This window comes from Acinetobacter sp. CWB-B33, assembly GCF_039655955.1.
GTDB classification, from domain to species: domain Bacteria; phylum Pseudomonadota; class Gammaproteobacteria; order Pseudomonadales; family Moraxellaceae; genus Acinetobacter; species Acinetobacter bouvetii.
This window is the reverse complement of record NZ_JAGFEU010000005.1, coordinates 1-115,343: the sequence shown is the minus strand read 5'-3', so window position 1 is coordinate 115,343 and position 115,343 is coordinate 1. Positions and strand designations below refer to the sequence as shown.

The window sequence follows — 115,343 nt, the reverse complement described above, 5'->3', positions numbered from 1 at the left end:
CAGCGCGTGAAAGCTCTAAATCTTTTTTTGCATGATATTTATCATCAGCAGGATATTTTAAAAGCAGGCATTGTGCCTGAATTGCAGGTGCTGACTCATGAAGCTTATCAGCCGCATATGTATCAGCATGCGCTGAAAGGAAATATTTACAGTCAAATTAGCGGAATAGATATCATTCGGGACAACCGCGGTGAGTTTTATGTGCTGGAGGATAATCTAAGAACGCCGTCCGGCGTATCTTATATGCTGGAAAGCCGCAAAATCAGCCAAAAGTTAATGCCGAATTTATGCAGGCAAAGCAAAATTCTAGGCATTGAGCAGTATCCCAAATTACTTAAGGAAGTGCTGGCGGAAAATGCCTATAGCGATCATCCCTTTATTGTAGTGCTGACGCCTGGCCGCTATAACAGCGCATATTATGAACATGCCTTTTTGGCAAGGGAAATGGATGTACCCTTGGTGACATCACGTGACCTTTTTGTAGAAAACGATAAAGTTTATGTGAAAACCATCAAAGGCCGGCAGCAGGTTGATGTAATTTATAGACGGGTCGACGATGCATTTTTAGACCCCCTGTGCTTTAAGCCAGACAGTACACTTGGGGTTGCCGGACTGATGTCCGCCTACTTAAGCCGCAATGTTGTATTGGCGAATGCACCCGGGACTGGCGTGGCAGACGACAAATCGATTTATCCTTATGTGGATAAGATGATCCGCTTTTATTTGGCTGAGCAGCCTATTTTAAAGAATGTTCCAACCTATCAATGCCGCGAGCAGCAGGACCTTGATTATGTGATTGCCCATTTGGATCAGCTTGTCGTGAAAGAAGCGCAAGGTTCAGGCGGCTACGGCATGCTGATTGGCCCGCAGGCGTCACGGCAGCAGATTGCGTCTTTCAAAGAGAAAGTGCTTGCATCGCCGCATCTTTACATTGCTCAGCCGACTTTGGATTTATCGGTATGCCCTACGCTGACGAATTTTGGCGCTGCAGAGCGTCATATTGACTTGCGGCCATTTGTGCTGAGCTCGCCATACCGCACGGAGATTGTTCCGGGCGGGTTAACCCGCGTAGCCATGCAGGCCGGCTCGCTGGTGGTGAATTCCTCTCAAGGCGGCGGCATTAAGGACACTTGGATTGTCGACAATCTGCATTCTTAGAACTTCATACAAGGGGCGGAAATGATTTTATTAAACAGCAATGCTGAACATATTTTTTGGCTAGGCCGTTATTTAACACGCACACAGTATTTATGCAGCATTTTTCCATTTCAGGAGGACGAGGCCGCCCGTGATTATGCACATGCCTTTTGCCTGCCGGCATTTGATGCCAGTTCTTTGAATGAATTGGTTTTAGACCCGCAGCAGTCCATCTCCTTTATTTCACAGTTTCAGTATGCGCAGAACAATATTTTAGATTTGCGCGGGGTCCTGTCTGCGCAAGGCTATGCGGAATTGAATAAGCTGATTCAAAATGCAAGTGAAAATGCAGGCTATATCTGTGATGTGGCGGCAGACTGCCATGAGGTGCTTTCAGCTGAATCGGAGGCGGTCTTCCTGTTTTTCAGTTTAGGGCAATGCGTGGAGGATTTAGACCGTCAATTCCGCCTGAATCAAGATGCACGGCTGACAATGGATAAAATTAAGCATCTTACCGCCGCTTTAACAGCAGTTGGCTGGAATGGTTTGATAGAGGCCTTGTCAGAGTTGGAAACGGCGCCTTGCAGCGTGCAGCTGTATCAATTTAGCGACCACATCCAAACCATGTTTGAGGCGGATGCATGAAATTAATGGTGAATCACCAAACGCATTATTCCTACAGTGCGCCTGTGCAGAGCAGCATTCAATACATTAAGATGATTCCATCGACGAATACGCATCAGCGCGTGCATCATTGGGATATCAGCATTCCAGGGCAGAAGGGAACTCAGAAGGATGCATTCAGCAATATTTGGCTGACCAGCTCGCAGCGGGAGCCTTATAGCCAAATGACCATCATGGCGCAAGGGCTGGTGGAAATGAATCCAGATAGCCAATTTGGCGCTTTGAATCCGCTGAATCCCCATCTGTTTTTGCAGCCGACCGCAAGCACTTTATGCAATGAGGAAATGAAGCAATTTGCGCTGTCGCATGTGTCCGCGCTTCGGCATGAATGCCTCATCCGCTTAGCGCGCGCGGTACTGGATTATATTCCCTATATGCCGCACACAACATCGGTCAATACTTCAGCAATTCAGGCATTCAGCTGCAGGCAGGGGGTATGTCAGGATCATAGCCATGTGTTTATTGCAATGTGCAAATATTTAGGATTGCCCGCCCGTTATGTGTCAGGCTATCTGTTTGTGCCTCAGACGATGCATTTGGCAAGCCACGCCTGGGCAGAAGTATTTTTACAGAATGCGTGGTATTGTTTTGATGTCAGTAATCAGCTGTTTACACCCAATTCGCATATTTATGTGGCAATCGGGCGGGATTATTGGGATGTCGCGCCAGTCCGCGGCGTACGTGAAAAAGGAGGCTTTGAGTCCATGAATTCTATAGTTCAGGTACTCAGCTGTTAGGAAAAAAGGATAGGAAATGACTTATTGCTGTGCATTGCGCTTAAAAGATGGAATGGTGTTTATCAGTGACACCAGAACCAATGCTGGGGTAGACCATATTTCCGTTTTCCGCAAGCTCTATACTTTTGGCATAGAGGGCGAGCGTATGATTGTGATTCAAACCTCTGGAAATTTAGCGACGACACAGGCCGTTATCGGGCACTTGCAAAATCAGCTGGAAACCAAGCAAGAACCGAATTTGTACAGTTTAAATACTATGTTTGAAATTGCAGAACTGGTCGGGCACACTTTGCGTAAAGTCATTGCGGATGTCACGTCAGATACCGTGGAACAAAGCAATTACTACTGCAGTTTGCTGGTAGGGGGGCAAATTCAAGGCGCAGTCATGCAGCTGTATAATGTTTATCCGCAAGGGAATTTTATTTCTGCAACCTCAGATACGCCATTCTTTCAAATAGGTGAAAGTAAATATGGCAAACCGATTTTAGACCGGGCGCTGCATTATGATATGCCGATGGATGAGGCTTTGCGCTGCGCTTTGATTTCATTTGATTCAACGCTGCGCTCCAATGTATCTGTGGGCTTGCCTTTAGATGCGCTGGTTTATCATAAAGACAGTTTGCATGTGCCGATTGGCAAGCGGATTTATGAAGAAGATCCTTATTTTTCCAATATCAGCAAGCAGTGGTCGGCCTTATTGAAGCGGGGGCTGCAGGAGCTTCCTGTACCGACAATCGATTATTTTGAATAGTTGATTAGTGAGAAAATTTTAAGCATAAAAAAGCCCAAGGATTGGGCTTTTTTATGGCAAGCATGAAATTATTTTGTTTTACGCAAAGGGCGTGCACTAAGGCGGCACAGCAATTCATAGCCAATCGTGCCATTGGCTTCGGCAACATCATCCACTAAACGGTTTTTGCCCCAAAGTTCAACTTCAGTGCCCAATTTTAAGTCTAGTCCAGTTGCGTCAATCGCGATCATATCCATCGCGACACGGCCAATCACGCGGGTTGGCTGGCCATTGACCGCAACATAGTTTTGTTTTAGAAAGGCGCGCGGATATCCGTCGCCGTAACCAATTGAAACAATGGCAAGATCCATCGCTTTGTCAGCGACGAAAGTGGAGCCGTAACCGACAGATTCACCGGCCTGAATGGAATTCAGCGCAATCACTTCGGCAGTAAAGGTCATGACTGGCTTTAAATCTAAGTCATGGACGGATTTATCTGCAAAAGGCGAAGCGCCGTACAGCATAATGCCGGGGCGGACAAAATCAAAATTCAGTTCAGGCCATTTGTAAATGGCGGCTGAATTGCAGCAAGAGCCCATTACTGGTGCACAAGCTTCTTTAACTTGCAGGAATTGCGCGCGCTGCTGGTCATTTAAAGGGTGGTGATCAGCATCGGCATTGGCAAAATGCATGGCTAAAACGCAAGTGAAGCCTTCGGCTTTGAGTGAATTAATCACATCAATGATTTCCGGCACTTTAAAGCCAAGGCGGTTCATGCCGCTGTTCAGTTTGACCCAAACTTTCAGCCCTTTGGCAATGTAGGCATCTTTATAAGCGCGAAGCCAATCTAATTGCTGCTGCTGATGCACGATCACTTCAATGCTGTTATCAACTGCGGCTTGCATTTCATCATCAGAAAAAATGCCTTCAATCAGTGTGATGGGCTGCTGATAACCCTGTTCGCGGATTTCGATGGCTTCTTCAAGGCAGGCGACACCAAAGGCGTCGGAATCGGCTAAGGCTGCTAAGCAGTCTTTAACTCCATGTCCATAAGCATTGGCTTTCACCATACTTACGATTTTAGCGGTTGGGGCAAGTTGTTTGACACGGTTTAAATTATATTGCAGTGCTTCACTGTCAATATAAACTGTTGCTTGGCGCACCCTAATTACTCCTGCAGGGTCATGGAAGAAAAAGCGGTGATGAAGAAGACTTATTCTTCATCATCGTATTGAGCATAAAACTCAGGTGAAAGATTGCTAAATTTGGTGTATTGGCCTTCAAAGGCTAGACGGACAGTACCAATCGGACCGTTACGCTGTTTGCCGATAATGATTTCCGCAGTGCCGGCTTCTTTTGATTCTTTGTTATAAACCTCGTCACGGTAAATGAACATGATCAAATCGGCATCCTGCTCGATTGCGCCGGATTCACGCAAATCCGACATCACAGGGCGTTTATTTGGACGGTTTTCCAGCGCACGGTTAAGCTGGGACAGCGCAATGACAGGGCATTGCATTTCTTTGGCCAATGCCTTGAGGCTTCGAGAAATTTCCGAAATCTCGCCGACACGGTTATCGCCCATGCCAGGCACTTTCATTAATTGCAAGTAGTCGACCATGATGCAGCCCAGCTTGCCGCCGTGCATTTTTGCGATTCGGCGCGCGCGGGAACGCAATTCTGTCGGCGGCAGGGCGGATGAATCATCAATATACAGGTTTTTTTCCTGCAAATGCACAATGGTGCTGGTCACTTTGGACCATTCATCAGCATCCATTTTACCGGCACGCAGATGGCCTTGATGAACGCGGCCAAAAGAGGAGATCAAACGCATGGCAATAGAGTCTGCCGGCATTTCCATTGAATAAACCAGTGCGGGCAAATTATTATTAAACAGCACGCTTTCAACCAAATTCATGGCAAAGGTGGTTTTACCCATCGATGGGCGGGCAGCGACAATAATCAAGTCACCTGCCTGCATGCCTGAGGTCTTATTATCCAGCTCTACAAAGCCGGTGGTTAAACCGGTGATGCTGCCTTCCATTTGAGACAGTTCATTTAATTTATCAAATACATCAGCGACAACGCTGTTGATGGGTTTTGGGCCTTGCGCTTTCGCGTTATTGTTATGCTGCTCGGCAATGGAAAAAATATTGGTTTCGGCCAGATCTAAAATTTCACTGACTGTGCGGCCTTTGGTGTCATAGGCATTTTGCAGAATTTCTGAGCTGACTTTAATCATGCTTCTTAAAGTAGAGAATTCTTTAATTTTATTGGCATAGGTTTCTAAGTTGTAGAAACTGGAAGGGGAGTCAGACATCAGCTGCATAAGGTATTCCTCACCGCCAATGGCATCCAGCAGGTTTTGCTTGGTCAGCCAGTCATGCACCAAAACGGCATCATAAGGAGAGCTGTCTTTAGAAAGCTGATCAATCGCGCGGAAGATATATTTATGGCGTGTGGCATAAAAATCATTTTCTGTCAGCACATCGCCGACTTGTTCGAATGACTCAGCAACGGTCATTAACGCTGCCAATACCGCCTGTTCGATCGCAAGGTTATGCGGAGGCGTGCGGAACTCTTTCAGCTGGCCAGATTCGCTATTTTGGGGTTCTGCTTTCGTGCTGGCAATCGCCTGTGACATATAAATCCCTGATTTTTGATACAGTCAGTGCTTAAATAAAAATGGGGTATGGAAACGTAATTTCAATCATCATTGCAAGGCAAATCATACCCGCTATTGAGGTTGAAATGCGAATAGATATTTTCACTCAAGCAGAAATGAATGATGAAGCTCAGCATCAAGCTGAACGGTTTTCAATGAAAAATATGCAAAAATTAAAGATAAAAAAAGAGCATGCAAAAGCATGCTCTTTTTTTTGCAGAAAATTACTCAGCTACGATAGTAACGAGAACTTCAGCAGCAACATCATGATGCAATTGGATTGCGATGTTGAATTCACCAGTGTTGCGAAGCGCACCATTTGGCAAACGAACTTCTGCACGGTCTACAGCTAGACCAGCATTAGTTAACGCGTCAGCGATGTCACGAGTACCGATAGAACCGAATAGTTTACCTTCGTCACCAGCTTTCGCAGTGATTACGATGTTAACTTCGTCTAATTGGCTAGCACGTGCTTGAGCAGCAGCTAAAACATCAGCTTCAGCTTTCTCAAGTTCAGCGCGGCGAGCTTCAAAAGCAGCAGTGTTAGCTTCAGTAGCGGCTACTGCTTGACCTTGAGGGATAAGGTAGTTGCGGCCGTAACCAGCTTTAACTGAAACTTTATCGCCTAATTTACCAAGGTTTTTAATGCGTTGTAATAAGATAATATCCACAGCTCAACCTCACTTATGATTGTCAGTGTAAGGGATCAAAGACAAGTAGCGAGCTTGTTTGATAGCAAGCGCCAATTGACGTTGGTAACGAGCTTTAGTACCTGTAATACGGCTAGGAACAATCTTGCCGTTTTCAGTGATGTACTGTTTTAAAGTGTCGATATCTTTGTAGTCGATATATGTAACGTTCTCAGCTGTAAAGCGGCAGAACTTGCGACGACGGTAGAAACGTGCCATGTTATGTTCTCCTTATGCTTCAGCAGAGTCTTGAGCTTGTTGTGCTTCTTCACGTTGAGCTTTACGCGCACGTTTTTCTTCAGCACTCTTAGCCAATAGTGACTCTTCAGTGATAGCGTTTTCACGACGGATGATTAAGCTGCGAATGATTGCATCGTTGTAACGGAACAATTCTTCAAGCTCATCAAGCGTAGTTTGACCACATTCAACGTTCATTAAAATGTAGTGCGCTTTATGAATTTTGTTAATTGGGTAAGCCAATTGACGACGGCCCCAATCTTCAAGACGGTGAATTTGACCTTCAGCATCTTTGATGTGAGAGATATAGCGTTCTACCATACCAACCACTTGATCGCTTTGATCTGGGTGTACTAAAAGTACGATTTCGTAATGACGCATTGTCAGCTCCTTACGGATTATACAGCCCATAACGTAATTATTAAGGGCAAGGAGTCACAACCGGAGTTGTGCCGCAATATTTGCGAAGCGTGAATTTTAGAGCGTTTAGGGTATAAATACAAGGCATTCATTTAAAAAGCCCCTATTTTTTAATGGTATTTACGGTGTAGATGGATTGCGTAAAAGAAAAACCACATAGCCTTTAAAATTTGGATCTGCAGAAAAATTAAGCCCGGGGTTCCACTCCCCATGTTGCACAATGCCAATTTTATACGGCAGCTTCAATTTGGAAATTTTATGCAGATAGGCTTCATAATTCGGAATGGTCGCTGAGCCTTGATAAGTTTGAATGATCATTTCATGAATATTATTGCGGAATAATAGAAGCGTTTTGGCATCCTGCATATTGCTCCAGCCCATCAAGCCGGTGATGCTGAGTTTGTATTTTGCAGGAAGCTGCTGTCTTAATTGAGCTAGAAACAGGGCGTAAGCGTGAAGATTTTGTGTTTTGGCATCAAAATCAATTTGTATGCCTTGAAGATGATTGCCTTTTTTTTCCCATTGTTGAATGCGTTTTGAAATAATATCAATTTCGTTTTTTGACCAATTTAAATGATGGTTGCGGAACACAAGCCAGACTTTTTGATGGGGAATATTGAGCACTGATACCCCTTGGTAAAGGTATTGGGGCTGATGCGTGCGCCGGTCAAGCCTAAACTCACCCTGTAAAATATACAGTTCTTTGGCTTTTGCTAAATACGGTGCAGATGAAATATTGCCCCAAATCCAAAATGCATCATAGTCTTCGGCATCTACCCGACCAGATGTTGAAGCTGACAGACTCGGCTGACAAGCCATGATGCCCAGCATACAGATCAACGTCATAACAACTGAAAAAATCTGCTTCAACATATACGTCTTACCAGTAATACTTTAAAGATTGTGCCCAAGAGGTACTTGGATAGTCGCGTTTAATGTGGTCGAACCATTGTTTACGGGTGGATTTTTCAACCTCTGCATCCTGACAGTCATTCATCCCGCTTGGTGAATAACACATGATTGAGCGATAAAGCGCATACGCTTTTAAATCGGGTACAGAACTGGTTTTGATGATGTCTTTATACACTTGGCCACGGGTAAAAATTGCACCTTGGAAGCGGGCAGTTTCTTTTTCTAAAACGGTGACATAGCTTATGTTGTAGCCTTGAGGCGAGCGTGCATATTCGCCCAAACAAAGTCGGAGCTTTAGATCTTGAGGTGAATTTTCAAGTTTTTGCGTCAGGCTGGATAAGTCAGGGCATTGCATTTGTGGCGTGATTTTTATTCCTGCCCAAATGAAATCACTAAGGGGCGGTTGATTTTTATAGTTTTTATATGTTTCTGAGTCATATTTATACTTCGCGGCATCTTGTGGCAGCAGTGCAAAGGCTTGATTAAACAGTTTAAAGTTTTGATGTATCAATGACTTTTGCAAAGTTTTATATAAAGCTAGATTTTTTTGATCTGTACTTGATGCTTTGCTCTGTACAATTTGCATTAAGCTTTTTTCATTGGCTTCATTTTCAATAAAGCTTTTTTGCAATGCAGCTTGTTTGATTTTAGCATCTGAACTGATAAAGGCGCTGGCATTTTGTTGTTGGGCATAATGGGGATACAGCATCAGCTCAAATAAGCCACGCTGTTCGATGGACTTTGATCGACTAAGCCAAACTTCCCAATACTGCTGCGCATTTTGAGTTTGTCCGAGTTTTTCCAAAATACGACCTTTTAACAATATTTGACTGAGTTGAAGGTAACTATCGATTGAATTAGAGGAATGTTCTGGCAAATATTTTAAAGCTTCGGCTGGCTTGTTCTGCACAAAGAATAAGTGATTGGCTTGTAGGTATTGGAATAGTTCTGGCTGACTCTTAAATAGTGTTTTTTGGTTGCTGAGTTCAGGCCAGCTTAAGACTTTATCTTCTGCTGATGTTGCCTGACGCATTTGCATTAAATCTGAAATGGCCAGAAAGAAAGGATCTTTTAGATTTTTTGCATTGAATGAGCGGCTTTGAAAAACATGGCGATCCATTTCAAAGGCTAGATTATCGAGCTCTAAATTATAGTATTTGGAATTAGGATGATTGATTTGCCATGCGAGTTCGCTGGTCAGGAGTTCGGTATTTCCAATCAGCCAATAACAACGACGCAGCAAACCGCGTGCGCTTGCCGCATATTTTCCCTCAGGGAAACGTTTGAAATAAGTAGTGATATGCTCATAGGTGTTTTTGAGTAAAGTCTGATTTACTTTATCGATTTTTAAATCGCCATATTCACCGACACCCGACTGATAGCTTTCATTGAGGCTGCTGCGAATCAGCATATATTGCGATGTTTCTTTGATCCAAGGCTGATCAACCGTAGTTAAAACTGAGTAAATTTTAGTAGCTGTGAAAAAGTTACTATTGTAAAAGGCAATGGTTGCATTTAAATAAGACGCATACTGACGTGCTTGCATAGACCAGTTCGGATTGACTTGGATAAGGGCAAGATCACGGTCACAGGCCGAGATCATTTGTCTTTCTTGAATCAGAAAATCTTTTTCCGCTTTGCTGAGATTTTTGTCGGCTTTCACCTGCTGGCTAAATTGATCCGCACCATTGTCTAGACTGCTGCAATGTTCTTGGTAGGGTGTTTTTTTATTGTTTGGCTTTAATCGGGCATTCGGTCGTTTATTGGTTGCGCTATTAAATAATGTTTTAGCCGCAAATGGTACATTGCTATATTCAGTTTCCCAAAGCGGACTATTTGGCTGATTAAAATTCAATTTGGCCAATCCCATATCGCTTAGGAGTAGAAGCATATTGGTTTGGTTGTCATTGGCGGGCGTGAGCGCAGGCAAATTGTCACAGGCTGTATAGGCATTGGTTTGAATGTTAGTCGATGGATAGCAAGAAACATCTATACCTGCAAAGCTTGTGGCGCTAAAGCCAAAACTGAGTGGCAGCAGGGGTGCGGCAAGTAAAGTTTTAGGCCATTGGAAATAATTTTTCATGATGTGCGCGGTCTTATTATTGTGCGCGCAATCTTAGCAAGTGTTGCTTGTAAATTAAAGAATGTGAAGCGGAAATAAAAAAAAGATAGAGAGAACTCTATCTTTTTTAAAACAGCGGCAAATGCGGCGCAGGTGAGACGTAACTGAAACTGAAGCTGAAACTTAATGCAGTAATTAAAATGACTGAATATAAGAAATAGCTTTTCGCCCAAACCTGATCGTTTTCAGCTTTAAATCCAATAATTGATAAATACACCCAATATGCGCATAAAGCGTTAAAGGTGATTAAGAAAAACATATTGGTATAGCCAAAACAATACAAACCATTTAACACGGCAGCGAACAGCAAGACATAAATCAAGCTTTCAACTTTCGTGCGGAAAATTGAACGCGCTACAGGCAAAATTGGAATGCCGGCATTTTTATAGTCATCAAAACGGTAGACGGCAATTCCCCATGAATGCGGCATTTGCCAAAGCGCATATGCTAAGAAAATCAGCAGCGCGGCAACATCAAACTCATTTGAAACAGCAGTGTAGCCAATCACAGGAGGGCTTGCGCCAGAAATACTGCCAATCACGGTTTGGTGAATGGAAGTGCGTTTGCTCCAAAGACTATAAAAAATAACATAAACCACAAAACCAAGTACAGCAAAGCCAAAAGCATAGGCATTGACAAAGAACCACAGCAGGGAGAATCCTGCAATTCCAAGCGCAGCAGAAAATGCCAGAGCAACGGAAGGGCTAATGGTTTTTTTGACCAATGCGCGGTTCATCGTCCGTTCCATCTTTTGATCAATATCTTGATCAATGACGTTATTGACGACACAGCCAGAAGCGACAACTAATGTTGTACCAAGCAGGGTGATGAGAAGGAGGAGGAAATCTACAGATCCCTGAGCGGCTAAAAAGAAGCCGCCCAGAGTGGTAACGAAGTTACCAAAGAGAATTCCTGGCTTAGTCAGGAATAAATACTTTTTCAGCATGATGACCAGTTTAGATCATCATGTTGTAGTGCAAGTAGTTCATAATCCAAACAGAACCTACAAGCAGAATAGCAACGGTTAGAATCGTATACACGAATGCAATAACGTTCCAGCGCTGTTCTGATGAAGAGTTCATGTGCAGGAAGTAAATTAACTGCACAAGGATCTGAGCTACAGCTGTAATTGCAATCACAGTAACCAGCAGACCGCGGCCAAATCCGCCAGCCATAACCATACCGAAAGGGATAATGGTTAGAACAACTGACAGAATGAAACCGATCGTGTACTGTTTAGTGTTGCCGTGCGCTGCGCCAGCTGAGTTATGATCGTGACTCATTATAGAACTCCCATTAAGTAAACTACGCTGAATACACAGATCCAAACGATGTCTAGGAAGTGCCAGAACAAGCTTAGGCAAGCAAGACGGCGAGTGTTTGGAAGTGTCAAACCATTTTTCTTGATTTGGAACATCAACACAAGCATCCATACCAAACCAGATGTTACGTGAATACCATGCGTACCTACTAGAGTAAAGAACGATGATAAGAACGCGCTGGTGCTTGGACCATAACCTTCGTGTACAAGGTGATTGAACTCATAAAGCTCCATGCCGATGAAGGCAGCACCGAATACCCAAGTAATCGCTAACCAAGTCAGAACTTGGCCAACGTTTTTCTTGTATGCAGCAAGAACAGCAAAGCCGAACGTTACAGAAGAAATCAACAGGGCAAAAGTTTCAGTTAAAACGAAGCTTAAAGATTCGCCAAACAATTCTTTTGCACTTGGAGTTCCCATTGGAACGTGGCTGCTTAATACAGCGAATGCGATGAAGAGTGTACCGAATAGGATCAAGTCACTCATCAAGTAAGTCCAGAAACCAAAGACAGTGATGTCTGTATCATCATGGTGATGATGATCATCGTGTCCGTGGTTGTCGTGATGAAGTACTTCAGCCATCGTCTTAATCCTTCTTCAAGTGTTTTTCAAGGATCGCATAGCGTTCATTTTCGATGCGTTCAACTTCAGCAGCTGGAACATAGTAATCCACTTTCTGAGTGAAAGAAGACACGATGAAGCTGATGATCGCTGCAACGAAAGTGATCGCCACTAACCACCAAATGTGCCAGATTAAAGCAAAGCCCATAACTGTAATAAACATTGCAATTACAAAGCCCGCAGCACGGTTTGTTGGCATGTGAATGTCTTCATACTTGGTTGGTTTCGCATATGCGATGCCGTTTTCTTTGTCAGTCCAGAAAGTATCAATACCATTGATCTTAGGAACATAAGCAAAGTTATAGAACGGAGCAGGAGACGAAGTAGACCATTCAAGTACACGGCCATCCCATGGGTCGCCAGTAAGGTCCATATTGTCATTGCGTTGAAGAAAGCCGACAACGATTTGCATAACAAAACAGAAGATACCGATAGCAACAAGGACAGAACCGAAGAACGCGATTGCCAAGTACGGATCCCATTCAGGGTTGTCATATGTATTCAGACGGCGAGTCATACCCATGAAGCCAAGGATATAAAGCGGCATGAATGCAAAGTAGAAACCGAAGAACCAGAACCAGAACGATGCTTTACCCCAAGCTTCATTAAGCTTCCAGCCGAACATTTTAGGCCAGTAAAAAATGATGCCCGCAAACATTGCGAACACTACACCGCCGATAATTACGTTATGGAAGTGAGCGATAAGGAATAAAGAGTTGTGCACCAGGAAGTCCGCTGGCGGAACTGCCATCAACACGCCTGTTAAACCGCCAATACCGAAAGTCACAAGGAAGCCAAGTGTCCAAAGCATTGGAGTTGTAAAGGTGATGCGGCCCTTGTACATGGTGAATAACCAAGAGAAGATTTTCACACCAGTCGGGATCGCAATGATCATGGTCATGATGCCGAAGAACGCGTTAACGTTGGCGCCAGCACCCATGGTAAAGAAGTGGTGAACCCATACAACGAATGACAATACTGTGATCGCGATAGTTGCATACACCATTGATTTGTAGCCGAACAAAGTTTTGCGAGCAAATGTAGATGTAACTTCTGAGTAAATACCGAAAGCAGGCAATACAAGAATGTATACTTCTGGGTGGCCCCAAGTCCAAATCAAGTTCACATACAGCATTGGACTTCCGCCCATGTCGTTTGTGAAGAAATGGAAACCGAAGTAACGGTCAAGTGAAAGCATTGCAATAGTTGCAGTCAACACAGGGAAGGCAGCGATGATCAGTACAGCTGTACAAAGTGCAGTCCAAGTGAAAATAGGCATGTCCATAAGCTTCATGCCAGGCGCACGCATTTTAATGATGGTAACAAAGAAGTTAACACCCGTTAAAAGTGTACCTAGGCCAGAAATCTGAAGTGCCCAAATATAGTAGTCCACACCTACGCCTGGAGAGTATTCAATACCAGACAGTGGAGGGTAAGCCATCCAGCCTGTCGCAGCGAATTCACCAATTGCAAGAGAGGCCATCATCAAACCAGCAGCGCCAGCAAACAGCCAGAAGCTTAAAGAGTTCAATAATGGGAAGGCTACGTCACGCGCACCGATTTGAAGCGGTACAGCAACGTTCATTAAGCCGACAACCAGACCCATTGCTACGAAGAAAATCATGATCACGCCATGGGCAGTGAAGATTTGGTCGTAATGTTCTGGGTGTAAATAGCCTTCGCCGCCGCCTTTTGCAAGGAACAGCTGAAGACGCATCATGATCGCATCAGCAAAGCCACGCACCAGCATGACAATAGATACGAAGATATACATGATACCGATTTTTTTATGGTCTACAGACGTGAACCATTCAGTCCACAGGTAGTTCCATTTTTTGAAGTAGGTGATACCCGCAAAAACTGCGATACCGCCTAGGACCATCATTGCAACAGTGACCAGCACGATTGGATCGTGTGGAATTGCATCTGGACCTAACTTACCTAATAAGCTCATGTCTTATTCCCCTACAGAAGCAGTCGCATGACCAGCATTTGCATGAGCTTCTGAAGCAGCAGCTTCATGACCGGCAGCTGAATGATCAGCGCCATGGTAGTTGCTCATGTATTTGTTAATCACAGATTCGAACAATTTAGGTTCTACTGAAGAGTAATAAGTCACAGGGTGTGGCTTAGTAGGATAAGGACCTTCTGCTTCAGCTAGAGCAGCTGCTTCTTTTTGCTTGTCAGTTTCAGCGTGTGCAAGCATCGCTTCAATTTGATGCTTAGAGCGGTTGCCATCACGTAAGGTTGCAAATTCAGCTTGGTCTAAAACAGTTTTTTGAACTGCTTCAGGGTTAATTGAAGTACCGTTACCAGCCTTAACTGCATTCACCCATTCAGCGAACTGAGCATCTGTCACAGAGTGAGCGCGGAAGCGCATTTGTGAGAAGCCATAGCCTGAATAGTTAGACGAGAAACCGCGGTAGCCTTCGGCTGGACTAGTTTCATTTGCTAAGAAGTTCAGGTGAGTCTGCATACCCGCCATTGCATAAATCTGACCAGACAATGCAGGGATAAAGAACGAGTTCATTGTGAAGTTAGATGTTAAACGAAGGCTAACCGGAGTTTTTTCTGGGAAGCGTAATTCGTTAACAGTCGCAATGTTCTGTTCTGGGTAGATAAAGATCCATTTGAATTGTTCAGCGATAACTTGAACAGTCAAAGGAGCCTTGTCTGACTCGATTGGGCGGTATGGGTCATACTTGTGGGAACCCCACCAAGTTAACCAAGCTAAAATACCAATAATGATTACAGGGATGCCCCATACTACAACTTCAATCGCAGTAGAGTGTGCCCATGTAGGTTTATAGTCTGCATCTTTATTCGACGCGCGATATTTCCAGCCAAACCAAACTGCCATAAGTGCTGATGGAATCACCACTAGAAGCATTAAATAGATCGCAGTCATCATGAGGTCTGATTGACCTTGTGCGACTGGACCTTTTGAGTTTAGAAGTACCATATCACCGCCGCACCCAGTCAAGAGTGCAGCCATCGCAGATAAAGACAATACAGCTAAAATTGTTTGTCTCATTTTACAACCTCGGTGAAGAGTCCCATTCCCTAATTAAATTATGGGATAGCGATTATAGTGTCGCATGATTGAGAACTTTTCTTTTAGACATAGAAAATCCTTCTCAATCATGAGACACCGCTACGTTGTAGGGCATTATGCCTCATATCATTCAACTAAGCTATACATAAAGATGCTTTAAATCACTGTTATAAAAACCGATTTTACTGGTCGGAATTGCGGATTTATTATAAGAATTTTATTTTAATTTCAATATGCTGGAAAAAAAAGGGATGAAAAAATCATCCCTTTTGAATTTCATTAAATTATTGTTTTATAACCTTGGTTTTAGCGATTCTGTCGTGCAAAGTTTGACGCTTTGCGCCAAGTCCAAAGGCCAGATCAATAATTGCAATGAATAAAAAAACAAAATTCAAGAAAATGAACAGTACGCTGCGCAGTGTAAATGCACGCATCAGCGAGGTTTTTTCACCGGTTTCGGCATCGACAATCTTAATTTTAGTCAGCTTTTTTCCGATGGATTGACCTGTTTTGGCAATCAGAAAGGCTTGTACGGCGAGCATAATAAAAATGTATGAGCCCATCGCAATCCAGGCTTGCTGTGAAAACATCTCAATCATTTTGGTTTGCAGTTCTTGCGCCAAAACAGGATTGGCTGCTGTGCCAAACACCGCGTCCATAAATTGAACATTTAATGCATTGAATTGCTGCGCTTCTTCTTTAGAAAAGAAGCCTGTGAGGATGTATGTGGCAGGCACCCAAAGCAGTAAATCGGCGATTTTGGCTAAAACACGGCTAGGGATGGAGGCCAGCACCTGCTGGGGAGCCTGTTTTTCAGGACTGCGCATTTGCTGACTGCTTTGAGCGGATGAGCTTTGCTCGCTGGCTGGTGCGATATAGCCTTCAGGCTGGTATACGGTTTTACCTTGAGTGAGTTCACCTAAAGCTTTCCATTCAGTCATGCCTTGGTGCCAGGCCAGATCTGTCAGTAGAACCTGCTGGTCGGCAAGCATCTGATTGACTTGCTCGAGGCTGTATGGACCGGCTTGTTGATTATTTCGCGCCAAGTAAATTTGCATAAAACTAAAATCTCAAAAACGTATATAAAAAGTATAGATGAAAAAAAAGACCCACATGTGGGTCTTTTTTTAACACAGATTGTTAAGCTTGTTGAGCTTTTTCTTCAGAGAGGAAGAACCATGTTTCTAAAACTGAGTCTGGATTCAGTGAAACAGATTCAATGCCTTGCTCCATCAGCCATTTTGCAAGGTCTGGATGGTCTGAAGGGCCTTGGCCGCAAATGCCGACATATTTGCCTGCTTTACGGCATGCGTGAATCGCCATGGAAAGCAATGCTTTTACTGCCGCATCACGCTCATCAAACAGGTGGGAAACGATACCAGAGTCACGGTCAAGACCCAATGTTAACTGAGTCAAGTCGTTAGAGCCGATAGAGAAACCGTCGAAGTGCTCAAGGAACTGTTCAGCCAACAAAGCATTCGTTGGCAATTCGCACATCATGATCACTTTAAGGCCGTTTTCACCGCGCTTAAGGCCATTTAATGCCAACAGCTCAATAACACGTTTCGCTTCTGAAACTGTACGGACAAATGGAATCATGATTTGAATGTTGGTTAAGCCCATTTCGTCACGCGCTTTTTTCAATGCGCGGCATTCAAGTTCAAAGCAGTCACGGAAGTTGTCAGACACGTAACGGCTAGCGCCACGGAAGCCTAACATTGGGTTTTCTTCTTCTGGCTCGTACAGTTTGCCGCCAATCAAGTTTGCATATTCGTTAGACTTGAAGTCAGACATGCGCACAATCACTGGCTTGTCAGCAAAAGCAGCAGCAAGAGTAGAAATACCTTCAACCAATTTTTCTACATAGAATTCGATTGGAGAAGAATAGCCGGCTGTACGCGCCATGACAGCTGCGCGGGTTTCACGCGGAAGGCTGTCGATGTTAAGAAGCGCTTTAGGATGCACACCAATCATGCGGTTGATGATGAATTCTAAGCGCGCAAGGCCAATACCTTCGTTCGGAATTTGAGCGAAGTCAAATGCGCGGTCAGGGTTGCCGACGTTCATCATGATTTTGAACGGAAGCTTAGGCATAGATTCGATAGAGTTCTTTTGAATTTCGAAATCTAAAGCACCTTCATAGATGAATCCTGTATCGCCTTCAGCACATGAAACAGTCACTTCTTGACCGTCTACAAGCACTTCAGTTGCATTGCCGCAGCCTACGATTGCTGGAACACCCAATTCACGCGCAATAATGGCTGCGTGGCACGTACGGCCACCGCGGTTAGTAACGATTGCAGCGGCACGTTTCATTACTGGTTCCCAGTCTGGGTCAGTCATGTCAGATACAAGCACGTCGCCGTCTTGTACTTTGTCCATTTCTTTAATAGACGTCACGATACGTACTTTACCAGAACCGATACGTTGGCCGATCGAACGGCCTTCGCAGATTACAGTGCCTTTTTGTTTCAGCAGGTAACGTTCCATTGTGCCAACGTTTTCACGGCTTTTTACTGTTTCTGGACGCGCTTGAACGATATAGATTTGACCGTCATCACCGTCTTTCGCCCATTCGATATCCATCGGCGCTTGATAGTGTTCTTCAATGATCAATGCTTGTTTAGCAAGTTCTTGAAGTTCATGGTCGTTTAATGCAAATTGCTGGCGGTCAGCTTTGTCTACATCGACAACAACAACTGACTTGCCTGCAGCGCCTTCTTCACCGTAAATCATTTTTTGGTGTTTAGAGCCTAAGTTGCGGCGAAGGATCGCGTGCTTGCCGTTTTTCAGAAGCGGTTTAGAAATATAAAATTCATCAGGGTTTACTGCGCCTTGAACAACCATTTCACCCAAGCCATAAGAAGCGGTGATGAATACAGCATCACGGAAGCCTGACTCTGTATCCAGGGTGAACATTACACCTGCAGCGCCGGTTTCAGAGCGAACCATGCGCTGAATGCCTGCAGACAATGCTACAACGTCATGCGCAAAGTTTTGGTGTACGCGGTAAGAGATGGCGCGGTCATTGTAAAGCGAAGCAAAAACTTCTTTAATTGCGATCAGGACATTGTCGATACCGCGGATGTTTAAGAAGGTTTCTTGCTGTCCCGCAAAAGATGCATCTGGCAAATCTTCTGCAGTTGCTGATGAACGAACGGCAACCGCGATTTCAGGGTTGCCGTTAGAAAGTTCTGCAAAAGCATCACGAACTTCATTTTCTAGCTCAGGGGTAAGCGGAGAGTCTACAATCCATTGGCGAATTTTAGCGCCAGTTTCAGCAAGAGCATTTACGTCATCAACGTCAAGCGCAGCAAGCTCTGCATTAATTTTAGCGTTCAGGCCGCTTTTCTCGAGAAATTCACGATAAGCGTCAGCGGTAGTAGCAAAACCGCCCGGTACGGAAACACCAGCATTTGCTAAATGGCTGATCATTTCACCGAGCGATGAGTTTTTGCCGCCCACGAGTTCTACGTCGTGTTTCCCTAATTTTTCTAGACCGATTACGCGCGCTTCCAAAGTTGTTACTCCACTTTTGCAGTATTAATCACTATCTTGGCATGAAATTATAACAAAAAACTTAGCATTTTGATTCAACTAAGTGATAGTCATGTAAGATGGTTCACTATAAAGATTATATAGCACTTAGACAAATAATTGAGGAGATTTTTAATGTCGGAAGGTAACCAGATTCAGCGGAGTGTTTTTTTTATTTCCGACGGTACGGCCATTACGGCTGAAACCCTTGGACACTCACTGCTGGCGCAGTTTCCGCATGTTGATTTTGACATTCATATTATCCCTTATATTACCTCGGAAGAGGCCGCAATGAATGTGGTTGCAGAAATCAATCAGCGGGCACAAAAAGACGGTCAGAAGCCGCTGGTGTTTGATACTTTGGTTGACCCCTATGTGCGCGATATTATTAACACTGCTGATGCTGTAAATCTTGATGTATTTGAAGGGCTTATTAGTAAGCTGTCAGACGAGTTGGGGACATCGCCTACAACTTTAGTCGGGCAGACCCATGCAGTGACGGATTCTGAGTCTTATAAGGCGCGTATTGATGCGGTGCATTTTGCTTTGGATAATGATGATGGCGCGCGTACACGCCATTATGACAAGGCGGATTTGATCCTGATTGGGGTGTCGCGTTCAGGCAAAACACCAACATCAATCTACTTGTCATTACAATTTGGCATTCGCGTAGCAAACTATCCGCTGACTGAGGAAGATTTGGACGATAATCGCTTGCCGGCAGTACTGCGTCCGCATAAACAGAAACTTTTTGGCTTAATGATTGACGCTGAACGTTTAGTTGCCATTCGCAGTGAGCGAAAAGCCAACAGCCGCTATGCAAGCTTTAATCAATGCCAGATGGAATTGCGCGCTATTGAAGGCATTTATATTTCAGAAGGCATTAAATATTTGAACGTTTCTGAGATGTCAATTGAGGAAATTTCGACCCGCGTCCTGCAGATGACTGGCTTGAAGCGCCGCATCGGTTGAGCTTGATCAGGATAAATGGGCTGCGCAATGCAGCTCATTTATAATAAAAATAAGCTATCTGCTCATATGTAAATAGTATGAGTATGTTGTAAAAAAATACCCTAATTTCACCCATTTTTTATATAAATACTATTTTATTGCTCGAATATTGAACCTAAAGAATATTTCTTCAGCAAATTTAGAGGTAGGCTTTATATAAATGGGTAAACAGAAAGGTTTTGTGCATTCAGCGCAGTATCCAAAATTTCTTTTTCGGCAATGAGGGGAATTGCTTGCGCAATTCTTTTGTCATTACATCTTTTCATTTAAATTATAAATAATGCAGTCACAGGCATAGATATGGCCGGTTACTGCCTGAATGCCATGGCTGTGAATTTTCACAATAGGCCATGTGACCAGCGTGCAGTTGGCGCGCTGCAGTGAAGCATAGTAATGATCAGCCTTCAGAAAAACTTTATTTTGAATGGCTGTATTGGGCATCAATAAATGCTTCAGCCAGGTGTCTTTCACTTGGTCTTCTAAAAACCGCAATGCGAGCAGGCTTTTGATCCGGTTGTTAAAAAGGCGGCGATTTTTAGCAAACAGCGGGTGCTGAATTAATTTATGTGTGAAGCGTTCAGATTTCGGCAAAACAAAATGCGGATGAATTTGAAATACCGCCACTTGGGAAGCCTGATCACACAGCTCTGAGAGAAGCGATGCTGAATTTTGGTCGATATTGATAATTGCGACATTTTTGCCCATGAAATTCATTTGCTTAATTTCATCTGATTGAATTAAGTCACCCTGAAATTCAGCATAGTCTTCCGGCAGGTTTTTGAAGACGGGGCAAGGGGCATCTTTTTGAAATGTGTCCATAAAATAATCTGCTATTTTCGTTTTATATCGTTCGAGTTATTTGCAGATATATTGATAGCGAAGAAAGCCCAGCAGGTAAAGTAAAGATTTGAGTCTGAACAGTCATCGCTGTGAATTGGCAATTCAGTCTGTCTTGAACTGGCATTATTGGCGATAAGTGATGACTGCTCGCTATTTTTTTAATGTTCTTTATTTTCAGGCAAAGTGCTGCTTGTCAGCTCCAAATGGTCAGTTTTATTGTGCTGCCGCAAATATTCCATATCCCGAATATTTTTCTGCACCGCAACTGCGCCAAACAGGCTGAGCAAAAAAGCCATAATATAAAAGCCTTTTTCACTTAAAGCTAAATTGGCATTAAATAAGCCGATAGCCAAAAGAAAAATGCAAATGGCAACAGATGCCCAGCACAATCCGAAATAGATGTGAGTGACGTGGGTGCCCTCAAGTTTATCGCGGATGATTTTCTGCAGGGAAACCGATGCAAATAGCCCATAGAGAATTAAAATTAGATAATAGCCTTTTTCATTCAGCAGCATATCGGCATTGAACAGGCCAATACAATAGGCAGCGGCGCCAGCCAGCAGGGCCACCCAGCTGGCTGCAACAAATGCAGGTGTGGGTTTATTAATATACTGATTCATGCCTTTTTCCTAATTCAGTTTTTCGTTGTTATAATTTCATTATGCGGAAAAGCATTAGGAAAGCAACGCTGAGGTATTGAAATGGCGCTGAATCTTCATCATGTCTAAAAGCGCTGCATGGAAGCGCGCTTTTAGACATGGGATGAAGCTGTTATGCAGCTTGGTGTTTAATTTCCATTAAATAGTCAAAGTTTTTCAAGCGTTTTTCAGTGTCATAAATATCGCAGGTGAAAATAAACTCATCTACATCAAACTGGGTTAATAATTGATTCAAGCCCTTTTTGACGGTTTCTGGCGAGCCAATCTGTGCAACAGCATAGAAACTATCGACATATTGCTTTTCGGCAGGCGACCACAATTCATTGATGTTGCTGACAGGCGGCTGAAGCTTGCCGCGTGTGCCGCGAATCATGCTTAAAATGCGCAGATACGGTGTAGATGCTAAATATTCAGCCTCTTCATTACTCTCTGCGATAATGGTGGGAACCCCCATCGAGACGTACGGTTTATCCAAGTATTCAGACGGCGTGAAATTGTCACGGTAAAGCTGAATCGCTTGCCCTAACATGCGGGGCGCAAAGTGCGATGCAAAAGAATAGGGCAGGCCTAATTGAGCGGCCAGCTGGGCACTGAATAAGCTTGAACCTAACAGCCAGACTGGCACATGTGTACTTTGCCCCGGCGTAGCGACAATGCGCTGATTTGGCATTGGATCTTTAAAATACTGCAATATTTCGGCAACGTCACGCGGGAACTGATCTTCTGTTTCTTGATGGCCGCGGCGCAGAGCGCGCATCGTGGCTTGATCTGTACCGGGTGCGCGGCCAAGTCCTAATTCTGTGCGGTCTGGATAAAGCGTCGCCAGCGTGCCAAATTGTTCTGCGACGACTAAGGGCGCATGATTGGGCAGCATGATGCCGCCTGAACCGACTTTAATTTTTGAAGTATTTGCCAAAAGGTAGCCGATTAATACTGAAGTTGCTGAACTCGCAATGCCGGCCATATTGTGATGCTCTGCGACCCAGATGCGTTCATAGCCTAATTTTTCAGCATGCTGAGCCAGCTGCAGTGCATGGTGCAGGGCATCTTGAATGCTTTTATCTTCTCGGACTGGCGCAAGTTCTAGAATAGAAAATTTTGTTTCTTCTAAGGAACGCATAATAGCTCTCTCAATAGGTTATATCGAAATAATACGATATAAGTGGCGTTGTGTATATCGAAATAACTCGATATTGAGCTTTATTTGTCACAGAGATATGGCCGGCTTCTTAATATCATCAGTGGCTGACTGTGTCTGATTGCGGAGTGATGAAGAAAATCTAAGCGCTTTTACCCTTTTTGCTTTGGCAAGAACCGGAAGCATTCACATTCTATTTTTTAAAGCATCTAAATTTATTTTAGGGCAGCAGATTGAATCAAGGAAATGCGGTTTGATGAATACGTTGCTCATCGGATGCATACAGATCAGATGCAGCTGAGCAAATGGATTGAAGGGCTGCAGAGCAGCAGTAAAATGAATCAGTTGTGCTATGCAAAAAAAGCACCCGAAGGCGCTTTTAATTGATGTATCTTTTTGCGGTTAAAACAGTGAATTAACGGTGTTTGTCATTTTTATAATGACCTAAATGACGGCCATTGTCTTTACTGTAGTAATTGCGGTCATTGTAGCGGTAGTTGTTTGAACGGTAGCCGCGGTCATTATAGCGGCGGTCATAACGTTCATCATCATAGCGGCGGTCTTCACTTACTTTTTTCCCTAAGACTGCACCGCCGGCAGAGCCTGCAGCTGCGCCAATGTAACCGCCATTGGTGCCGCCCATATTTTTACCCAGAGTATAGCCGCCAGCGCCGCCTAAAGCGCCGCCGATGATTGCACCATTACGGTCGCGCCGGTCGGCTGAAACTGCTGCACCTGCACCGCCGCCAATTGCAGAACCAATCATTGCGCCAGTTGTACCGCCCATTTGCTTGCCAACTGCAGCGCCTACAACGCCGCCTAATGCAGAAGTTAAGGCTGTATTTGTGGTATTGCCTGCATTTGCTGTGGTCATTGTAAATGCAGAGGCCGTAATTACAGCGCCTAAAATTAATTTATTGATTTTCATTTTTAACTCCTGAGAGCACATCATCTTTGTCTTGATACAACTGTAAGCAAAAATGTAGAAAACATCGTGAAGGGCATTATTGCGAAAATAAAGCCTTTGGTAATGGCTGTGTAAATCTTCTGCCAGTTTTCTTCATAATTCTGCAAACCTTGTGCCGGCTTGAATGCTGAGGACGGGAATGCATGCATATGATGCCGCTGCGTATTTGTCCATCAGCCATAAAAAAGCACCCGAAGGTGCTCATTTAATGTTGCGGTCTCAATGACGGCGATGTTTTTTATAATGTTTTTTGCTGTAGCTGCTGGCCTTGTCTTTAGAAATTTTGTTGCCTAAAGCTGCGCCGCCCGCTGCGCCTAACGCTGAACCGACATAACCGCCGTTGGTGCCGCCCATGCTTTTACCGACTGTGTAGCCCGCGCCGCCGCCAATTGCGCCGCCGATTGCTGATTCTGTACGGTTGCGGCGGTCACTTGCTACTGCTGCGCCGCCAGCGCCGCCTAATGCTGCGCCGATCGTTGCGCCAGTATTGCCGCCCATGTTTTTACCAATAGCTGTACCTGCTACACTGCCTAAAGCACTTGCAGCTGCTACGCGAGTTGTACTGTCAGCATGTGCGCTTACAGTAAACATTGAAGTTGCTGCCAAAGCAGTACTTAATAAAATAGCATTCAGTTTCATGCTTTACTCCATGTCCATATATGCGGACTGTGTCATTTCTACGATGGGGCCAATGTAACAAGATGATTCTCTGAAAGTGTGGAGAGTCTTCATTGAATTGCTGTGCTTTAGTTTCCACATTGTTTCGCTTTGTAACAATTGTGAAAAAGTCGATTTAAAAACACTCAAATTCACAAAATTGTGGAAGAAAGTAGCAGAAAATAGCGCTTTAGGTGTTTTAAAACATTGGCGCATTTTTTTGATTGCTGCGCTGAAAAGTGAAATGACACTTAAATTTTGCAATGTTTCACTGCAATCGCAGGCTGCATTTATTGCAGTTTGCTTCAGTTTGGCTAACAGCATCAATAAAGATGTCATTTAAAACACAGAATCGTTAAACTAAGCGCAATTTTTAGAATGATCTGTTCAGGTGAAAGCTTTGGAACAGGCTGTATTGAGATATTTTGAACAATGAAAGAATCACTGCGTTTACGGTTGGATCAGCTGTCTGACCGTCACGAAGAATTAAATGCCTTGCTCGCAGATGCTGAAGTGATTTCAGACAATAAACGTTTCCGTCAGCTTTCTCGGGAACACAGTGACCTAAGTGAAATCACAGAAGTATGGGGAAAATACAGACAAGCCGAAGAAGATATAGAAACCGCTGAAGCGATGCTGTCCGATCCTGATTTTAAGGAAATGGCGCAAGAAGAAATTAAAGAAAATAAAGCTTTGATTGAATCTTTAGAAGCAGACTTAAACATTCTGATGATTCCCAAAGATCCCAATGACGCGAACTCCGCTTATTTGGAAATCCGTGCTGGAACCGGCGGTGATGAAGCCGCCATTTTCTCAGGCGATTTATTCCGCATGTACAGCAAATATGCTGAATCACAAGGCTGGCGTTTAGAAATTTTATCTGAAAATGACGGCGAACATGGCGGCTATAAAGAAGTGATTTGCCTCATTAATGGCGAAGGCGTTTATGGCCGTTTGAAATTTGAAAGCGGCGCGCACCGGGTGCAGCGTGTGCCTGCAACAGAATCGCAGGGCCGTGTGCATACTTCGGCATGCACGGTTGCAATTTTGCCTGAAATAGATGTAGACACCAGTGTGGAAATTAATCCATCTGAACTGCGTATTGATACCTACCGCGCATCGGGTGCGGGCGGTCAGCACATCAACAAAACAGATTCTGCGGTGCGTATTACACATTTGCCAACCGGAACTGTGGTGGAATGTCAGGACGAGCGTTCACAGCATAAAAACAAAGCCAAAGCCATGGCGCTTTTGGTGTCGCGTTTAGAAAATGCCAAGCGCGCAGCTGCCGATGCCGCAACTTCTGAAATGCGCCGTGATTTAGTAGGTTCGGGCGACCGTTCTGAACGTATTCGTACTTATAACTATCCGCAAGGGCGGATGACGGATCACCGCATCAACCTGACGCTATACAAGCTGGAAGCGGTGATGGAAGGCGATTTGACTGAATTGTTGGACAGTTTGCACCGTGAATATCAAGCCGATCAGCTTGCCATGCTTGCACAGCAGAATGGTGGCTAAATGAATATTGCACAGGCTTTGGCCTTACGCGGTGAACCTGAAAGCTATGAGCGTCAAGAAAATGCATGGCTGCTCGAGCACATCACTAAAATTGATTCTTTTGATCTTGTGATGAAAAAAGATCAGGCGCTGACAGCTGAGCAGGAACAGCAGTACCGTGACGGCTTGGCGCGCATTGCCAATGGCGAACCTTTGGCTTATGTCACAGGGTCGCAGCCATTTTGGACCTTGGATTTAAAAGTGACTAAAGATACGCTGGTGCCGCGGCCAGATACAGAAGTGCTGGTCGAAACCGTCCTGCATTTGGATGTGCCTGAGGATGCCCGCATTGTAGATTTGGGCACAGGTACTGGCGCTGTAGCGCTGTCGATTGCCAGTGAGCGTCCCGATTGGTCTGTGACTGCGACCGATATCTATGAACCGACCTTAGACGTCGCTCAGTTCAATGCTGAAAAGCATGATTTAGAGCATGTGAAATTTGTTTGCGGTTCTTGGTATAAGCCTTTGAACCGCGCTTTTTTTGATGTCATTGTATCTAATCCGCCCTATATTGATGCAGATGATGTGCATATGCAGGATTTGGCAACAGAGCCTGAACGCGCTTTAGTTGCAGATAATCATGGCTTGGCTGATTTAGAGCAGATCATTCAGCAGGGGAAAAAGCATCTCACTATTAATGGCTGGGTTGTTGTTGAGCATGGCTATGATCAAGGCGAGGCAGTACGCCATATCTTTACGCAAGCAGGCTATAAGCAGGTGCGTACCTTAAAGGATTATGGCGGTAATGACCGCGTAACGTTGGGGCAGTGGCCGCATTAAAGCTCGCTCTGGACGCAAAATAAAAGCGCATTCAATGCGCTTTTATTTTGTCTGAGTCTTTAGTTTTTGATGACATCGCGCCAGCGAAGTACCCATGTTTCCAGCGCTTTCATTAAACTGTCGGTTAACTTGCCCAATACCGCCAATAAAATAATGGCTAAAATTACAATATCTGGCCGTGAAGTTTCGCGGCCATCACTGAGTAAATAGCCAATACCTTGGGTCGCTGCAATCAGCTCTGCGGCAATCATAAACATCCAGGATAAACTGAGGCCATTTCTGAGGCCTGTTAAAATACCGGGCGCCGCTGCAGGCAAAATAATCTGCTGCACGCGTTGCCAGTATTTCAGGCGATACACTTGTGCGACTTCTATCAGTTTGCGGTCAACGCCCTTAATTGCGGCCACTGTGTTGGTATAAACAGGAAAAAAAGCACCAATGGCAATGAGGGTGATTTTAGACGCTTCATCAATACCCAGCCAAAGCAAAAGCAGCGGAATCCATGCCAGGCTTGGAATAGATTTGATGGCCGAAAAACTCGGCTCTAAAAAATCTTCAGCTTGCTTATTCAGGCCAACAAGCACAGCAAACACTAAAGCAAGAAAGCTTCCAATGGCAAAGCCTGCAAATACACGCCAGCTGCTGGCCCAAATGTGTTGCCATAAATCACTAGCGGCTAATTCAGTGAGTGTCAGCCAAAGACTGCTTGGCGCTGGAAGTAAATAGGGTTCAATAAAACCGGCGCGCACCAGATATTCACAAACTAAGATTAAGACGGCAGGAAGCGTGAGCCCCTTGATCAGGCTTTTTAGTTTGGGCAAAGCTGAGGATTGCGCCTTGCTGTGCTGTACTAATTCGGCCTGAATTTTTTGAAATGCGGTGGGATGAGTCATTATGTGCTGGAAGCCTTATTTCTTCACTGCTTTTTGCGCAAACTTTGCATCAAATAGCTGGTTAACAACTTGATTGACGTTGGTGCCTGGACGGACCAAATCTTCCTCTGTCAAAATGGTTCCGGCTTTTTGCAAGGCCGCAATGTGTTTAGCCGTTGGAATATTTTGGTCAAAATTGGTGCGGCTTAATTGGAGCTTTGCAACGTTTAATGGCAGTTTCGCTTCTTTGGCTAAGAGCGCGGCCAGTTTTTCAGGGTTGGCTTTGGCCCATTTTCGGGCTTGTTCATAGGCTGTGATTACAGCGGTTACCGCTTCGGGGCTTTGAGCTGCAAATTGGTCTTTTACGCTGAGTACACTATAGCTGTTGAAATTCACATTGCGATAAAGCTGCCTTGCGCCCGACTGCAGTTGAGCAGCCGCCATGAGTGGATCTAATCCTGCCCAGGCATCGACTTGGCCGCGTTCTAACGCTGTTTTACCATCCGGATGCTGTAAATGAACCAATTGAACATCACGTTTGGACAATCCGGCAGTTTCTAAGGCTTGTAAGGTAAATAGAAAGGGGTCTGTGCCTTTCGTCGCTGCAATCTTTTTGCCTTTTAAATCTTTCAGGCTTTTAATATTTGAGTTTTTATTGACAAGTAACGCAGTCCATTCGGGCTGGCTTTGAATATAAACGGTTTTAATTGGACTGCCATTCGCTTTGCTGAGCACAGCGGCCAAACCTGCTGTGGAGGCGAAGTCGACACTGCCGCTGTTTAAATATTCGAGGGAACGGTTTGAACCTTGGCTGAACACCCATTTAATTTCACTTTTAGGCAAGGCTTTTTCTAAAAGTTTCTGGTCTTTCACCACTAAGCTGGTGGGTGCGTAGTAGGCATAATCCAGTTTGATTTCTGCCGGAATGGCGGCTATCGCGGTGCCTGCAGAAAGCGCGGAAAATAGCAGTGCGGAAATTCGAGTCAGTGATTTCATTTGAGCCCCTGAAAGCATATAAAAAAGAATGCGCAATTAATACGCGGGCCAGGCGGATGCTGCAAAAGAGAAAAAATGATAACCAAAGATGAAATTGTAAAAATATAAAATTATAAATTTAATTATTTGATATTTATCTATTTTTTATTGCTATGTTGGCGGTTTTTCTGCTTATGAATTATTTGAAGGATAGAATGCGTTTAAAATGCTAAGTCTATAAAAGTGCAAAAGCAGCACATCAATGTGAAGCTTTAAAAAGCGCGGCATATAAAAAAGCGGCCTAAAGACCGCTTTTTTTAAATCTGAAAATGACGCTTACATTGGATAATCTTGCAGACAGTCTGCAATTTCTACACGGTTGAGCATATCTGTTTCAACTGCTAAGCAATATGCTGCAATTTTTGCAGTTGCGTCAATCAAGCTTTCTGCTTTCAGGTTTGCACCTGCTTGAATCTGCTGCAAAGAGTCTGCAGAGATATCTAAAGCGTGCGCAATGTCAACGGCTTGATCATTTAAGAAAAAAACAGAAATGATATTGGCTAAGTCGATATCTGACATGTCACGCAGTTCTTGATGAAATTGCGCCTCATTGTGTTCAGCATCGCTTAACAAAGAGTCGGAGAAATTTTGTACTAAGCTGTGCTCGAGTACATCAATCATCTTAAGCATGGGAAAGCCCTTCAAGGTGATTAAACGGGAGTGGAGATACAAGAAAAATTAAAGAAAGCAAAGCGCTTTAAATTGATGGAAAAATAACCTATTTAGACTGGGCAGGCAATACTCTACAGATGAACGTCCAGTCGGTTTTTGTTATATTCATAAGTAAATGAAATATAAATATTATTTAGTAAAACTAAATTATTGTTATAATGCCAGACTTGAAAAATATTAGACTTCTTGCGCATTATCACTGCTGTTTTGCCGATATGCGCCTGGGCTGACCCCCGTCCATTTCTTAAAAGCGCGATGAAAAGCGCTGGCATCGTGAAAATTCAGCTGCTCACTGATGTCTTGCAAGCTGAGCGCAGTTTGCTCAAGCAAGTTAATGGCCAAATCACGCCGTATTTCATTTTTCAGCTGCTGAAAATTGATGCCTTCCTGCTTGAGGCGGCGCTGCATGGTGGCTTCAGACATATTAAACAGCTGTGCCAGTTCAGGCAGTTCAGCCCATTCAGAAGCCGGCATTTGGGAAAAATGCTTGCGAATCTGGTGGCTTAAGGCATGCGGGTTTTTAAAGCGCACCAGTAAATTATAGGGCGTATGCTGAATAAACTGATGCCATGATTTTTTATCTTGTTTAATGGCGATCTTTAAATAGCTGGCATCAAACTGAATGTAGTTTTCATCAGCATGATACTGAATATCATCACAAAAACGCATTCTATAGTCACTGTCATCCTGAGGCGCTGCGCATTTGAGCTGTATGCGGTTTAAGATTACGCGCTGACCACAGAGCCAGCACATCATGCCATGAATCAGCATGAGGTAGGTGGCATAACTGAACATGCGCTTAGGGTGGCGGCTGTCTTTAATCACGATATAGGCATAATTTTCCTGCACAAAATGTGTGCTGCTGAAATCATCCAGCACCAAATTCAGAAATTGCAGAATGTGGGACAAGGCCTTGCCTAAATCAGCAGCTTGCAACACCGACTTGGATAAAAAAGTATAGCTGCCTCTGCGCATGGGGTGATGATCCATGCCAAAGAATTCGTCATTCATGGCATCCGCCAAAACAATCCACAATTGCGCATATTGTATAACTGAAACACGGGTTTTATTGGTGTGCAGCAATTCAGGGGCGATGCCGGCTTGAGTCAGTAAGTCGTTTATTTCATAACCTTGGCGTTCTGCATTGTGCAGCGCTTCTTTAACCAAGCGAATTGAAATCGTGCCTTTAAAATAATCGCTGTCCAATCTCTTCATCCATGTATTCTTGATTTCATTTTTCTATTGTTCAAATACATCACGGTAAATGCAGTCTTTGGAAATTGTACTGAATTTATTCTATGTTTACTCTGTGTCTTAAGTCGAATTTCAAAACACAGATTATTTAAAATAGATTTAAAGGAAAAATAAAATGAAAATTCAAGGAAAGGTGTTCGTGGTGACTGGCGGCGCGTCTGGGCTAGGTGCCGCTACAGCCACGTATTTAGTGGGTCAAGGCGCTAAAGTCATTATGGCCGACATGAACCAAGAGCTGGGTGAAGCCTTGCAGCGCCGTTTAGGTGAGCACGCAGAATTTCAGCTGCTGGATGTGACCAGTGAAGCTGATGCAGAAGCCTTTTTCCAGCACGTTGAAAATAAATATGGCCAACTGAATGGTTTAGTGAACTGTGCTGGTATTGCGCCTTCTGCAAAAGTATTGGGCCGCGATGGCTTGCATGATTTAGCCATGTTCCAGAAAGTCCTTAATATCAATGTCGTTGGCACATTTAATATGATCCGCTTTGGAGCGCGCTTAATTGCAAAATATGAACTGCAGGCAGGCGAAGAAGAGCGTGGCGCAATTGTGAATACCGCTTCGGTGGCTGCTTTTGACGGTCAAATTGGACAGGTTGCTTATGCAGCATCAAAAGGCGCTGTGGCTGCCATGACTTTGCCTCTAGCCCGTGAATTGGCGCGGGAATCGATTCGGGTCATGACTATTGCACCGGGCATTATGGAAACCCCTATGCTGAAAGGCTTGCCTCAGCATGTACAGGATGCCTTGGGGCAAATGGTGCCGTTTCCGCCGCGTTTGGCTAAACCTGAGGAATTTGCGCATTTGGTGGGGCATATTTTTGAAAATGGCTATTTGAATGGCGAAGTGATTCGGCTGGATGGCGCTATTCGGATGCAGCCGAAATAATGGAAAGATGATCTGAGGGTTAAATGCAGAGTCTTTTTATTATCGATTCAAAATTTAGCATAACCTTCGGTTCGACCTGCTTTTCTTAAGGGAAAAGCAGGCAAAATCATTGCCATTCGCGAAACCATGTTTACTGGACATTACCGTGTTTTTGTTTCGCAGATACATTAATTTTTAAAAGCGATAAAGGTTGCGAATGGAACTGCCATGCAACGCAGAGTTTTTAATATTTCCAATTTAAAGAAAGATCAAATTTTAAGAATAGTAATGAGAAGGATGCTCTATGATTTTAAATGAAGCGCAGAAAATGGTTCAGGACATGATGCGGGATTTTTCTCAAAGCAAGCTGAAGCCGACGGCAGCGGAAAGGGATAAAACAGCGCGCTTTCCTGCTGAAGAGTTAAAAGAGCTGGGTGCACTGGGTGCGCTGGGCATGACCGTTTCTGAGGAATGGAGCGGTGCTGGCATGGACTATGTCTCACTGGTTTTGGCTATAGAAGAAATTGCAGCCGGTGATGGCGCAATTTCAACAATTGTGAGCGTACAGAATTCACTGCCTTGCGGCATTACTCAGCGTTATGGCACAGAAGAGCAAAAGAAAAAATATCTAACCAAGTTGGCGACAGGTGAAATGTTGGGCTGTTTCTGCCTGACTGAGCCGCAGGCAGGATCGGATGCCAGTGCCCTGGAATGCCAGGCGGTACGCGAGGGTGATGAGTGGGTCATTAATGGCACAAAGCAGTTTATTACCACAGGCAAATATGCAGACATCGCCATTGTATTTGCTGTCACCGATAAAGCTGCAGGCAAAAAGGGCATTTCCTGCTTCTTGGTGCCAACCAATGCTGCGGGATATATTGTGTCGCGCGTAGAAGAAAAGATGGGGCAGCATTGTTCCGATACCGCGACGATCATTTTTGATGACTGCCGCATTCCAGCGGACCATTTGCTGGGCCAAGAAGGCGATGGCTATAAAATTGCCTTATCAAATTTAGAGTCTGGGCGGATTGGCATTGCCGCGCAATGTGTCGGTATGGCGCGTGCAGCCCTGGATGCGGCCGTGGAATATGCCCATGAGCGCAAAGCCTTCGGTGTTGAAATTGTGCAGCATCAGGCGGTGGCATTTCGTTTGGCCGATATGGCCACGCAAATTGAAGCGGCGCGTCAGCTTATTTTGCACGCTGCGGCATTAAAAGATGCCCATTTACCGTGTTTAAAAGAAGCCTCTATGGCTAAGCTGTTTGCATCGATCATGGCCGAGCGGGTGTGTTCTGATGCGATTCAGATTCATGGCGGCTATGGCTATGTTTCAGACTTTCCTGTTGAGCGGATTTACCGGGATGTGCGTGTCAGCCAAATTTATGAAGGCGCATCGGATATTCAGCGTCTGGTGATTGCCCGTGAAGTGGCTAAAGCCTGATTGATCAGACTTTAGTCGATGCCCAAAGCCTGCAATGCATTTGACGGTTATGGAAATTGCAGGCGGCATCTGAACATGCTTTGCTTATCTTATATTTAAAAAAGCACTGAGTGATCGGTGCAAATCTTAGTACTGGATGTACAGCTGGGGCTGAGTAAAGGCCACAGCAGAAATAAAACAATGATGAATGCGCTAAGCGCGGATGCCTTGCCATTTTGTCTATCGAATAAGAGGTTTTTAAAAATGAAAACATTGGAACAGGCCTATCTGGATTTTGATTTTGAAAAGCTGATGACGGCGCAATTGGCAGGTTCAGCGCAGCGCATGAACGCCTATGTGGAATGCTGCCAGCGTTATGTCGGACAGCAAAAGACCGCGCTGATTTGGGAAGGCAAACATGGCGAATCTGCTGAATGGACATTTGAACAGCTGGATGAAGCATCGGGCAAACTGGCGAACTATTTTAAAAGTTTGGGCCTAAAAAAAGGCGACTGCATCGCTGGCCTTTTGCCCAGAACGCCAGAACTGCTGATAACTGTGCTGGCTGCATGGCGGATAGGCGCAATTTATCAGCCGCTATTTACCGCTTTTGAGTCGAAAGCCATTGAACACCGCATAGACACGGCACAGACCCAGTTGATCGTGACCAATACAGAACAGCGTCCAAAGTTAAACAGCGTAAAAGTGCCGCATATTTTAACGGTGCAGCCTCATTTAAGCACAGATGAAGGATCACCATCAGATGCCGGTTTTTGGCAGGTGCTTGCATCACAGTCTGCTGTTTGTGAACCTGAAATGCTGGGTTTGGAAGATGATTTCCTGATGATGTTTACCTCGGGAACCACTGGACTGGCAAAATCGGTGCCGGTGCCCTTAAAAGCGGTCTTAGCCTTTAAGGGCTATATGACCCATGCGGTTGATTTGCGTGATGAGGATTCGTTCTGGAATTTGGCCGATCCCGGCTGGGCCTATGGCCTGTATTACGGCATCACTGGCCCATTAAGTTTAGGCCATAGCATTATTATGGATGAGCGTGCGTTTAGCGTTGATAACGCTTTACAGATTATTCAAAAATATAAAGTCAGCAATTTGACGGGTTCACCAACGGCATTCCGCATGTTTTTTGGCTTTAAAGAAAAGTTTGATCCATCCATTAAAGAGCATTTGCGTGTGGTAAGCAGTGCAGGCGAGCCGTTAACGCCTGAAGTGATTCATTGGTTCAATCATGATTTAGATGTGAATATTTATGACCAATATGGGCAGACAGAATTAGGCATGGTCATCGCCAATCATCATGCGCTGGATCACTATAAAAAAGTCGGTTCGGCGGGCTACGCAATCCCGGGGCATCGTTTTGCGGTGTTGAATAAAGAGCATCAGGAAGTTGAGGCGGGCAGCATAGGTACTTTAGCCATAGATTGCTCTCAATCGCCATTATTTTGGTTTAATGGCTATGGCGGCAATAACCGTAAATCGTTTGTGGGGCACTATTATTTAACGGGCGATACCGTGTGTTTAAATGAGCAAATGGGCATCGATTTTATCGGGCGTGCTGACGATGTCATTACAACGTCAGGCTATCGTGTGGGCCCTTTTGATGTGGAAAGCACATTATTGGAATGCGCGGAGGTTTTGGAGTCTGCTGTAGTGGGCAAGCCAGATCCAGAACGCACAGAGCTTGTAAAAGCTTTTGTGGTGCTTAAAGCACAATATCCAGCGACGCCGGAACTGATGCAGAAATTACAGGACTATGTGCGTTCACGCCTATCGAAACATGCCTATCCAAAAGAAATTGAGTTTGTGGCAAATTTGCCGAAAACCTCCAGCGGAAAAATTCAGCGCAATTTGCTGAAACAGCAGGAAATTGCCAAAGCGGAAAATCTGCATAAAGTAGGCTAGTTGGTTTTAAAATAGGTTTATCTTAAATGCATTCAAATAAAAAGGCGGTCTCATGACCGCCTTTTTATTTGGGTTTCACTAATGAATATCTAGCGGCTGGCAAGCGGCAAATGTTTTGGCAATAATATCAGGCAAGCCAAAGCAGCAATCAGCGCACAAACAGCAATGATACTGACCAAGCCAAAACCGCCTGCAGAAGAAGATGCGCCTGTGATGGCTGTGACGATTGCACCAAAGCCAAATTGCAGAGAGCCCAATAAGGCCGAAGCGGTTCCTGTATTTTTGTGTTGGAACATTAACGCCAATTGAGTTCCTGTCGGCATAATAAAACCCAGTAAAGCCACAGCAATAAATAAGGCAATACAGAAAATGATTAAGCTGTCTATGCCGCATGCTAAGCAGGCGAAAAGCGCAGCAATGACAATAAAAAAGCCAAAGTTCATACATTTGTAGGCCTGCAGCAGACCCATTTTTTCATGCACTTTCGGATTTAAAATTGCAGCAGCAATTAATCCAAACGCATTTAAGGCAAACAGCAGGCTGAATTGAGTTGATGTGAGCTGATATTCAGAAATAAAGACGCTGGCAGAACCTGCAATGTAGGCAAAGAACCCCGCTTGAGCAATACATAAGGCGAATGCATAAATAATGAATTTACGGTCAGTGATAATTTGACCATACAGCCTAAAGGTCTGTGAAAGCTGAAATTGTTTACGCTGTTCGGTATTGCGTGTTTCCGGCAGGAATAAAGCAGCAGCGCTCATTACAATTGCGCCATACACGGCAAGAAAGATGAAAATATTGCGCCAAGAGCCTAAAGCCTGCAAGCCATCGCCAATTAAAGGCGCGGCCACGGGCGATAAGCCCAAAATGGCTAAAACCATCGACATCATCTTACCCATCGCAGGGCCTTCATATTGATCTTTAATAATAGCGAAGGCAATGACCATGCCAATCGAACCGCCTAAGCCTTGTACAAAGCGAATCGTTTGCAGTTGCGTCGCCGTTGCTGCCAAGGCGCAGCCAATCGAACCGAGTATAAAAATACTGAGCCCTGTGTAGATAAGCGGTTTGCGTCCAAATTTATCTGAAAGCGGGCCGTAAACCAATTGTCCCAGCATCAAACCGGCAAAGAAAGTCATTAAACTAAACTGTATTGAACCTTCACTGCTGCCCATTGCTTCTGCCATTGCAGGAATGCTGGGCAGATACATATCAATGCCGATAGGGCCAAGGGTTGCCAGCAATGCAATGAGCAGAGGCATTGCACGGTTTGGTGATGCTGTCATAATAAATCTGAATTTGGTAAAACGGCGCGTATTATGAAACCTATGAGTTTCCTAAGTCAAGGAGGAATACATGGCTAAACTGGGCAGACCTTTGGCAATGACCGTGGAGCAGCGCCGTAAAGAAATTTTCTTGGCTGCAGAGAAACTGTTTGGAAATTATGGCTTTGAAAATGTCACGATGGCTCAAATTGCCACGGAAACAGGCATGTCAAAAAAAACCTTATATGCATATTTTTCTGATAAACGCGCATTGCTAAAATCCTTGGTCGAATCCTCTTATATCTGGCCAGAGGAAGCATTTCCAGATCATCAGCTCAATTGCGCGGCGGTGTTAAAACAGCATTTAAAAACCATTGCTGAGCATGTGCTTTCAGAGCGCCATATTAAATTATGCCGTTTATCTATCGCGGAGCATGCCGATATGGACGGCATCTCAAATACATTTTATGAGATGGGCATCGCGTCTAGCCGCAATCATTTAATTGCAGCCATTGAGCAGATTGCGCCCGCAGAAAGGCGTTTAGCATTAACGGCAGAGATTTTGGCAGACATGCTGTTTGGTGCATCCATTGCAAAGCCATTTCTTGATGCATTATTGATCGATAAGGTCGCGGATTTGGCTGAAATACATCAAACCATTGACACGACTGTCGATGCAATGCTGATAATAGCCTGAACATCGCCGCAGCGCTTCTTCTAAACGGATATTGAAACAGTGAATCAGCCCACAGATTTAGACTTGGAACTTAGCGAATCTGAAATGCATTTATATAGCCGCCAAATTTTATTGGATGGCTGGGATATTGATGCGCAGGAAAAGCTAAAACTCTCGAATGTGCTCATTGTCGGCTGTGGCGGTATTGGCTGCGCATCTGCCGAACTTTTGGCGCGTGCAGGCGTGGGTAAAATTACCCTGATCGATGCTGATACGATTGAAATCAGCAATCTGCAGCGGCAAATGGCATTTACTGAAGCTGATTTAGGCTTTTATAAAGCAGAGGTTTTAGCCAAACGCCTAGCCAGCATTAATCCCTATATTCAAGTAAACAGTGTGGTTTCTAAACTGGATGCTTCCAATGCGGAATCACTGATTTCCCCGCAAGATTTGGTGCTAGATGGCTGTGATAATTTTGCCACACGCTATTTGGTCAATGCTATTTGCAAACAGCTGAATGTGCCTTTAATCAGTGCATCGGCCATTGGTTTTCAAGGCCAATTGTTTATGGTGGAAGGCGACTCGGCCTGCTATGAATGCCTCTTTCCGAAAGAGCAGCAGGCCAATGAAAGCCTGCGCTGTGCAGATTCTGGGGTTTTGGCCACCACGCCAAATGTAATGGCCAGTTTGCAGGCGCATCATGCCTTGCTGTTTTTAGGTTTAAATGCCACGCCATTAAAGCAAAAACTGCTGCTTTGGGATGGGCTCAGCATGAAACAGCGTGTTTTAGGCTTTCTGCATGATGAAAATTGTCCAATTTGTCAGGCAAGATAGTCCTGCAAAAGATTGAAATTTTGCTACACTCACTACAATTTATTTTTCCTCAGACATTATGAAAAACAATATTTGGCTTGATGGATTCCGCTCGGTGGCCCGTATGGGTGAAACGGCGGTCGTGGCGGCAAAAGCCGGCATTAAATACGCAACAGAAAAACCAAGCAATGCAAAACTCATGCGCGAGACATTTGAGTCGCTGGGTTCAACCTATATTAAATTGGGGCAGTTTATTGCCAGCACGCCGTCATTATTTCCGCGTGAATACGTCGAAGAATTTCAGGGCTGCCTGGACCAAACGCCAAGTTTGCCTTTCAGCTATGTACAGCAAGTGCTGGCTTCAGAATTTGCAGGCCGCGATTTATCGCAAATTTTTGCCTCGATTGACGAAACACCTTTAGCATCTGCTTCCATTGCGCAAGTGCATGCCGCAAAACTGGTTACTGGTGAAAGTGTCGTGCTTAAAGTGCAAAAGCCGGGTGTAGAAACCATTCTCTACACAGACTTAAATGTGCTGCATTGGGCTGCAAAAATTTTAGAAAAAGCCGTACCCAAAGTTAAATTTGCGTCATTGGCCGATATTGTCGAAGAAATTAAAACCCGTATGGTGCGTGAAGTCGACTTCATTGAAGAAGCGCAAAATATTGATGATTTTGTCAATTATCTGAATATTACCAATAACAAAGCCGCGGCTGCGCCGAAAGTTTATCATCAGTTTTCTACCCGCCGCGTGTTAACCATGGAACGCTTTTATGGCGTGCCATTGACCGACTTTGAGGTTGTGAAAAAAGTATCAAAAGATCCATCACAAGTTTTAGTGACGGCCATGAATACATGGTTTGGCAGTTTGATGATGTGTGAAAGCTTCCATGCAGATTTGCATGCCGGCAATCTGATGCTGCTGGAAGATGGCCGTATTGGTTTTATTGACTTCGGCATTGTGGGTCAGTTGAAGCCCGAAGTCTGGACCGCCTGTATTGCCTTTATGGATGCGCTGCAAAAAACGGATTATGCCTTGATGGCGGAAAACATGCTGAAGATGGGCATGACCGATAAGAAAATTGATACTAAAGTGCTGGCGGATGATTTGGAGCGGTTGTTCAGCGGCGTATTGCTGGCAGATCCGCAAGAATTATTAAGCTCTAATCCTGCCGATTTAAATGACATTATGATGGATATGGTCGGGGTAGGCGAACGCCACGGCATCCGCTTCCCGCGTGACTTTGCCTTGCTGTTTAAGCAAATGCTGTATTTTGACCGTTTCATGCGTATTCTTGCGCCGTATACCGATATTTATGCAGATCAGCGTTTGCAAATGGTGCAAACAATCGATCCTAATGTGCTATTGAAGCATTAATTCAGCATAACAATCCTTCCCCGCTTGCCTTTCTTGCACTTTTTTAAAGCAATACTTTAAAACTTGCTCAGGGAGGCGTTTTGCCATTTTTAAATCGATAACGATGGCAAGTCCCTCTTTTAAAAGAGGGATTTAGGGAGGTTATTTATAAATCTTCTATTTCTGAGCAAGCACATGGACGCAATTATTATTGAAGGCTTAAAGGTTGATACAGTGGTCGGCTGTTTCAATTGGGAGCGTCAAATTATTCAGCCTTTAATGCTGGATATCACCATTGGCACCAGCCTGGAACAGGCGTCGAATTCGGACGAGCTGGAAGATACGCTGAACTATGCAGAAATTTGTGAAATTTCAGCCAAAGTGATTCAGGATGCGCAGCCTAAATTGATCGAACATGCGGCAAAGCTGGTGTTAAATGCACTTTTTACTACCTATCCTGTGGTGGAATCTATTATGATTACCATCCGTAAGCCTGCCATTATCCCGCAAGCAAATTCTGTAGGAATTCGTCTTGAACGTCACCGAAACGATTTTCGCCCTAGCGCTGGCGAGTAATTGCAATCCGAAACAGCATTTTCAACGTGCAATTGCGCAAATCTCTGAATTAGGTGATTTTAAATTTTCAAAAATTTATCTGATTCCATGCCGTGACGGTATTGGTGCCGAATACTGGAATGCCGCGTGTCTGGTACGCAGTCATTTAACGGCTTTTGAAGTTACGGCCTATTTGAAACAGATGGAAGCGGATTCTGGCCGAATTCGCCCATCGCATAATATTTCGCTGGATGTAGACCTGATTGCATGGGGTAGTGATTTAACGCACATGCAGTTTAATCCTAAAAAAATGCCCTTGGCCTTGGACGTAAAAATTCCAATGTATGACATTTGGGAAAATGAGCTGTTCCAACATCAGCATGATGCATTTCCTGTGGTGCAGGTAGACGGATTGTGAAAATTTAAAATAGGAGTGTTGGGCAATACTGTTGCCGGCACAGTCTTTTGAAACATCGCTTTGAAATATCACTTGAAACATTGAGACAGTTTAATTATCTTAAAAATAAAAATAAGACCAGATAAATCAAATGTATATTATTGAAAATAAAATGGAAATACAATGCAGCGCGCAAGCGCTGTTCAATTATGTGACACAGCCTTGGCTATGGCATGAATGGCATCCCAACTCTATTTCTGCAACAGAAAGTTCAAATGGGCTTAAAGTGGGTGATACTTTTCTGGAAATGATTCGGCTTAAGCCGCTTGACCCTTTGCCTGTTATTTTCAATCGGGAAACGTCCTATACGGTTTTAGTGAGTCAGCCTGATACGCAATGGATTGTCGAGGGGAAAACCAATAATGGTGCATTGCGGATACAATATGATTTTGAACAAATTTCAGAAAATCGTGTGTTATTTAAAAGAACCTTAAGTTTTAAGGTGGAAGGTCATTTGCGTGTTATGTCGTATTTTCTAGTCAAAAACATGAAGAAAACCTCAGTGATTGCCTTGGATAATCTCAAGAGAAAGCTTTCTGATGCTTGATCTGTGAGGGATTAATCAATGAATTTAAATTGACGGGATGATTGCTTTCACCGCATTCAAAAAATTAATAATTCATATGAATTGAATCAAGATTCTCATCGACGCTTTTGCTTTCCGCTCACAATTTTTTAGATCATCTTGATGTTTTTCGGCCTCTGCTGCGCTGTGGACAGTACGATGCCAAAAGAATCATTCATCACAGGGCGTTTGAGTTAGAAAATGCATCATTTTGTGCATTTCAGTTGATATGCCAGTCTGAATGCTATGATAAGCCTTCAGCCAAAAAGAAATAAAGATCGTATGAATTGGACGGATCTTATTCAGCATTATGGGTATTTCGCAGTATTTGCGGGCAGCTTGTTTGAAGGCGAAACCGTGCTGATGCTGGGCGCATATGCGGTTCATCAACATCTTTTAAATTTTTGGCTGCTGATTGCTGCTGCAATGCTCGGCGGTTTTACTGGGGATCAATTTTATTATCAAGTTGGCCGCCGTTATGGGCAGAAATTGATACAAAGCAAGCCTGAGCTTGCAAAAAAATTTGATAAAGCCAGTCAATTTATTGAACGCTTTCCAGTTTTAACGATTTTACTGATGCGTTTTGCTTGGGGTTTAAGAACGGTACTTCCAATTGCTGTTGGCATTAAAGCTTATCCAATTTGGAAATATATATTCATTAATATTTGGGCCTGTTTTATTTGGGCTTGGGCTGTCGTCACGGTGGGCCTGAAAGTTACGCATGGGCTGCATATCTTTTGGGCAAAAATGCTGTCTTATGACGATGATATTTACACAGTGATTGCTGTTGTTGCCTGTATTGCATTCGGCAGAATCATTTATATGGCGGTTAAAAAACTGCGCGCCTAAAAGGCTGCTCTGCAATGCTGTCATAACAGTATGAAGGCTGGCAGGCGGGCAGCCTAAATGTTTGCGCTATGAATATTATGCATAGCGGAGCATTATTAAATATCATTTTATTCATATATTTTTCTTTTGTAATCTTAGTAAGGATATTCAAAATTATTTACACAGCGCATCGCTCGGCTGTAACTCAGAGACGCTATCAATGAAAAATTTTAAAGAAAAAGTTGCTGCCATTACGGGTGCCGGTTCAGGTATTGGGCGTCAGCTAGCCTTGCAGCTGGCGCAGCAGGGCGCTCATTTGGCTTTGAGCGATATGAATGAGCAGGGCTTGCTGGAAACGCTGAACTTACTGAAAGATTATTCCATTAAAGTGACCTTAACGAAATTGGATGTCGCTGACCGCGAAGCTGTATATGCATGGGCGGAAAGCAGCTTTAATGAATTTGGTCAGTTGAACCTCATTTTCAATAATGCAGGCGTGGCTTTAGCCAGCACGGTTGAAGGCATGAACTATGATGAGCTGGAATGGATTTTCAATATCAATTTCTGGGGTGTGGTTTATGGGACCAAAGCCTTTTTGCCGTATTTAAAGCAAAGCGGTGAAGGCCATATTATCAATACATCGAGTTTATTCGGTCTGACTGCACAGCCGACGCAAAGCGCATATAACGCAACGAAATTTGCAGTGCGCGGATTTACCGAAGCTTTACGTCAAGAACTGGATATGGAAAATTGCGGTGTTAGCGCAACGTCAGTTCATCCAGGCGGGATCCGTACCAATATTGCCAATGCAGCGCGCATGAGTGACAGTATCCGGGCATTGGGCATGAATCCTGAAAAGGCCAGCCGTTCATTCAACAAAGTCTTAAAAACACCGCCGGAACTGGCGGCCAAAGTTATTCTAGATGCCGTAAAAGACAATAAGGCGCGTGTGCTGATAGGCAATGACGCAAAGCTTTTAGACTTGGTGCAGCGTGTTGCGCCATCGCATTATGCGCAGGCGCTGAATTTTTTTACCAAAAGAAAAGCCAAGAAGAAATAATACGCATCTTCTTCTTAAAAAAGCCCGCATTTAGCGGGCTTTTGAGCAATGGGCTGAGACTTAAATATAGTAGCTGGTTTTGGTCATGAGCTTTGAAATTGCGGTCATGGTAATGCGAACCGGAAGCGGCAAATCGACACCGCCGGCATCGAGCGCCGTATCGCGGTGATGCAGCTCATCTTCATTCATCTGCACTAAAATTTTACGTGAGCGTTCATCCTGTTCTGGAAGCTGGCTGATGTGATGCTGCAGATGCATGCTGACCTGGCGTTCAGTCTCTGCGACAAAGCCCAGGCTGTATTTATCGCCGGCAATGCCTGCAATGGCGCCCATGCCAAAAGACAGGCTGTACCAAACAGGATTCAACAGGCTTGGCACACTGTCCAGCTCTTTTAAGCGGTCTTCACACCATGCCAAATGGTCTTGCTCTTCAATGGCAGCCTGTTCCATCTCTTTACGCACATTCGGCAGTTTTGCGGTTAAGGCCTGGCCGTGATAAAGCGCCTGCGCGCAGACCTCACCGCTGTGATTCACCCGCATGAGGCCCGCAACATGGCGCGCTTCACTCACGGCCAATGGCGCTTCAGACTGATTGCCTGGATTTTCACGATGCGCTGATGTCGAGCCTGGCACTAAGCTGCGCAATGCTTGGTCAAAAGAATGAATAAGCTTGTCGAGGCCTGTATATTGACGCATGGATTAATCCTCCGGTAAGACTTGCGCAGTGTTCAGCATCGGCTTTAAGCGGCGCAGCAGCCAGAAGCTGAAGATTGCGCTGAGCACTGCAGTAATGCTGAACAGTATTTTAATATCAATCTTTAGGATGCTTAAGATGATAATTGAGAATATAGCAGAAGATACCATGAAAACGGCATTCAAAATATTGTTGGCGGCGACGATGCGCGCGCGGTGTGAGCGGGGTGAAAAGGCCTGCATCATGGCATACAGCGGAACAATATAAAAACCGCCGCTGATGCCAAGCAGGGTCACCGCAAACATCACATGGTAATAGCTCCAGCCGCCATGGAAGACTTCATAGAGTCCGAGCAGCTTGCCGCTTTGCTCCGGCACAAAAGCCAAACTGCCTGCCAAATAAAAAGCAAATAGCGTTAAGCCAATGGCGCCAATCGGCACCATTTTAATATTGACTTCCGTACCGCCTAATTTACGGCACAGCAAAGAACCCACGCCAATTCCGACAGAAAAGAAGGTCAGCAGCAGGCTTACGACATTTTCTGAAGCGTGTAAATTTTGCTGCGTGAGCTGCGGAATTTGAGTCAGGTAGGTTGCGCCGTAAAACCAGTACCAAGAGTTGCCCAATAGAATAGTAAAAATCAGCGGCAGGCTTTTGGCGTGTTTTAGTGTTTGGAAGCTGGTGCGGAAAAAGTTCCAGTCCACTGTTAAATCAGCTGCAGTGACTTGCTGCTTTAAAATAAACGTGCTGGATAAATAGCCTAAGGCTGCAATCGTCAGTACGGTCACGCTGATCCAAAGCAAATTGCCGTCAGAGCCTGAAATAACTGCGCCGCCTAGAATCATGCCAATCAGGATCGCCATAGATGTGCCGGATTGAAACAGCGCATTGCCAGACATCAGCTCGTTGGGCTTTAAGATTTCAGGCAAAATGGCATATTTGATCGGGCCAAAGAAGGTTGAATGTGTTCCCATAAGGAATAATGCCAGCAGCAGCAGCCATAAATTGCCCAGCAGAAAGCCCGCCGCGCCAATCAGCATGATGACAATTTCAGCAATTTTAAGCATTCGAACAAGCTGTGAGCGTTCGTACTTATCTGCCAGCTGCCCAGCGGTCGCAGAGAAAATAAAGTAAGGTAAAATGAACAGCAGCGCGGCAAAGTTATTTAATGTGCTGATACTTGCTGTTTGCTGCTGAATCCATCCGTAGGTGATGACCAGAAGTAAAGCCTGTTTATACACGTTGTCATTCAATGCCCCAAAAAATTGAGTGAGAAACATGGGCAGAAATCGGCGGGTACCTAGAAGATGTTCACTGTTCTTCATATGATGAATACTGCAATTAAGTTTTATTAAGAAATGTGAGTGTTTGGTAAAACATCGAAAAAAATCATGTAAGATACTTTTCAGCTTAGGGAATGGTAAAAACCAATAGATTTAAGTTCTTTAGCTCATAATTTGTTGATTAAATAGTCCATTACATAAAGAATTTCTTTAGAGTTTGCTATGCCTGCAAAAATTAATTTTAAAAAGACAATGCTTCACCTCAGTATGAGTCACCTCATACACAGGCATCATAGCAATAAATGCTTATGGATGAGCATCTTTTTAACGCTTCTGACGCAGCAAAGCATGGCTGAAACAAATGAAAAAGCGACACCGGTTGCAGATGCGACTCAAGCAGAGATGGTCGAGAAACTCAAGAGTGAAGCTGTAAAGCAGGGGCTAGATTCCCAGTCTAACTTAGACGCGATTCAAAATATAGAATCAGTCCAAAAGGCCGCCCCTGAGCCGGACAGCATGCAAATGCTGCAGCAGCAGGAACAGTCTGCAGCATCTATTGAAGCATTTAAGCCCATTGAGTTTGAAGATTTGCAGGATTTGCCAATTGAGCCTGTAGATCAAAGCATGGCCAATGAAATTCTACAGGTCGCGGAAAATGCGAAGCGTGAAGCGCAGAACTACAGGGCAACTCAAAATATTGAAAATACTGTTGCGGATATGACGCAGCAGGAACTCGCTCAGATTAATCAGGCGCCGGTCAATGTTGATCAGCTGATGAGCAGCATTCGCGCTGACAGTGAAATTGCAGTCTCTCAAAATGAGAATGCTACTACCTTAAGTACGGCTTTTCCAGAGGAACAGGCGATTGATGACAAGGATCTGAATTTCTTTAAGCGGATGCTCTATAAAATCCGTCCGCCGCGTGAGCTGAATACAGCAAAAGTGCCGCGCATCAGTGCAGATGTGATATTTACCGCAGTCAGCAACAGCAGTGAGGCCAGCAATAAAGCTTATGCGGCGGCCCTGGATAATTTAAAGGCCAATATCAAAGGCAAGCTTTCGAGTTATACCGTAGAGTCTTTCAGTGACTTTCCCTCGGCTCTGCCGCAGTTAAGAACTTTGTCGAATCAGGCGGCGCAAGCGGTTGGTTTTTATAATGCGAGCTTTAAGTTTGAAAAAGTCAGTGACAATAAGGTCAAAGTTTCTGTCACGCCAAATGAACCTGTACAGGTGAAAGAACATAATGTTGAATTCAGCGGTGCTGGCGCAAATCAGGCGCAGTTCCAAGTAATCAGTGTTTTGCCAGATCAGGATGTCGGTGATATTTTCAATCATGGCGCTTATGAAACGACGAAAACCCGTATTACGGATGCCGCTTCAAACAACGGTTATTTTGATTCTTATTGGCGCCTGCATGATGTCAAAGTCGCGCAGCCGCAAAATACTGCAGATATCAATTTGCGCTATGAAACAGGTGAGCGCTATAAACTTGGCGATGTGGAATTCCGCATGAGCAATCCTGCAGATGAATTCCCGCTGGACCCAGATATTCTTGAAAGCCTTGTGACTTGGGAAGACGGCGCAGATTTTACCTTTTGGCGTGTCAATGGTTTAGCCAATAACCTCACCAACTCCCGCTATTTTAACTATACGCTGGTCGATGCCGTGCGCCCAGACCCGATTGAAAAGCAGCTGGAGCTGCCGCCGGATATTCAGGCTTTGGTCGATCAAAACCAGCTGGAAGAAAGTTCCACCCGCGTTCAGGATAAGAAAGCCGTCGCATCCAGCAAGGAAGTTTCACAAAATGTGGTCAATGAAGAGCAGTTTGCCGGTGTGAAAGATCAGGAACAGAATGCCAATATCCGCAGCCTGCAAAAAAGTCAGAATGAAAAAGAGCAGGAACAGGATATCTTAAAAGCGCAGGCGCGTGAAACCAAGGTAGTTCCTGTGATTGTGACCTTGAATGCGGATAAGCTGAACAGCGCCGAAATTGGCGCCGGTTTCGGTACAGATACAGGCGCACGTTTACGCGGCCAGTACCGCCGGGCAATTGTGAATAAGCGCGGTCATACTTTTGACGCCAACCTGGAACTGTCGCAAATCCGCCAGTCTTTGGAAGGCCACTACAACATTCCATATAATCATCCATTGAATGATTATATTAGCTTGGTTGGCGGTTATGAGCGTGAAGAGCGCGATGATGTCGGGCAGAATGTCAATTTGATGATTGAATCTGCTGTTGCCGGAGTTGACCGTGTGATTAAAAATCCGCGCGGCAGCTGGCAGCATACGTTTGGCTTGCGCTACCGTTTAGACAGAATTACTCAGGATGGGATCATCGACCCTGCGGAAATTCCAGAAGCGTTTTTGGTCAATACCAACAATCAGCAGCAGTCTTTATTGTTCGGCTATGAAGCCTCCCGCACGATCAGCGATAAGCGCGTCAATCCGAGCAAAGGATTTAAGCAAACCTATAAAATTGAACTGGGTTCGGAAAGTTTATTGTCTGATGCCGATATGGCGATTTTAAATGCAGGCTGGCGCTTTATTTACTCGCTGGGTGAAAATGACAATCACCAGTTTGTTGGACGCAGCGATCTCGGTTATATTTTTACGAAAGATTTTAACAAGGTGCCGTATAACTTGCGTTTCTTTACGGGCGGCGATCAAAGTATTCGCGGATTTGACTACAAGAGCCTTGCTGCGGAAGAGAACGGTTTTAAAGTGGGCGGCCAGGCTTTAGCTATTGGCTCATTAGAATATAATTATCAATTTAAAGAAGGATGGCGCGCGGCTGTTTTCAGTGATTTCGGCAACGCATATGACAAGGATTTTAATACTGAAACGGCTTATGGCGCAGGTGTCGGCATCCGCTGGGCTTCACCGATTGGCCCAATCCGTATTGACGTGGCGACAGGGCTTTCAGATGATAACCACCCGATCCGCGTACATTTCTTTATTGGCTCACAACTATAATTTTAAGGTGATTTAACCGTTATGGCTGAACAGCAGCAAAATCCTGAACCAGAAAATGCGCCTGACGTATTGCCACAAAAACGCCGCATTTTGCGCAGTGTCTTATTGTCATTGCTGTTTATGGTCGTGTTGCTGATATCTGCGCTTGCGGTCATGTTTTCTACGGACAAAGGCAGTAAATTTCTGCTGGACCGGGTTTTGGAACGCCAAAAAATCATTCATTACGAGTATGAAGGCGGCAATTTATGGCGCGGGTTAATTCTGCGCAATGTTTTGGTCAGCTTAAAGCCGGTAGATGTCAAAATTGACCGTGCAGACGTGACTCTGGGCTGGCGCGCAATTCTGAATAAAGAAATTCATTTGAACAGTGCAGATGTCCGAAATCTGCAAATTATTACCAAAAGCCCGCCCAGTGATGAACCGTTTAAGTTTAATGAAATCCGCCTGCCGTTTGTGCTGCGTGTAGACAAAGCGGATGTCGATCACCTGCTGATTCAAACCCATGCAGCCAGTGTAAATTTTGATGATATTCAACTGAACGAAGGGCTGTGGTCAGGTACAGAACTAAAGTTTGAAAACTCGCGCATGAATATGGGTTACTTAAGCGTGCGCAATGCCACAGGCAAGATGAAATTTGAAGGAAAATATCCTTTAAATGCGACTGGCATCGTAAATTTGCCGTCTTTAAATGACAGCTTAAATATTAAAGATATTGCCGTGAATGCCCGCGGTACTTTAGATACTATTCAGGCAGGTATTGCGACCAATACGCCTGATTTACTGGCGGGCTGGGCCGTTGTTCATCCAATGCGCCCGCATGTGCCGATGCAGGGCGAGTTAAAATTTAAAAACTATCATTTGCCATTATTGACTGAGCAAAAGCTGTTTATCAAACACGGTGTGGGGAAATTTAATGGCGATATCCAGCGTTTAAACTTAAATGTCATTACAGACTTAACCGGTGCAAATATTCCACAAGGCCAGTACAGTGCTGTAATGCATACAGACCTTGTGCATCAGCTGAATATTGATCATGTGAATGGCCAGCTGATGAAAGGCGCCGTAAACTTATCGGGTGTGGTGAGCTGGAAAGATCATGTCACTTGGGACATGCAAGGCCGATTAGACAAACTGAACCCTAAAGATAAATTGATTCCGCAAGTGGTGCAGGATTTTCTGCCGCCAAGTCTAGATGCTAAAATTGCATCTAAAGGCGCTTTAGAAAAAGGGATGCATTTAACAGCGCTGGTAGATTTTGACCGTTATGAAACGTGGAATCTCAAACTCGATCAGGATCCGGAAAAGAATAAAAAAGCGCAGCCGATGCTGCTGGATGTGTCTTGGAAAAATATTGACCGCGCTGTACCGTATGTGGGCTGGCTCAGCAGTGAATCTGGCAATGCGAAACTCGCATTGGTTGCAGATCAGCAGAATATTCATGTAGCCACTAAAGTAGCGCGCCATGAAAAAGGCATGCTGCCGTCGGGAATGTATCAAGCGCAGCTGAATTTAAAAAATAATAATTTGAACGTGCCAAGCTTCAGCTACCTTGCAGATAAAGGCCAATTAACGGGCAGTGCAGCAGTTCAATTGCCGACTGACAAGCGTCAGCTGAAATGGAGTGCGCTGCTGAATGCCAAAGACTTTAACCCGCAGACCGTTGCGGCGGCTGCGCCAGTTAATCTGCTGAATGGCTCAATCCGGGCCAACGGCTATGCCAAGCCGAATCAGCAAATTATCCATTTAAGCGCAATTGATTTAACGGGACGCCTGGCGCAGCAAAACGAAATGATTCGCTTAACAGGCAGCAGCACTGCAGCATTGCTTTTCCATGATGTGAAAGCAGGCGGCGGGTTTAAAAGCTTCGCAGTCAATTACGACGGCAATTTATCCGCCAGTCAAATTGAAGCTAGCAAAGGCCTGTTAAAGCTGCGCGTTTCAGGTACGTCAGAACTGATTCATGTTGCTGAATTAAAGCATGATGGTGTTGCGGGCAAAATTTTTGCCAGCGGTCTGGTGAACTTGAAAAATGGTATTGGCTGGGATATTAACGCATCACTGGTGCATTTTAAACCGCATTACTTTGCATCGAATGTCCGCGGTGAACTGTCAGGCACCTTGAAAACGCAAGGGCTTTGGTCCGATGCTTTAAAACGCATTCAAATTCAGCGCCTAAACTTGGCAGGCATCATCAACAATAAGCCTGTGCGCGGTAAAGGCAATTTGGCTTTGGTCATCAATTCAAACCAAAAAGGCTTTATGCCGCAGCAGTTTGAAGCCAATGACTTATTTCTGGCCTATGCCAGCAACCAAATTCAAGCGACAGGCAATGCGCAGAGCTTACGTTTGAAGGTTAATGCGCCGGCACTGTACGAGCTTTACGGCGGCTTGCGCGGCCGTGCATATGGCTACTTGAATATGCAAGTCCAGCCCCGTCTGCAGGCTTCTGCTAACCTGGCTGTCGATAATTTTGGCTTTAATCATTTATTCAGCGTGAAAAAAATGCGCGTACAGGGTGAGCTGCCAACTTCGCAAACCACACCAGCCTTACTGGTTGCCCGTTTGGAAAGTTTGCGCAGCGGTACGCGTGAAATTCAACAGGGCGAAATTTCTTTGGCGGGTACACGCAGTGCGCATGTGCTGAAAGTCAGCGCTGAAAACAAATTATCTAAATTTAAAGTGCAGCTGGCAGGCGGCTTTAATGCGCAAAATAACTGGCTGGGGCAAATCCAAAAGGGTGATTTTGACTCCTTGCGTACCCGTTTAGTACAGCGCCAAAATGCATCCATCATTTATACCTCTGCTCAATCGGATTTATTTATCGGTGCGCATTGCTGGATGAGCCAGCAAAGTGAGCTGTGCTTTGATCAGCCTATTCGGGTCAATCCAAACCGCGGAAATGTTTCTTTTATTACCCGCAATTTAGATTTAAGCGACTTCGCGGCCTTTATGCCAGAAGGCCTAGCCATTACAGGCAAGGTTAATGGGTATGCTAAAGCGTCTTGGGCAAAAGGCGCGCGTCCGAAGATTGATGCGCGTTTCTTGACGCGTGACGGCGTGGTTGGGCTGGCTGCGGAAGATCCTCAGTATTTAGGTTCGACCATGAAATACGATGAAGTCAGCCTGATTGCCAAGAGTGTCGCGGACGGTTTGCAAATTCGGCTGGATACCAAAGCGCCTGATATTGGTACGGGTTATGCCAATGTCATCATCGATCCATATAAAGACAGCAAGCCAATGCGCGGTGAAGTAGCCTTTAACCAAGTGCAGCTGAAAATCTTGAAGCCATTTATTCAAGATGTCCGTTCAATGGGAGGGACATTATCTTATGCAGGCAAAATCAGCGGAACATTAGGCAATCCTTTAATGGAGGGCGAGGTTCGGGTGAAAGACGGCTCCATCAGTATGATTTCACTGCCCGTGAATCTGACCAATATTCAGCTGTATTCAGCCGTGCGTCAAAATTATGCCACCATTAACGGCGCATTCAACAGCGGTCAAGGCGTGGGCAAATTAACCGGCAATATTGACTGGAAAGATGAGCCTCGCGTGCAGCTGCAGCTGAAAGGTCAAAATATGCTGATCCGCCAGGCGCCGCTGATTACAGCATTGGTAACGCCAGATCTGAGCTTGGATGTTTTACCATTTAAGAAAAAACTGTCATTGTCCGGTTCTGTCGATGTGCCTCGGGCATTGATTTCAATACCGGAAGCATCTGAGCCTGTGGTTAACGTTTCTTCTGATGTGCGCATTGTGCATGAAGGCGATAATCAGCTGGAAATTTTAAAATCTGCGCGCCCGTGGGATATTCGTGCGGATGTTGCGGTCAGTTTGGGCAAGCAGGTTATTTTTCAAGGCTTTGACAGCCGTATTCCTTTAATTGGCCGTTTAAATCTGTCTCAGCGCGGTCTGGAAACCGCCATGCGCGCCAATGGTGCTATTGGTGTGCCGCAGCGCGTAAAAATTGAAGCGTATGGTCAAAGTTTAGATTTAAACAGGGCGATTGCGCGTTTTAATGGGCCGCTTGCAAATCCAACACTGGATATCGATGCCAATAAAGCTGTTCAGGGCAGTACGGTCGGTTTCCGTGTTACCGGTACAGTATCCAGTCCGAATATTCAGGTCTATAACGATGCCGGCCTATCTGAACAGGAAGCGCTGAATGCATTAATTACCGGCCGCATCAATGAGGGCACGAGCGGCTTAAGTCAAACAGAAGGCTTTAAATCTGATGTCAACAATACCATTGCAGCAGCGGGTATCAGCATGGGCTTGGGCGGCACGCGCGCTCTCACCAATCAAATTGGCCGTACATTCGGCTTAAGCGGCTTGGCGCTGGACGCTCAAGGCACAGGAGATGACACGCAAGTATCTGTGACAGGCTATATTACTCCAGACTTGTTTATCCGTTACGGTGTTGGAGTCTTTACGCCAGTCAATAAACTGACCTTGCGTTACCAAATGAACCAGCGTCTGTATCTGGAAGCGAGCCAGTCTTTAGAACGCGCAATCGATTTGTTCTATAATTGGCGCTTCTAAAATCTTGAATTTATTTACAGATATGAATATAAATAGGGCTTCGAAAGAAGCCCTATTTATATTTGAAACAATAAGAAATGCATAAAATGAAAAATAATTTAATCCTTAGTTTGTCTATTTTGTCTTGCAATGCTTTTGCCTATGATTATCCCAATGAACATGGGAAGTGCTGGATTCTTGATGGACGGAGTATAATTCAAAAGTGTTTAATCGCATCCGGCGGTGGTGCGGGCGGGACTTTTACTCAATTTGTGGTAAATAAAAAAGATTATTACATTGAAGAATCTAATTTCTGCGATGAAGAGGTGAACTGTCATATCTTAGTTGGGAATAGCTATGAAAATTCAAAAGAAGCGAGAAGCTATTATCGCAGTATTAAAAACAACAAAATTATTCCCAAATGGGAACATGGTGCATGGAATTGCTATCAGCAAATTCGTGGGAAAATGCATATTTGCTATTCAACACCGATTTCTCCGCCTAAAAATCAAAGTTAACTGTTGAAAACCAAGCTAACTTTCACGAAAAAAATTTAGGAGGAGATTAATCTCTTAAAATAAATAGAGACGAAGAGATGGTTTTTGCTATCAAACACCATCTTTTTAAATTACTCTTTAAACGTCTCATTCAACGCAGCCTGTACAGCATCTACCCGTGATTTACACGCTTTGTAAGCTTGCATAGATTCTTCAACAATTTTCATTAAATTATCGATATCTGGTTCTTGCTGATTTTCAAGCAGTTCGGCATTTTTTTTCAAAATGTCATAGCCTTCTTTAAAGCTTAGGGAATCTTTAGTCTTGCTCATGAGCTGCTGCCTGTATGTGGCTGAATAGAAAGGATCTCAGCATGAATAATGCCATCTTTCATTTCAATTTGAATTTGTGGAGTGTCTTGGCTGAGCTGCTGCAAGCTGCTGACCGCACGGCCATGCTGGCGGACAACAGCATAGCCTTTGGCTAAAACATGCAGCGGATTCTGCAGCAGGGTTTCTCGCATGAGCGCTTCGACTTGGTGCTGTGCAAATTTAATCATTTGCGCCGCATAATTCTGGGTTTGGTCTTTTACTTGTTGCAGCTGTTTATAGGCATCAGAAATCTGGCTTTTAGATAGAGTCTCAATGGTTTTCATCAGCTGATCATTTTGGCTTTGATATGCCGTTATTTGATGTTGCGACAGCAGCTGGATGTTTTGGCGGAAATCTAAAATCTCCTGAACGCGTGAAGCGATGTGATTGCGGATGCCTGCAATGACCTTACTGGGGGTGTCAAAAGAACGGTGCGCGATTTCATCCAAAATCGTCCGGTCTTTTTCATGGCCAATGCCAACCCAGACGGGGACTGTCCGTTTGCACAGCAGAGCGGCCAAATCAAAATCATTCAAATAGGCTAAATCATTGACGGCGCCGCCGCCGCGGATGATGACAATCAAATCGGGCGGGGATGTAAAATCTGAGGCCCATTGCCGCAGGCCTTGCCCTAAAGCCGATATAATGCTTTGCGCTGCAGTATTGCCTTGAAATGTAGCGCTGTGATAGACGAACTCGCATACACCCGCCTGCTGCAGGGCATCGGCATCTTTTTTAAAATCACCTAGACCGGCAGCCTGTTCGGGCGCAATGACCAAAACATGCTGGATATCAAATGGCGCTGGCAGCAGCTGATTTTTGTACAGCAAACCTTCATTGTTCAGCTGCTGCACAATTTGCTGATAACGTTTTGCGATATCGCCCAGCGTATAGCTGGAATCTATTTCTTCGATATTGACTGAAAACCCGTATTGCGGATCAAAACGCGCCCTGACTTTAATCAGCACATTCAAATCGCGGCTGAGTTCAACGCCGCTTTCACGCTCAAATTTTCCTACAATTTTAGCCGCAGAAAATTTCCAGATGGTCGCTTTGCAACTGGCAATGACTTTGTCACTGCGGGCCTCTTTTTCTGCCAGCTCAATATAGTAATGACCGCCTTTAATGTTTAAATTGCGGATTTCAGCTTTGACCCATACCGCATCATCAAAAGCCAGTTTAATGACTTCTTGAACAGCGGACAGATATTCACTCAGCGAAAGCTGTAAACCAGGCATGGGGATATAAGGTAAAAATCATGAAAATAATAATGAAATTATAGGCTGTTTAGGCGGGATGAAAATGGAAATTTTGTAGAGGGAATGCAAAGCATGAAGCACTTTATGCAACTCGCTGATCCAGTGCGCATTTGAAAGCAAGAACATCTTTAACACATGCATATATGATTTGATCGCTGGCGGTTTCTGGACCGTGGGGATGGCGGCTGACAGCAGTTTTGACTGTATTACGTGCATTTATGCTCGAAAGATGCTGGGTTTTGTTTGATCAAGTTGATAGTTAATGCAAATTCCGGCAGCTAAGTTTTGTACAAATGGGTACTGGCAGATGTGTTTGTCTGAAATGTGCAAATTAAATTTTAAGCAATATGAGAGAGCACCAGTGCGGATTATGTTTTTGCAGTTCACATTAAAGAGGAAAATGTTTTATTTTTAAACTGTTTGCTGGTTTTTAATGTTTTCATTGTGTATTTTATATTGATAATTCTCATAAGTTGAATATGAAAAGGGTAAGCATGCTGAATTGTGAGCGGATACTTTAAAAAGATTATATTTGCCAATGCTGATTAAATGCTTAAGTGGTACTTTTCCTGCGATAATTAACTTTAATAAAATATTATCAATACATCATCTAATGTTTTAGGGGGATATTATATGGCTAAAGTTTCATTAGACTCATTATTAGAAATTGACGGTTTTATTGCGAGTGCGCTTGTAGACAGCGAAAGCGGTTTGGCTTTGGCAGCGCAAGGCAATAGTACAATTGATCTAGAATTGGCAGCCGCAGGAAACACAGAAGTAATCCGTGCTAAGCGGAAAGTTGCAAGAGCTTTGAATCTAAATGATTCGATTGAAGATATTCTAATTACACTGGGCAAGCAATATCATTTGATTCGTCCATTAGATTCAAACGATGCTTTATTTTTATACTTAGTATTGGATAGAAGCAAAGCAAATTTAGCGATGGCTCGTCATGAGTTGAAGCATTTTGAAAAAGAACTCGATTTCTCTTAATTAAAAATTAAGGTTATTACTAAAAGTAATAACCTTAATTGTTTTATCTCAGTATAACCATCAAAAAACTATGAATAACTCTATTTATATTTCAATATTTGGTTTAAGTCTTTCCACTATTAATGAAATAAAAAATATCATATTTACGAAATTTTGTGATCAATATCAAATTAATTGGACTCATATAACAGATATTAGGGTGCAGATATTATTAATTAATGATGATTTTATTGATATTGATCATGTTGTGAAAATGAGTAAAACCGATGTGCAGATTTTAAAATTAAAGAAAAATGAAAGTTTATCCGGGGAATTAATTAACAATACGCTGTATTTGCCATTACAGTTTTCGAACTCATTGGACAGCTGGATGGCGCATGCTTTGGAAAGGAGTACCTTGCCGGCAAATTTCCAGGCAATGCATCAGCCCTTTTTACTGGAAACAGAAAGTGTTTCTAAAAAAATAGCGCACCAAGAAATTTCATTAGCATTTCGTAATGTGCATGAAAAATATGCAGGTATTAGCCACTTTGTAATTGAAAATAATCAAAACATCATGGCTTGTTTTGATTTAAAAAATAAAGAGTTTTATCGCAATCCAGAGCTGGGCCTAATTGCAGAGGGCAGTTTTTCGATTGTTCCTGCAGACATTAACAGCATTGTTAATTTTAAGAAATATTTTCAGTGTAAAGAGCTGAGCAGCGGAATTTGGCAATTTGTTTGGGATCACACGCCTAATGAGGTGCCCGAATATACACATGCGTACAGGCTGCTTCATTGGCCGCAGCCGGCATCCCTGACTTGCAGAAGCGAATTATTCAAAATTTCGGCTTTTTTGAGTAAAGGCTGCACGGCTCAATTTATTCATCAAAAAACCAATATCCGTGCGGATACGATTCATCTCTATTTATTTGCCTGTGAGGTCGCTCAAATTGTTGCTGAAATTCCAGTAACAGACGCATTGGATGTTAGAGCGCTTTCTGCTGAAGTGAATGAAGTCAGCAGCGTGCGGGGGTTTTTCAACAGCTTGCGCAAAAAGCTGGGTTTATAATGGAATATTATGATTTTACATCAATATAAAGTTGTCTTTGCCGGAACTATGGGTGCCGGAAAAAGCGAGGCGATTAAATCTTTATCGAGTATTGACGTCGTGTCTACTGAGGCAGTCAACACCGATACACAGTCTCACAGCAAAATGTTCACCACAGTGGGCATAGATTATGGGGAATTAATTTTAGAGGATGGAACAAAAGTTGGCTTGTACGGTACACCGGGCCAAGGGCGGTTTGATTTTATTTGGAATATGATTTGCAAGGGCGCTTTAGGCACCATTATTTTAATTGATAACAGTGTTGATCATCCGATTGAGCAGCTGAATTTTTATTTAGATTATTTCAAGACGGTTAGTGACAATATCATTATTGGAATCACGCATTTGGATGTAAAGTCGGCAAATCATGCTGCGATTTACCGTGATTGGGAAAAAAGCCAGACGGATGCACGCTATCCGCTTTTCTTTGTAGACGCTCGGGAAAGAAATGATGTGCTTTTATTGCTTGAAGCATTAATTGCCAATGCCGAAGCTCAATTCTCAATTTAAGGTTAAAACTCATGCTAACTCATAATTTAAAAAGAAAAGCGCCAGAAGAACTTGTCAATTTCATACAGGTTCATATTCGTGCATTGCTTACCGAGATTTCTGAAATTGAATTTGTGATGGTGTGTTCCACAGATGGTTTTGAATTGACCTCAGTGGCTAAAAAGAATATTACAAATGCCGGAAAACTCGCAGCAGTCAGCAGTTCTATTTTGGCGATGGTGCAAGCCTTTATGGGGGAAATCAATCTGGATGGCTGTCAAAGCCTGACCCTGGATGCTGCTAATGGTAAGGTGCTGCTGACGGCGATACCCAATGAAAAATATCCTATGCTTTTGGTGGTTTTAACGTCAAAAAATGTACTCTTGGGCCAACTGCTGTACTCAATTAAAAAAATTACGGAAGATATTGCGCATCAGTCTGAAACGCCTAGCCATGGTTAAATACTATGGGCGGCAAGGGTAAGGCTATGCGTCATGGGCGGAATTAAATGACAAATGCGCAGTGATCTTTTATAGTGCAGCCATGTAGGAGATTTTCATGAAAAAGTTACTCGCTTTATCTGTTCTGATTGCACTGGCTGGCTGTGCAGAGAAAAAGCCGCTGACGCCTGAAGAACAATGGCAGGGCTATTGCCGCAGTGTAGGCAATGCGGCGCGCACGATTATGCTGGACCGTCAAAACGCGATTCCTAAAGCGCAAGCAGTGGAACATGCCAGCAAAATTGAAGATGAAACCACCAAAAAATTCATCATTAGCATTATTGAAGAAGTTTATGCTTTGCCTGAAGCGTCAATTAAAGGCGATGTGGAAGCGTCCCGTGAAAAAATCCGCAGCGAATTTACGGAAAAATGCATAGCGACACCGCATGATCAAATGCCGGATTACAAACCGTTCTAAGGAACGGTTTTTTATTGCCAAATTAAAAGAAATAGCCTAAGCGGTATTCAAATACACCTTGTGACAAATCTATTAATCTAAAATATAGAAAAGCTTATCTTTTTATTGAATAATGAGTGCAGAACAATAGAAGAAAAGAGGAGCAGCAAATGGATGTTGTCGGCTATATGCATCATGCAGATTTACTCTTGGAAGATGATCAGGGCCTGATCATTATCGGTGGCGGAAATTACGTTTTGAGCATCGGGGATCGCGTATATTTAAAACGTCAGGTCGATGGTATGCCGAATCGGTATATTATCGAAATTTCATTTGCCAGCAACCAGTACCAAGGCTTATTTGAAGACCAGTGCCAGATGAAGTTCAGCGGCAATCGCGCAGAATTAAATCAATATTTAACAGCAACGACTGTCCACTAAGGTGGAATATATTTTTTGATACAAAGAAGGCAGCATGAAGTTGCCTTTTTTATGGTGAGAATTCAGTTAAAAGTTAAAATCTTTCCAAAAATAAGTACTGTAAGCTCAGGATTTGATTATCGATTAATCAAAAAACCATCATTTAGTTGCTAAATAATGGACATCATGAAGAAACACTTTACTTGCATTAACTTTTAACTGGAATTTTAGTAAAATTAAGCAGTCCATATTATTTGCGAAGCCTGAGAATGGCTGGAATTCGCAGGTAATTTTTTAAAAAAGAGGAATAAACCGTGCTAGAAGCTTACCGCCAACACGTTGCAGAACGTGCCGCACTCGGAGTCCCGCCGAAGCCACTTGATGATGTTCAAACAGCAGCATTAGTTGAGTTATTAAAAAATCCACCAGCTGGCGAAGAAGCATTCTTAGTTGATTTGCTTGAAAACCGCGTTCCAGCGGGCGTTGACCAAGCTGCTTATGTTAAAGCTGCATTCTTAGCTGCTTTGGCTAAAGGCGAGGCGGCTTCACCATTAGTTTCTAAAGAACGTGCGGTTTACTTACTGGGCACTATGCTTGGTGGTTATAACGTTGCTCCTTTAGTTGCTCTTCTTGATGATGCAGAGCTTGCTGAATTAGCTGCTGAAGCGCTGAAAAAAACGCTTCTAGTATTTGATGCGTTCCATGATGTTGCTGATAAAGCAAAAGCGGGCAACGCAAATGCGCAAGCAGTTATGCAATCTTGGGCTGATGCTGAATGGTTCACTAGCCGTAAAGACGTTCCGGAAGAAATCAAACTTACTGTTTTCAAAGTAACTGGCGAAACCAACACAGATGACTTGTCACCTGCACAAGACGCATGGAGCCGTCCAGACATTCCATTGCACGCAAATGCAATGCTGAAAAACGTACGTGACGGTATCAACCCAGAAGTTCCTGGTGAAGTTGGTCCACTTAGCCAAATTAAAGAACTTGTTGCGAAAGGCAACCAAGTTGCTTACGTTGGCGACGTTGTTGGTACGGGTTCATCTCGTAAATCTGCAACAAACTCTGTTCTTTGGTTCTTCGGTGACGACATTCCGCACATCCCGAACAAAAAAGACGGCGGTTATTGCCTAGGTTCTAAAATCGCTCCGATTTTCTTCAACACAATGGAAGATGCTGGCGCGCTGCCAATTGAAATCGATGTTCAAAACATGAACATGGGTGACGAAATCGTTCTTAACATTGATCACGCTGCTGCAAAAGTAACTGCATCTAAAGACGGTGCTGTGATTGCTGAAGCTGAACTGAAAACACCAGTTCTTCTTGACGAAGTTCGCGCTGGCGGCCGTATCAACTTGATCGTTGGCCGTGGTTTGACGACTAAAGCGCGTGAAGCTTTAGGTCTTGCTCCATCGACTTTATTCCGTACTCCAGTTCAGCCTGCTGCTACTGGCAAAGGTTTCACTCAAGCACAGAAAATGGTTGGCCGCGCTTGTGGTCTTCCTGAAGGTCAAGGTGTACTTCCAGGTACTTACTGCGAACCTAAGATGACAACTGTTGGTTCTCAAGATACAACAGGTCCAATGACTCGTGACGAATTGAAAGACTTGGCTTGCCTAGGCTTCTCTGCTGACCTTGTTATGCAATCTTTCTGTCATACAGCTGCGTATCCAAAACCAGTTGACGTTCAAATGCAGCACACGCTTCCTGATTTCATCATGAACCGTGGCGGTGTATCTTTACGTCCAGGTGACGGTATTATTCACTCTTGGTTAAACCGTATGCTTCTTCCAGATACAGTTGGTACTGGCGGTGACTCGCATACTCGTTTCCCAATTGGTATTTCATTCCCAGCGGGTTCTGGCCTTGTAGCGTTCGCTGCAGCGACTGGTGTTATGCCCCTTGATATGCCTGAATCTGTACTTGTTAAGTTCAAAGGTAAAATGCAGCCTGGTATCACACTACGTGACCTAGTACATGCAATTCCTTACGTTGCGATTCAGCAAGGTGACTTAACTGTAGAGAAGAAAGGTAAGAAAAACATCTTCTCTGGCCGTATCCTTGAGATCGACTTAACAGAAATGGAAACTGACCTCACTGTTGAGCAAGCATTCGAACTTTCTGATGCATCTGCTGAACGTTCTGCTGCGGGCTGTTCTATCACGCTTTCTGAAGAGAAAGTTGCTGAATACCTGAAATCAAACATTACAATGTTGAAGTGGATGATTTCTGAAGGTTATGGCGATGCGCGTACTATGGCTCGCCGTGTAGAGAACATGGAAAAATGGTTAGCGAACCCATCACTTCTTAAAGCTGATGCAGACGCTGAATACACGAAAGTGTATGAAATTGACCTTGCGACAATTACTGAACCAGTTCTTTGCTGCCCGAATGACCCAGATGATGCGAAATTGCTTTCTGACGTTCAAGGCGTGAAAATTGACGAAGTATTCGTTGGTTCATGTATGACAAACATCGGTCACTTCCGTGCAACTGGTAAGTTGTTAGAGAAAGTTCCTGGTGGCGTACTTTCAACTCGTTTGTGGATTGCTCCACCTACGCGTATGGACGAACGTCAATTGATGGAAGAAGGTTTCTACAATACTTATGGCAAAGCTGGCGCGCGTACTGAAATGCCAGGCTGTTCATTATGTATGGGTAACCAAGCACGTGTAGCGCCGAACACTACTTGTGTATCGACTTCTACTCGTAACTTCCCGAACCGTTTAGGTCAAGGCGCTAACGTTTACTTAGCGTCTGCTGAACTTGCATCTGTTGCTGCTGTATTGGGTAAATTACCTTCTCCAGAAGAATATCAACAATATGCAGCTCAAATTGACAGCATGTCTGCTGACATCTACCAATACTTAAGCTTCGATAAAATGGGCGACTATACTGACGCTGCTAAAGATGTTGATACTAAGAAAATTGCTGCTGCTCAGTTAACCTAAGTTATTGAAAAATAATTTTAGTTGAGTTAGAAATAAGGGCTGATTAATCAGCCCTTATTTTATAAAAATATTTAAGCATTCTGGTGCTCAAGAGCATCAAGAAAGGAATTGATATTTTCAAATCTACCAATATTATGTATAGCGGTATCAATTACATTATGTGTAATCTTAATAAAAATATTTAATGTTTCTAACTCATTCATTGATAATGGTTCAATAGAGTTCCTACTTCGAATTCTATATACTTCTTTAATAATATAAATTAAATCAAAATTTTGATTGTTAATTATTTTATTAATTCTTTCGCTTATAGAAGATGTAATGTGTTCAAATTTATGTCTTAATAAAATTGTTTCAAGAGCTAAAATACAATAAGATAATTTTTCGATAAAGTTAACTGAAGTACTACCTCTGCTAAAGTGTAGTATTGCTGTACGGGCATTAATATCAAAATTATTTAGATTTTCAGGAAAAACTAATTTAGATATAATCTTAATTCTTGGCTCTAATTCGTTTATTTGCGATTTTGAAATTTGCAAAATAGGCATGTGATTATTTATTAACTTTGTTTGATATGTGAAACTGTCTGAATTTGCTACAATTAAATTTGAAATTGGTGAATATTCGAAACCTAGTAAATCTACAGAGGAATGGGTTGTAAAATCAGTGGAATTTGGAGATAAAAATCTAAATAGACTTATAATTACATTAGCAATAGATTGCCCTTTTTCTTGAACCTTTTTTAATTCTCCTTTTTCTCTAATATATATTGCTGCGAGTCCTTGCATTTTTTTTCTGATATCTTGAAAGAAAATATGTTTCTTTTCAATTTGTGAAGGTTCATCCATAAGTATATTATCCTCAAAATTATTGAATATTTCTTTTTTTAAGGGGATTATTTTAAAATCAGAAAAAATAATAGAATCTTCAATTTCTAAATTCGCTATAGGAGCATAGAAATCATATTCTTTTACATTATCCTCAATAGCTTTAGTAAGAAATGCGTATAAATCAGCATTATTATTTTGTAAATATTCCTTTAACCATCTAAGTATGTATTCTCGCAAGAACTCGTCACTAACATACTCTTTAATAAATTTTGAATTTTCTAAATTATTAATAAAATCATAAATTTTTTCTAAATACTTTCCTGATATATATAAACTTTTACCTTCTTTAGATCCTAAAGAATACTTATAAATTTCATTAGTATTTATCCACATAGTGGGTTCTTCTAATAAATCATTCTGGTGAATCTCAAATGCAAGACGTTCACTTTTGAAAGAATTTTGAGGTATAACATCATGATTTAGTGTTTCAATATTATTTATGAGTAAAGATACTAATGTTTCTAATTCTTGTTTTTTATTCTCGCTAATTAAAAGAAAATCTTTGGAGTTATTCTCCATTATCGTGCTAATTTTGTTATTGGGGTGTGATGGCGGTGTGTTTTTTAAAATCGAAATATTTTGTAAATACTCCAATTTTTCTAGATCGTGATAATGATGATTTTCAAGAGCTGCATCCAACCATTGATGAAACTCTAAAATTTTACTTTGATATTCGGTTACCATGGCATTAATATCAATGAATTCGCCTAATGATTGAAGATATTCTTTAGCTGGATTTGTCCATCTTGACCATTCAAGTAATTTATCTGTTTTTATTCTAATGCCTGTAGTTGTAATTCCTGTTCCACTTCCATCCATAAGGCTTTTAAACTCCATAAACATTTGAGTAGGGGGAAGCCCGTTGTGTACCATATAGTTGCGAAGATCTTGGATAAATTTAATCAATGTATCCTGACCAAGTTCATTCTTTATCTTATTTTCATAATCTTTTAGAATATTTGTTTCTGAGTAATATTCACGCATAAAGTTACGTGTGTGTTCCACGAGTGTCATAGCTGATGCTACGAAATTATGAATTTTTCTATTAATTTCTCTATGCAGTTGATCGCTCCCTTGACGATTATCCTGCATTAGAATATTTATTCCTTCATTAGGATCATTTATATGAGAAATAAGTTCAAGTAACTCAATTGTATTAATATTAAAAATATTTACAGAGAAAGTCCTTGAGTGCATGCGATTTATATATTGCATTCCTCTAGAGTCTAGGATTTCTTGATGAATATTCTTTTCTAAATTAGTCATACACCAGTCTTTTTTGAGGATTTATTTATGATCTTATTTTAATTTTTTTGAAATATATTTCAATATCTTATGAATGCTTAATTAGCTTGTATTTAATTTGATTAATTGTTCTATAATTGCGGAATTTAAGAGTTTAAAAGTTGATGTAACAATGGCAAAACAATCCCGCTTCCTCTGTATAGGTGGTTTCCTCAATGGAACACAAGTCAAAGACCAAGGTGATAGTTTTGTCTGTGTCGAAAAAGGTAAAAACGCGACCTATACAAAAAAGGAAATTTTCCATCCAGATGCGTGGGATCATGACTACTACGTCTGTGAAACCACAACGGATAAGCAAGCAAAAAATTGGGTGTATGACATCGAATAGAGTTGATTGTTTATTAATTTTATTTTAATGAATCGGACCAGATTTACTTGGCCTGATTTTTTTACATTTAAGATATGTATTTTAGAGAAAATAGTATTTGTATAAATATAGTTTAGAAACTATACATTGATAAATTAGAGCCTATTCATTGCTGACTATTCTGTTTAAAATTAAATAAATAAGCATCTTTGGATATGACATGAACTATCAATTCGATGCATTCATGACCATAGTTGCTGCAGTTGCAGTGCTATTGGTTGGTTACGTATTTGTTAATAAAGTCAGCATTTTAAAAAAATACAACATTCCAGAACCTGTAGCAGGCGGCCTCGTTGCGGCTGCCATCACATATATATTGTTTGAAAGCTCAAATATTACGGTCAATTTTGACACCAATATTCAGCAAATTTTTATGCTGATGTTCTTTACTTCTGTCGGTTTAAGCGCGAGCTTGGTTAAGCTTAAAGAAGGCGGTAAATCCCTGCTGGTCTTCTTGGTTTGCGTGGTCATTTTTGTACTGCTGCAAAATGCTGTAGGCGTTAGCTTGGCCAAAACCTTAGGTCTGGATCCGCTGATTGGTCTAATCACGGGTTCGGTGACCTTAACTGGCGGGCATGGTACAGCGGGGGCATGGGGAACCATTTTTGAGCAGGAACATGGTGTACAAGGTGCTATTGCCTTGGGTATGGCCAGTGCGACATTTGGATTGGTGATTGGCGGTATGATGGGCGGGCCGGTCGCTAAATTCCTGATTCGCCGCTATCAGCTGGCAGAAGAAATATCTCCTGAAACGGACCGTAGTGAAGCGCCGCCAGCATCGCAAACGGCACCATTTGAGTACCCAGAAAAAACCCGTCTTATTACTGCAGATGATGCCGTAAAAACCATGGGTATGTTTGCAATTTGCATTAGTTTTGCTTATTTCATGACTGCACTTGCGAAAGGGCAATGGTTCGAGCTTCCAACTTTTGTTTGGGCGCTCATGTGCGGCGTGGTTTTACGTAATCTTTTAGAACACGGCTTGAAGGTGCAAGTGTTTGAGCGCTGCATAGATGTATTTGGCAATGCGTCTTTAGCGCTGTTTTTAGCGATGGCTTTAATGTCATTGCAGTTGTGGCTGCTGGCAGATTTGGCTGGGCCGCTGGTGATCATCTTGATTGTTCAGACACTTTTCTTGGCGCTGTATTTATATTTTGTGACCTTCCGCGTTATGGGCAAAAACTATGATGCTGCAGTATTGTGCGCAGGCCAATGTGGTGTAAATTTGGGTGCAACGCCCACAGCCATTGCAAATATTCAAGCAGTGACGAACACTTATGGGGCATCGCATAAAGCTTTTTTAATTATTCCACTGACTGGCGCATTCTTTGTGGATATTGTGAATGCCTTTGTGATCCAATTTTCAATTGGCATCTTGAGTTAATTTGGCTGTTTAGCATTTTCCAAAAAAAAGCACCATAAGGTGCTTTTTTTTACGGTTTTCATAAAACCGTTGGAAATGAAATCTATAGGCATTAAAAAGCCCCATGGTTAGGGGCTATTCGTATGCACATCTAAGGCACATACTGTAAGAGGCTCATCTCATACTGAGTGCATTAAAGCACATTTACACAAATTTTTCAGCACAAGATTTTTAAAATCACTCAATCATCATCAAATCTGCATTGTTCGCCAGCTTAAGCGGCCTCAAGGCGAAAATAGAACGGGTATGACGGACTCCCTTCATCTTATACAAATTTTTCCGTAAAAAGCGTTCATAATGTTCCGAATTTTTCACGGCAACTTTAACTAAATAATCATAATCGCCAGTTACGAGATGTGCTTCAATGACCTCAGGCATATTCGCCAGAGCTTCGCTGAATTGATTCAAAATTTCATCATCATGCCGTTCAAGCGTAATTTCGATAAAGAACAGTTCATTGATGCCAATCGCTTTGGCGTTAATATTGGCCGTATAGCCTTCAATAATATTAAGAGATTCAAGGCGTTTCAGGCGCGTCCAGCAGGGAGAGGAGGAGAGGCCGACTTTTTCAGCTAATTGGGTGACAGTCAAACGGCCATCTAGACGCAGCTCAGAAAGAATACGGCGGTCAATCTTATCTAAGCTGTAATTATTTTCGCTCATGAAACAGTCTGCAAAAGAATTTTCTGAATTATTGTTATTTATAGCATGATTATTCTGCAAATGAGCTGATTATTCAGAAAAACAGTAAATACATTCAGACAATTGCCGTTAATATAAGCACATGCACCCTTGGCTCGTTGGGTTGCTTGCCAAGGTTAAATGCACACAGCAGCTGAACAGGGGTACTGTAAAGCTGCTGTGTGCATTTTTATTTCACCTTTATGATCGCAGCAATAAAAAAGCCCGCCTGACCGGATTACGGGAAAGGCGGGGTAAACTCAAAGTTATTGAGATGAGTGCTTTTAAACAGCGAGCTGCTGCTTAATCACGGGCCAAAGGTTCTGGTGCGATTTTTTAAACATCAGCATATGGCCAATCCCTTTGTGGCCATACTCAGTCGGCTTCAATTCAATCATTGCTGTAGAGGCATTCGGGTACAGGCGCAGTAAATCTTTGACATTGGCGCGCGTGGCAATTTCATCATCAGAAGACCATAAGGCAGTGATTGGCGCTTGAATCTCATAATGAAAGTCTGTGTGCACAGTTTTGCCAATAGCATTCATCACATAACCCGGCTTGCTGCAGAACTGCGCCCATTCACGCGCAACATCTTTTGGCAGATTCTCGCCCATGCCAATGGCATGGGTTGGGCCATAGCCCAGTGTATAGCGCGCAATCGGAAAGATGCCCTTGAACATAAGCGGCGCAAGAATTTTTGTGCGGCCTTTTAAGCCTTTTACATGCCCTGTAGAGCCAGAAACCGCCACGACTTTAGCCACTTTTTCATAATTGGGAACAATGCCCAGCAGTTGGCCGCCGGCACTATGGCCAAGCAAAATGACTTGCGCTGCGCTGGTTTTTTGCAGCAATGCATCGACGGCTGCAGGAATGTCCAGCTGCCCCCATTGCACAATGCTGGCCGTTGATTTGCTCAATGGCCCATGTAAAGAGTCACCAATGCCACGGAAATCAAAGACTAAAACATCGTATCCTTGTTCACTGAGCCAGCTGGCAAAGCTGTTGTAAAACTGCTTGGTAATACCTGTGGCTGGGCAGATGAGCACTGGGTGCTCATGCTGCTTTGTTTGGGCGGCATAAAAGCGTGCGCTGAGTCTATAGCCATCTTTACAGGTAATATTCAATGCTTCAAATTGCGACATAATTTTGCTGTATAAGTGAATTCTTTTAACTTTACTTTACACGAGTTCTAAAAAGAAACTTGATTAAAAGAGTGACTAAAAAGTCAGTTCTTGCGGCTCATGATGGGAAGCATATAAAAAGGGAAGAGTACATATGGGTATTGAATATTTGGATGTTGGGGTGCGCTGGGCGATTGTGTTTAGCGGTATTTTTTTATGGACAGGCATGCTGACAGGGGTGTGGAAGTATTGGCAGATCCGTCACTCAGTACAGGCAAGGGCGCATTATTATGTGGATATCGCGCATAGGAGCAGTCTGCTGTATGCGCCAGCATCACTGATTTTGGCAGTATTGGCATATTTCTCCAGTTTTTCTGCTGCTGTGAATTTGGTCTGTGTGCTGATTAATCTCGTTTTTTTCAGTTTCTCAATTTTTAGCTACATATTGCACGGTTTTCTCAAAGACACTTCAAATCAATTTAAAAAGCCGCATCAGCTGGGTGCAACATACATAATGCCAAGCGGGCTGATGAGTTTGGCAATGTTTCTGCTTATAGCTGGTGAGCTGGGTGCAACAGGGCTGCTGCTGCTGGGTGCAGGATTGAGCTTATTTGCTTAAATTTGGCGAAACTGGATTGAGCATTGCGTTTACTGAAAGTGTAGAGCGATGCTGAACGACTGATATCAACCTGAATTTTATTCCATTTTTTGCATACAGGGGCAGTCAAGCTGACAGGGCATGAGGAAAGTGCGGCATCGGAAGCGGTTGAGTGAATGTGTAAAAGAATTGTTGTTATTGTAAATATGAGGTGTCTTATTGGGATGGATGACGAATCATCCATCCATCTATTATTCTAGATAATCAGAGCATTTTTGCTTACGGTACTTTGCGTCAATCACAGCCCATAAATAAAAGGCAAATGAGACGATGACCGCATAGCCAAAATATTCAAGCCTTAAGTTTCCCTGCATTAAGCCTTGAATCAATAACGTCAGCATCAGCGCAATAGTGGTGCTTAAAAAGGTCACCATATTTTTATTGGCTTTCAGAGCGTTAATGAATAATTCTTTATTGAAATGTATTGATAACATCTCCACCCCTCCTTTTGTTGTTTTTACCAAAACCTGATTGTTTTAGTAAGCTATACATTTACTTTGTACTGTTTATTTAGAAACATTTCAATAGTAAATGTCATGATTTTGTCATATATCTATGTTAGATCATGGTATATAGATTATATGGCTATCAATTTTCTAAATATTGCATATAGGTCTTAACATATGGCGCTTAGGAAAAAATATGCAGTTCTTTAGCCCAGTGTATATAAAGCAATATATATACCAAGCACATAGCAGTGCAGAACAGAAAATTATATAAGCTATTTATGCAGTAAAAATGGATAAAATGTAAGCGGTTTTTAGACTAAAGTAGTTGAATTTTAATTATTTAAAAATCATGTTTTAGTTTTGTTTTTATTGTAAGAATTTGTTTCTTTTTTGAGCGTTTGGCGGCGATTGCAGAATTTAAAAGAAGCGCATAGGAACAGTGAGACAAATAAAAGCATATTTGGGTAAAACATGGCAATTATCGGTCGTTTTATAAAATTATCAACTGGGTAAATATCAAATTTTGTATACTGAACATGGCTAGAAGTTTATTTTCTAACTTTGTCGATCACTGTCGCAATAACTAAAACAATCATAGAAGGAATAAACCAAGCGAGGCTTTGTTCATTCAAAGGCAAATTTTGCAGTAAGGCGGGCAGTTCAAATCCTGCAACTTTCAAGCCGTCAAAAATACCGAAAATCAGCGCAACCGCAGTAACAGGGGTAATGACCTGCGATGGCTTGTTCCAGAATTTATTGCAGAAGCTGAGTAAGATCACCACAATGGCTGGCGGATAAATCGCGCTTAAAACCGGTACAGATACAGCAATCAGCTTGGTTAAGCCTAAATTTGAAATAATTAAGGAAAAACCCACTAAAATAAAGACAAATGCTTTGTAAGGGATTTTTGTCAATTCTGAGAAGTATTCTGCGCAGGCGCATGTCAGGCCAATTGCAGTTACCATGCAGGCAATGAAAATCATGGCGGAAAGGAAGTAAGCGCCCATGTCGCCAAAAGCGTGCTGAACGTATGCGTGCAGGATCACTGCGCCGTTCGCTGCATTTGGAGCAAGTTCGTGGCTGCCCATGCCCAGCTTAAACAAGCTGACATATACCAGTGTTAAACCGATGCCTGAAATGATGCTGGCAATAACAGCATATTTAGTGACGAGTTTTTTATCAGTTACACCGCGGGAACTAATCGCTTTAACAATCACAATACCAAAGACCAATGCGCCTAAAGTGTCCATGGTGAGATAGCCATTGACGATGCCTTCAGAAACGGGGCTGGTGACATAGTTGTTGATTGCGGGCTGTATTTGTCCAGCAGGAATAAAAAATGCAGACAAGCCTAAAATGGCTAAGCCTAAAATTTTCAATGGCGACAGGAAGTAGCCGACCGTATCTAAAATTTTGTTTGGATACAGTGAGATAATTGTTACTAAAGCAAAATAGATGATGCTGTAGGTGAGCAGGCTGCTGGATGAGTCACCAAAGTATGATGAAAATCCAATTTCATAAGAAACTGTTGCAGTACGGGGTGTTGCGAATAAAGGGCCAACGGCTAAATAGCACACTACAGTCAGCATAATGCTGGCTGCTTTTCCTAGGGGGGAGCTTAATAGCTGAATTGAGCCTTCTACACGCGACAACGCAACAATAGTAATAACAGGTAAGCCAACTGCAGTGATTAAAAAACCAAAAGCAGCTAGCCACACATGTTCGCCGGCTTGCTGAGCAACAATCGGCGGAAAGATAATATTGCCTGCGCCAATAAAGAGGGCAAAGGTCATGAAACCTAAGGCAACAATATCTCTAGTACGGAGATTTGTCATAAGTAAAAGGGAGATGAAACGGTTGAAGCCGGCAATTTTAGTGCAATTTCAGTGGCTTTTGGGTTTTATTTTATAAATACTATTCATTTTTTTTATAATATTTAAACTCAATATATCTTTGGATAAATTTTTGTTTAATTTATATCACTGATTATCGTTAAAAAATATAAATCATTCTAAAAAATATGCGTTGCTTTGCTCATTTAATTTAAGCTGCGCAGGCTGTATCCGTTTATAAAGCGGCGGGGTATAGACGCTGTAAAGCCTCATATTTGCCAAGTTTTTGCGTATAAAAAACAAAAAAAATTTAAAAGGTCTATAATCGCTGAATCTTATTTGAGGATGTTGCAATGAAAGCTTCCAGTATCACAATTAAAACTGAGCAAGATATCGAAAAGCTGAGAATTTCGGGTCGTTTAGCTGCGCAAGTTTTGGAGATGATTGGGGAGTTTGTCAAGCCGGGTGTCACTACAGAGTATTTGGATGATATCTGCAATGATTTTATTGTGAATACTTTAAAAGTGATTCCTGCCAATGTGGGGTATTACGGCTATACCAAAACCACCTGTATTTCACCGAATGAAGTGGTGTGCCATGGCATCCCATCATCTAAAACAGTATTGAATGATGGCGATATTATCAATATTGATGTGGCGATTATTAAAGACGGCTACTTTGGCGATACCAGCCGCATGTACTATGTAGGCGCAATTAAGCCAGAAGCGAGACGCTTGGTTGAAACGACTTATGAAGCGATGGTGGCCGGGATTCATGCGGTAAAGCCTGGGGCAACCCTGGGCGATGTGGGGCATGCTATTCAGACTGTAGCGCACCGTGAAGGCTATACCATTGTCCGTGAATATTGCGGTCATGGCATAGGCAAGGTTTATCATGAACAGCCAAGCGTTCTGCACTATGGCCAGCCAGGTCAAGGTGTGCAATTAAAAAAAGGCATGGTCTTCACCATTGAGCCGATGATTAATGCAGGCAAAGCGCGCACCAAAGAGCTGAAAGACGGCTGGACAGTTGTGACTGCTGACCGGTCATTGTCTGCGCAATGGGAACATATGGTGCTGGTAACGGATGATGGTTTTGAATTGCTGTCGCCATGGCCGGAAGGTACGGGCAGTTATGCTGAAATTTAATTTCAGAATCGAGAAAATGGTCAGAAACAGCGGCTGATTGATCTATTTTAAATTAGTTAATATGTTTACGACTTTAGTCTAGTATTGAGGGTATAAAAAATATACAAATATGATTTATCAATAAGTCATGTTTGATGCGCTCTTTATTTGTCAGGCTTTCAGCTAATTTTAAATTTCCAGTTAGAATTAATTTCTATTTATTGAGTCGTTTGGTTTTACGTATGATTGCTCCATCAGATTCTGCTGTAGTTTCTGTATTAAGAGTTTCAGCCTATCCACATTGGATAGGCTTTTTTTTTGCCTAAATTTTAGAGTGCGTTAGGTGTTCTACAAGATAGTCAATAAAAACGCGCACAGCCGGCAGCAGTCCGCGGCGTGATGGATAGACTGCATGGAAAATGCCATGCGGCGCTTTCCATTTCGGCAAGACGCGCACCAACGCGCCTGACGCTAAATGATCCTGCACAATCGTATCGGGCAATAAGGCAATGCCGCAGTCTTGGCATGTCAATTGCGCCAGCATGCTTAAATCGGACCCCATAATGACGGGGTTTACACGGACTTTCTTTTGATGCTGCTGATCATCATGAACCACAATGTGCTGATCAAGATGTTCATCCGCCATGCTGAGAATCTGATGCTGCGCTAAATCCTCAGGCTGTTTTAAATCGCCATATTGATTCAAGTAGGCTTGGCTGGCAAATAAATGCTGCTCGATCGACGAAAATTTGCGGATGACTAAGTTCGGGTCATCGTCTAAATTGTCACGCACACGCAAGGCTAAATCAAAACCTTCATTGATGATGTCGACACGGCGGTTAGTCACCATCATTTGCACTCTAATTTCAGGGTACATTTTCAAAAACTTTGGCAAAATTTTGGCAATTTCATTTTGCGCAATAGAGACCGGCAGGCTGATTTTAATGACGCCGCGCGGTTTGGTGCTGAGATGATCGACCAAATCATGCGCGGCTTGGGCGGCATTCATCATCACTTGCGCATGGCGGTAAATATTCATGCCAATGTCTGTAACCGCAAAATGCCGCGAGCTGCGCTGAATCAGGCGCACGCCTAAACGTTCTTCTAAATTGTAGACGCGTCTGCTTAATTTTGATTTTGGAATGTCAGTTGCACGTTCAGCAGCGCTGAAACCGCCGTGTTCGACGACTTGAGCAAAGCAATAAAAGTCATCCAAATCGCTAAGCATAATGGGTATTCCATATTTGAGACAATATTGGAGAATTAAAAACGATCGTTGCAAATTGTCAATTGCAATTTGTAAAAGATTGAACCGGCGGGTTTCGTGTCAGGCGCTTTTTCAAGACTAAAGTCTGCTTCGAAATAATATATGTTATCCGTAGCATAGGGCCAATTTCGGCGCCTATATCAGCTGTGGCAGCTAGCATATAGGCGGAGCAACAAGCCCTAAACCATGAGGATATATCATGGAGTTAAGACATTTACGCTATTTTGTTGCGGTCGTAGAAGAACAGAGCTTTACCAAAGCGGCAGAAAAATTATTTATTGCGCAGCCGCCGTTAAGCCGCCAAATCCAAAATTTAGAACAGGAATTGGGCGCGCAATTATTTGAGCGGGGCAGCCGCCCATTGCGCACCACGCCGATCGGCCGTTTTTTTTATCAGCAGGCGTTGAAGCTGCTGTCTAATGCAGAAGAAATCAAACTGATTACTCAGCGCGCAGGGATGACTGAACGGACGATTCAAATTGGTTACGGCAGTTCATTGATGTGCGGTCTGCTGCCGAGGATTGTCTATCTATTCCGTCAGCAGCACCCGCATTTAAATGTAAAGCTGGTCGAACTTAACGGCATGGATCAGATTCAGGCGCTCAAGGAGGGCCGGGTCGATGCTTGTTTTGGCCGGGTGAGAGTTTCCGATCAGGCGGTAAAGCGCGTGATGCTGCGTGAAGAAAGGCTTGTATTGGCCGTGCATTCCAGCCATGCATTTGCAAACTGCAAGCAGCCTATTTCTCTGATGCAGCTGAAGGATGAGCAGATTTTCACTTATCCGTCACAGTCAGGTTTGGGCTATGCTGCGCAAATTAAATCTTTGTTTTTGGAGTTTGGTTTAGAACCAAAGCGCTTTCATGTACTGGATGGGCTGCAGCAGTCTTTAGGCATGGTGGCTGCCGGTGAAGGCATTTGCATTGTGCCTGAATCGGTCAAGATGATGCAGTTCAGGCATGTAAATTATCTTGCTTTGGCGGATAGCGCCGCGCAAAGCCCAATTTACCTGATGGTCCGCAATGATGATGAGGGGCAATATACGCGCCCATTATTCGACTGTGTATATCAAGTCTATGATTTAGAGGCCATCGAATATGATCGGCGTGTCTTCTAGTTCGTTTATCATTTAAAAAACAGATTTGAGCCGCTGTGCCTGCGCTGCGAAAGCGCTATGCTTTTGTTCCTTCGCAGTTCTGTAGGAATTTGCCGATTTCTTTACTGAATTTAAAGGGTTCGCTCAGCAAAGGCGTATGCCCGGATTTTTTAAAGATGACCGCTGTTGCGTCATTCAGGCTATTGGCAATAATTTTCTGCCCGTCAGCCGGGTACAGCTTGGATTGTTCGCCAATAAAGAAAGTGGCGGGTTTATCCAGCTGGGCAATGGCGGTGCGGTAGTCCTCCTGGTGATGCAGATAATTGCTGATATACCATGCCAAATAATCTAAGCGCTGAATAGGCAAAATATGAGACTGCAGGCTTGGGTGTTTGAATGCCTGCTTAATTAAAAAAGGCGCAACTTGACTGCTGGCTTGCATGTCAATAAAAGCCAGCCAGCTTTGCAATAAGCTTGCGCGGTCTGCGCTATGTAGCTGATCGATGGATAGGGCGTTGGTATTGCGCGCTAACACCTCAGAGATGCTTTCTAAAATATCAATGAATTCAGGGTGGCGTGTGCCAAATAGTCCATAAGGCCAGTCTGGGTTGGAGCGGATTTTCGGTGTTTGGTCAATATGTAAGTAGCTTTGGATTTTATATGCAAAATTGCCGTACTGCATGCCATGCATAGCCGTTGTTGCCCCCATGGAATAAGCAATCACATGGTATTGATGAATATTCAGCTGATTCATGAGGCAATGAAGATCTTGCCAATGGCTGGAAATTGCATCCAAGGCAGGAATTTTACATTGGCTGGATCCGCCAAAGCCGCGCCAGTCTGGAACAATAAATTGAAATTTTTTGCGGAAGCGGTATAAAAAAGGGTGCCACTGCCAGCTTTGCATGCCGAGGCCGGACAAAACCAATACAGGCTGGCCTGTTCCATATTCGCGGACAAAAAGATTTTCGCCATCTGACATGCGGTAATGCGGCATCACGCTTCCTTGTATTTATGTTGTTTCAATGTGATTCATGATTCTCATCAAAGGCCTTTAAAGCGGGAATCAGTTTTTCCAGCCACTGAATCCAGCCAATTTCTAAGTCGATCCCCAATTGCAGAATGTGCTTATGAATAAACAGGGTACGGTCTTGCACTTCCGCATTGGCAAAGTCTTTGCTGTAAATCGCCTGATAAAGTTTTAAATTATCTTGATGCAGCTGTAAATGGCGTTCCAGCTCAGGCAGCACGGTATTTCCGCCAATTTGCGCTTCTGCGCGCAGCCGCACCATCAGTTCCTCCCGCAGCTGCGCAGGCGGACTTTGCTTGACCATCCAGCTGGCGAGTTCGCTGCGGCCTAATTGTTCAACTTGATAGGTTTTTTTGCGGCTTTGCGCATCATCTTCTTCTATCGGTGAAATCCAGCCCTTTTGCTGCATGGCGCTGAGTTCACGGTAAATCTGCTGATGCGTTGCATTCCAGAAAAAGCCCATGGAGCGGTCAAAACGCCGTGCAAGCTCAATACCTGTACTGGGTTTTTCAATCAAGCTGGTCAGTAAGACATGGGCTAAAGACATAAATAGGCTGCTTATCAATTTTTTACACGTTTTATTATGCAACATGTTGCATAAAAATCAAATCTCGAATATAAAAGTATGCAACAAGTTGCATTAATGGCTGCGCAGATTTGATTTCAATGCGTAGCCATCATACAAACAGCCAGCGAAAGCACGCCAAGGAGAAAACATGTCTAATTATCCGCATTTACTTGCGCCTTTAGATTTAGGCTTTACCACATTAAAAAACCGCGTATTGATGGGATCTATGCACGTTGGACTTGAAGAAGTTGAAGGCGGGTATGATCGCATGGCGGCATTTTATGCAGAGCGTGCGGCTGGCGGTGTAGGGCTAATCGTAACAGGGGGTATTTCGCCGAATGATCATGGCGTGACTTTTCACGGCGGTTCTAAATTAGATACCTTAGAAGAAGCTGAAAAGCATAAAGTCATCACACAAGCGGTGCATGATGCGGGCGGTAAAATTGCGTTGCAGATTTTGCATACAGGGCGTTATTCTTATCAGGCTGAAAATGTAGCACCTTCTGCAATTCAAGCGCCGATTAACCCTGTAAAACCGCATGCTCTTACGTCTGCTGAAGTGAATCAGACCATTGCGGACTTTGCCAATTGTGCAAAATTGTCGCAAATCGCTGGCTATGATGGCGTTGAAATCATGGGTTCAGAAGGCTACTTAATTAATGAATTCATCGCAGCACGGACCAACCATCGTGATGATGAATGGGGCGGAAGCTATGAAAACCGCATCCGTTTCCCGATTGAAATCGTAAAGCGCACCCGTGCAGAAGTCGGCGAAAACTTTATTATTATTTACCGCCTTTCAATGCTGGATTTGGTTGAAGGCGGGTCGACTTTAGAGGAAGTGATTCAGCTTGCTCAAGAAATTGAAAAAGCCGGCGCAACCATTATCAACACGGGTATTGGCTGGCATGAAGCGCGTATTCCAACGATTGCAACCAAAGTGCCGCGCGCGGCATTTACATGGGTAACCAAGAAGCTAAAAGGTTCGGTTCAAATTCCTTTGGTGACGTCTAACCGGATTAATACACCAGAAATGGCTGAACATGTTTTGGCTCAGGGGGATGCGGATATGGTGTCGATGGCGCGCCCAATGCTTGCAGACGCTGAGTTTGTACTCAAAGCAGAACAAGGCCGCAGTGATGAAATCAATACCTGCATTGGCTGTAACCAAGCCTGTTTAGATCAAATTTTCTCCATGCAAATTGCGACCTGTTTAGTCAACCCGCGTGCATGCTATGAAACTGAACTGATCTTTAAAGAAAGCGCGCAAAAGAAAAATATTGCGGTGATTGGTGCCGGGCCTGCAGGCTTAAGCTTTGCCACTTATGCCGCTGACCGCGGGCATCAGGTGACTGTTTTTGATGCAGCCAGTCAGATTGGCGGCCAGTTTAATATTGCGAAGACTATTCCCGGCAAAGAAGAGTTTTACGAAACGCTGCGTTATTTTAAGCGCAAAATTGAGCTGCAGCCGCGTATTAAGCTGGTGCTGGATCATACCGCAACTTATGAAGAATTAGCGCAGGCAGATTTTGATGACATCGTGGTGGCAACGGGCGTGACTCCGCGTAAGCTGACCATTGAGGGAATTGATCATCCTAAAGTGCTGAATTACTTAGAAGTGCTGAAAGAGCGTAAGCCTGTAGGCAAGCGTGTTGCGATTATTGGCGCAGGCGGTATTGGTTTTGATACGGCAGAATACTTAAGCCATGAAGGCGAAAGCGGCAGCCTAAACCCGCAAAAGTTCTATGATGAATGGGGCATCGATACCAGCTATGCCCATGTTGGCGGTTTAAAACAGCCCGTCTTGGAGCAGTCAGACCGTGAAATTTACCTTTTGCAGCGTAAAGCGAAGGCGGTCGGTGCAGGCTTAGGTAAAACCACGGGATGGATTCACCGGACAGGGCTAAAACACCGCAATGTAAAAATGATTGCAGGCGCACATTACGACAAAATTGATGATCAAGGCCTGCACATTACGGTGAATGATCAGCCAGCGGTTTTAGAAGTGGATCACGTGATTATCTGTGCAGGGCAGGAAGAATATACAGCTATGTACGATCAGTTAAAAGCCGATGGTAAAAATGTGCATTTGATTGGCGGCGCAAAAGAAGCGGGCGAGCTGGATGCGAAGCGCGCAATCCGTCAAGGCGCTGAATTGGCTGCGGTGATTTAATGGAAGTCCCCCTTAGAAAAAGGGGGATTTAGGGGGATTATCTCAAAGAACCCCACCCAACCTCCCTTTATTAAAGGGAGGCTTATTAACAAAAACAAGGACAGAAAAATGAGTATCGAAAATACCAAATCAGCAATTCAAAAATGGCATCACATGCTGGAAATCCGTGATATGAGCATCTTAGATGAGCTTCTGGCAGATGAGGTGGTGTTCCGTTCACCTGTGGCATACAACGCTTATCCAGGCAAGCAGGTAGTCACCTTTATTTTGACCAATGTGATTCAAATTTTTGAAAACTTTACATATCACCGTGAGTTTTACACTGAAAATGGACAGAGTGTGGTGCTTGAGTTTTCAGCGAATGTGGGTGAGAAAAAGCTGAAAGGCATTGATATGATACAGTTTAATGAGCAGGGACAGATTATTGATTTTGAAGTGATGATTCGTCCAAAAAGCGGTTTGGAAGCATTGGCTGCGCAAATGGGGCAGCGGATGGCCGCTTTTTTGCCTAAGTAATTTGCAGCCAGTGCCATCGTTAATGTTATGAATGTTGTGTCCATCATTCGGTCTAAGTGTAAAAGGGTAGATCTATGAGAAGTGTGTTGAATCAGGTCAGCCGCCGTGCATTGGCGCTGCTGGATCAGGCGACAGGTGCAGAGCAGCCTAAGCTTTATTTTAATCCGCAAGGCGAATTTAAAGCGATTTTTGACCAGCTTCCTCAGCTTCACCGCAAATATAGGCCGACGCCGTGGCTGTCCAATACACATGCGCATTTGCTGTATTTTGACCTGATCAAAAAACGCAGTATTCATTTGAAATATGACCAAATTGATCAACTGACGATGCGAGATGGCGGCATTACGGGCATTGCGTGGTTCGGGATGGATTTGCCGCCAGAAACGCCAACCATTGCAGTAATGCACACGATTACAGGTACGCCTGATAGCATGCGGGAGCTGGTGCAAGATCTGCATCAATACACCGGCTGGCGTATTGCGCTATGCCTGCGCCGCGGTCATGCGGGACTGCCAATGCCTGTGGCTAAAATCAATTTGTTTGGCTCTACTGCAGACTTGCGCGAACAGCTGGATTATATTCAGGAGAAGTATCCAGTATCACCGCTGTACGGGATGGGTTCTTCTGCCGGTACGGGCTTGCTGGTGCGCTACTTGGGTGAGCAGGGTATTGATACTCCACTCAAAGCGGCGTTTGCCTTATGTCCAGGCTATAACACAGAGCTGGGCTTTAAGCATGTACATCCTTTTTACAGCAAAATGATGACCAAAAAACTGTTCCAAAAGTTTGTAGAACCTTATCGGCAGACTTGGCAAAATACAGCATCATTATCTAAAGTCATGCAGTCAAAAACGCTGCTGGATTTTGAACAGGCCTATTTTGAGATGGCGGGGTTTCAAGATTACGACAGCTATAATCAATCAACTAATCCTATTTATGTTTTTGAAAAGATTGAGATACCGCTTTTGGTACTGAATGCTGAAGATGATCCTGTTTGCCATATCCGAAATTTTGAACCCTACAAATCTGTGGTCTGCCAAATGCGCAGTGTGGCGGTTGTGACGACCAAAAAAGGCAGTCATTGCGGTTTTTATGAAGGCTTAAAGGAAACTCGTTCTTGGGCGGCCAAATTGGCGGCCGATTTCTTCTTGCTGGACGCTTCAAAAACAGCGGCTTAATGAGATGAAGCAGAGGCCCGTCATTTGCGAAAATGATGGGCCTTTTGCTGTTTGAGCCGCGCTTTCGGTTATATCTTTAGTTTTTCAGCCATGCTGCGCTGCATTTTTAGGGATGGAAACCTTCATTTGCAGAATGACCAACGCCAAGGCCAGAGCGCTCAGAACCGCGCCCGAATAAGATACGGCTTGATAGCTCCATCCTGCATTCAGCACGGCAGCGCCAGCGGCCGCACCGACAGCATTGCCTAAATTAAATGCGCCAATATTGACAGATGATGCAAGCCCCGGCGCTTCATGTGCAACCGACATGACCCGCATTTGCAATGGCGGCACTACTGCAAAAGCGGCTGCGCCCCAAATGATTAAAGCAACAGCGGCGCCAGTGGCTGTTTGCGCCAAAAGTGGAAAAAGCAGCATCATCAGCATCAGCAAAAGTAAAAAGCCAATAAGCGTCTTTTCTACAGAGCGGTCCGCAGCTTTGCCGCCAAAGTGGTTGCCGATTGAAAAGCCAATACCAATCAGCACCAGCATGAAGGTAATGAATTCGGGGCCTGCATGGGTCAGTGCTTTTAGGCTTGGCGCAATATAAGTATAAAGGGCAAACATGGCGCCTGAACTCATGACAGTTGTCAGCAGCGCCAAAACCACAGGCAGGCGAGTCAATGCTTTCAGCTCTGCCTTTACATTCGGTTGGGTCAATGCAACGCCTTGCGGCAAGGCTTTCCAGAGTGCCAGCATGGTAATCAGGCCTAATCCCGAAATGGCGATAAATGAAATGCGCCAGCCAATGTTTTGGCCAATATAGGTGGCCAAGGGCACACCGCCAATATTGGCAATGGTCAGCCCCATAAACATCATGGCGACGGCAGAAGCCTGCTTGTCTTTAGGCACGACACTGGCGGCCACGACCGATCCGATGCCAAAAAATGCGCCGTGATTGAGGCTGGTTATTAGCCGCGAGCCGATTAAGCTCAGATAGCTTGGCGCTGCCGCAGCCAGTAAATTGCCAACCGTAAAGATCGCCATCAATAAGATCAGGGCGTTACGCTTTGAATAGCGTGAAAACCATAAAGTCATTAATGGCGCGCCAATCATCACGCCGACTGCATAGGCGCTAATCAGCAGGCCTGCTTGGGGAATTGCAATATGCAGATCATGGGCGATTTCCGGCAGAAAGCCCATAGGTGAAAATTCTGTGGTGCCAATGGCAAAAGCGCCGATCGCAAGCGCAAGCAGAGGAAGGTTGATACTCTGTCCGGTATTTTTCATTTCCAGTTTAGTCCCACTCTGGCGCTAAGTTCTCAGGATCCACTTCGCGGCCATTGCGTTCAAGACCAGCGATGGCAAGCATGTCTTCACTGCTGAGCTGAATGTCTTGTGCGCGCAGATTTGCTGTTAAATGTTCAATTTTTGTAGAAGATGGAATCACGGAATAGCCTTTTTGCAGCGCCCACGCCAAAGCAATTTGCGCAGCCGATACCTGATGCTGCTGCGCGATTTGCATTAAAACAGGATCGTTCAGCACTTTGCCGTAAGCTAAAGTCATATATGAAGTGACATCAATGTTTTGGGTTTGGAGAAAATCAGCCAGTTTTTCATTTTGCAAATAGGGGCTGAGTTCAATTTGGTTGGTCGCAATATGCTCAGCGCCGATGCTGTCGATGGCTTGCTGCGTCAGCGCAATATTGAAATTGGAAATGCCGATATGCTGTGTTAGCCCCTGTTTTTTAGCTTCCAGCAGTGTTTGCATCAATTCAGGAATATCGACATTCATTTGAGGCGCTGGCCAGTGAATAAGCGTGAGATCAACGGCATCAGTGCGCAGTTGGCTTAAACTGTTTTTTAGGCTGGGAATCAGCCGGTCAGTCGCGTAATGGTCGACCCAGATTTTAGTAGTCAGGAACAGTTCTGAACGCTGAACGGGGCTTTCAGCAATGGCCTGTCCGACTTCTGCTTCGTTGCCGTAAATTTGCGCCGTATCAATGGCGCGGTAGCCAGCGGAAAGTGCATTTTTAACTGAGTCGATCACCGTTTGACCGCTTAGGCGGAAAGTGCCGACTCCAAATTTTGGAACAATCATGGTTTATTCAACAGTTTTTTGAGATCAGCGCTATAGTGCAGAAAAATTTACAGCAGAAAAATGCAGTAATTTGCAATATATTATTGATTGAAAGTCATGAATAGTTGGTTTTACATGAAATCTACCATTGAAGAATTGCAGGCTTTTACGGCGATTGTGGACAGCGGTTCAATTGTGATGGCGGCGGATCGGTTAAAACAGACCGCATCAGGCGTTAGCCGCGCATTGCAGCGTTTGGAGTCGAAACTGAATGTGACGCTGCTGGAAAGAACAACCCGCAAACTTAAACTGACGCAAGAAGGGCAGCTGTTCTTAACTAAAGCCAGGCGCATTTTAAATGATCTGGCGGAGGCGGAAGATTCGCTGCTGAAATCAGATGAGGATATTTCGGGCTTAATTCGGGTAGATTCGGCGACGCCCTTTGTGCTGCATGTGATTGTGCCTTTAATGCATGAATTTATGCGCAAGTATCCAAATATTGAAATAGAGCTGAATAATCATGATCAGGTGATTGATCTGCTGGAACATCAAACGGATGTTGCAATACGGTTTGGTGAGCTGAATGACTCGACTTTGCACGCAAAGCTGCTGTGCAGAAGCCGTCTGTACATAGTGGCAAGTCCAGAATATTTAGCGCGGCATGGGCAGCCGGAGCAGGCAGCAGACTTGCTGGTGCATGAGCTGATTGGCTTTAGCCAAACGCAGCATTTGAATACGTGGCCTATCCATCTTAATCAAAAAGCTTTTACAGCACAGCCTAAAATTAAGGCATCAAATGGAGAAACTGTGAGGCAGCTGGCTTTGGAAGGCATTGGCATTACCTGTTTGTCGCGCTTTTTGGTGCAGGAAGATTTGAATGCGGGACGGTTAATTGCATTATTTGAAGATCAAATTATTATGCATTATCAGAAAATTCATGCGGTGTATTATCTGCAAGAACATCTGCCAAAGCGGGTGCGCTTATTTATTGAATTTTTGGCTGAGAAATTAAAACACTATGTATAGTGAGCTGATATTGCAAAGATAAAAGCGCCAGATGAAAAAAAGCTCAGACCTGATGCTGAGCTTTTTTGACTAAGTGCTTGAATTAATTATCAAGCGCTGGTGTTGCGGCTGCAATGGCTGCAGCAACCGCATCATCTTCAGTTTGAGCTGAGGAGCTGTTTTGCTTAGGCGCAGCCTGTGTCGGCTTGTCTTCAGCTTTCGGCGCTTCAGCCTTAGGCGTAGCAGATTTTGGCGCTTCTTCAGCAGGTTTTGTATCGCGGACTTCACGGCGGATTTCAGTGGTTGTATTCGGTGTTTCTTCACGAATGACGTCTTGATGCGCAGGTACCGGTTCAATTGGCTGATTGTCAGCAGAGTCTAAACTTTCAAATTTTGCCGGTTCAGCTGGCTGTGCGTCAGAAGCAGAAGTATCAACTTGTTCTTGCTCTTCTTGCTTTGGCTCTTCTTTTTTAACACAGGCAGTAATCAGTAGGGCTGTCGCGATTGCACCGCAAATTAAAAGTTTTTTATTCATAATTGCACAAAATTAAGCGTTAAACGGATATCCATATTATAACCATAAAATAGATTATGAAAATCACCGAAATTTTAGCTAATTTTATATCGGAAATGCTGATAGAATAGCCAATTGTTTATTGTTCTATGAATTGATGCGGAATGACTTTGCTTTATTGGTGCAAGGTAAAGTAAAATTGCGCAACATTGCAGGCCTATTTAGGCTCGATTGTACGAGAAACCCAATGACCCATTTTATTTTCGTGACTGGTGGTGTAGTTTCATCACTAGGTAAAGGTATTTCAGCTGCTTCAGTTGCTGCACTTTTAGAAGCCCGTGGTTTAAAAGTGACCATGGTCAAAATGGATCCATACATTAATGTCGATCCAGGGACAATGAGCCCATTCCAGCATGGTGAAGTTTTTGTCACAGAGGATGGTGCCGAAACTGACTTAGACTTGGGTTATTACGAACGTTTCTTGCGTCGTGCGAAAATGACCAAGCTTAATAACTTTACTTCTGGCCGTGTATACCAAGACGTTTTAAATAAAGAGCGCCGCGGTGACTATCTTGGCGGAACTGTTCAAGTTATTCCACACATTACAGACAACATCAAAGAACGTGTACTTCGCGCAGGCGAAGGCTATGACGTTGCGATTGTTGAAATTGGCGGCACAGTAGGTGACATTGAATCTCTCCCATTCATGGAATCTGTACGTCAGTTGATGGTAGAACTCGGTCATAAGCGCACAATGCTTATGCATTTAACACTTCTTCCATATATCAAATCTGCAGCTGAGCTGAAAACCAAGCCAACACAGCACTCTGTTAAAGAGTTGCTTTCAATTGGTATTCAGCCAGATATCCTGATTTGCCGTACAGAGCATGATGTTGATGCGGACACGACACGTAAAATTGCGCTGTTTACCAACGTAGAAGCGCGTGCTGTAGTTGTTTGTAAAGATGCACGCAGCATTTACCAAATTCCACGCACGTTCTATGAGCAAAACGTCGATGATTTAATCTGTGAGCGTTTTGGCTATGACAATCTTCCGGAAGCTGATCTTACAGATTGGGATAATGTAGTTGATGCGTTATTAAATCCAGAGTACACCGTGCGTGTCGCGATGGTCGGCAAATACGTAGAACTTCCAGATGCTTACAAGTCTGTAAACGAAGCGCTGCTTCATGCGGGCATCCAGAACCGTGTTAAAGTTCAGATTGACTATGTCAATGCTGAAGAACTTGAAAGCCAAGACGTTGCAGACGTATTGAAAGATGCTGATGCAATTTTGGTTCCAGGCGGCTTTGGCGAGCGCGGTACCGAAGGCAAAATGAAAGCGATTCGTTTTGCGCGTGAAAACGGTGTTCCATTCCTTGGCATCTGCTTAGGCATGCAGCTGGCTGTGATCGAATATGCGCGCAATGTTGCGGGAATTCCTGATGCAACCTCTACTGAGTTCAACCGTTCAACGAAATCACCGCTTATTGGCTTGATTACAGAATGGCTGGATGAACGCGGTGAAGTGCAGCAGCGCAGTGCAGATTCAGATCTTGGCGGCACCATGCGTCTTGGCGCTCAAAAATCTGAGTTGGTTGCAGGAACGAAAACCTGTGATGTATACGGTTCAGAAGAAATTATTGAACGTCACCGTCACCGCTATGAGATGAACAACCGCTACATTCCAGTTCTTGAAGAAAAAGGCATGAAAATTTCAGGCTATTCTCCAGTACAGCGTTTGGTAGAAACAGTTGAGATTCCTCAACATCCTTGGTTTATTGCTGTACAATTCCATCCAGAATTTACAAGTTCACCACGTGATGGGCACCCATTATTTGCTAGCTTTATTGATGCAGCTAAAAAGCAGCACCAAAAAGCCAAGTAAGCAGGGTATCGGAATCAACTAGGAAGTTTAAATGTCACAATTAAAACCACAAGAAATTGTACGTTTAGGCGATATACAAATGGCAAACCACTTGCCATTTGTACTATTCGGCGGCATGAACGTATTGGAATCAAAAGACCTCGCTTTTGAAATTGCTGAAACTTATGTGGATATCTGCAAACGCTTGGAGATTCCTTATGTTTTTAAAGCAAGCTTTGATAAAGCCAACCGTTCAAGCTTGAACTCATTCCGCGGCCCAGGCTTGGAAAAAGGCATTGAGTGGCTAGCAGACATTAAAAAACATTTTAATGTGCCGATCATTACCGATGTGCATGAGCCGTATCAAGCTGCCCCTGTGGCGGAAGTTGCTGACATTATTCAGCTTCCTGCATTTTTAAGCCGTCAGACAGACCTAGTTGAAGCGATGGCTAAAACAGATGCCATCATCAATATTAAGAAAGCTCAATTCCTTGCACCGCATGAAATGCGTCATATCATGAACAAGTGCTTGGAAGCGGGGAATGACAAGCTGATTTTATGTGAACGCGGTTCAGCATTTGGTTACAACAACTTAGTTGTAGACATGTTGGGCTTCGACATCATGAAGGAAATGAACGTGCCGGTGTTCTTTGATGTGACACATGCACTTCAAACACCTGGCGGCCGCGCAGATTCTGCCGGCGGTCGCCGTGCCCAAATTACGACTTTAGCGCGTGCGGGCATGGCAACAGGATTGGCAGGTTTGTTCTTAGAAGCGCATCCAGACCCTGAAAAAGCGAAATGTGACGGGCCGTGTGCGCTTCGCATTTCTCAGCTTGAACCATTTTTGGCGCAGCTGAAAGAATTGGATACTTTGGTGAAAAGCTTCCAGAAGCTGGACACACACTAAATTGGATTTACATTGATGCGTCTTTTAGGCGCATCGTCTTTATTAATTAACTGAGGAACTGTTCATGAGTCAAATCGTTGACATTCGTGCACGTGAAATTTTGGACTCTCGTGGTAACCCTACCATTGAAGCTGACGTAATCTTAGCCTCTGGCGTTGTAGGCCGTGCATGTGCACCTTCTGGTGCTTCAACTGGTTCTCGTGAAGCTTTAGAACTTCGTGACGGCGATAAAGCGCGTTACTTAGGCAAAGGCGTTCGTACAGCAGTTAACAATGTTAATACGCTGATTCGTGATGCTTTATTGGGTAAATCAGTATTCGAGCAAAAAGACATTGATAATACAATGATTGCGCTTGACGGCACTGAAAACAAAGAAAAACTGGGCGCTAACGCAACTTTGGCTGTTTCTTTGGCTGCGGCTCGCGCGGCGGCTGATGAGAAAAAAATCCCATTGTTCCAATATATTGCAGATTTACGCAATAACAAAATCTTGACGATGCCTGTGCCAATGATGAACATCATCAATGGCGGTTCACATGCAGACAACAACGTTGATATTCAAGAATTCATGATTGAGCCAGTTGGCTTTACATCATTTGCTGAAGCACTTCGTGCCGGCGCTGAAATTTTCCATTCTTTAAAATCAGTTTTAAACAAAAAAGGTTTAAACACTGCAGTGGGTGATGAAGGCGGTTTCGCGCCGAACCTGCGTTCGAACGAAGAAGCAATTACTGTAATTCTTGAAGCAATTGGTCAAACTGGCTACAAAGCAGGTTCTGACATTATGCTTGCGCTTGACTGTGCATCTTCAGAATTCTACAAAAATGGTCAATACATTCTTGCGGGCGAAGGCAATAAAGCATTCACAAGCAACCAGTTCTCTGACTATTTAGCGGGTCTTGTAAACCAATACCCAATTATCTCAATTGAAGATGGTCTAGACGAATCTGATTGGGAAGGCTGGTCTTACTTGACGTCTATCCTTGGTGACAAAATCCAGTTGGTGGGTGATGACTTGTTCGTTACAAACCCGAAAATCCTTCAACGCGGTATTAATGAGAAAGTAGGTAACTCTATCTTAATTAAATACAACCAAATTGGTACGTTGACTGAAACTCTGGATGCGATCTATCTTGCGAAAGAAAATGGCTACTCTACTGTGATTTCACACCGTTCTGGCGAAACTGAAGATTCTACTATTGCCGATCTTGCAGTCGGTACAGCAGCCGGCCAAATTAAAACCGGTTCACTTTGCCGTTCTGACCGTGTAGCAAAATATAATCAATTGCTTCGCATTGAAGAATTGACTAATGCTGCATATCGCGGTAAAGCTGAGTTTAAAGGTTTAAACTAAGCGTACATGCCATCTATGTTAAATGTATTTGACTCCAAAGCGAGTAAAGCATTGTTGGGCCTTGCGATCTTATTGATCGCAGGGTTTCAATATTTATACTGGTTTGGTGAAGGTGGCCATAAAGACCATCAGAAACTGGCACAGAAAGTTCAGCAGCAGATTGAACTGAATGAAGAATTAAAAGAACGCAACCGCGTCTTAGCCGCGGAAGTCTATGATTTAAAAAATGGTGTAGAAGCCATAGAAGAGCATGCACGTTTAGATTTAGGTTTGGTGAAACCACACGAAACTTTTGTTCAAATGAGCACGGTCAACACGCAATACAGACCAATTTACGTTAATCCTAATCAAGCAGATTTGCGCACGAATGAAGAACCCGCTGAAGCTCCCCCAGAACCTTAAGTTGTGGGCTGTAATACCTGCAGCTGGGTCGGGCAGCCGCTTTTCAAAATCAGAACTTAAACAATATCAAGCCATTCACAATAAAACGGTCTTAGAGCATACGGTACAAAGGCTGAATGACTTGCCTTTGTCCGGTTATGTGCTGGCTATCGGTGAGCAGGATACCTTTGCTGCAACTTTGAACTTTTCAGACTTGCATAAGGCGCATTTCTGCTTGGGCGGCGCAGAGCGGGTTAATTCTGTTTTAAACGCCTTAAATTACCTTTCAGGCTTTGCTTCAGAGGATGATTGGGTGCTGGTGCATGATGCCGCGAGGCCTTGTGTGACAAAGGCCAATTTAGAGAGCCTGGTGTCATCGGCTGTTGAATCTCAGCAAAGCGCTATTTTAGCAATACCCGTCCGGGATACCCTGAAATCGGTGGGGTATGGCGCTGAGATTGCAAACACCGTAGACCGTTCACAGCTTTGGCAAGCGCAAACACCGCAAATGGCGAAACTGGGTGTGCTGAAAAAAGCGATTGAGCAAGCGCTTTTGGCGCAGGTCAATATTACGGATGAAGCCAGTGCGCTGGAATATGCGAATCAAACTGTTCAGGTTGTTCAGGGCCGTTCAGACAATATCAAGATTACATATCCAGATGATTTAGAGCTGGCAAAACTGATTTTGGCTTCACAGCCGCCAGCTGTAAAATAAATCTGGAATAATTTGAGCCGCTGCGATTTATTCTTTGCGGCTTTAACTTATAATTTCCCCACTTTTTTGTTAAGTATGCGCCGCTAATGATTCCTTCACAGCAGTATCGTTTTTTACGCCAGTCCGCACGCGATGGATTGAGTATAAAGCACGATTCGTCACGCTGGGCTAAATTGCATTTAGATCCCTGGCTGCTTGGTTTTCTCCTTCTGAATGCCGTTTTAGGCTTGATGGTGGTTTACAGTGCGACAGCAGGTGATTCAGGGATGGTGATGCGTCAAGCCATCAGTTTTGGCGCAGGCTTTATTATCATGTTTTTGTGCGCGCAAGTGCCGCCAAAAGTTTATCAGGCCATCAGCCCATATTTTTATATTTTTGGCTTATTTATGCTGATTTTGGTGCTGGTGGTTGGTGAAACCCGCATGGGCGCCAAGCGCTGGATTACTTTGCCGGGTATCGGCAGCATGCAGCCCAGTGAGGTGATGAAATTTGCAATGCCGCTGATGATGGCGTGGTTTTTTTCAAATCGGGCTTTTCCGCCTAAATTTATCCATATTATTATTGCCTTGGTAATTATGATGGTGCCTTTTGTGTTGGTCGCGCTGCAGCCCGATTTGAACATTGGCTTAATTATTCCCGGCATATTTGTGCTTTTTCTTAGCGGCATGTCTTGGCGCCTAATTGCCGGCGCTATCGGTGTTTTTGCTATTGCAGCGCCGCTGCTTTGGATGTTTTTTTTGCAGGAATACCAGAAAAAGCGGATTTTAACGCTGTTTGATCCAGAATCTGATGCATTAGGCGCAGGCTGGAATATTATTCAGTCGAAGATTGCAATTGGTTCTGGCGGCATGACGGGCAAGGGGTTTACAGAGGGAACTCAGTCTCATTTGGGATATTTGCCTGAACACCATACGGACTTTATTATGTCGACGTATGCAGAGGAATTTGGCTTTATTGGGGTTTTTCTGCTGTTTAGTTTGTTTGCCGCCATTATCATTCGTTGTTTAATGATAGGAATGAACAGCTTCCATAATTTTGGCCGTTTGTATGCGGGTGCAACTGGCTTAACATTCTTTTTCTTCGTATTTTTAAATTCAGGCATGGTCAGCGGCATTCTGCCGGTTACCGGCGATCCATTGCCGCTGATGAGTTATGGCGGTACCGCAGTGATTTCGATGCTGGCAGGCATGGGGATTGTGATGTCGATACATACGCACCGTTAAATTGGGATAATGAAAAGCTGGATTGATTCCAGCTTTTTTTATATGTTAATTTGATATATTTTTAAAGCAGCAGGAGCTTTATTTGGCTGATATTTTTTGTGATTCTGCAGATATGTTGAGTGAGTTAAATGCGGAATTGAACCACTCGATATTCATGGACGGGATTTTAAGACTAGATTTAGTTTATGAATGCTGTGAATTGTCTATTGAGCATGGCCGAGCCATTTTGCAATTGTTGCAGACTCATCATGATGTCTCTGCACTTGCATTATTTAGGGTTCAGTTTGAGGCAGCTGTTAGAGCTTATTGGCTGTTAATGGTTGCGTCCAATGATGAAATTCAACATTTTGACATTAAAAATGAAGATGAATTATTAGAAAAGGTCAAAATTACAACAGCATCAGGCATGATTAATAAATTATAAAATGTGGCCGAAACAAAACAGATTGTAGAAAGTTTTAAAGCATTTAAATTCTATTCACTGCACCATTTACATTCAATTGTGCATTCAGGCCGAAATTCTCTTATTCAAAGAAAAGCTGGTTTAGCAGCCAATCAAAGGTTGGTGATTGCCAAGCAGGTCAATGGCTTTATTATGATGGCAGCCCAAATTCTGTTAAGACATGCAGCTAAAGAGAAATACATCCATTATATCAATGAAAAATACAGGCACTGTTTTCAAATGCAATTGGATATTACAGTTGAGCAAAAGCCTGAAATTGATCGTAAATATAACAAAGCCCTCAATTGAGGGCTTTGTTATATACTGGACTGGTATTGCAAATTAGGCAATAAACCAGGTGTAGTAGCCCCACAGCATGAGAGGCCATGCAACAATTGGGCTAAACAGCCATTTCCAAAGCCAGAAATGTGGCTGAAAACCGACACCATGAATAAAACCGCCTGAAATGCCAATCATGATCATCATTAAAGCGCTGTGGCTATAGTGGCCATTGGCATCCAGCATTGCACCAGGGTGAATCAATAAGACCGCTGCAAGAGGCAATGCCATCAAAAATGAAACGGCCATTGCAAACTTATTCGGCTTCTTTTTTTCTGCTGTCATTGCGATCTCAGTCATGGCTTATTCCTCATCCAAATCTTGATGATGTTCTATATAAAGTGCACTGAGTACACCTGCAAAACATGCCATCAAAATCCCAAGAATCCAAGCGAAATACCACATAAATATTCTCCTATTTGCTTAGACACAGCCTTAGTACAGGCTGTGTGAGTTGTCTTGAACATGTTTGTTGGTAATAACGCCCCACATTTTGTAATAACACCATGTGGTATAGATTAAAATCAGCGGTACAAAGATAGAAGCCACCACAGTCATTACTGTCAGTGTATTCTTACTCGAAACCGCATCCCACATGGTCAAGCTTACAGTTGGGTTGATGCTTGATGGCATCAAGAATGGGAACAGTGCAAAACCCGCAGTTAAAATGGAACCAGTCACCGCTAAGGTAGAGCCTGTAAAGCTCACACCCGCTTTGTTTTTACCAGCGCCAAAGATAATCAGGATTGCGCCAAGAATTGCAGAAATAGGCGCAAGCATTGTGATTGGGTAAATTGAATAGTTATTCATCCAACCATGGTTGCCTGTAGTTAAAACTTCTTTTGCTAATGGATTTGCAACGGCATTGGTATTAAATGGCTGTACCAAAGTATAGCCTTCGATGCCGCCAAAATATAACCAAGCGCCTGCGCCCAAGAAGCACACTAAGAAGATTGCACCCATCAGCTGAGTCGCTTTTGCAGAGCGCTGACGTAATACACCGTCAGTACGAAGCATCAGCCAAGCGCCGCCATGTGCGCAAAGCATTGATAAACTCACGAGACCGCAAACTAAAGCAAATGGATTAAGCAAGGCAAAGAAGCTGCCGGTATAGGTTGATCGTACAGTTTCATCTAAGGTAAAAGGGACGCCCAGGAACATATTGCCAAAAGCAACACCGAAGACTAGCGCTGGTACAGCGCCGCCAATGCATAAACCCCAATCCCAAGAGTTGCGCCATTGGGTATTTTGAAGTTTAGAGCGGTAGTCAAAGCCTACGGGTCTCAGGAAGAGTGCAAATAAGACCAATAACAGGGCCCAGTACATGCCAGAGAAGGCTGTTGCGTAAACCATTGGCCAAGCTGCAAAGAGTGCGCCGCCAGCAGTCACGAACCAAACTTGGTTGCCTTCCCAATGCGGTGCAATGGTGTTAATTGCAGCGCGGCGTTCGTCATCAGTTTTACCTACAAATGGCATCAATGCCATTGAGCCCATATCGAAACCATCTGTCAGGGCGAAGCCAATCAGTAAAACACCGACTAAAACCCACCAGATAATTTTGAGAAGTTCATATTCGATCATGATTGATTCTCCCCAGCTTGAGCTTGCTGAGCTTCAAGTTTCTCGAAGTGATATTTACCAGTATGTAAAGAACTTGGTCCTAAGCGTGAGAATTTGATCATTAAATACATTTCAATAATCAACAGCACAGTATAGAACGCTGCTAATGCGATGATTGAGCCCCATACATCGCCAGTGCTCAAACTAGATGCAGAAAGGTGTGTAGGCAGCACTTCACCAATGGTCCATGGCTGACGGCCGCCTTCAGCCACATACCAGCCTGTTTGCGCTGCAATCCAAGGTAAAGGCAGGGCAAACAGTGCAAACTTGAGTAACCAAGGTTTATTTTCAGCATTTCGTTTTGCTACAGCAAAAGTTGCCAGGATAAACAGAAGGAGCATTAAGAAACCAGAAGCCACCATTGCACGGAAAGAGAAGAACAATGCGGTTACATTTGGAATTGTATCTTTTGTTGCTGCTTGAATATGCGCTTCAGACGCATCAGTTACATTTTCAGTATATTTTTTAAGAAGTAAGCCATAGCCTAAATCTTTTTGGTTTTCTTTGAATGACGCCATCAGTTCAGGAGAACGGTCGCCGGCGCGAAGTTTTTCGAGTTCGCTGTATGCCACCATACCATTACGGATACGCGCCTCATGTTGAACCATCAAATCTTTAAGACCTGTGACTTCTTTATCTAATGAGCGTGTGGCAATAATACCCATGACATATGGGATTTTTATTGCATAGTCAGTGCGTTGTTCTTCCTGATTTGGAATACCAAATAAAGTAAACGGTGCAGGTGCCGGATGTGTTTCCCATTCAGATTCAATGGCAGCCAGTTTAGTTTTTTGAACATCACCAAGCTCATAACCAGATTCATCACCAAGTAATATCACAGAAAGCGTAGACGCTAAACCAAAGATTGCAGCGATGGCGAAAGAGCGGCGCGCAAATGGTAAATCACGTTTTTTCAATAAGTAATAACTTGAAATGGCTAAAACAAAGATTGCCCCAGTGACATAACCTGCAGACACTGTATGAACAAATTTCACTTGAGCAACTGGGTTAAAAATCAAAGCGCCAAAATCGACCAGCTCCATACGCATGGTTTCAAAATTAAATTCTGAACCGACCGGGTTTTGCATCCAGCCATTGGCCACTAGAATCCATAATGCGGATAGATTTGAACCCAGTGCAACCAGCCATGTCACGCATAAATGCTGAACTTTTGAAAGGCGATCCCAGCCAAAGAAGAATAAACCAATAAAAGTTGATTCTAGAAAGAATGCCATCAATCCTTCAATGGCAAGCGGCGCACCAAAAATATCACCCACATAGTGAGAGTAGTACGCCCAGTTTGTACCGAACTGGAATTCCATGGTTAGACCAGTGGTTACACCTAAGGCAAAGTTAATACCGAAAAGTTTGCCCCAGAATTTGGTCATGTCTTTATAAATTTCTTTGCCGGAAATCACATATGTGGTTTCCATGATGGCAAGAATAAAAGCCAAACCTAGAGTAAGCGGTACAAATATAAAGTGATACATCGCGGTCATTGCAAATTGGAACCGTGATAAATCGACCACGCTTTCAGAAATCATCAACGTGTCTCCTTGATTTGGGAAGGACTGCCAGCGATATGCTCAGCAACTTGGTTATCAAAATCTTTGGGAATTGTCGGCGCATCAAACCAGATATGTTTGATGGTGAGTAAAATGGCCACTTTAATGATTAAAATAGCGGTGATTTCAATGACTGAACGCCGGTTAATATCTTTGGGGACTAAGCTCATAGTGATAAGCCTATGTTTTAAACTCATGACCTATTATTGACAAAAGTTAACTAAAAATAAATAGGTTAAACAGTTAAAATAAAAATATATTATTAAGGTGATTTAAAACAATAGTTTAATGTGTATTCCGGGTGAAAATAAAACTGAATATCACGGTTTTTAATGTTGATTAAAACGCTTGTATATAATAAATAATTCCGACCATTTTACTTATATTTAATGGCTGGTATGGATATAATTATATTTAATCCGACTATTTTAATTGGGTATTAATGCTTTCTTGATAATGTATTGATACTTTATAAAATCACAAAATAGTTTAAAAAACAACCGGAGTATTGCAAATAAAAAAAGGAACATGCGCGCATATTCCTTTGTGTTGGGGGAGTTTATTTCTAGGCTTAGAAGTCGTAACGCAAGCCTAGAGAAAGGGCTGTTGAGTTTTCATCTGCAACACCGCTGATGCTGTTGCCAAAGCTGCGGCCTTCTTTCCAAGGGTTAAGCTTAGAGTTTTTATCATTCAACACTGTTGCCAGGTTGCCATATACGCGCAAAGTGCTGTCTAGCTTGTGTTCCACACCTACACCGATTAAGCTGGCATTGGCATCATCCGCATCGACATCACGGTAGAAATATTCACCGCGTACCGATGTTTTTGGCGTGATTTTGTATTCACCCGCTAAGCCAAATACTTGCGCGTCTGGATTGGCTGTATCGTTATCGTGTTTTGCGATTTGATACATGGCGCCCAGATTGAATGTATCGGTAAATTTATATGCGCCGGCAATGCGGAAGGCATCACGGCTTGCGCCGCCTGCCGCATTGGCTGCATTTTCATCATATTTTTCATATGCAGCTGCAGCATCGATAGGTCCAGCGTTATAAGTCAGCGCTAAGTCGTAGGCTTTATTGTCGTCAACGCCTTCGCCATTTGCATCCTGAGCAATTTGAGTGCCCGAATGCATCGACATTGCGGCTAATACGTTAAAACCGCCGCCAAATTTTGGTGATTTATATTCAATGGTGTTTTCATTGCGTTCATCAAACTTCAAGTTGCCGACGCGTGTGACATTGCGCACATCACCGACCATGTCGCCAAAGAAATTGACTGGGCCGCGGGCCGCTTTAAACGGGCTGTCAAAACGGCCTACACGCGCCTGGCCATATGTGCCGCTCTTTAAGCCAACAAAGGTATCACGGGTTGAAAAGTTAACGCCATTGCTGTCTTTAGAGCCGCTGGCAAAGTTAATTTCTTGTTCAATTTGTGCGAAAACATTTAAGTCATCATTAATTTTTTGATCAACTTTAAAGCCGAGCCGTGATGAGTTTGATGATAAACCAACTTCATTGTAGTCTTTGCCATCGTCTAAATAGTCTAAAGAAACATGTGCACGGCCATAAATTTTGACATCAGCAGCAGATGCCATTATCGGTGTAAGGATAGTTGCCCCGATTGCTAATGCACAGAGTGTTTTTTTCATTTGCAGCTCCATAAAGACTTGCGTTTTATCAATTCGATTTATCAGTAGCTTTGCTAAAAATAATTTCGCTATCTAATGGCGCTAAGTATTCATTACAAATAAGTCATTTATATTAAGGAAATATTTCAAAAATATTAAAATTAATCAGTGGGTTATTGAGTATGTTTCATAATGTTTAAAAGAAAAGCTTTTATTAAACGAGCGTTTAGGAAGCGTGCAGAGTGTTTTTTTGCGGCGGCCATGATTATATAAAATGTCAGATTAAGTTTGATCTGTAATTTTCAGTGCAAAAAAATGGAGCCGAAGCTCCATTTGAATTGCATGCAAAATCAGTTCAATTTCATGCCGCAGCCAAGGCCGCTTTAATGAGTTCTGCCTGCGCTTTAATTTTTTCTTGGTCGCCCATAGTCGCTGCATGTTTGCCAAGTTCATGGACATTGGTTGGAATCAAGTGAAAATGCACATGGGGCACAGTTTGGCCTGCGACAGTGCCAGACAGCTGCATGAGTACAATGCCTTTAACGCCAAGCGCAATTTCCATGGCTTGCGCAACTTTTTGTACAATTTGAATGGTGTAGGCCGCAGCTTCTGGCGCCAAATCGAGCAATGTAACAGCCGGATTTTTGGGAATTACCAGCGTATGGCCTTCTGCCTGCGGCATTATGTCCATAAATGCAAGCACTTGGTCATCTTCGTAGACTTTAATTGCCGGAAGTTCACCGCGTAAAATTCTTGCAAAAATGTTTTGGTCATCATAAGCCATGGCTAAATTCCTTAAGCGTGAGTGAATTGAATTGTATTCAGTTATTTGCAGTTCAATTCTTTCTGACGTTCCTTGATGGCGTCAAGCCGCTGCTGTTCTTTTTCTGAGAATTTAGGCTTGGTTGTATAGCAATTGTCATTGCCAAATTTTGCCTTGGCCTCAGGGTCTTTAAAACAGAAGCCCTTAGACGCGTAAATTACATCATGGTCATTCTTCAGCTTTTGGCATTCCTGTTCAGAAGCAAATGCGGTTGAAGATGCCCCAATAAAAGTTACTGCACTGATCAGAGCGGCAACAGTAAATTTGTTCATGCGAGTTTCCTCTGTACCTGTAACAATATGTATGACCATATCATCACAATATTAGGTTTCATTATGATTATTCAATGGCGGCTTATTACTCGATTGTAATTTTACTCCATGATTCGTACATTTTTACAGCAGTGGAAAAATCACTGTTTGGCGCAGCGGTATCGCTGGCAGCCTGAATTAAGCTTTGCGTCAATCCAATGATCGGCGCAGACAGTTTGGCCTGACGGACCAAGTCTACAGCAATCCCTGTATCTTTGGCTAATAGCGGCAGGGCAAAGGTGAGCGGAAATGTGCGGTTGATCACGCGTTGCGGCAAAATAGTTTCAGTGGCATTGCTTTTGCCGCTGGATGCATTGATGCAGTCTAATGCTTCTGTGAGATTTACACCGTGGGCTTTCAATGTCAAAGCGCCTTCGGCGGCGGCACAAAGATTTACAGCCATTAACATGTTGTTTACAGCTTTTACTGCAAAGCCTGCGCCGGATGCACCCACATGCTTAATTAATTTGCCCACAGCCTGCATGGCAGGCAGGGCCTTTTCAAAGGCTTCGGCATTGCCGCCCGCCATGACGGTTAATGTGGCATTTTCAGCGCCAATAGTTTGCCCGCTGACAGGTGCATCCAGATAATCAATATTTTGCGCTTTGAGCGCGGCTGCCAGCTTCTGAGCTGATTCAGGCACACCGCTGGTGCAGTCTACCCAAATTGAGCCAGATTTGATGCTTAAGGTGCTGATCAGCGCCTCTACGTCGGCGCTGGTCGGCAGGCAGGAAAAAATAACATCGGCCTGTACTGCCTGATTTAACTCTACAGCGTGTGTGCCGTACTCAGCTGCATGCTGTTTCGCCTTGTCGAAATTTCGGTTCCAGACATAAACGCTGTCAAAGTGTTTAGGCAAATGCGCGGCCATACGGTAGCCCATTGCGCCCAAGCCGATGAATGCAACTGATTGAATCATGATTAAACCCTAATCGTGTGTTTCTAATAATGTCGATCTTTGTACTAGCCAAGCCGTCAGTTTTGGCCAAAATTCAGCGGCGCTTTTCTGACTGGACATTAAGCCCAAATGCCCGCCTGGGATGAGAGTAAACGTGACATCTTGACTGCTTGTCAATTCACCTAAGGGCTGAATCGCTTCGGCTGTTACAATCTGATCGCTGGAGCCTGCGCCAATCAACAAAGAGCAGTTGATATTTTTTAATTTGATAACTTTATCTTTTAATTGAATAATACCTTGCTTTAACGGGTTTTGCAGCCAAAGATTCAGCACCATGTCCTGATTGATGCCGCCCGGGTAGTCAATCATATTATTCAGAAAGTCGCCCATGGTGGCATGTTCATAGACCGTGCGGGTGTCGGACAAGTTGGATAAAAGCTGCCTTTGACTGTCAATCCAGCCTTTAGGATCTAAAATTTTAAAACCCAGCGCATTCAGCAGGCCGGGGGTATGGATCATGCGTTTAGGGATTTGCCCAGAGTAAATGGTATCCCGCACAGATTTGCTCCGCGATACGAGCTTATTGGCGTTCTGAAAAAGTTTTCCGACACGCCCAGACGCATAACTGTCAATTGGGCTGCCCACCACAATCAGGTTTTTGACATGTTCAGGCTGATGCAGTGCGGTATAGAGCGTGACAAAAACGCCTGCGATGCTCCAGCCGTGCAGGGAAATATATTTGCTGTTGGCATGCCGGCTGATCGTGTCTATGCAATGCGGAATGGCATCATTAATAAAAGACAGGAAATTCAGAAAGCGGTCCTGATAATTCAGCTTAGTCCATTCCAGCAAATACACATCAAAACCGCTGTGCTGAAAATGCTTAACCAAAGAGCGGTATGGATACAGGTCATAAATCGCCATATTGATAGCCAGCGGCGCAACAAAGACCAGCGGTTCTGCGTATTTTTTATTCGGCGATGCATAATGGCGGATGCGGCAATATTTATATTCTTCAATTACTTCGTAAGGGTTGCTTTGTGACAGCACCAGCGATTTTGCATTGAAAACACGTGTAGACAGGTGTTTCAGCTTTTTTTGCTGGCTTAAAAGTCTTTTTTTTAATGGATGCATGATTGTAATTGACCTATGTCTTTGCAGGTTTGATCGAAGTCTAAGCGATATTTGCTTATTATGCCTTGACCTGAAATAGCTTAGACGCTCAAAATATTGGCAATTATTAACAAAAGGCAGTCATAAGACTGAGTAATGCTGATGAGCCAACAAGACGACATTGAATACCAGCTTGATACTTTAGCGATTCGTACCGGCCATACACGCACTTTTGAAGGCGAGCACAGTGAACCAATTTTCTTAACGTCATCGTTTGTCTGTGAAAGCGCTGCGGATGCGGCTGCTAAGTTTTCAGGACAAATTGAAGGAAATACTTATTCACGCTATACCAATCCAACGGTGCAAGCATTTGAAAAACGCCTTGCGGTATTGGATGGCGCTGAAGCTGCTGTAGCGACCAGTTCGGGCATGGCGGGCGTGCATGCGATTACTTTAGCTTACTTGAAAGCCGGTGACCATGTGGTGTGTTCACGCGCAGTATTCGGTTCAATCATTTCTCTCTTTGAAAAATATGTCATTAAATTTGGCGTAGAGGTCACTTTTGTTGATTTAGAAGATTTAGATGGCTGGAAAAAAGCGGTTCGTCCAAATACACGCCTTTTGTTTATTGAAACACCGTCTAATCCTTTGGCTCAAGTGGGCGACATCCAAGCTATTGCGGATATTGCGCATGCACAGGGCGCATTATTTGCGGTTGATAATACTTTTTGCACCCCCGTTTTGCAGCAGCCGCTTAAATTTGGCGCGGATTTAATCGTGTATTCATCTACAAAATATATCGATGGTCAAGGCCGTGCATTGGGCGGCGCAGTGGTGGGCAGCGCAAAACTGATGGAAGAAATTACCGGTGTAATTCGTACACTCGGCAATTCACTGAGCCCATTCAATGCCTGGATTTTCTTGAAAGGCCTGGAAACGCTGAGCCTGCGTATGAAAGCGCACTGCGCCAGCGCGCAGAAATTGGCAGAATGGCTGGATGCGCATCCGAAAGTGGAAAAAGTTTACTATGCGGGCCTGCCGAATCACGCTGGACATGACTTGGCGAAAAAACAGCAGTCTGGTTTTGGCGGCGTAGTCTCTTTTGTGGTAAAAGGTGAGCGTGATGGGGCGTGGACAGTGATCGACAATACCCGCTTCCTTTCAATCACCAGTAATTTAGGCGATGTAAAATCAACAATTACCCATCCGGCAACCACATCGCACGGCAGAATGTCAGCTGAAGCGAAACAAGCTGCTGGAATTTCTGAAGGTTTAATCCGCGTATCTGTTGGTTTAGAAGATATTGATGATATTATTCGCGATATTTCCCGCGGTTTAGATTTGATTTAATTCAAATTCATTCAGCTTTAAATGATCCAGCCTGAGTTCATTGCAGTGAGCAGAACTTAGGCACTAAAAGATTTTGTGTTCGGAGTATTTTATGAACATTAACATGTTGATGCAGCAAGCGCAGCGCATGCAGAAAGAAGTCGAAAGCAATGCCAAAAAGGCAAAAGAAGAACTTGCTCAAACAGAAGTGCATGCGGAAGCAGGCGGCGGTTTGGTTAAAGTGACCATGACTTGCCGCAATGTGGTTAAACGCATTGAAATCAGCCCTGAATTGCTTCAAGACGATGCAGACATGATTGAAGATTTGATTGCTGCTGCAATGAATGATGCTGCGCGTCAAGCTGAAGCCATTTCAGAAGAGCGCATGAAGTCAGCAAATTCTGGCATGGGCTTGCCGCCTGGCCTTGCCGGCTTATTCTAAGGAACAGCAGTGCATGTTTAGTGATCGTTTTGATCAGCTGGTTCAAGCATTGCGCATTTTGCCAAGCGTTGGGCCGAAATCGGCTCAGCGCATGGCGCTGCACTTAATCATGAAGAATAAAGAGGGGGCCGTTGGTTTAGCGCATGCGCTGAATGAAGCCACCAGCTATATTCATGAATGCTCAATTTGTCATTCATTGACTGAAGAAGAGGTCTGCAATATTTGCCTGTCACATGAGCGTGATGAGCAAATCCTTTGCTTGGTTGAGTCTCCAGCCGATGTGATGGCCATAGAGCAAAGCGGCAGTTTCCGCGGCAAATATCATGTTCTTGGCGGGCATCTGTCTCCGCTGGATGGCATTGGCCCCGATGAAATCGGCATTCCGTATCTGCTGCAGCGCTTAGCTGACGGCAAGGTCAAAGAAGTCATTCTTGCCACCAATGCAACCGTAGAAGGGCAAGCGACAGCGCATTATATTGTAGAAGCAGCCAAGCATTTGCCCGTGCAGATGACTCGGATTGCGCAAGGTGTTCCGCAAGGCGGAGAGCTGGAGTATGTTGACAGCCATACTTTAAGCCAAGCAGTGCATAACCGCATGCGCATGAAGTAAGATTGAATCTCAAAATATCATTTATTAATAGCTTTTTTATATGACTAAATGGTATTTTGATTTTGAAAAACAACTATAATCGAAAAGATATAGTGAATATATTTTATTTTTTATCGATAATTATAAGATATCGGTTAATATAGCCGAAAAGAGCCTCTAGCAATAGCCTCAAGCATTTATGTATCAATTTATCCATCAGCAGCAAGATCTGCAAAATGTACTCAACCTTATGGATCAAAGCTCCATTTATGGACTGGACACCGAATTTATCAAGGTAGATACATTGTGGCCCAAATTAGGCGTTTTTCAAATAAATATTAGTGGAAAAGTGTATTTGCTTGATGGCGCAGCTTTAGACTTATCCGAGTTTTGGAACAAGCTGTTTAATGCGCAGCAAAATATTTTCCATGCCTGCAGTGAAGATATTGATTTAATCTACCATTATGCGCAGCAAAAAACGCTGAAGAATGTCTTTGATACGCAGGTGGGCATGTCTTTCTTGGGGCATGGTTTGCAAGTCAGTTATCAAAATGCGCTGAAAACGATGCTGAATGTGGATATTGAAAAAGATCAAACCCGTTCAGACTGGCTGGCGCGTCCATTAAGCCCTGAGCAGCTGATGTATGCAGCGAATGATGTTGAATACATTATGCAGCTGTCAGATAAGGTAAAAGCTGAATTGTCCGGAAAGCATTTGCTGGATTGTGCGCTGGAAGACTGCCGGAATTTAACGCATGAAATTGGTCAGGAAACGCCAATGGCGATGCTTTATCATGATGTCGGCAATTATCGGAATTCACGCAAGCAGCTTATGCAGCTGCAGCAGCTGGCCGTATGGCGCGAACAAATGGTCAAGGCATTGAATCAGCCGCGCAGTTTTATCCTTAAAAATGCAACGATGCTGGATTTAGTTGAAAAAAATCCTCGAAATCATTTCCAGCTTAGCGCGGTAAAAGGCATCCGTCCTAATATTGTACGGGAGCACGGCAAGACTATTTTAGATCTGCTTAAATTCCTGCCTGAGCAGGATGAATGGCCGCTGCGCATGGCGCGCCCAATCCGCCATTCATCTAAAGATATTGCTGATCGGGTGGAATCTGTCATTGCCAATGTGTCAGAGGAAACAGCAGTGCCGAAAGAAGTGCTGATGCGTAAGAAATGGCTGAATGCGCTGTATCAGCATGTAGTGTTTCATAATGATGAGCAGGATTTGCCAGGGTATCTGCTGGGCTGGCGCTATGATTTGCTGGCTAAGCCGCTGATTGATGTGCTGCATTCGGATGAATCCTATTTATCGATGCAAATGAAAGTTGTTGATTGAAACCGCATTTGATTGATTAAAGATTTAGCATTTGTACAAATTCACGACTGATGCGTTAATAAACATTAATGTATCGGTCTTTTTTTTGATGTATCCTTTGCATTGAGTTTTATGAGTACCGATTCAAAATGCATTGTTCTATTTACAAATCGAGCAAAAAAGATGAAATGTATCTTTATGTTGCCCGTCCTACTGAAAATGAAGCTGAAGATTTCAATCCTTTAGAAGTATTGGCTGAGCCTGTTCGTGTCGCTTTTGGCCGCGCAACATTTGTAATGCATTTGGAACTCAGTGAAGCGCGTACATTGGCGCGTGTCAACGTTATGCATGTCATTGACTCCTTAGAAACCAAAGGCTTTTTCTTGCAAATGCCGCCGGAAGGTTTGATTAATCCTAATGCAGCTGCGCCAGAAGGCTTGCGCGGTGCATAAATCCTTTCAGGAGTTGTGAAATGAATAGTTTATGGGCTGTATTGGACTCAATTCCTGAAGATAGCATTGCAATCACGGTTTATCTTTTAGGAAGCCTGATTATTTTGGCAAGCTGGTATTCAATTGCGAAACGCTTGCCAAAACTCTTTGGCAGTATTAGCTGGATTATCATTTTTGCTGTTTTATTGACACCAACGGTCTCTGAAGGCAGCAATGCATCGATTGCGCCAGCGATTTTTGGCCTGCTGTTTGGCTTGTTGACTAAAGATCAGCCTTTGGTTTGGACCAATCTGTCTTTAATTCTATTTGTTGTCGGCATTGGTTTTGTGATTGGCTATTTCTGGTCAAAGTTCAATGCAAACAAAGCGCAGATCTCGCTTAACAAAAAAAGTTCACCACTTTAAAGTAAAAAAATAAGGGTTCGTATGTCTGTTGATGCTCAACACTTTTCTGGTACAGATCAGTACATTGCGACTGATAGTCTTAAACTTGCTGTGAAAGCAGCCCGCAGCCTGCAAAAACCGCTTTTGGTGAAAGGCGAGCCGGGTACAGGTAAAACGTTATTGGCTGAACAGGTAGCTGAAAGTTTAGGCCTAAAGCTGATTACATGGCACATTAAATCGACAACCAAAGCGCAGCAAGGCTTGTATGAATATGATGCCGTATCGCGCCTGCGTGACAGTCAGCTGGGTGATGACCGTGTTTATGATATTAAAAATTACATCAAGCCAGGAAAATTGTGGGAAGCATTTACCAGTGAAGAACGCTGTGTCTTGCTGATTGATGAAATTGACAAGGCGGACATTGAGTTTCCAAATGACTTGCTGCATGAACTCGATAAAATGTCGTTTTATGTATATGAAACAGGTGAAACGATTACTGCAGTTCAGCGGCCAATTGTCATTATTACTTCAAATAATGAAAAAGAATTGCCGGATGCATTTTTGCGCCGCTGCTTCTTTCATTATATTGAATTTCCTGACGAAGCGACCATGCGCGAAATTATTAATGTGCATTTTGAAAATATTTCAAATACGCTGGTGTCTGAAGCGCTGCAGATTTTCTTTAAACTGCGCCAGATTCCTGGTTTGAAAAAGCCGCCTTCAACATCTGAGCTGATTGATTGGCTGAGCCTGCTGATGGCGGATGATATGCCGGAAGATATTCTGCGCAATACTGACAAATCTAAATCTATTCCGCCGCTGTATGGCGCATTAATTAAAAATGAGCAGGATGTTCAGCTTCTTGAGCGCTTGGCATTTATGTCACGCCGTTAAGCGTGTCCTCGCAACAAAATAAAAGCTGGCTAGACCAGCTTTTATTTTGCTTCCATGAAGAGCTGTTTTGAATTAAAGGCCACTATTTTGCGTCAAATAAGCAGATTCGCCATGAAATTTATTCAACCGGGTATTGGCGTCATGCTGGGGGCGCTTTCTTTGCCTGGCTATGCACAGGCTGAAGCTGAGTTTGAGAAAGCCTATTTGCAGATAATAGATGACAGTTATTGGGCGCAGGTTGCTGAATATCAGATGAGGCAGCTGCTTGAAGGACAAACATTGAATGAAGCGCAGCAATTGTTATTAAAACAAAAGCAATGCCTTGCTTTGGCGCAAGAAAACAGATTCTATGCATTTGTGAATGCCCGATTTTCCGAGTACCAAAGCTATATGCGCAATCAGGGGTTTACCAAGCTATATTCAGCGCAAAAGATGACCCAGGAAGGAAGTGCGGTTCAGGCTAAATATTTGGTGCTGCAGCAAGAATTGCATATGACCGATTATCCTTGTGAACAGTGAGCTAAACGTGCTGCAGTGTGATAATGCATTAGCCTGAATTCCCAGTAGATGCTTTAGGCTTTACTTGCTGAAATCAATTTCTCATAATGTGGATAGAAAAGGCATTGCTCAGTTGCAGATGAAATAACAAGATCACATGCAGCTAAACTGATTTGACCTCCCGAATATTTAATTTTTATTGGATTTTATCCGACTATGTTTGTGCGATTGTTTTACACACTTAGAAAATACGGCGTGCCTGTTTCGACGCGTGAACTGATTGACCTGAATGAAGCCGTGGCGGCGGGTTTGGTCTTTGCCGATCAGAATGAGTTCTATCAGCTGGCTAAAACAGTCATGGTCAAAGATGAGCGCTTCTTTGATAAATTCGACCGCGCGATGAAGGACTACTTTGACGGCATTTCAACCTTTGATTTGGATGCACTGCTGAATCAGGTGCATAAGCTGCCAAAAGACTGGTTTGATTTAGAACTGCTGGAAAAGCATTTGACGCCAGAACAGCGAGAAGAATTAAAAAAAGCGGGTTCGCTGGAAGAGCTGATGAAAATGCTGGAAGAGCGTCTGCGTGAACAGCATAAAAAACATCAGGGCGGCAACCGCATGATTGGTACCGGCGGCACATCGCCGTTTGGCGCCTATGGCGACCATCCGGAAGGCGTGCGCATCGGTGGGCCGGGCCGTAAAAAATCTGCGGTGAAAGTTTGGGAACAGCGCCAATACCGCAATTTAGATGATGATCAGATTTTGGGAAGCCGTCAAATGCAAATGGCGCTGCGCCGTTTGCGCAAGTTCGCCCGGCAAGGCGCAGCAGATGAGCTGGATATAGACAGCACCATCCGTGAAACCGCCAAGCAGGGCATTTTAGATGTGCAGCTGGTGCCTGAACGCCGCAACCGTATTAAAGTATTGATGCTGTTTGATGTGGGCGGCTCGATGGATTCACACATTGCGCAGTGCGAAAAACTGTTCAGTGCGGCTAAGACAGAATTTAAAACGCTGGAATATTTTTACTTCCATAACTGCCTATATGATTATGTGTGGAAAGATAACGTGCGCCGTTCCAATACGCGTATGAACACATGGGATTTATTCAATACCTATGGCCGCGATTACCGTGTAATTGTGGTGGGTGATGCCAGCATGGCGCCGTATGAAGTCACATCCGCAGGCGGCTCTGTCGAATATATGAATGATGAAGCCGGAAATGTATGGCTGCAGCGCCTGCGTCAGCATTTTGATAAAACCGCGTGGCTGAATCCGGAAGAAGAAAGCTATTGGCATTACACGCAGACCATTGGCTTAATTAAACAGATTTTTGAAGATCATATGTTCCCAATGACGCTGAAGGGCATTGAGGATATGACCAAGTATTTAGCGCGTTAACTCCTTGAATATATCCTAAAAGGCTGCTGCCTGAGAAACTGAAATTTGGCTTGTTGTATTTGATTAAAATTCGTTAGTATCAGGGCAGTCTTTTGCATAAACGCTTATAAACGGGGGAACTAATATGGAACATCAAATTAATGGCATCGCATTGCCAAATCGGGAAGGTTTTTTTGGCGTGTATGGCGGTCAGTTTATTCCGCCAGACTTAAAACAGGCGATGGATGACATTAATGCAGCCTATGAGCAGATCCGCCATACAGCAGAATTCCAAGATGAACTTAAAGACCTGTTTGCCAACTATGTCGGCCGTCCAAGTCCATTATTTTTTGCTAAGCGTTTAACCGATCAACTAGGCGGCGCAGAAATCTATTTAAAGCGTGAAGATTTAAACCACACGGGCGCACATAAAATTAACCATTGCCTTGGCGAGGCGCTGTTAGCTAAATATATGGGCAAAACCAAAGTCATTGCGGAAACAGGCGCAGGGCAGCATGGCGTAGCTTTGGCAACAGCCTGTGCGCTGGTGGGGATTCCGTGTGAAATTCACATGGGGCAAGTGGATATCGAAAAAGAACATCCAAATGTTGTGAAAATGAAAATTTTGGGTGCCCGCTTAATTTCGGTGACGCGCGGTACAGCAACGCTGAAAGATGCAGTAGACAGCGCCTTTGAAGAATACTTAAAAGATCCGAAAAATTATATTTATGCCATTGGCTCTGTGGTTGGGCCTCATCCATTTCCAATGATGGTGCGGGATTTTCAGGCGATTATCGGTGAAGAAATTAAAGTGCAAGCCAGTGCGCGTTTTGGCGCAAATCCAGATTATGTGGTGGCCTGTGTTGGCGGCGGTTCTAATGCGCTGGGGGCATTTACGGCATTTTTAAATGATCCGGATGTTAAGCTTGTTGGGGTTGAGCCTGCAGGGCATGGTTTGGATACAGATATGCACTCTGCAACATTGACATTAGGCAAGCCTAGCCAAATTCACGGTATGGCGTGTTATGTGCTGGAGAATGATCAAGGTGAACCTTTGCCAGTGCATTCTATTGCTTCTGGGCTGGATTACCCAGGCGTAGGCCCGCAGCATAGCCTGCTGAAAGATTTAGGGCGGGTGGAATATACTACGGCAACGGACCAAGAATGTTTGGATGCATTTATGACGCTGTCGCGTGTAGAGGGCATTGTGCCTGCGCTGGAAAGTTCGCATGCAGTGGCTTGGGCGCTGCGTGAAGCGCCTAAACTTGGCAAAGATATTAAAATCGTAGTCAATATATCTGGCCGCGGTGATAAAGATGCAGATTATGTAGCGGCAAAACTTGGGTTAAATTGAGTTTGATCTGATCATACAGTTTAGTTCTAAAAAAATATCCCTATTTTTATAGGGATATTTTTTTGCCGTCATCCAAATGCGGTTTAAACAACTGAGGGAATTAACCGTTTTAAGCCAAATCTCTGGATATGAAGGCGTCAGCTGGGAGCTTGGGTTTGAATGGTGGTATCACATTGTCATTTTATTGTAATGACAATGTGTTTTGGCTGATTTTTATGTCTAATGAAAATCAACGATTTATTTATAGTATCGCCGTTTAACTGTCTAGCCTGAAATATATTGCTGCAGCTGATCAATCAGTTTCTTCTGATCTTCCATGGCTGCCTTAACTAAATCGCCAATGGAAATCAGGCCAATTAAGCGTTCATTTTCAACTACAGGCAAATGGCGTAAATGCTTGTCAGTCATTAATTCTAAACAATCTTCTACAGTTGCTGTGCGGGTAATTGTAAGCACCTTTGCAGTCATAATTTCATTGACAGTGGTATTGAATGAGGTGCGCTCCATCAGGGCTATTTTGCGCGTATAGTCGCGTTCTGAAAGAATGCCGACGACTTTATCTTCATGGGTCACGACCAATGCGCCAATCCCTTTATCCGCCATAAGCGAAATCGCTTTTAAAACCGTTTCATCTGGGGCAATGGTATGAATGGCGTGCTGTGGCTTATCTTGTAAAACTTGTGCAACTGTGGTCATTATCGTATGTCCCTTAAAGTTATTATTTGCTTTAACTTAACGCGAATACAAAAAAAAGCAAATACTTCAGCGTTCATTATTTTGACAATTCAATAAATAATGTGAATATTATGCAAAGTGCGCTGTTTTTCCTGAGAAAAAGAAATGGCGCATGAGCTGTGTCGACAGTTTTAGCTTCTTGTGATTGTATGCATTATAAAGCGCCGGCGTCACTTTTAACCGTGTGAGTGTCGGCATTAATGACTGTTCAAAATCTGCCGATGTTATTTTCTTCGGCTGATAGTTTGGCCAGTGCTTTTTTGCATATTTATGCGCTTGCAGGCCATTTAGCCAAAATGGAAAAATAAAATCATCCCCATCTTTGCTCATGGCCCAGCCTTCATGGTACAAGCCCCATAAAACACCGCAATACATCATGGTTTTTAAAATGGTGATTTTAAAAAAAAGATCTTTGGAGATAGGCTGCAATTGATTGATTTTTGTCATGGGTGCTTTGTTTGATGCGGTTTGATCTATTGTAGAAAAAGCAGATGAAATTACTGTGTAAGCTTTGCTGAAAATCGTAAGCAAATATGTTTGCTTAACAATCTTCAGGCATTAAAAAACGCCACCTAGGTGACGTTTGTTTACGCTTGCAATGTGGCCATCTTCTGCCAGTATTGCGCTTTGAGTGAATCGCGTTCGACACGGAAACCTTGATAATAAAGTTCCGCAAGAAACAATGCTGCTTTACCATGCCCAGCACGCGCTGCGCTTTCCAGTTCTTCAACTGCATCTACAAAGTTCATTTGAGATTGAATAGTATTTACTGCATTTGCATACACATGCTCTAAGTCATGTTGAGAGATTTGTTGCATCATATTAAAGTTACTCCTTATTCTAATTATGCTTACATCTGCCTACTTCAGATAGGTGCCTATTTCGACCTATCAATAACTACTATAGTTAAGTATTATTAAAGTAATATTACAATTAAGTTGAATTGTCAACAAAACATGTAAATTATTTTCTATGTCTGCTAGTTTACATGATTAAACAATGAACAGTTTTAATTTTTATTAATATAGTTAGATAAGAAGATGTTAACAATAAGGAGAAGTATGATGACTAGAACTTTAGATGGTTTGAATTTTGATATGCCTCCTACGGCAGAACAGATTGTAGCTTTAGCGCATTTGCATCGGCAAAGACTGGATGAAGCTATTTTTCATCAGGAAATTCATTTGGGGGATTTTGGTTTGGCGCAGCGCAAGCGGGTTTATGATTTTACTCGTGAACTGGATGTTGCGCAGCGTGAAGATTTTTACGAGATGTACAATGGCGAGCTGCTGCGGATTGCGGATGATGATGAATTGCATCCGGCATATGCAGAAGGCGGGGTCAGTATTTTTGCAGTCGTTATTGTCATGGCCATCATTGCGCTGATTTTGTACTTCGCGGTTATTCAGCGCATCCTGAGCAGTTAATTGTCGGGCCAGAGCATCCTGCCTTAAATACTGTTGTATTGAATGGGCGGTTTGGATGAGAAATAAACAGGCTGACTTGAACTTATTGAATAGCGGTCATACACTACTTTGAATTCGAGGTAGTGTATGTCTATTGACCTAAAAAAAATTCTTCAATTCAAATCAAAAATTGGGCTAGAACAGGTCTACAACATATTTGTCAGTTTTATTATTGCGCTCATCCTGGTTTTGGGGTTGCTTGCCTTGAATCGGCCTATTTCCACACAAAAAATGCACAATATCCTCATCATCTCTGAGCAGCAAAGCTGTCCAGATTCACAAAATTTAGCCGTGGCTTTGAGCCAGCAGCATGAAGTGACTATGGGGCAGTATCTTAAGCTGATGCATGCTTATCAAGCTGAGACTGCAAGGGCTCATCAGCTTCCGGCGCTGGCAGAGGAGCAGCCCTAGAAGGCAAAGGCGCTATGGCAGGTGCGGTATTAACCGGGGTATTTGCATTTGGCTGCAGGTTGCTTTGCAAAATGCCATTTAATTCTGCTTTATCCAGCGCTTTGCTTACCACAATGATGGTGAGCTGATCAGGGTGCAAATGACGGCGTACCGCGTTTTGTACATCTTCCGCCGAGATTTTCTCAAGCAGTTTAGGATATTGGTCTAAGTAGTCTGCCGGGTGCTGGTAAAATCCCAAAAGGCCAAGCTGCGCATTAATGGATGCATTGCTGCTGTAGCTGTTTGGATAGGCCCGCAGCATGCCGGCTTTCACTTCATTCAGCTGATTGGTGTCTATGGGCTGCCGCACAAAATCAGTTAATGCTTTGTGAGCAACGCGGATGCTGTCGATCAGCTGGTCTTGGCGCGTTGAATAGCTGAAGCTGAATATGCCTGGCGACTGGCTGAAACTGAATGCGCTGTAAGCGCTATAGGTATAGCCGCGCTTCACCCGCAGTTCTTGCATAAGCACCGCGTTAAATCCGCCGCCGCCAAACAGCTTATTGCCTATCTCCAGGGCTAAACGGTCAGGATCATTTCTAGTTGTTCCTATTTGTCCAAACATGACATGCGCCTGCGCAGAGTCGTATGGCATATGCACAATATTCAGTGTGTTTTTTTCTTCCGGATCGGGTAAAGCCTGCGCGTGTTCCCCTTGCTGAATATTGCCCGCTATTCTTTCTGACAGTTTTAGCGCTTCTTTCGCAGTCAGCTTGCCAGTAATGGCAATATTCATATTTTTCGCCACAATGAATTTATCTCGGAACTGCTTAAGGTTTTCTGTTGTTATTTTTTTGAGGCTGCCATTGGTGCCCGTCACCGGTTCAGCATAAGGATGCTGCCCATAAATTTCACGATAAAATCGAATGCCCATTAAACGGCCGGGGCTTTCCTGCAGCTGTTTTTGTCCTGTTTGCAAGTTGCTCAGTGTCATATTGATGCTGTTTTTTTTGAAAACGGCATTGCTGAGGACTTCCATCATCATGGCTAAAGCGGGTTCAAGCTTCTGCGGATCTGAAAGTACTCTTAACTTGACAATAAACATGTCTCGATAAGATTGGATGCTGAATTGTGCGCCGCTTTGTTCAAAAACACTGGCGATTTGGCTGGCTGTAAATTTTTCAGTTCCTTCATTCATTAGTCCCGCAGCCATATTAGAGAGACCATATAGGCCTTTGCCGATTTCCAAATCCCGCGCGGAACCGGCATTGAAGGTCAATTGAATATCAACCATTGGCAAATCTTGAGATTCGACAAATAAGGTGCGCACCTTATAGCGGTTTTTTAAGTCGTGAACATAGGGCGCATGTGTTTCCAGCTGTTTTAAATTGCGCAGGCTTTGCAGTATGGGAATTGACTGCAGCTGGCTTGGATTATCATGAACATCCGGTTCAGTATTTAAATAGCTGTCTGCCTGTTCAGCAGAAATTGAAGATGAACAGGCAAGCATGGCGATAAAAATGATGACGGTTTTATGCAACATGAGGCTGTCCATTACTTTGATTTATTTTCAGGGGTCAAATACAAAGTGCTTAAATTATCTTTGATAAAGTAAGCATTGGCGACACGTTGAACATCTTGAGGGCTAACGTTTTCATAATGTTTAGGCAACTCATCCATTAAGCGGTAACTCAAGCCGTTAACCTCTAAGTTTCCAATCATTTTGGCTTGACCTGCAATATCATCCTGACTGTATATTAAGCTGGAAATAAATCGGGTGGAGATGCGGGAAACTTCTGCGGGATCCACCAGTTCATTTTTAAGCAGATCAATTTCCGTCTGAATGGCTTTTTGCGCCTCTTGTAGAGAAACACCGTCTGCCGGCAAAGCTGAGATAGAGAACAAGCTGTCACCGCGGTTGTAAGGGTCATAAGACGCGCTGACAGCGGTCAGCAGCTTTTTGTCCCGCACTAAGCGGTCCTGAAAGCGTGAAGAAATGCCGCTGTCTAAAATGCTTCGGATAATGTTTAAGCCATAGGCATCTTGAGGGTCTTTGGCGGTTGCCAATGAACGGACATTCCATGCCATATATAAATTCGGCACTTGCACGGTGGATTCAATTTCCATGTGCCGGTAGCCCACCCGTTCAAACTCCAGCACATCATTGCGGGGCGGCGCTTTCTTGGCAGGAATATCTCCAAAATATTTTTGCACTTGGTGAAGGGCAGCTTCTGATTCAACGTCACCAACAATCACCAGTATGGCATTATTCGGCGTATACCATTTTCTGTACCATGTCTTTAGATCATCCAGCTGAAGGTTCTGGAGGTTTTTCATATGCCCAATCACGGGCTGCCGGTAATGGCTGGTGGGATAGGCAATCCATTTGAAGCGTTCAAAAGCTAAAGCGCGGGGGCTGTCATCGGTGCGCAGCCGGCGCTCCTCCATGACGACTTTCATTTCAGGCTCGAAGTCTTGCTGGCGCAGCAGCAGATTGCTCATGCGGTCTGCTTCAAGCTCCAGCGCCATCGGAAAATAGGTTTTAGGGTAGAGCTGGTAATAATTGGTGTAATTGGTGAATGTGGCTGCATTGATGCTGCCGCCGTAAATTCGGCTGAGGCGGGTGAGTTCATCATTGGGCACTTTGCTTGTGCCTTTGAACATCATATGCTCAAGTGCGTGAGAAATGCCCAAAAGATTGCCTGACTCATCACTGCTGCCCACTTTATACCAAATTTGCGTCATCACCATAGGTGAGCGGTGGTCTTCTCGAATAATGACTTTTAAACCATTATTCAGGGTGGTTTCAAACGCGGTTCGAGCTAACTGGCCGCGGGTGTCTGCATGTAAATTTGTGCTCAGCATACATAAGCTGAGCAATCCGGCAGATAAAATCTGAAAATTGAACTGTGTGCAGCGCATTATATTTTTGGACATGGAATCCCAAATAAAAGCTCATGATTTTATTCTATTCTTTAGAATCTGCAGTTTGAACGCAAGTTCAGGTTGTTGTTTTTTGGTGTGTTGAGGATAGGGCGGCGGTGAAAGGCTCAAAAATAAAGAACTTATGCTAGAATCAGCTTTTTTAACGCAATGCTTTTCAAGGATTCGGCATGCAACAGCAATCTAATGGGCAGAATAATTTTTTGATTGATGCTGATATCGGAGATGATGATGTCACATTACCGAGTTTACCTGCGGTCAATGTGCCTATTATTGAAACTCCAAAAGAGCAAGCTGCTGTTTCTGAGCCTGTAGCATCAGAAGCGCCGCAGCAGGAAGAAGCGCCATCAAAAGGCGGTTTCTTTGGCCGCATGAAGGACGGTTTGACGAAAACCCGCAAAAACTTTACAGACGGCATGGTGAACATCCTGATCGGCGGTAAAGAAATTGATGATGAATTGCTGGAAGAGGTTGAAGAGCAGCTTTTGGTTGCCGATATTGGTGTAGAAGCCACCAAAACAATTATTGCAAATTTGACTGAACGGACAGCGCGCGGTGATTTGATTTATTCACATTCTCTGTATAAAGCGCTGCAGGAAGAGTTGGTTGCTTTGCTTGCGCCGCGTGTAAAGCCTTTGCATATCGATCCAAACAAAACTCCATATGTTATTTTGGTTGTTGGCGTAAACGGTGTAGGCAAAACCACCACAATTGGCAAATTGGCTAAGCGTTTGCAGGGCGAAGGCAAGAAAGTCATGCTGGCTGCAGGTGATACATTCCGTGCAGCGGCCACAGAGCAGCTGCAAATTTGGGGTGAGCGCAATAATATTGCTGTGGTTGCGCAAGGTCACGGGGCCGACAGCGCTTCTGTGATTTTTGATGCTTTTGAAAGCGCGCGTGCAAAAGGCATTGATGTATTAATTGCTGATACTGCCGGTCGTTTACACAATAAAAGTCACCTGATGCAAGAGCTGACTAAGGTAAAACGCGTCATGCAAAAAATTGATGCAACTGCGCCCCATGAAGTCATGCTGGTAGTAGATGCAGGTACAGGTCAAAATGCAATTAATCAGGTTGAAATGTTCGATGAAGCAGTGGGCTTAACCGGGATTACCATTACCAAATTAGACGGTACAGCCAAAGGCGGGGTCTTGTTCAATATTGCCAGCCGGACACACGTGCCAATCCGCTTTATTGGTGTCGGTGAAAAAATTGACGATTTGCGTCCATTCTCGGCCAAATCCTTTGTTGCTGCTTTATTTGAAACGGATAAATAGAGCCATTGCTTTAAAATGCTGTAGTGTGTGATAAGTCACATAAACTCCGCCAAGTGCGGAGTTTTTTATTTTTAATTATAACTGGTTGATTTAAAAAACATCATAAGGGGAGGTTGAGCGAATTAACTGACGGATAATTTTATTAAAATAAAGCAAATAATGAGTTGTTTATTAATTTTGAATATTGGGGGATCATGATGGAATTATTCAATAAAATAGGTCATGTGCTGACTGCGGATTTGACCAAAGATTTTAAATTTAAAAGAAAGCAGGATGATTCAACCGAAATCACTTTTGTCGATCAGCTGAAGAAAAGACGCAGTATTTACAAACTGGGGAAAAAAGTTCATTTCAGCCAAGCATATATTGCAGAACTTATTCAGGAATCTGTACGAAGCTGCCCATCTGCCTTTAACGCACAGAGTACTCGGATTGTTGTGCTGTTTGGGGAGTCTCATCAGCAGTTTTGGGATATTGCAAAAGAAGCGCAGAAACGCAATGTGCCGAATGCTATTTTTGAAAGTGTTGAAATGAAAATTGATCAGTGCGCGCATGCATTTGGCACGGTGCTGTTTTATGAGGATCAGGAGGTTATTCAGCAACTTCAGAAAAAAATGCCATTCAATGCTGCTGATTTTCCAGTATGGTCAGAGCAAACCTCTGGCATGGCGCAGTTTGCGGTGTGGACGTCATTAGCGGATTCAGGGATGGGGGCATCATTGCAGCACTATAATCCCTTAATTGATAATGCTATTGCTGATCATTACAGTATTGCGCCGCATTGGTTGATGCGCGCTCAGCTGGTCTTTGGGTCAATTGAAGAGAAGGCGGCAGAAAAAGAAGAACAGGACGATTATGATAAATTCCGTGTTTATGCTTAAGCATAAATGAAATTTTTTGAAATGAACTGATAGGGCGTTCGTTTTTGGCGTTTGGTTTCTCTGGCATTATGCTGTAATTTTTACGCCAGCTGTTCTATATATAAGACACTATGTCATAGTTTTAGTCATGTGATTATCTATAGTTTGGCATATGATGAGTTCATCAGATGAAAGCAGTTGAAAACAAGAGCGAGATTTAAATATGTCATTTCTAGATCAAATAAAACAGCGCCGCACCATTTATGCAATTGGTAAAAATGTATCGAAGGAACAAAGCGCAATAGAACAAATCATTCAAGATGCCGTGCGTCACAGCCCTTCTGCATTCAACTCGCAAACATCGCGTGTTGTTACTTTGTATGGCGCGTCGCACACAAAATTTTGGAATATGGTTCGTGAAACTTTACGCAAAGTCGTTCCAGCAGAGGCATTTGCAAATACCGATGCAAAAATCAACAGCTTTGAAGCAGGTTTTGGAACTGCTCTTTTCTATGAAGATCAAGATACGGTAAAAGCATTGCAGGAACAGTTTGCTTTGTATGCTGATAATTTTCCTGTGTGGTCTGAACACTCTACAGGGATAGCTCAATTTGCAGTTTGGACTGCATTGGCTGAGCAAAACATTGGCGCATCTTTGCAGCACTATAATCCTATTATTGATGATGAGGCTGCGGCCGCTTTTGATATTCCAGCAAACTGGAAGCTGCGTGCTCAATTGGTATTTGGTTCAATAGAAGCGCCGGCGGGTGAAAAAACGTTTATGGAAGACAGTGAGCGTTTTAAAAGTTTTAACTGATTAGAATGCATCAATATTGCGGTAAAGATTTAAAAAAGAGCGCTTGGGTGCTCTTTTTTTGTCAGAATGGCATTAAAAATAGATGAATAAAGGTAAAAAATATTCTAAACCGCCGCTGTCATCAAAATGTCATGCATGCATAGCAGTATGCATGCAACTTAGCAATGAACGAGTGGCTTACTATGCCTTTAAGAGTTTCTGCAATAATTTCAGCATTGATGATCAGCAGCACTGCATTTTCTGCAGTTACAGTAAAAGTTCCAGAGGAAATTAAAATTGTCGCCGTCAATAATCAGGAAGTCAGCAGCGGCCTATTGCAAGCAAAAAGCCAATACAAAATTAAAGCTGGAGAAAATACCATCAATGTGCGTTATTCTGGGTATTTCCAGCATGCTGATAACTCGCACGATATTCTTAAATCGGGCATTGTTGCATTAAAAACACCTGCTTTAGTGGATGGCGAAACCTATCGATTAGCATTGGTGCAGGCGCCACAAGATTTTGATGAAGCGCAAAAATATAAGGATCAGCCTATTTTTGGGCTTTATAACAAGGAAAATAAGCTGCTTGTACAGCAAGCAGGTATCAAATCAGAGCAAAGAAATTGGTTCAGTGACGGGCTCTTTAATAATAAATCTGTTGATTTGACCAATGACAAAGCTGCAGTCAATCAAAATACAGCTGTGCAGCCAGTATCAGCTTCAGGAAATCAAGGCCAGCCATTGATTCACTTATGGCAGCAGTCTTCTAAGGCTGAACGTCAGAAATTTATGGCTTGGCTCGCAGAACAGTCAAACTAACATAACCGTCAACGTGGAAATGTAAACTTTTAATGAGCCAGCTATTGCTGGCTTTTTTCATGTGCGAGATAAAGTTCGTAATAATTAAGTGTGAGAAAGTGTAAAAAGACTAGAAAAATAGATGTTTTTAAGCTAAAAATACTCTTTTAGGATAAAAAATAAACATTAGAGCGTTCTTTTCTAAAATTAATGAGGAAAAGGGTTGCGCTAGTTTTTTTTATGTATAGAATAGCCACCATCAACACGGAAAGCGCGATGTAAGGTTGCTGTTTTCAAGTGTTATTCTTAATACTGACGAAGTATTAAGAAGATCATTAAGAGATTATGAAGAACAACTTGTGTGGATTTTTACTGGTTGATTGATCGAAATTATTTTCATTGATTGATGGTAGAAATTACTCGAAGTTTATTTGAGAAATTAATGTCA

At 43.5% G+C, this 115,343-nt stretch carries 115 protein-coding genes (1 of these 115 running past the window's edge); 60 read left to right on the top strand and 55 right to left on the bottom strand.

Annotated elements, in window-relative coordinates; translation table 11 throughout:
* The 4 genes in view from JZ784_RS14210 to JZ784_RS14195 are tightly spaced (at most 21 nt apart) and all read left to right on the top strand, a layout consistent with a single transcriptional unit that may run on beyond the window.
* Positions 1–1,158, top strand: the 3' portion of a protein-coding gene (locus JZ784_RS14210; RefSeq protein WP_346315295.1) for a circularly permuted type 2 ATP-grasp protein. The gene continues 405 nt to the left of window position 1, outside the view; the window shows 1,158 of its 1,563 coding nt (coding positions 406–1,563); its start codon lies beyond the left edge, outside the window; the stop codon is at positions 1,156–1,158.
* A gap of 21 nt (positions 1,159–1,179) precedes the next feature.
* A complete protein-coding gene (locus JZ784_RS14205) occupies positions 1,180–1,782 on the top strand; it encodes an alpha-E domain-containing protein (RefSeq protein WP_346315294.1) in 603 nt (200 codons plus the stop codon).
* A complete protein-coding gene (locus JZ784_RS14200; RefSeq protein WP_346315293.1) occupies positions 1,779–2,558 on the top strand; it encodes a transglutaminase family protein in 780 nt (259 codons plus the stop codon). The genes JZ784_RS14205 and JZ784_RS14200 overlap by 4 nt, the downstream gene beginning before the upstream one ends.
* 16 nt (positions 2,559–2,574) lie before the next feature.
* Complete coding sequence (locus JZ784_RS14195) at positions 2,575–3,309, top strand: proteasome-type protease (protein ID WP_346315292.1); 735 nt, start codon at positions 2,575–2,577, stop codon at positions 3,307–3,309.
* Between the two features lie 68 nt (positions 3,310–3,377).
* Here JZ784_RS14195 and alr read toward each other — a convergent pair whose 3' ends face one another.
* The 14 genes from alr to ppsA all read right to left on the bottom strand — a co-directional run bounded on the left by alr (position 3,378) and on the right by ppsA (position 18,849).
* Positions 3,378–4,451 carry an alanine racemase gene (gene alr, locus JZ784_RS14190; RefSeq protein ID WP_346315291.1) on the bottom strand — a complete coding sequence of 358 codons (1,074 nt, stop codon included), beginning with the start codon at positions 4,449–4,451 and terminating at the stop codon, positions 3,378–3,380.
* 50 nt (positions 4,452–4,501) lie between these two features.
* Positions 4,502–5,932: a replicative DNA helicase gene (gene dnaB, locus JZ784_RS14185; protein WP_346315290.1), complete on the bottom strand. Its 1,431-nt coding sequence runs from the start codon at positions 5,930–5,932 to the stop codon at positions 4,502–4,504.
* Positions 5,933–6,177: 245 nt separating this feature from the next.
* A complete protein-coding gene (gene rplI, locus JZ784_RS14180) occupies positions 6,178–6,624 on the bottom strand; it encodes a 50S ribosomal protein L9 (RefSeq protein ID WP_130146056.1) in 447 nt (148 codons plus the stop codon).
* A 9-nt stretch (positions 6,625–6,633) separates the two neighbouring features.
* Entirely contained in the window at positions 6,634–6,861 is a 228-nt protein-coding gene (rpsR, locus tag JZ784_RS14175; RefSeq protein ID WP_004278792.1) for a 30S ribosomal protein S18, read from the bottom strand.
* Between the two features lie 12 nt (positions 6,862–6,873).
* Positions 6,874–7,260: a 30S ribosomal protein S6 gene (gene rpsF / locus JZ784_RS14170; RefSeq protein ID WP_005009159.1), complete on the bottom strand. Its 387-nt coding sequence runs from the start codon at positions 7,258–7,260 to the stop codon at positions 6,874–6,876.
* 159 nt (positions 7,261–7,419) lie between these two features.
* Complete coding sequence (locus JZ784_RS14165; RefSeq protein WP_346315289.1) at positions 7,420–8,172, bottom strand: DUF3142 domain-containing protein; 753 nt, start codon at positions 8,170–8,172, stop codon at positions 7,420–7,422.
* A gap of 7 nt (positions 8,173–8,179) precedes the next feature.
* Positions 8,180–10,294, bottom strand: coding sequence for a hypothetical protein (locus JZ784_RS14160; RefSeq protein ID WP_346315288.1), 2,115 nt, complete (start codon positions 10,292–10,294; stop codon positions 8,180–8,182).
* A gap of 106 nt (positions 10,295–10,400) precedes the next feature.
* On the bottom strand, positions 10,401–11,279 hold the full coding sequence (gene cyoE / locus JZ784_RS14155) for a heme o synthase (RefSeq protein ID WP_219191371.1): 879 nt from the start codon (positions 11,277–11,279) through the stop codon (positions 10,401–10,403).
* Positions 11,280–11,289: 10 nt separating this feature from the next.
* Complete coding sequence (gene cyoD, locus JZ784_RS14150) at positions 11,290–11,619, bottom strand: cytochrome o ubiquinol oxidase subunit IV (protein WP_026253413.1); 330 nt, start codon at positions 11,617–11,619, stop codon at positions 11,290–11,292.
* Positions 11,616–12,236, bottom strand: a complete 621-nt coding sequence (gene cyoC / locus JZ784_RS14145; RefSeq protein WP_005009168.1) for a cytochrome o ubiquinol oxidase subunit III — start codon at positions 12,234–12,236, stop codon at positions 11,616–11,618. Before cyoC ends, cyoD begins: the two co-directional genes overlap by 4 nt.
* A 4-nt stretch (positions 12,237–12,240) precedes the next feature.
* Positions 12,241–14,229 carry a cytochrome o ubiquinol oxidase subunit I gene (gene cyoB, locus JZ784_RS14140; protein ID WP_130146064.1) on the bottom strand — a complete coding sequence of 663 codons (1,989 nt, stop codon included), beginning with the start codon at positions 14,227–14,229 and terminating at the stop codon, positions 12,241–12,243.
* A gap of 3 nt (positions 14,230–14,232) precedes the next feature.
* Entirely contained in the window at positions 14,233–15,309 is a 1,077-nt protein-coding gene (gene cyoA, locus JZ784_RS14135; RefSeq protein ID WP_005009172.1) for a ubiquinol oxidase subunit II, read from the bottom strand.
* A gap of 305 nt (positions 15,310–15,614) precedes the next feature.
* The gene (locus tag JZ784_RS14130) at positions 15,615–16,388 is read right to left on the bottom strand and encodes an RDD family protein (RefSeq protein WP_346315287.1); all 774 of its coding nucleotides are present in this window, start codon (positions 16,386–16,388) and stop codon (positions 15,615–15,617) included.
* A gap of 82 nt (positions 16,389–16,470) precedes the next feature.
* Positions 16,471–18,849, bottom strand: a complete 2,379-nt coding sequence (gene ppsA, locus JZ784_RS14125) for a phosphoenolpyruvate synthase (protein WP_005009174.1) — start codon at positions 18,847–18,849, stop codon at positions 16,471–16,473.
* Between the two features lie 153 nt (positions 18,850–19,002).
* Here ppsA and JZ784_RS14120 point away from each other — a divergent pair, with 153 nt between their 5' ends.
* Entirely contained in the window at positions 19,003–19,839 is an 837-nt protein-coding gene (locus JZ784_RS14120) for a pyruvate, water dikinase regulatory protein (RefSeq protein WP_005009175.1), read from the top strand.
* A gap of 291 nt (positions 19,840–20,130) precedes the next feature.
* Here the strand turns inward: JZ784_RS14120 and JZ784_RS14115 are convergent, their stop codons facing one another.
* The 6 genes from JZ784_RS14115 to JZ784_RS14090 all read right to left on the bottom strand — a co-directional run bounded on the left by JZ784_RS14115 (position 20,131) and on the right by JZ784_RS14090 (position 24,478).
* Positions 20,131–20,697: a flavoprotein gene (locus JZ784_RS14115; protein WP_346315286.1), complete on the bottom strand. Its 567-nt coding sequence runs from the start codon at positions 20,695–20,697 to the stop codon at positions 20,131–20,133.
* A gap of 179 nt (positions 20,698–20,876) precedes the next feature.
* Positions 20,877–21,338, bottom strand: a complete 462-nt coding sequence (gene yiaA / locus JZ784_RS14110) for an inner membrane protein YiaA (protein WP_346315285.1) — start codon at positions 21,336–21,338, stop codon at positions 20,877–20,879.
* 151 nt (positions 21,339–21,489) lie between these two features.
* Positions 21,490–22,497, bottom strand: a complete 1,008-nt coding sequence (locus JZ784_RS14105) for an LLM class flavin-dependent oxidoreductase (protein ID WP_346315284.1) — start codon at positions 22,495–22,497, stop codon at positions 21,490–21,492.
* Between the two features lie 433 nt (positions 22,498–22,930).
* Positions 22,931–23,443 carry a hypothetical protein gene (locus JZ784_RS14100; protein ID WP_346315283.1) on the bottom strand — a complete coding sequence of 171 codons (513 nt, stop codon included), beginning with the start codon at positions 23,441–23,443 and terminating at the stop codon, positions 22,931–22,933.
* Between the two features lie 258 nt (positions 23,444–23,701).
* Positions 23,702–24,121 (bottom strand): hypothetical protein, encoded by a 420-nt coding sequence (locus JZ784_RS14095; RefSeq protein ID WP_005009185.1) that lies wholly within the window; start codon positions 24,119–24,121, stop codon positions 23,702–23,704.
* A 3-nt stretch (positions 24,122–24,124) separates the two neighbouring features.
* Complete coding sequence (locus JZ784_RS14090) at positions 24,125–24,478, bottom strand: hypothetical protein (protein WP_346315282.1); 354 nt, start codon at positions 24,476–24,478, stop codon at positions 24,125–24,127.
* A 93-nt stretch (positions 24,479–24,571) separates the two neighbouring features.
* Between JZ784_RS14090 and prfA the strand changes: the two genes are divergently transcribed.
* Together prfA and prmC are read left to right on the top strand one after the other, a co-directional pair.
* The gene (gene prfA, locus JZ784_RS14085) at positions 24,572–25,660 is read left to right on the top strand and encodes a peptide chain release factor 1 (RefSeq protein ID WP_005009193.1); all 1,089 of its coding nucleotides are present in this window, start codon (positions 24,572–24,574) and stop codon (positions 25,658–25,660) included.
* Positions 25,661–26,479, top strand: coding sequence for a peptide chain release factor N(5)-glutamine methyltransferase (gene prmC, locus JZ784_RS14080; protein WP_346315281.1), 819 nt, complete (start codon positions 25,661–25,663; stop codon positions 26,477–26,479).
* 59 nt (positions 26,480–26,538) lie between these two features.
* Here the strand turns inward: prmC and JZ784_RS14075 are convergent, their stop codons facing one another.
* From JZ784_RS14075 to JZ784_RS14060, 4 genes are all read right to left on the bottom strand, one after another.
* Positions 26,539–27,372: an ABC transporter permease gene (locus JZ784_RS14075; RefSeq protein WP_346315280.1), complete on the bottom strand. Its 834-nt coding sequence runs from the start codon at positions 27,370–27,372 to the stop codon at positions 26,539–26,541.
* 15 nt (positions 27,373–27,387) lie between these two features.
* The gene (locus JZ784_RS14070) at positions 27,388–28,347 is read right to left on the bottom strand and encodes an aliphatic sulfonate ABC transporter substrate-binding protein (protein WP_346315279.1); all 960 of its coding nucleotides are present in this window, start codon (positions 28,345–28,347) and stop codon (positions 27,388–27,390) included.
* Between the two features lie 315 nt (positions 28,348–28,662).
* Positions 28,663–29,016: a hypothetical protein gene (locus tag JZ784_RS14065; RefSeq protein ID WP_346315278.1), complete on the bottom strand. Its 354-nt coding sequence runs from the start codon at positions 29,014–29,016 to the stop codon at positions 28,663–28,665.
* 219 nt (positions 29,017–29,235) lie between these two features.
* Entirely contained in the window at positions 29,236–30,273 is a 1,038-nt protein-coding gene (locus tag JZ784_RS14060; RefSeq protein ID WP_346315277.1) for an AraC family transcriptional regulator, read from the bottom strand.
* A gap of 154 nt (positions 30,274–30,427) precedes the next feature.
* On the opposite strand from JZ784_RS14060, the gene JZ784_RS14055 reads away from it, so the two are divergent.
* The 3 genes from JZ784_RS14055 to JZ784_RS14045 all read left to right on the top strand — a co-directional run bounded on the left by JZ784_RS14055 (position 30,428) and on the right by JZ784_RS14045 (position 34,517).
* The gene (locus tag JZ784_RS14055; RefSeq protein WP_346315276.1) at positions 30,428–31,198 is read left to right on the top strand and encodes a 3-hydroxyacyl-CoA dehydrogenase; all 771 of its coding nucleotides are present in this window, start codon (positions 30,428–30,430) and stop codon (positions 31,196–31,198) included.
* Between the two features lie 283 nt (positions 31,199–31,481).
* Positions 31,482–32,618: an acyl-CoA dehydrogenase family protein gene (locus JZ784_RS14050; protein ID WP_346315275.1), complete on the top strand. Its 1,137-nt coding sequence runs from the start codon at positions 31,482–31,484 to the stop codon at positions 32,616–32,618.
* Positions 32,619–32,861: 243 nt separating this feature from the next.
* Positions 32,862–34,517: an AMP-binding protein gene (locus JZ784_RS14045; protein WP_346315378.1), complete on the top strand. Its 1,656-nt coding sequence runs from the start codon at positions 32,862–32,864 to the stop codon at positions 34,515–34,517.
* 89 nt (positions 34,518–34,606) lie between these two features.
* On the opposite strand, the gene JZ784_RS14040 is transcribed toward JZ784_RS14045, so the two are convergent.
* A complete protein-coding gene (locus JZ784_RS14040; protein ID WP_346315274.1) occupies positions 34,607–35,806 on the bottom strand; it encodes a multidrug effflux MFS transporter in 1,200 nt (399 codons plus the stop codon).
* 70 nt (positions 35,807–35,876) lie between these two features.
* On the opposite strand from JZ784_RS14040, the gene JZ784_RS14035 reads away from it, so the two are divergent.
* The 8 genes from JZ784_RS14035 (at position 35,877) to JZ784_RS14000 (ending at position 42,096) form a co-directional block, all read left to right on the top strand.
* The gene (locus JZ784_RS14035; RefSeq protein ID WP_346315273.1) at positions 35,877–36,482 is read left to right on the top strand and encodes a TetR/AcrR family transcriptional regulator; all 606 of its coding nucleotides are present in this window, start codon (positions 35,877–35,879) and stop codon (positions 36,480–36,482) included.
* Between the two features lie 84 nt (positions 36,483–36,566).
* Positions 36,567–37,295 carry a HesA/MoeB/ThiF family protein gene (locus tag JZ784_RS14030; RefSeq protein WP_346315377.1) on the top strand — a complete coding sequence of 243 codons (729 nt, stop codon included), beginning with the start codon at positions 36,567–36,569 and terminating at the stop codon, positions 37,293–37,295.
* Positions 37,296–37,353: 58 nt separating this feature from the next.
* A complete protein-coding gene (locus tag JZ784_RS14025) occupies positions 37,354–38,652 on the top strand; it encodes an AarF/UbiB family protein (RefSeq protein WP_346315272.1) in 1,299 nt (432 codons plus the stop codon).
* A 174-nt stretch (positions 38,653–38,826) separates the two neighbouring features.
* On the top strand, positions 38,827–39,207 hold the full coding sequence (folB, locus tag JZ784_RS14020) for a dihydroneopterin aldolase (RefSeq protein WP_130146096.1): 381 nt from the start codon (positions 38,827–38,829) through the stop codon (positions 39,205–39,207).
* The gene (locus tag JZ784_RS14015; protein WP_346315271.1) at positions 39,164–39,604 is read left to right on the top strand and encodes a 2-amino-4-hydroxy-6-hydroxymethyldihydropteridine diphosphokinase; all 441 of its coding nucleotides are present in this window, start codon (positions 39,164–39,166) and stop codon (positions 39,602–39,604) included. Before folB ends, JZ784_RS14015 begins: the two co-directional genes overlap by 44 nt.
* A 151-nt stretch (positions 39,605–39,755) precedes the next feature.
* Entirely contained in the window at positions 39,756–40,190 is a 435-nt protein-coding gene (locus tag JZ784_RS14010; RefSeq protein ID WP_346315270.1) for an SRPBCC family protein, read from the top strand.
* A gap of 300 nt (positions 40,191–40,490) precedes the next feature.
* Entirely contained in the window at positions 40,491–41,057 is a 567-nt protein-coding gene (locus JZ784_RS14005) for a DedA family protein (RefSeq protein WP_346315269.1), read from the top strand.
* A 199-nt stretch (positions 41,058–41,256) separates the two neighbouring features.
* Positions 41,257–42,096 carry an SDR family NAD(P)-dependent oxidoreductase gene (locus tag JZ784_RS14000; protein WP_346315268.1) on the top strand — a complete coding sequence of 280 codons (840 nt, stop codon included), beginning with the start codon at positions 41,257–41,259 and terminating at the stop codon, positions 42,094–42,096.
* A gap of 60 nt (positions 42,097–42,156) precedes the next feature.
* On the opposite strand, the gene coq7 is transcribed toward JZ784_RS14000, so the two are convergent.
* Complete coding sequence (gene coq7, locus JZ784_RS13995) at positions 42,157–42,792, bottom strand: 2-polyprenyl-3-methyl-6-methoxy-1,4-benzoquinone monooxygenase (protein WP_005009229.1); 636 nt, start codon at positions 42,790–42,792, stop codon at positions 42,157–42,159.
* Between the two features lie 3 nt (positions 42,793–42,795).
* Positions 42,796–44,115: an MFS transporter gene (locus JZ784_RS13990; protein ID WP_346315267.1), complete on the bottom strand. Its 1,320-nt coding sequence runs from the start codon at positions 44,113–44,115 to the stop codon at positions 42,796–42,798.
* Between the two features lie 180 nt (positions 44,116–44,295).
* On the opposite strand from JZ784_RS13990, the gene JZ784_RS13985 reads away from it, so the two are divergent.
* From JZ784_RS13985 to JZ784_RS13975, 3 genes are all read left to right on the top strand, one after another.
* The gene (locus tag JZ784_RS13985) at positions 44,296–47,049 is read left to right on the top strand and encodes an autotransporter assembly complex family protein (protein WP_346315266.1); all 2,754 of its coding nucleotides are present in this window, start codon (positions 44,296–44,298) and stop codon (positions 47,047–47,049) included.
* A 21-nt stretch (positions 47,050–47,070) separates the two neighbouring features.
* Positions 47,071–51,588, top strand: coding sequence for a translocation/assembly module TamB domain-containing protein (locus JZ784_RS13980; RefSeq protein ID WP_346315265.1), 4,518 nt, complete (start codon positions 47,071–47,073; stop codon positions 51,586–51,588).
* An 86-nt stretch (positions 51,589–51,674) separates the two neighbouring features.
* Complete coding sequence (locus JZ784_RS13975; protein ID WP_346315264.1) at positions 51,675–52,085, top strand: hypothetical protein; 411 nt, start codon at positions 51,675–51,677, stop codon at positions 52,083–52,085.
* A 110-nt stretch (positions 52,086–52,195) separates the two neighbouring features.
* Here the strand turns inward: JZ784_RS13975 and xseB are convergent, their stop codons facing one another.
* A complete protein-coding gene (gene xseB, locus JZ784_RS13970; protein WP_346315263.1) occupies positions 52,196–52,396 on the bottom strand; it encodes an exodeoxyribonuclease VII small subunit in 201 nt (66 codons plus the stop codon).
* Complete coding sequence (gene xseA / locus JZ784_RS13965; protein WP_346315262.1) at positions 52,393–53,673, bottom strand: exodeoxyribonuclease VII large subunit; 1,281 nt, start codon at positions 53,671–53,673, stop codon at positions 52,393–52,395. Before xseA ends, xseB begins: the two co-directional genes overlap by 4 nt.
* A gap of 654 nt (positions 53,674–54,327) precedes the next feature.
* Here xseA and JZ784_RS13960 point away from each other — a divergent pair.
* The 7 genes from JZ784_RS13960 to JZ784_RS13930 all read left to right on the top strand — a co-directional run bounded on the left by JZ784_RS13960 (position 54,328) and on the right by JZ784_RS13930 (position 60,536).
* A complete protein-coding gene (locus JZ784_RS13960) occupies positions 54,328–54,687 on the top strand; it encodes a roadblock/LC7 domain-containing protein (protein WP_346315261.1) in 360 nt (119 codons plus the stop codon).
* Positions 54,688–54,940: 253 nt separating this feature from the next.
* Complete coding sequence (locus JZ784_RS13955; protein WP_346315260.1) at positions 54,941–55,738, top strand: hypothetical protein; 798 nt, start codon at positions 54,941–54,943, stop codon at positions 55,736–55,738.
* Between the two features lie 9 nt (positions 55,739–55,747).
* Positions 55,748–56,287 (top strand): GTP-binding protein, encoded by a 540-nt coding sequence (locus JZ784_RS13950; RefSeq protein ID WP_346315259.1) that lies wholly within the window; start codon positions 55,748–55,750, stop codon positions 56,285–56,287.
* An 11-nt stretch (positions 56,288–56,298) separates the two neighbouring features.
* A complete protein-coding gene (locus JZ784_RS13945; RefSeq protein ID WP_346315258.1) occupies positions 56,299–56,727 on the top strand; it encodes a roadblock/LC7 domain-containing protein in 429 nt (142 codons plus the stop codon).
* Positions 56,728–56,824: 97 nt separating this feature from the next.
* Positions 56,825–57,184: a hypothetical protein gene (locus JZ784_RS13940; RefSeq protein ID WP_346315257.1), complete on the top strand. Its 360-nt coding sequence runs from the start codon at positions 56,825–56,827 to the stop codon at positions 57,182–57,184.
* 149 nt (positions 57,185–57,333) lie between these two features.
* A complete protein-coding gene (locus tag JZ784_RS13935; RefSeq protein ID WP_005009251.1) occupies positions 57,334–57,603 on the top strand; it encodes a hypothetical protein in 270 nt (89 codons plus the stop codon).
* A gap of 293 nt (positions 57,604–57,896) precedes the next feature.
* Complete coding sequence (locus tag JZ784_RS13930) at positions 57,897–60,536, top strand: bifunctional aconitate hydratase 2/2-methylisocitrate dehydratase (RefSeq protein ID WP_005009252.1); 2,640 nt, start codon at positions 57,897–57,899, stop codon at positions 60,534–60,536.
* 71 nt (positions 60,537–60,607) lie between these two features.
* On the opposite strand, the gene JZ784_RS13925 is transcribed toward JZ784_RS13930, so the two are convergent.
* Complete coding sequence (locus JZ784_RS13925) at positions 60,608–62,692, bottom strand: hypothetical protein (RefSeq protein ID WP_346315256.1); 2,085 nt, start codon at positions 62,690–62,692, stop codon at positions 60,608–60,610.
* Positions 62,693–62,843: 151 nt separating this feature from the next.
* Between JZ784_RS13925 and JZ784_RS13920 the strand changes: the two genes are divergently transcribed.
* Positions 62,844–63,059, top strand: a complete 216-nt coding sequence (locus JZ784_RS13920) for a hypothetical protein (RefSeq protein ID WP_346315255.1) — start codon at positions 62,844–62,846, stop codon at positions 63,057–63,059.
* A gap of 199 nt (positions 63,060–63,258) precedes the next feature.
* Positions 63,259–64,482, top strand: a complete 1,224-nt coding sequence (gltS, locus tag JZ784_RS13915) for a sodium/glutamate symporter (RefSeq protein WP_346315254.1) — start codon at positions 63,259–63,261, stop codon at positions 64,480–64,482.
* 216 nt (positions 64,483–64,698) lie between these two features.
* On the opposite strand, the gene JZ784_RS13910 is transcribed toward gltS, so the two are convergent.
* Together JZ784_RS13910 and JZ784_RS13905 are read right to left on the bottom strand one after the other, a co-directional pair.
* Entirely contained in the window at positions 64,699–65,184 is a 486-nt protein-coding gene (locus JZ784_RS13910) for an Lrp/AsnC family transcriptional regulator (RefSeq protein ID WP_130148091.1), read from the bottom strand.
* 302 nt (positions 65,185–65,486) lie between these two features.
* On the bottom strand, positions 65,487–66,344 hold the full coding sequence (locus tag JZ784_RS13905; protein ID WP_346315253.1) for an alpha/beta fold hydrolase: 858 nt from the start codon (positions 66,342–66,344) through the stop codon (positions 65,487–65,489).
* A 133-nt stretch (positions 66,345–66,477) separates the two neighbouring features.
* On the opposite strand from JZ784_RS13905, the gene JZ784_RS13900 reads away from it, so the two are divergent.
* A complete protein-coding gene (locus JZ784_RS13900) occupies positions 66,478–66,942 on the top strand; it encodes a hypothetical protein (protein ID WP_346315252.1) in 465 nt (154 codons plus the stop codon).
* A gap of 230 nt (positions 66,943–67,172) precedes the next feature.
* Here the strand turns inward: JZ784_RS13900 and JZ784_RS13895 are convergent, their stop codons facing one another.
* Complete coding sequence (locus JZ784_RS13895; RefSeq protein WP_130148097.1) at positions 67,173–67,415, bottom strand: hypothetical protein; 243 nt, start codon at positions 67,413–67,415, stop codon at positions 67,173–67,175.
* Between the two features lie 563 nt (positions 67,416–67,978).
* Positions 67,979–69,265 (bottom strand): branched-chain amino acid transport system II carrier protein, encoded by a 1,287-nt coding sequence (gene brnQ, locus JZ784_RS13890; protein ID WP_346315251.1) that lies wholly within the window; start codon positions 69,263–69,265, stop codon positions 67,979–67,981.
* Positions 69,266–69,615: 350 nt separating this feature from the next.
* Here brnQ and map point away from each other — a divergent pair, with 350 nt between their 5' ends.
* Complete coding sequence (gene map, locus JZ784_RS13885; RefSeq protein WP_005009263.1) at positions 69,616–70,410, top strand: type I methionyl aminopeptidase; 795 nt, start codon at positions 69,616–69,618, stop codon at positions 70,408–70,410.
* Positions 70,411–70,711: 301 nt separating this feature from the next.
* On the opposite strand, the gene JZ784_RS13880 is transcribed toward map, so the two are convergent.
* The gene (locus JZ784_RS13880; RefSeq protein WP_005009267.1) at positions 70,712–71,617 is read right to left on the bottom strand and encodes a LysR substrate-binding domain-containing protein; all 906 of its coding nucleotides are present in this window, start codon (positions 71,615–71,617) and stop codon (positions 70,712–70,714) included.
* A gap of 238 nt (positions 71,618–71,855) precedes the next feature.
* On the opposite strand from JZ784_RS13880, the gene JZ784_RS13875 reads away from it, so the two are divergent.
* On the top strand, positions 71,856–72,770 hold the full coding sequence (locus JZ784_RS13875; protein WP_005009269.1) for a LysR family transcriptional regulator: 915 nt from the start codon (positions 71,856–71,858) through the stop codon (positions 72,768–72,770).
* A 55-nt stretch (positions 72,771–72,825) separates the two neighbouring features.
* Here JZ784_RS13875 and JZ784_RS13870 read toward each other — a convergent pair whose 3' ends face one another.
* Positions 72,826–73,746: an alpha/beta hydrolase gene (locus tag JZ784_RS13870; RefSeq protein ID WP_346315250.1), complete on the bottom strand. Its 921-nt coding sequence runs from the start codon at positions 73,744–73,746 to the stop codon at positions 72,826–72,828.
* Between the two features lie 25 nt (positions 73,747–73,771).
* Entirely contained in the window at positions 73,772–74,326 is a 555-nt protein-coding gene (locus tag JZ784_RS13865) for a PadR family transcriptional regulator (protein ID WP_346315249.1), read from the bottom strand.
* Positions 74,327–74,495: 169 nt separating this feature from the next.
* Between JZ784_RS13865 and JZ784_RS13860 the strand changes: the two genes are divergently transcribed.
* From JZ784_RS13860 to JZ784_RS13850, 3 genes are all read left to right on the top strand, one after another.
* Positions 74,496–76,520: an NADPH-dependent 2,4-dienoyl-CoA reductase gene (locus JZ784_RS13860; RefSeq protein WP_346315248.1), complete on the top strand. Its 2,025-nt coding sequence runs from the start codon at positions 74,496–74,498 to the stop codon at positions 76,518–76,520.
* A 108-nt stretch (positions 76,521–76,628) separates the two neighbouring features.
* Positions 76,629–77,036, top strand: coding sequence for a nuclear transport factor 2 family protein (locus JZ784_RS13855; RefSeq protein ID WP_346315247.1), 408 nt, complete (start codon positions 76,629–76,631; stop codon positions 77,034–77,036).
* Positions 77,037–77,110: 74 nt separating this feature from the next.
* On the top strand, positions 77,111–78,214 hold the full coding sequence (locus tag JZ784_RS13850; protein WP_346315246.1) for an alpha/beta fold hydrolase: 1,104 nt from the start codon (positions 77,111–77,113) through the stop codon (positions 78,212–78,214).
* 84 nt (positions 78,215–78,298) lie between these two features.
* Here the strand turns inward: JZ784_RS13850 and JZ784_RS13845 are convergent, their stop codons facing one another.
* Together JZ784_RS13845 and dkgB are read right to left on the bottom strand one after the other, a co-directional pair.
* Positions 78,299–79,483 carry an MFS transporter gene (locus JZ784_RS13845; RefSeq protein WP_346315245.1) on the bottom strand — a complete coding sequence of 395 codons (1,185 nt, stop codon included), beginning with the start codon at positions 79,481–79,483 and terminating at the stop codon, positions 78,299–78,301.
* A gap of 7 nt (positions 79,484–79,490) precedes the next feature.
* On the bottom strand, positions 79,491–80,294 hold the full coding sequence (gene dkgB / locus JZ784_RS13840) for a 2,5-didehydrogluconate reductase DkgB (RefSeq protein WP_346315244.1): 804 nt from the start codon (positions 80,292–80,294) through the stop codon (positions 79,491–79,493).
* A 114-nt stretch (positions 80,295–80,408) separates the two neighbouring features.
* On the opposite strand from dkgB, the gene JZ784_RS13835 reads away from it, so the two are divergent.
* Positions 80,409–81,299, top strand: coding sequence for a LysR family transcriptional regulator (locus JZ784_RS13835; protein ID WP_130148174.1), 891 nt, complete (start codon positions 80,409–80,411; stop codon positions 81,297–81,299).
* Positions 81,300–81,381: 82 nt separating this feature from the next.
* Here the strand turns inward: JZ784_RS13835 and JZ784_RS13830 are convergent, their stop codons facing one another.
* Positions 81,382–81,813, bottom strand: coding sequence for an internalin (locus tag JZ784_RS13830; RefSeq protein WP_346315243.1), 432 nt, complete (start codon positions 81,811–81,813; stop codon positions 81,382–81,384).
* A gap of 226 nt (positions 81,814–82,039) precedes the next feature.
* On the opposite strand from JZ784_RS13830, the gene JZ784_RS13825 reads away from it, so the two are divergent.
* The 8 genes from JZ784_RS13825 (at position 82,040) to JZ784_RS13790 (ending at position 88,993) form a co-directional block, all read left to right on the top strand.
* Positions 82,040–83,680: a CTP synthase gene (locus JZ784_RS13825; protein WP_005009298.1), complete on the top strand. Its 1,641-nt coding sequence runs from the start codon at positions 82,040–82,042 to the stop codon at positions 83,678–83,680.
* 31 nt (positions 83,681–83,711) lie between these two features.
* Positions 83,712–84,569 carry a 3-deoxy-8-phosphooctulonate synthase gene (gene kdsA / locus JZ784_RS13820; RefSeq protein ID WP_219191467.1) on the top strand — a complete coding sequence of 286 codons (858 nt, stop codon included), beginning with the start codon at positions 83,712–83,714 and terminating at the stop codon, positions 84,567–84,569.
* A 64-nt stretch (positions 84,570–84,633) separates the two neighbouring features.
* On the top strand, positions 84,634–85,923 hold the full coding sequence (gene eno, locus JZ784_RS13815; RefSeq protein ID WP_005009302.1) for a phosphopyruvate hydratase: 1,290 nt from the start codon (positions 84,634–84,636) through the stop codon (positions 85,921–85,923).
* A 15-nt stretch (positions 85,924–85,938) separates the two neighbouring features.
* Positions 85,939–86,325, top strand: a complete 387-nt coding sequence (locus JZ784_RS13810; protein ID WP_005009304.1) for a septum formation initiator family protein — start codon at positions 85,939–85,941, stop codon at positions 86,323–86,325.
* Positions 86,291–87,019 carry a 2-C-methyl-D-erythritol 4-phosphate cytidylyltransferase gene (ispD, locus tag JZ784_RS13805; RefSeq protein WP_346315242.1) on the top strand — a complete coding sequence of 243 codons (729 nt, stop codon included), beginning with the start codon at positions 86,291–86,293 and terminating at the stop codon, positions 87,017–87,019. The genes JZ784_RS13810 and ispD overlap by 35 nt, the downstream gene beginning before the upstream one ends.
* 86 nt (positions 87,020–87,105) lie before the next feature.
* Positions 87,106–88,242, top strand: a complete 1,137-nt coding sequence (gene rodA / locus JZ784_RS13800; protein WP_346315241.1) for a rod shape-determining protein RodA — start codon at positions 87,106–87,108, stop codon at positions 88,240–88,242.
* A gap of 82 nt (positions 88,243–88,324) precedes the next feature.
* Positions 88,325–88,666: a hypothetical protein gene (locus JZ784_RS13795; protein ID WP_346315240.1), complete on the top strand. Its 342-nt coding sequence runs from the start codon at positions 88,325–88,327 to the stop codon at positions 88,664–88,666.
* A 3-nt stretch (positions 88,667–88,669) separates the two neighbouring features.
* Positions 88,670–88,993, top strand: coding sequence for a hypothetical protein (locus JZ784_RS13790; protein ID WP_346315239.1), 324 nt, complete (start codon positions 88,670–88,672; stop codon positions 88,991–88,993).
* Positions 88,994–89,026: 33 nt separating this feature from the next.
* Here JZ784_RS13790 and JZ784_RS13785 read toward each other — a convergent pair whose 3' ends face one another.
* The 10 genes from JZ784_RS13785 to JZ784_RS13740 all read right to left on the bottom strand — a co-directional run bounded on the left by JZ784_RS13785 (position 89,027) and on the right by JZ784_RS13740 (position 97,004).
* Positions 89,027–89,323 carry a cyd operon YbgE family protein gene (locus tag JZ784_RS13785; protein WP_005009311.1) on the bottom strand — a complete coding sequence of 99 codons (297 nt, stop codon included), beginning with the start codon at positions 89,321–89,323 and terminating at the stop codon, positions 89,027–89,029.
* A 3-nt stretch (positions 89,324–89,326) separates the two neighbouring features.
* Positions 89,327–89,428 (bottom strand): cytochrome bd-I oxidase subunit CydX, encoded by a 102-nt coding sequence (gene cydX, locus JZ784_RS13780; protein WP_002120988.1) that lies wholly within the window; start codon positions 89,426–89,428, stop codon positions 89,327–89,329.
* Between the two features lie 30 nt (positions 89,429–89,458).
* The gene (cydB, locus tag JZ784_RS13775) at positions 89,459–90,604 is read right to left on the bottom strand and encodes a cytochrome d ubiquinol oxidase subunit II (RefSeq protein ID WP_005009315.1); all 1,146 of its coding nucleotides are present in this window, start codon (positions 90,602–90,604) and stop codon (positions 89,459–89,461) included.
* Positions 90,601–92,187 (bottom strand): cytochrome ubiquinol oxidase subunit I, encoded by a 1,587-nt coding sequence (locus JZ784_RS13770; protein WP_346315238.1) that lies wholly within the window; start codon positions 92,185–92,187, stop codon positions 90,601–90,603. Before JZ784_RS13770 ends, cydB begins: the two co-directional genes overlap by 4 nt.
* On the bottom strand, positions 92,187–92,378 hold the full coding sequence (gene cydP / locus JZ784_RS13765; RefSeq protein WP_005009325.1) for a cytochrome oxidase putative small subunit CydP: 192 nt from the start codon (positions 92,376–92,378) through the stop codon (positions 92,187–92,189). The genes JZ784_RS13770 and cydP overlap by 1 nt, the downstream gene beginning before the upstream one ends.
* 401 nt (positions 92,379–92,779) lie before the next feature.
* A complete protein-coding gene (locus JZ784_RS13760; RefSeq protein ID WP_005009326.1) occupies positions 92,780–93,859 on the bottom strand; it encodes a porin in 1,080 nt (359 codons plus the stop codon).
* Positions 93,860–94,199: 340 nt separating this feature from the next.
* Complete coding sequence (locus JZ784_RS13755; RefSeq protein ID WP_346315237.1) at positions 94,200–94,622, bottom strand: HIT family protein; 423 nt, start codon at positions 94,620–94,622, stop codon at positions 94,200–94,202.
* A gap of 41 nt (positions 94,623–94,663) precedes the next feature.
* Positions 94,664–94,933, bottom strand: coding sequence for a YARHG domain-containing protein (locus JZ784_RS13750; RefSeq protein ID WP_005009332.1), 270 nt, complete (start codon positions 94,931–94,933; stop codon positions 94,664–94,666).
* 85 nt (positions 94,934–95,018) lie between these two features.
* Complete coding sequence (locus tag JZ784_RS13745; protein WP_346315236.1) at positions 95,019–95,891, bottom strand: NAD(P)-dependent oxidoreductase; 873 nt, start codon at positions 95,889–95,891, stop codon at positions 95,019–95,021.
* 9 nt (positions 95,892–95,900) lie between these two features.
* Positions 95,901–97,004, bottom strand: coding sequence for an alpha/beta fold hydrolase (locus JZ784_RS13740; protein WP_346315235.1), 1,104 nt, complete (start codon positions 97,002–97,004; stop codon positions 95,901–95,903).
* A gap of 141 nt (positions 97,005–97,145) precedes the next feature.
* On the opposite strand from JZ784_RS13740, the gene JZ784_RS13735 reads away from it, so the two are divergent.
* The 10 genes from JZ784_RS13735 (at position 97,146) to trpB (ending at position 105,628) form a co-directional block, all read left to right on the top strand.
* Entirely contained in the window at positions 97,146–98,333 is a 1,188-nt protein-coding gene (locus JZ784_RS13735; protein ID WP_346315234.1) for an O-succinylhomoserine sulfhydrylase, read from the top strand.
* Positions 98,334–98,424: 91 nt separating this feature from the next.
* On the top strand, positions 98,425–98,754 hold the full coding sequence (locus JZ784_RS13730) for a YbaB/EbfC family nucleoid-associated protein (protein WP_005009340.1): 330 nt from the start codon (positions 98,425–98,427) through the stop codon (positions 98,752–98,754).
* Between the two features lie 13 nt (positions 98,755–98,767).
* A complete protein-coding gene (recR, locus tag JZ784_RS13725) occupies positions 98,768–99,364 on the top strand; it encodes a recombination mediator RecR (protein WP_346315233.1) in 597 nt (198 codons plus the stop codon).
* 178 nt (positions 99,365–99,542) lie between these two features.
* Entirely contained in the window at positions 99,543–100,685 is a 1,143-nt protein-coding gene (locus JZ784_RS13720) for an HRDC domain-containing protein (protein WP_018572890.1), read from the top strand.
* A 128-nt stretch (positions 100,686–100,813) separates the two neighbouring features.
* Positions 100,814–101,116 carry a YcgL domain-containing protein gene (locus tag JZ784_RS13715; protein WP_346315232.1) on the top strand — a complete coding sequence of 101 codons (303 nt, stop codon included), beginning with the start codon at positions 100,814–100,816 and terminating at the stop codon, positions 101,114–101,116.
* Between the two features lie 20 nt (positions 101,117–101,136).
* A complete protein-coding gene (locus tag JZ784_RS13710; RefSeq protein ID WP_346315231.1) occupies positions 101,137–101,520 on the top strand; it encodes a hypothetical protein in 384 nt (127 codons plus the stop codon).
* A gap of 21 nt (positions 101,521–101,541) precedes the next feature.
* Positions 101,542–102,393 carry a MoxR family ATPase gene (locus tag JZ784_RS13705; protein WP_018572887.1) on the top strand — a complete coding sequence of 284 codons (852 nt, stop codon included), beginning with the start codon at positions 101,542–101,544 and terminating at the stop codon, positions 102,391–102,393.
* Between the two features lie 111 nt (positions 102,394–102,504).
* Positions 102,505–102,912 (top strand): hypothetical protein, encoded by a 408-nt coding sequence (locus JZ784_RS13700; protein ID WP_346315230.1) that lies wholly within the window; start codon positions 102,505–102,507, stop codon positions 102,910–102,912.
* 195 nt (positions 102,913–103,107) lie between these two features.
* Complete coding sequence (locus JZ784_RS13695; protein ID WP_346315229.1) at positions 103,108–104,295, top strand: VWA domain-containing protein; 1,188 nt, start codon at positions 103,108–103,110, stop codon at positions 104,293–104,295.
* 124 nt (positions 104,296–104,419) lie between these two features.
* The gene (gene trpB / locus JZ784_RS13690) at positions 104,420–105,628 is read left to right on the top strand and encodes a tryptophan synthase subunit beta (RefSeq protein ID WP_346315228.1); all 1,209 of its coding nucleotides are present in this window, start codon (positions 104,420–104,422) and stop codon (positions 105,626–105,628) included.
* Positions 105,629–105,892: 264 nt separating this feature from the next.
* Here trpB and JZ784_RS13685 read toward each other — a convergent pair whose 3' ends face one another.
* The 3 genes from JZ784_RS13685 to JZ784_RS13675 all read right to left on the bottom strand — a co-directional run bounded on the left by JZ784_RS13685 (position 105,893) and on the right by JZ784_RS13675 (position 107,184).
* Positions 105,893–106,324: a CBS domain-containing protein gene (locus JZ784_RS13685; RefSeq protein ID WP_005009353.1), complete on the bottom strand. Its 432-nt coding sequence runs from the start codon at positions 106,322–106,324 to the stop codon at positions 105,893–105,895.
* Positions 106,325–106,432: 108 nt separating this feature from the next.
* Positions 106,433–106,810, bottom strand: a complete 378-nt coding sequence (locus tag JZ784_RS13680; RefSeq protein ID WP_005009354.1) for a DUF2750 domain-containing protein — start codon at positions 106,808–106,810, stop codon at positions 106,433–106,435.
* A gap of 140 nt (positions 106,811–106,950) precedes the next feature.
* On the bottom strand, positions 106,951–107,184 hold the full coding sequence (locus tag JZ784_RS13675) for a hypothetical protein (protein ID WP_005009355.1): 234 nt from the start codon (positions 107,182–107,184) through the stop codon (positions 106,951–106,953).
* A 243-nt stretch (positions 107,185–107,427) separates the two neighbouring features.
* Between JZ784_RS13675 and JZ784_RS13670 the strand changes: the two genes are divergently transcribed.
* On the top strand, positions 107,428–107,790 hold the full coding sequence (locus JZ784_RS13670) for a hypothetical protein (protein ID WP_005009357.1): 363 nt from the start codon (positions 107,428–107,430) through the stop codon (positions 107,788–107,790).
* Between the two features lie 373 nt (positions 107,791–108,163).
* On the opposite strand, the gene JZ784_RS13665 is transcribed toward JZ784_RS13670, so the two are convergent.
* Together JZ784_RS13665 and JZ784_RS13660 are read right to left on the bottom strand one after the other, a co-directional pair.
* A complete protein-coding gene (locus JZ784_RS13665) occupies positions 108,164–109,762 on the bottom strand; it encodes a pitrilysin family protein (RefSeq protein WP_346315227.1) in 1,599 nt (532 codons plus the stop codon).
* Between the two features lie 11 nt (positions 109,763–109,773).
* A complete protein-coding gene (locus JZ784_RS13660) occupies positions 109,774–111,141 on the bottom strand; it encodes a pitrilysin family protein (protein ID WP_346315376.1) in 1,368 nt (455 codons plus the stop codon).
* Positions 111,142–111,332: 191 nt separating this feature from the next.
* On the opposite strand from JZ784_RS13660, the gene ftsY reads away from it, so the two are divergent.
* The 4 genes from ftsY to JZ784_RS13640 all read left to right on the top strand — a co-directional run bounded on the left by ftsY (position 111,333) and on the right by JZ784_RS13640 (position 114,916).
* Entirely contained in the window at positions 111,333–112,439 is a 1,107-nt protein-coding gene (ftsY, locus tag JZ784_RS13655; RefSeq protein WP_005009363.1) for a signal recognition particle-docking protein FtsY, read from the top strand.
* A gap of 197 nt (positions 112,440–112,636) precedes the next feature.
* A complete protein-coding gene (locus tag JZ784_RS13650) occupies positions 112,637–113,320 on the top strand; it encodes a nitroreductase family protein (RefSeq protein ID WP_346315375.1) in 684 nt (227 codons plus the stop codon).
* 202 nt (positions 113,321–113,522) lie between these two features.
* The gene (locus JZ784_RS13645; protein WP_346315226.1) at positions 113,523–114,116 is read left to right on the top strand and encodes a nitroreductase family protein; all 594 of its coding nucleotides are present in this window, start codon (positions 113,523–113,525) and stop codon (positions 114,114–114,116) included.
* Between the two features lie 182 nt (positions 114,117–114,298).
* Positions 114,299–114,916 (top strand): DUF2057 family protein, encoded by a 618-nt coding sequence (locus tag JZ784_RS13640; RefSeq protein ID WP_346315374.1) that lies wholly within the window; start codon positions 114,299–114,301, stop codon positions 114,914–114,916.
* Positions 114,917–115,343 lie beyond the last annotated feature (427 nt).

Excerpts from the sequence above, each read along its gene's own strand:
- JZ784_RS14205 (WP_346315294.1), top strand. The coding sequence starts at position 1,180 with ATGATTTTATTAAACAGCAATGCTGAACATATTTTTTGGCTAGGCCGT.
- JZ784_RS14200 (WP_346315293.1), top strand. The coding sequence starts at position 1,779 with ATGAAATTAATGGTGAATCACCAAACGCATTATTCCTACAGTGCGCCT.
- JZ784_RS14195 (WP_346315292.1), top strand. The coding sequence starts at position 2,575 with ATGACTTATTGCTGTGCATTGCGCTTAAAAGATGGAATGGTGTTTATC.
- dnaB (WP_346315290.1), bottom strand. The coding sequence starts at position 5,932 with ATGTCACAGGCGATTGCCAGCACGAAAGCAGAACCCCAAAATAGCGAA.
- rpsR (WP_004278792.1), bottom strand. The coding sequence starts at position 6,861 with ATGGCACGTTTCTACCGTCGTCGCAAGTTCTGCCGCTTTACAGCTGAG.
- rpsF (WP_005009159.1), bottom strand. The coding sequence starts at position 7,260 with ATGCGTCATTACGAAATCGTACTTTTAGTACACCCAGATCAAAGCGAT.
- JZ784_RS14165 (WP_346315289.1), bottom strand. The coding sequence starts at position 8,172 with ATGTTGAAGCAGATTTTTTCAGTTGTTATGACGTTGATCTGTATGCTG.
- JZ784_RS14160 (WP_346315288.1), bottom strand. The coding sequence starts at position 10,294 with ATGAAAAATTATTTCCAATGGCCTAAAACTTTACTTGCCGCACCCCTG.
- cyoE (WP_219191371.1), bottom strand. The coding sequence starts at position 11,279 with ATGCTGAAAAAGTATTTATTCCTGACTAAGCCAGGAATTCTCTTTGGT.
- cyoC (WP_005009168.1), bottom strand. The coding sequence starts at position 12,236 with ATGGCTGAAGTACTTCATCACGACAACCACGGACACGATGATCATCAT.
- cyoB (WP_130146064.1), bottom strand. The coding sequence starts at position 14,229 with ATGAGCTTATTAGGTAAGTTAGGTCCAGATGCAATTCCACACGATCCA.
- cyoA (WP_005009172.1), bottom strand. The coding sequence starts at position 15,309 with ATGAGACAAACAATTTTAGCTGTATTGTCTTTATCTGCGATGGCTGCA.
- JZ784_RS14130 (WP_346315287.1), bottom strand. The coding sequence starts at position 16,388 with ATGCAAATTTACTTGGCGCGAAATAATCAACAAGCCGGTCCATACAGC.
- JZ784_RS14120 (WP_005009175.1), top strand. The coding sequence starts at position 19,003 with ATGTCGGAAGGTAACCAGATTCAGCGGAGTGTTTTTTTTATTTCCGAC.
- JZ784_RS14115 (WP_346315286.1), bottom strand. The coding sequence starts at position 20,697 with ATGGACACATTTCAAAAAGATGCCCCTTGCCCCGTCTTCAAAAACCTG.
- yiaA (WP_346315285.1), bottom strand. The coding sequence starts at position 21,338 with ATGAATCAGTATATTAATAAACCCACACCTGCATTTGTTGCAGCCAGC.
- JZ784_RS14105 (WP_346315284.1), bottom strand. The coding sequence starts at position 22,497 with ATGCGTTCCTTAGAAGAAACAAAATTTTCTATTCTAGAACTTGCGCCA.
- JZ784_RS14100 (WP_346315283.1), bottom strand. The coding sequence starts at position 23,443 with ATGAAAATCAATAAATTAATTTTAGGCGCTGTAATTACGGCCTCTGCA.
- JZ784_RS14095 (WP_005009185.1), bottom strand. The coding sequence starts at position 24,121 with ATGAAACTGAATGCTATTTTATTAAGTACTGCTTTGGCAGCAACTTCA.
- JZ784_RS14090 (WP_346315282.1), bottom strand. The coding sequence starts at position 24,478 with ATGACATCTTTATTGATGCTGTTAGCCAAACTGAAGCAAACTGCAATA.
- prfA (WP_005009193.1), top strand. The coding sequence starts at position 24,572 with ATGAAAGAATCACTGCGTTTACGGTTGGATCAGCTGTCTGACCGTCAC.
- prmC (WP_346315281.1), top strand. The coding sequence starts at position 25,661 with ATGAATATTGCACAGGCTTTGGCCTTACGCGGTGAACCTGAAAGCTAT.
- JZ784_RS14075 (WP_346315280.1), bottom strand. The coding sequence starts at position 27,372 with ATGACTCATCCCACCGCATTTCAAAAAATTCAGGCCGAATTAGTACAG.
- JZ784_RS14070 (WP_346315279.1), bottom strand. The coding sequence starts at position 28,347 with ATGAAATCACTGACTCGAATTTCCGCACTGCTATTTTCCGCGCTTTCT.
- JZ784_RS14065 (WP_346315278.1), bottom strand. The coding sequence starts at position 29,016 with ATGCTTAAGATGATTGATGTACTCGAGCACAGCTTAGTACAAAATTTC.
- JZ784_RS14060 (WP_346315277.1), bottom strand. The coding sequence starts at position 30,273 with ATGAAGAGATTGGACAGCGATTATTTTAAAGGCACGATTTCAATTCGC.
- JZ784_RS14055 (WP_346315276.1), top strand. The coding sequence starts at position 30,428 with ATGAAAATTCAAGGAAAGGTGTTCGTGGTGACTGGCGGCGCGTCTGGG.
- JZ784_RS14050 (WP_346315275.1), top strand. The coding sequence starts at position 31,482 with ATGATTTTAAATGAAGCGCAGAAAATGGTTCAGGACATGATGCGGGAT.
- JZ784_RS14045 (WP_346315378.1), top strand. The coding sequence starts at position 32,862 with ATGAAAACATTGGAACAGGCCTATCTGGATTTTGATTTTGAAAAGCTG.
- JZ784_RS14040 (WP_346315274.1), bottom strand. The coding sequence starts at position 35,806 with ATGACAGCATCACCAAACCGTGCAATGCCTCTGCTCATTGCATTGCTG.
- JZ784_RS14035 (WP_346315273.1), top strand. The coding sequence starts at position 35,877 with ATGGCTAAACTGGGCAGACCTTTGGCAATGACCGTGGAGCAGCGCCGT.
- JZ784_RS14030 (WP_346315377.1), top strand. The coding sequence starts at position 36,567 with ATGCATTTATATAGCCGCCAAATTTTATTGGATGGCTGGGATATTGAT.
- JZ784_RS14025 (WP_346315272.1), top strand. The coding sequence starts at position 37,354 with ATGAAAAACAATATTTGGCTTGATGGATTCCGCTCGGTGGCCCGTATG.
- folB (WP_130146096.1), top strand. The coding sequence starts at position 38,827 with ATGGACGCAATTATTATTGAAGGCTTAAAGGTTGATACAGTGGTCGGC.
- JZ784_RS14010 (WP_346315270.1), top strand. The coding sequence starts at position 39,756 with ATGGAAATACAATGCAGCGCGCAAGCGCTGTTCAATTATGTGACACAG.
- JZ784_RS14005 (WP_346315269.1), top strand. The coding sequence starts at position 40,491 with ATGAATTGGACGGATCTTATTCAGCATTATGGGTATTTCGCAGTATTT.
- JZ784_RS14000 (WP_346315268.1), top strand. The coding sequence starts at position 41,257 with ATGAAAAATTTTAAAGAAAAAGTTGCTGCCATTACGGGTGCCGGTTCA.
- coq7 (WP_005009229.1), bottom strand. The coding sequence starts at position 42,792 with ATGCGTCAATATACAGGCCTCGACAAGCTTATTCATTCTTTTGACCAA.
- JZ784_RS13990 (WP_346315267.1), bottom strand. The coding sequence starts at position 44,115 with ATGAAGAACAGTGAACATCTTCTAGGTACCCGCCGATTTCTGCCCATG.
- JZ784_RS13985 (WP_346315266.1), top strand. The coding sequence starts at position 44,296 with ATGCCTGCAAAAATTAATTTTAAAAAGACAATGCTTCACCTCAGTATG.
- JZ784_RS13980 (WP_346315265.1), top strand. The coding sequence starts at position 47,071 with ATGGCTGAACAGCAGCAAAATCCTGAACCAGAAAATGCGCCTGACGTA.
- JZ784_RS13975 (WP_346315264.1), top strand. The coding sequence starts at position 51,675 with ATGAAAAATAATTTAATCCTTAGTTTGTCTATTTTGTCTTGCAATGCT.
- xseB (WP_346315263.1), bottom strand. The coding sequence starts at position 52,396 with ATGAGCAAGACTAAAGATTCCCTAAGCTTTAAAGAAGGCTATGACATT.
- xseA (WP_346315262.1), bottom strand. The coding sequence starts at position 53,673 with ATGCCTGGTTTACAGCTTTCGCTGAGTGAATATCTGTCCGCTGTTCAA.
- JZ784_RS13960 (WP_346315261.1), top strand. The coding sequence starts at position 54,328 with ATGGCTAAAGTTTCATTAGACTCATTATTAGAAATTGACGGTTTTATT.
- JZ784_RS13955 (WP_346315260.1), top strand. The coding sequence starts at position 54,941 with ATGAGTAAAACCGATGTGCAGATTTTAAAATTAAAGAAAAATGAAAGT.
- JZ784_RS13950 (WP_346315259.1), top strand. The coding sequence starts at position 55,748 with ATGATTTTACATCAATATAAAGTTGTCTTTGCCGGAACTATGGGTGCC.
- JZ784_RS13945 (WP_346315258.1), top strand. The coding sequence starts at position 56,299 with ATGCTAACTCATAATTTAAAAAGAAAAGCGCCAGAAGAACTTGTCAAT.
- JZ784_RS13940 (WP_346315257.1), top strand. The coding sequence starts at position 56,825 with ATGAAAAAGTTACTCGCTTTATCTGTTCTGATTGCACTGGCTGGCTGT.
- JZ784_RS13935 (WP_005009251.1), top strand. The coding sequence starts at position 57,334 with ATGGATGTTGTCGGCTATATGCATCATGCAGATTTACTCTTGGAAGAT.
- JZ784_RS13925 (WP_346315256.1), bottom strand. The coding sequence starts at position 62,692 with ATGACTAATTTAGAAAAGAATATTCATCAAGAAATCCTAGACTCTAGA.
- JZ784_RS13920 (WP_346315255.1), top strand. The coding sequence starts at position 62,844 with ATGGCAAAACAATCCCGCTTCCTCTGTATAGGTGGTTTCCTCAATGGA.
- gltS (WP_346315254.1), top strand. The coding sequence starts at position 63,259 with ATGAACTATCAATTCGATGCATTCATGACCATAGTTGCTGCAGTTGCA.
- JZ784_RS13910 (WP_130148091.1), bottom strand. The coding sequence starts at position 65,184 with ATGAGCGAAAATAATTACAGCTTAGATAAGATTGACCGCCGTATTCTT.
- JZ784_RS13905 (WP_346315253.1), bottom strand. The coding sequence starts at position 66,344 with ATGTCGCAATTTGAAGCATTGAATATTACCTGTAAAGATGGCTATAGA.
- JZ784_RS13900 (WP_346315252.1), top strand. The coding sequence starts at position 66,478 with ATGGGTATTGAATATTTGGATGTTGGGGTGCGCTGGGCGATTGTGTTT.
- JZ784_RS13895 (WP_130148097.1), bottom strand. The coding sequence starts at position 67,415 with ATGTTATCAATACATTTCAATAAAGAATTATTCATTAACGCTCTGAAA.
- brnQ (WP_346315251.1), bottom strand. The coding sequence starts at position 69,265 with ATGACAAATCTCCGTACTAGAGATATTGTTGCCTTAGGTTTCATGACC.
- map (WP_005009263.1), top strand. The coding sequence starts at position 69,616 with ATGAAAGCTTCCAGTATCACAATTAAAACTGAGCAAGATATCGAAAAG.
- JZ784_RS13880 (WP_005009267.1), bottom strand. The coding sequence starts at position 71,617 with ATGCTTAGCGATTTGGATGACTTTTATTGCTTTGCTCAAGTCGTCGAA.
- JZ784_RS13875 (WP_005009269.1), top strand. The coding sequence starts at position 71,856 with ATGGAGTTAAGACATTTACGCTATTTTGTTGCGGTCGTAGAAGAACAG.
- JZ784_RS13870 (WP_346315250.1), bottom strand. The coding sequence starts at position 73,746 with ATGCCGCATTACCGCATGTCAGATGGCGAAAATCTTTTTGTCCGCGAA.
- JZ784_RS13865 (WP_346315249.1), bottom strand. The coding sequence starts at position 74,326 with ATGTCTTTAGCCCATGTCTTACTGACCAGCTTGATTGAAAAACCCAGT.
- JZ784_RS13860 (WP_346315248.1), top strand. The coding sequence starts at position 74,496 with ATGTCTAATTATCCGCATTTACTTGCGCCTTTAGATTTAGGCTTTACC.
- JZ784_RS13855 (WP_346315247.1), top strand. The coding sequence starts at position 76,629 with ATGAGTATCGAAAATACCAAATCAGCAATTCAAAAATGGCATCACATG.
- JZ784_RS13850 (WP_346315246.1), top strand. The coding sequence starts at position 77,111 with ATGAGAAGTGTGTTGAATCAGGTCAGCCGCCGTGCATTGGCGCTGCTG.
- JZ784_RS13845 (WP_346315245.1), bottom strand. The coding sequence starts at position 79,483 with ATGAAAAATACCGGACAGAGTATCAACCTTCCTCTGCTTGCGCTTGCG.
- dkgB (WP_346315244.1), bottom strand. The coding sequence starts at position 80,294 with ATGATTGTTCCAAAATTTGGAGTCGGCACTTTCCGCCTAAGCGGTCAA.
- JZ784_RS13835 (WP_130148174.1), top strand. The coding sequence starts at position 80,409 with ATGAAATCTACCATTGAAGAATTGCAGGCTTTTACGGCGATTGTGGAC.
- JZ784_RS13830 (WP_346315243.1), bottom strand. The coding sequence starts at position 81,813 with ATGAATAAAAAACTTTTAATTTGCGGTGCAATCGCGACAGCCCTACTG.
- JZ784_RS13825 (WP_005009298.1), top strand. The coding sequence starts at position 82,040 with ATGACCCATTTTATTTTCGTGACTGGTGGTGTAGTTTCATCACTAGGT.
- kdsA (WP_219191467.1), top strand. The coding sequence starts at position 83,712 with ATGTCACAATTAAAACCACAAGAAATTGTACGTTTAGGCGATATACAA.
- eno (WP_005009302.1), top strand. The coding sequence starts at position 84,634 with ATGAGTCAAATCGTTGACATTCGTGCACGTGAAATTTTGGACTCTCGT.
- JZ784_RS13810 (WP_005009304.1), top strand. The coding sequence starts at position 85,939 with ATGTTAAATGTATTTGACTCCAAAGCGAGTAAAGCATTGTTGGGCCTT.
- ispD (WP_346315242.1), top strand. The coding sequence starts at position 86,291 with ATGAAGAACCCGCTGAAGCTCCCCCAGAACCTTAAGTTGTGGGCTGTA.
- rodA (WP_346315241.1), top strand. The coding sequence starts at position 87,106 with ATGATTCCTTCACAGCAGTATCGTTTTTTACGCCAGTCCGCACGCGAT.
- JZ784_RS13785 (WP_005009311.1), bottom strand. The coding sequence starts at position 89,323 with ATGACTGAGATCGCAATGACAGCAGAAAAAAAGAAGCCGAATAAGTTT.
- cydX (WP_002120988.1), bottom strand. The coding sequence starts at position 89,428 with ATGTGGTATTTCGCTTGGATTCTTGGGATTTTGATGGCATGTTTTGCA.
- cydB (WP_005009315.1), bottom strand. The coding sequence starts at position 90,604 with ATGATCGAATATGAACTTCTCAAAATTATCTGGTGGGTTTTAGTCGGT.
- JZ784_RS13770 (WP_346315238.1), bottom strand. The coding sequence starts at position 92,187 with ATGATTTCTGAAAGCGTGGTCGATTTATCACGGTTCCAATTTGCAATG.
- cydP (WP_005009325.1), bottom strand. The coding sequence starts at position 92,378 with ATGAGCTTAGTCCCCAAAGATATTAACCGGCGTTCAGTCATTGAAATC.
- JZ784_RS13760 (WP_005009326.1), bottom strand. The coding sequence starts at position 93,859 with ATGAAAAAAACACTCTGTGCATTAGCAATCGGGGCAACTATCCTTACA.
- JZ784_RS13755 (WP_346315237.1), bottom strand. The coding sequence starts at position 94,622 with ATGGCTTATGATGACCAAAACATTTTTGCAAGAATTTTACGCGGTGAA.
- JZ784_RS13750 (WP_005009332.1), bottom strand. The coding sequence starts at position 94,933 with ATGAACAAATTTACTGTTGCCGCTCTGATCAGTGCAGTAACTTTTATT.
- JZ784_RS13745 (WP_346315236.1), bottom strand. The coding sequence starts at position 95,891 with ATGATTCAATCAGTTGCATTCATCGGCTTGGGCGCAATGGGCTACCGT.
- JZ784_RS13740 (WP_346315235.1), bottom strand. The coding sequence starts at position 97,004 with ATGCATCCATTAAAAAAAAGACTTTTAAGCCAGCAAAAAAAGCTGAAA.
- JZ784_RS13735 (WP_346315234.1), top strand. The coding sequence starts at position 97,146 with ATGAGCCAACAAGACGACATTGAATACCAGCTTGATACTTTAGCGATT.
- JZ784_RS13730 (WP_005009340.1), top strand. The coding sequence starts at position 98,425 with ATGAACATTAACATGTTGATGCAGCAAGCGCAGCGCATGCAGAAAGAA.
- recR (WP_346315233.1), top strand. The coding sequence starts at position 98,768 with ATGTTTAGTGATCGTTTTGATCAGCTGGTTCAAGCATTGCGCATTTTG.
- JZ784_RS13720 (WP_018572890.1), top strand. The coding sequence starts at position 99,543 with ATGTATCAATTTATCCATCAGCAGCAAGATCTGCAAAATGTACTCAAC.
- JZ784_RS13715 (WP_346315232.1), top strand. The coding sequence starts at position 100,814 with ATGCATTGTTCTATTTACAAATCGAGCAAAAAAGATGAAATGTATCTT.
- JZ784_RS13710 (WP_346315231.1), top strand. The coding sequence starts at position 101,137 with ATGAATAGTTTATGGGCTGTATTGGACTCAATTCCTGAAGATAGCATT.
- JZ784_RS13705 (WP_018572887.1), top strand. The coding sequence starts at position 101,542 with ATGTCTGTTGATGCTCAACACTTTTCTGGTACAGATCAGTACATTGCG.
- JZ784_RS13700 (WP_346315230.1), top strand. The coding sequence starts at position 102,505 with ATGAAATTTATTCAACCGGGTATTGGCGTCATGCTGGGGGCGCTTTCT.
- JZ784_RS13695 (WP_346315229.1), top strand. The coding sequence starts at position 103,108 with ATGTTTGTGCGATTGTTTTACACACTTAGAAAATACGGCGTGCCTGTT.
- trpB (WP_346315228.1), top strand. The coding sequence starts at position 104,420 with ATGGAACATCAAATTAATGGCATCGCATTGCCAAATCGGGAAGGTTTT.
- JZ784_RS13685 (WP_005009353.1), bottom strand. The coding sequence starts at position 106,324 with ATGACCACAGTTGCACAAGTTTTACAAGATAAGCCACAGCACGCCATT.
- JZ784_RS13680 (WP_005009354.1), bottom strand. The coding sequence starts at position 106,810 with ATGACAAAAATCAATCAATTGCAGCCTATCTCCAAAGATCTTTTTTTT.
- JZ784_RS13675 (WP_005009355.1), bottom strand. The coding sequence starts at position 107,184 with ATGATGCAACAAATCTCTCAACATGACTTAGAGCATGTGTATGCAAAT.
- JZ784_RS13670 (WP_005009357.1), top strand. The coding sequence starts at position 107,428 with ATGACTAGAACTTTAGATGGTTTGAATTTTGATATGCCTCCTACGGCA.
- JZ784_RS13665 (WP_346315227.1), bottom strand. The coding sequence starts at position 109,762 with ATGTTGCATAAAACCGTCATCATTTTTATCGCCATGCTTGCCTGTTCA.
- JZ784_RS13660 (WP_346315376.1), bottom strand. The coding sequence starts at position 111,141 with ATGCGCTGCACACAGTTCAATTTTCAGATTTTATCTGCCGGATTGCTC.
- ftsY (WP_005009363.1), top strand. The coding sequence starts at position 111,333 with ATGCAACAGCAATCTAATGGGCAGAATAATTTTTTGATTGATGCTGAT.
- JZ784_RS13650 (WP_346315375.1), top strand. The coding sequence starts at position 112,637 with ATGGAATTATTCAATAAAATAGGTCATGTGCTGACTGCGGATTTGACC.
- JZ784_RS13645 (WP_346315226.1), top strand. The coding sequence starts at position 113,523 with ATGTCATTTCTAGATCAAATAAAACAGCGCCGCACCATTTATGCAATT.
- JZ784_RS13640 (WP_346315374.1), top strand. The coding sequence starts at position 114,299 with ATGCCTTTAAGAGTTTCTGCAATAATTTCAGCATTGATGATCAGCAGC.